The organism is Streptomyces violaceorubidus (assembly GCF_000717995.1).
GTDB classification, from domain to species: domain Bacteria; phylum Actinomycetota; class Actinomycetes; order Streptomycetales; family Streptomycetaceae; genus Streptomyces; species Streptomyces violaceorubidus.
This window is the reverse complement of the sequence record NZ_JODM01000006.1, coordinates 111314-223097: the sequence shown is the minus strand read 5'-3', so window position 1 is coordinate 223097 and position 111784 is coordinate 111314. Positions and strand designations below refer to the sequence as shown.

The 111784-nt window shown below is 73.0% G+C and carries 104 protein-coding genes and 7 pseudogenes (2 of these 111 cut by a window edge); 59 read left to right on the top strand and 52 right to left on the bottom strand.

Going from position 1 to position 111784, the window contains the following annotated elements; all coding sequences use genetic code 11:
- On the top strand, window positions 1–359 hold the final stretch of the coding sequence (locus IE94_RS0111780; RefSeq protein ID WP_030182153.1) for a GH1 family beta-glucosidase. Its footprint begins 1021 nt before the window's first position; the window shows 359 of its 1380 coding nt (coding positions 1022–1380); its start codon lies off the left edge, out of view; the stop codon is at window positions 357–359.
- A 101-nt stretch (window positions 360–460) separates the two neighbouring features.
- Here the strand turns inward: IE94_RS0111780 and IE94_RS0111775 are convergent, their stop codons facing one another.
- Window positions 461–1705 carry an ROK family protein gene (locus IE94_RS0111775; protein WP_030182151.1) on the bottom strand — a complete coding sequence of 415 codons (1245 nt, stop codon included), beginning with the start codon at window positions 1703–1705 and terminating at the stop codon, window positions 461–463.
- A gap of 279 nt (window positions 1706–1984) precedes the next feature.
- On the opposite strand from IE94_RS0111775, the gene IE94_RS0111770 reads away from it, so the two are divergent.
- Both IE94_RS0111770 and IE94_RS35410 read left to right on the top strand, forming a co-directional pair.
- Complete coding sequence (locus tag IE94_RS0111770) at window positions 1985–3157, top strand: MFS transporter (protein WP_030182143.1); 1173 nt, start codon at window positions 1985–1987, stop codon at window positions 3155–3157.
- A 78-nt stretch (window positions 3158–3235) separates the two neighbouring features.
- Window positions 3236–3977, top strand: a pseudogene (locus IE94_RS35410) (maleylpyruvate isomerase family mycothiol-dependent enzyme).
- A gap of 79 nt (window positions 3978–4056) precedes the next feature.
- On the opposite strand, the gene IE94_RS0111760 reads toward IE94_RS35410, so the two are convergent.
- From IE94_RS0111760 to IE94_RS0111750, 3 genes are all read right to left on the bottom strand, one after another.
- Entirely contained in the window at window positions 4057–4722 is a 666-nt protein-coding gene (locus IE94_RS0111760; protein ID WP_030182140.1) for a response regulator transcription factor, read from the bottom strand.
- Window positions 4723–4753: 31 nt separating this feature from the next.
- Window positions 4754–5983 carry a sensor histidine kinase gene (locus IE94_RS0111755; RefSeq protein WP_106977815.1) on the bottom strand — a complete coding sequence of 410 codons (1230 nt, stop codon included), beginning with the start codon at window positions 5981–5983 and terminating at the stop codon, window positions 4754–4756.
- A 176-nt stretch (window positions 5984–6159) separates the two neighbouring features.
- Window positions 6160–7428, bottom strand: a complete 1269-nt coding sequence (locus IE94_RS0111750; protein WP_030182134.1) for a geranylgeranyl reductase family protein — start codon at window positions 7426–7428, stop codon at window positions 6160–6162.
- Between the two features lie 144 nt (window positions 7429–7572).
- Here IE94_RS0111750 and IE94_RS0111745 point away from each other — a divergent pair, with 144 nt between their 5' ends.
- Window positions 7573–8928 (top strand): dipeptidase, encoded by a 1356-nt coding sequence (locus IE94_RS0111745; protein ID WP_030182131.1) that lies wholly within the window; start codon window positions 7573–7575, stop codon window positions 8926–8928.
- Between the two features lie 75 nt (window positions 8929–9003).
- A pseudogene (locus tag IE94_RS37910) lies at window positions 9004–9693 on the top strand (MBL fold metallo-hydrolase); the annotation flags it as partial.
- 45 nt (window positions 9694–9738) lie between these two features.
- On the opposite strand, the gene IE94_RS0111735 reads toward IE94_RS37910, so the two are convergent.
- The 3 genes from IE94_RS0111735 to IE94_RS0111725 form a co-directional block, all read right to left on the bottom strand.
- On the bottom strand, window positions 9739–10782 hold the full coding sequence (locus tag IE94_RS0111735) for an NUDIX hydrolase (protein ID WP_030182124.1): 1044 nt from the start codon (window positions 10780–10782) through the stop codon (window positions 9739–9741).
- Between the two features lie 167 nt (window positions 10783–10949).
- Entirely contained in the window at window positions 10950–11144 is a 195-nt protein-coding gene (locus tag IE94_RS0111730) for a hypothetical protein (RefSeq protein ID WP_030182122.1), read from the bottom strand.
- A gap of 89 nt (window positions 11145–11233) precedes the next feature.
- Window positions 11234–12187, bottom strand: coding sequence for an ROK family protein (locus tag IE94_RS0111725; RefSeq protein WP_030182120.1), 954 nt, complete (start codon window positions 12185–12187; stop codon window positions 11234–11236).
- Between the two features lie 213 nt (window positions 12188–12400).
- Between IE94_RS0111725 and IE94_RS0111720 the strand changes: the two genes are divergently transcribed.
- The gene (locus IE94_RS0111720) at window positions 12401–13477 is read left to right on the top strand and encodes a LacI family DNA-binding transcriptional regulator (protein ID WP_030182117.1); all 1077 of its coding nucleotides are present in this window, start codon (window positions 12401–12403) and stop codon (window positions 13475–13477) included.
- A 125-nt stretch (window positions 13478–13602) separates the two neighbouring features.
- A complete protein-coding gene (locus IE94_RS0111715; RefSeq protein WP_037922373.1) occupies window positions 13603–14463 on the top strand; it encodes a hypothetical protein in 861 nt (286 codons plus the stop codon).
- Here IE94_RS0111715 and IE94_RS0111710 read toward each other — a convergent pair.
- The 5 genes from IE94_RS0111710 to IE94_RS0111690 all read right to left on the bottom strand — a co-directional run bounded on the left by IE94_RS0111710 (window position 14444) and on the right by IE94_RS0111690 (window position 18979).
- Window positions 14444–15742 (bottom strand): DUF6986 family protein, encoded by a 1299-nt coding sequence (locus IE94_RS0111710; protein ID WP_030182113.1) that lies wholly within the window; start codon window positions 15740–15742, stop codon window positions 14444–14446. The genes IE94_RS0111715 and IE94_RS0111710 overlap by 20 nt on opposite strands.
- A gap of 168 nt (window positions 15743–15910) precedes the next feature.
- On the bottom strand, window positions 15911–16885 hold the full coding sequence (locus IE94_RS0111705; protein ID WP_030182111.1) for an electron transfer flavoprotein subunit alpha/FixB family protein: 975 nt from the start codon (window positions 16883–16885) through the stop codon (window positions 15911–15913).
- 82 nt (window positions 16886–16967) lie between these two features.
- Window positions 16968–17756 (bottom strand): electron transfer flavoprotein subunit beta/FixA family protein, encoded by a 789-nt coding sequence (locus tag IE94_RS0111700; RefSeq protein ID WP_030182110.1) that lies wholly within the window; start codon window positions 17754–17756, stop codon window positions 16968–16970.
- Window positions 17757–17975: 219 nt separating this feature from the next.
- Complete coding sequence (locus tag IE94_RS0111695; protein WP_030182108.1) at window positions 17976–18485, bottom strand: flavin reductase family protein; 510 nt, start codon at window positions 18483–18485, stop codon at window positions 17976–17978.
- 146 nt (window positions 18486–18631) lie between these two features.
- Window positions 18632–18979, bottom strand: coding sequence for a TlpA family protein disulfide reductase (locus IE94_RS0111690; protein ID WP_030182106.1), 348 nt, complete (start codon window positions 18977–18979; stop codon window positions 18632–18634).
- Window positions 18980–19276: 297 nt separating this feature from the next.
- Between IE94_RS0111690 and IE94_RS0111685 the strand changes: the two genes are divergently transcribed.
- Window positions 19277–20005: a lysophospholipid acyltransferase family protein gene (locus IE94_RS0111685; protein WP_030182102.1), complete on the top strand. Its 729-nt coding sequence runs from the start codon at window positions 19277–19279 to the stop codon at window positions 20003–20005.
- Between the two features lie 10 nt (window positions 20006–20015).
- Here IE94_RS0111685 and IE94_RS0111680 read toward each other — a convergent pair whose 3' ends face one another.
- From IE94_RS0111680 to IE94_RS0111665, 4 genes are all read right to left on the bottom strand, one after another.
- On the bottom strand, window positions 20016–20588 hold the full coding sequence (locus IE94_RS0111680; protein ID WP_030182099.1) for a transglutaminase domain-containing protein: 573 nt from the start codon (window positions 20586–20588) through the stop codon (window positions 20016–20018).
- Window positions 20589–20674: 86 nt separating this feature from the next.
- Window positions 20675–21745 carry a threonine aldolase family protein gene (locus IE94_RS0111675; RefSeq protein WP_030182096.1) on the bottom strand — a complete coding sequence of 357 codons (1071 nt, stop codon included), beginning with the start codon at window positions 21743–21745 and terminating at the stop codon, window positions 20675–20677.
- Window positions 21742–22488 (bottom strand): SDR family oxidoreductase, encoded by a 747-nt coding sequence (locus tag IE94_RS0111670; RefSeq protein WP_030182093.1) that lies wholly within the window; start codon window positions 22486–22488, stop codon window positions 21742–21744. The genes IE94_RS0111675 and IE94_RS0111670 overlap by 4 nt, the downstream gene beginning before the upstream one ends.
- 74 nt (window positions 22489–22562) lie before the next feature.
- The gene (locus IE94_RS0111665; protein ID WP_030182090.1) at window positions 22563–23966 is read right to left on the bottom strand and encodes a DUF6421 family protein; all 1404 of its coding nucleotides are present in this window, start codon (window positions 23964–23966) and stop codon (window positions 22563–22565) included.
- A gap of 227 nt (window positions 23967–24193) precedes the next feature.
- Here IE94_RS0111665 and IE94_RS0111660 point away from each other — a divergent pair, with 227 nt between their 5' ends.
- Window positions 24194–24877 (top strand): glycerophosphodiester phosphodiesterase, encoded by a 684-nt coding sequence (locus IE94_RS0111660; protein WP_030182086.1) that lies wholly within the window; start codon window positions 24194–24196, stop codon window positions 24875–24877.
- 51 nt (window positions 24878–24928) lie between these two features.
- Here IE94_RS0111660 and IE94_RS0111655 read toward each other — a convergent pair whose 3' ends face one another.
- Window positions 24929–25468, bottom strand: a complete 540-nt coding sequence (locus IE94_RS0111655; RefSeq protein WP_030182083.1) for a GNAT family N-acetyltransferase — start codon at window positions 25466–25468, stop codon at window positions 24929–24931.
- Window positions 25469–25552: 84 nt separating this feature from the next.
- Here IE94_RS0111655 and IE94_RS0111650 point away from each other — a divergent pair, with 84 nt between their 5' ends.
- Window positions 25553–25945, top strand: coding sequence for a VOC family protein (locus tag IE94_RS0111650; RefSeq protein ID WP_030182080.1), 393 nt, complete (start codon window positions 25553–25555; stop codon window positions 25943–25945).
- 128 nt (window positions 25946–26073) lie between these two features.
- A complete protein-coding gene (locus IE94_RS0111645) occupies window positions 26074–26838 on the top strand; it encodes a VOC family protein (protein WP_030182077.1) in 765 nt (254 codons plus the stop codon).
- Window positions 26839–27009: 171 nt separating this feature from the next.
- On the opposite strand, the gene IE94_RS0111640 is transcribed toward IE94_RS0111645, so the two are convergent.
- Window positions 27010–27573, bottom strand: a complete 564-nt coding sequence (locus IE94_RS0111640; protein WP_030182074.1) for a MarR family winged helix-turn-helix transcriptional regulator — start codon at window positions 27571–27573, stop codon at window positions 27010–27012.
- Window positions 27570–29264, bottom strand: a complete 1695-nt coding sequence (locus IE94_RS0111635; RefSeq protein ID WP_030182072.1) for an FUSC family protein — start codon at window positions 29262–29264, stop codon at window positions 27570–27572. The genes IE94_RS0111640 and IE94_RS0111635 overlap by 4 nt, the downstream gene beginning before the upstream one ends.
- A 199-nt stretch (window positions 29265–29463) precedes the next feature.
- Between IE94_RS0111635 and IE94_RS0111630 the strand changes: the two genes are divergently transcribed.
- The 5 genes from IE94_RS0111630 to IE94_RS0111610 all read left to right on the top strand — a co-directional run bounded on the left by IE94_RS0111630 (window position 29464) and on the right by IE94_RS0111610 (window position 33466).
- Window positions 29464–30012: a DUF5134 domain-containing protein gene (locus IE94_RS0111630; protein WP_030182069.1), complete on the top strand. Its 549-nt coding sequence runs from the start codon at window positions 29464–29466 to the stop codon at window positions 30010–30012.
- A 112-nt stretch (window positions 30013–30124) separates the two neighbouring features.
- Window positions 30125–31060 (top strand): M56 family metallopeptidase, encoded by a 936-nt coding sequence (locus IE94_RS0111625; RefSeq protein WP_030182067.1) that lies wholly within the window; start codon window positions 30125–30127, stop codon window positions 31058–31060.
- 57 nt (window positions 31061–31117) lie between these two features.
- Complete coding sequence (locus IE94_RS0111620; RefSeq protein ID WP_030182065.1) at window positions 31118–31789, top strand: phosphatase PAP2 family protein; 672 nt, start codon at window positions 31118–31120, stop codon at window positions 31787–31789.
- A 125-nt stretch (window positions 31790–31914) separates the two neighbouring features.
- The gene (locus tag IE94_RS0111615) at window positions 31915–32601 is read left to right on the top strand and encodes an HAD family hydrolase (RefSeq protein WP_030182063.1); all 687 of its coding nucleotides are present in this window, start codon (window positions 31915–31917) and stop codon (window positions 32599–32601) included.
- Window positions 32602–32746: 145 nt separating this feature from the next.
- Entirely contained in the window at window positions 32747–33466 is a 720-nt protein-coding gene (locus tag IE94_RS0111610; RefSeq protein ID WP_030182060.1) for a TetR/AcrR family transcriptional regulator, read from the top strand.
- On the opposite strand, the gene IE94_RS0111605 is transcribed toward IE94_RS0111610, so the two are convergent.
- Complete coding sequence (locus IE94_RS0111605; protein ID WP_030182058.1) at window positions 33454–34956, bottom strand: LVIVD repeat-containing protein; 1503 nt, start codon at window positions 34954–34956, stop codon at window positions 33454–33456. The genes IE94_RS0111610 and IE94_RS0111605 overlap by 13 nt on opposite strands.
- A gap of 206 nt (window positions 34957–35162) precedes the next feature.
- Between IE94_RS0111605 and IE94_RS0111600 the strand changes: the two genes are divergently transcribed.
- Window positions 35163–35819 (top strand): DUF305 domain-containing protein, encoded by a 657-nt coding sequence (locus tag IE94_RS0111600; RefSeq protein ID WP_030182056.1) that lies wholly within the window; start codon window positions 35163–35165, stop codon window positions 35817–35819.
- A 42-nt stretch (window positions 35820–35861) separates the two neighbouring features.
- Here IE94_RS0111600 and IE94_RS0111595 read toward each other — a convergent pair whose 3' ends face one another.
- Complete coding sequence (locus IE94_RS0111595) at window positions 35862–36317, bottom strand: DUF6214 family protein (protein WP_030182054.1); 456 nt, start codon at window positions 36315–36317, stop codon at window positions 35862–35864.
- Between the two features lie 155 nt (window positions 36318–36472).
- On the opposite strand from IE94_RS0111595, the pseudogene IE94_RS0111590 reads away from it, so the two are divergent.
- Window positions 36473–36718 (top strand): annotated as a pseudogene (locus tag IE94_RS0111590) (pectate lyase); the annotation flags it as partial.
- Between the two features lie 4 nt (window positions 36719–36722).
- Here the strand turns inward: IE94_RS0111590 and IE94_RS0111585 are convergent.
- Entirely contained in the window at window positions 36723–37475 is a 753-nt protein-coding gene (locus IE94_RS0111585) for a PaaX family transcriptional regulator C-terminal domain-containing protein (protein ID WP_030182048.1), read from the bottom strand.
- Window positions 37476–37577: 102 nt separating this feature from the next.
- On the opposite strand from IE94_RS0111585, the gene IE94_RS0111580 reads away from it, so the two are divergent.
- From IE94_RS0111580 to IE94_RS0111565, 4 genes are all read left to right on the top strand, one after another.
- Complete coding sequence (locus tag IE94_RS0111580; protein WP_030182045.1) at window positions 37578–39281, top strand: DNA alkylation response protein; 1704 nt, start codon at window positions 37578–37580, stop codon at window positions 39279–39281.
- Window positions 39282–39429: 148 nt separating this feature from the next.
- Window positions 39430–40515 carry a WD40/YVTN/BNR-like repeat-containing protein gene (locus IE94_RS0111575; RefSeq protein WP_030182043.1) on the top strand — a complete coding sequence of 362 codons (1086 nt, stop codon included), beginning with the start codon at window positions 39430–39432 and terminating at the stop codon, window positions 40513–40515.
- 70 nt (window positions 40516–40585) lie between these two features.
- A complete protein-coding gene (locus tag IE94_RS0111570; RefSeq protein WP_030182040.1) occupies window positions 40586–41263 on the top strand; it encodes a uracil-DNA glycosylase in 678 nt (225 codons plus the stop codon).
- 462 nt (window positions 41264–41725) lie between these two features.
- Window positions 41726–42652, top strand: a complete 927-nt coding sequence (locus IE94_RS0111565) for a sirohydrochlorin chelatase (protein WP_037922360.1) — start codon at window positions 41726–41728, stop codon at window positions 42650–42652.
- Window positions 42653–42814: 162 nt separating this feature from the next.
- On the opposite strand, the gene IE94_RS0111560 is transcribed toward IE94_RS0111565, so the two are convergent.
- Window positions 42815–43858 carry a lactonase family protein gene (locus IE94_RS0111560; protein ID WP_030182035.1) on the bottom strand — a complete coding sequence of 348 codons (1044 nt, stop codon included), beginning with the start codon at window positions 43856–43858 and terminating at the stop codon, window positions 42815–42817.
- Between the two features lie 174 nt (window positions 43859–44032).
- Window positions 44033–45523: an FUSC family protein gene (locus tag IE94_RS0111555; protein ID WP_030182031.1), complete on the bottom strand. Its 1491-nt coding sequence runs from the start codon at window positions 45521–45523 to the stop codon at window positions 44033–44035.
- A 218-nt stretch (window positions 45524–45741) separates the two neighbouring features.
- Between IE94_RS0111555 and IE94_RS0111550 the strand changes: the two genes are divergently transcribed.
- The 3 genes and pseudogenes from IE94_RS0111550 to IE94_RS0111540 all read left to right on the top strand — a co-directional run bounded on the left by IE94_RS0111550 (window position 45742) and on the right by IE94_RS0111540 (window position 47863).
- Window positions 45742–46218, top strand: coding sequence for an Lrp/AsnC family transcriptional regulator (locus tag IE94_RS0111550; RefSeq protein ID WP_003977712.1), 477 nt, complete (start codon window positions 45742–45744; stop codon window positions 46216–46218).
- Window positions 46219–46247: 29 nt separating this feature from the next.
- Window positions 46248–46904: pseudogene (locus IE94_RS35405) on the top strand (HAD family hydrolase); the annotation flags it as partial.
- Between the two features lie 218 nt (window positions 46905–47122).
- Window positions 47123–47863, top strand: coding sequence for a DUF4142 domain-containing protein (locus IE94_RS0111540; protein ID WP_030182024.1), 741 nt, complete (start codon window positions 47123–47125; stop codon window positions 47861–47863).
- Window positions 47864–47940: 77 nt separating this feature from the next.
- On the opposite strand, the gene IE94_RS0111535 is transcribed toward IE94_RS0111540, so the two are convergent.
- Window positions 47941–48777, bottom strand: a complete 837-nt coding sequence (locus IE94_RS0111535) for a LysR substrate-binding domain-containing protein (RefSeq protein ID WP_030182022.1) — start codon at window positions 48775–48777, stop codon at window positions 47941–47943.
- A gap of 58 nt (window positions 48778–48835) precedes the next feature.
- On the opposite strand from IE94_RS0111535, the gene IE94_RS0111530 reads away from it, so the two are divergent.
- Window positions 48836–49234, top strand: a complete 399-nt coding sequence (locus IE94_RS0111530) for a DUF5997 family protein (RefSeq protein ID WP_030182020.1) — start codon at window positions 48836–48838, stop codon at window positions 49232–49234.
- A gap of 57 nt (window positions 49235–49291) precedes the next feature.
- Here the strand turns inward: IE94_RS0111530 and IE94_RS0111525 are convergent, their stop codons facing one another.
- The 3 genes from IE94_RS0111525 to IE94_RS0111515 form a co-directional block, all read right to left on the bottom strand.
- Window positions 49292–49783, bottom strand: a complete 492-nt coding sequence (locus IE94_RS0111525; RefSeq protein ID WP_030182017.1) for a DUF1360 domain-containing protein — start codon at window positions 49781–49783, stop codon at window positions 49292–49294.
- Window positions 49784–49824: 41 nt separating this feature from the next.
- Window positions 49825–50211, bottom strand: coding sequence for a DUF2267 domain-containing protein (locus IE94_RS0111520; RefSeq protein ID WP_030182014.1), 387 nt, complete (start codon window positions 50209–50211; stop codon window positions 49825–49827).
- 97 nt (window positions 50212–50308) lie between these two features.
- Window positions 50309–51463, bottom strand: a complete 1155-nt coding sequence (locus tag IE94_RS0111515; RefSeq protein WP_030182013.1) for an MGDG synthase family glycosyltransferase — start codon at window positions 51461–51463, stop codon at window positions 50309–50311.
- 184 nt (window positions 51464–51647) lie between these two features.
- Between IE94_RS0111515 and IE94_RS0111510 the strand changes: the two genes are divergently transcribed.
- The 4 genes from IE94_RS0111510 (at window position 51648) to IE94_RS0111495 (ending at window position 56225) form a co-directional block, all read left to right on the top strand.
- Entirely contained in the window at window positions 51648–52502 is an 855-nt protein-coding gene (locus IE94_RS0111510) for an SDR family NAD(P)-dependent oxidoreductase (RefSeq protein ID WP_030182003.1), read from the top strand.
- Between the two features lie 16 nt (window positions 52503–52518).
- Complete coding sequence (locus tag IE94_RS0111505) at window positions 52519–53427, top strand: DMT family transporter (protein WP_030182000.1); 909 nt, start codon at window positions 52519–52521, stop codon at window positions 53425–53427.
- A gap of 187 nt (window positions 53428–53614) precedes the next feature.
- Window positions 53615–54442 (top strand): polysaccharide deacetylase family protein, encoded by an 828-nt coding sequence (locus IE94_RS0111500; RefSeq protein ID WP_030181996.1) that lies wholly within the window; start codon window positions 53615–53617, stop codon window positions 54440–54442.
- 4 nt (window positions 54443–54446) lie between these two features.
- Window positions 54447–56225 carry a glycoside hydrolase family 15 protein gene (locus IE94_RS0111495; protein WP_030181995.1) on the top strand — a complete coding sequence of 593 codons (1779 nt, stop codon included), beginning with the start codon at window positions 54447–54449 and terminating at the stop codon, window positions 56223–56225.
- Between the two features lie 27 nt (window positions 56226–56252).
- On the opposite strand, the gene IE94_RS0111490 is transcribed toward IE94_RS0111495, so the two are convergent.
- The 4 genes from IE94_RS0111490 to IE94_RS0111475 are packed head-to-tail and all read right to left on the bottom strand — an operon-like array spanning window position 56253 to window position 61099.
- Window positions 56253–57368, bottom strand: coding sequence for an XdhC family protein (locus tag IE94_RS0111490; RefSeq protein ID WP_030181993.1), 1116 nt, complete (start codon window positions 57366–57368; stop codon window positions 56253–56255).
- On the bottom strand, window positions 57361–59511 hold the full coding sequence (locus IE94_RS0111485; RefSeq protein WP_030181991.1) for a xanthine dehydrogenase family protein molybdopterin-binding subunit: 2151 nt from the start codon (window positions 59509–59511) through the stop codon (window positions 57361–57363). The genes IE94_RS0111490 and IE94_RS0111485 overlap by 8 nt, the downstream gene beginning before the upstream one ends.
- A complete protein-coding gene (locus IE94_RS0111480; RefSeq protein WP_030181989.1) occupies window positions 59508–60500 on the bottom strand; it encodes an FAD binding domain-containing protein in 993 nt (330 codons plus the stop codon). The genes IE94_RS0111485 and IE94_RS0111480 overlap by 4 nt, the downstream gene beginning before the upstream one ends.
- Complete coding sequence (locus IE94_RS0111475; protein WP_030181986.1) at window positions 60497–61099, bottom strand: 2Fe-2S iron-sulfur cluster-binding protein; 603 nt, start codon at window positions 61097–61099, stop codon at window positions 60497–60499. Before IE94_RS0111475 ends, IE94_RS0111480 begins: the two co-directional genes overlap by 4 nt.
- Before the next feature lie 186 nt (window positions 61100–61285).
- On the opposite strand from IE94_RS0111475, the gene xdhR reads away from it, so the two are divergent.
- A complete protein-coding gene (gene xdhR, locus IE94_RS0111470) occupies window positions 61286–61876 on the top strand; it encodes a purine salvage operon transcriptional regulator XdhR (protein ID WP_030181984.1) in 591 nt (196 codons plus the stop codon).
- Here the strand turns inward: xdhR and IE94_RS0111465 are convergent.
- Both IE94_RS0111465 and IE94_RS0111460 read right to left on the bottom strand, forming a co-directional pair.
- Window positions 61839–62633, bottom strand: coding sequence for a response regulator (locus IE94_RS0111465; RefSeq protein ID WP_030181981.1), 795 nt, complete (start codon window positions 62631–62633; stop codon window positions 61839–61841). The two genes, xdhR and IE94_RS0111465, sit on opposite strands and share 38 nt — an antisense overlap.
- Window positions 62630–64276 carry a sensor histidine kinase gene (locus IE94_RS0111460; protein WP_030181977.1) on the bottom strand — a complete coding sequence of 549 codons (1647 nt, stop codon included), beginning with the start codon at window positions 64274–64276 and terminating at the stop codon, window positions 62630–62632. Before IE94_RS0111460 ends, IE94_RS0111465 begins: the two co-directional genes overlap by 4 nt.
- A gap of 327 nt (window positions 64277–64603) precedes the next feature.
- Between IE94_RS0111460 and IE94_RS0111455 the strand changes: the two genes are divergently transcribed.
- The 3 genes from IE94_RS0111455 to IE94_RS0111445 are packed head-to-tail and all read left to right on the top strand — an operon-like array spanning window position 64604 to window position 67633.
- Window positions 64604–65590 (top strand): Bug family tripartite tricarboxylate transporter substrate binding protein, encoded by a 987-nt coding sequence (locus IE94_RS0111455; protein WP_030181975.1) that lies wholly within the window; start codon window positions 64604–64606, stop codon window positions 65588–65590.
- Window positions 65587–66132, top strand: coding sequence for a tripartite tricarboxylate transporter TctB family protein (locus IE94_RS0111450; protein ID WP_030181973.1), 546 nt, complete (start codon window positions 65587–65589; stop codon window positions 66130–66132). The genes IE94_RS0111455 and IE94_RS0111450 overlap by 4 nt, the downstream gene beginning before the upstream one ends.
- Before the next feature lies 1 nt (window position 66133).
- Window positions 66134–67633: a tripartite tricarboxylate transporter permease gene (locus IE94_RS0111445; RefSeq protein ID WP_030181970.1), complete on the top strand. Its 1500-nt coding sequence runs from the start codon at window positions 66134–66136 to the stop codon at window positions 67631–67633.
- A gap of 164 nt (window positions 67634–67797) precedes the next feature.
- On the opposite strand, the gene sigJ is transcribed toward IE94_RS0111445, so the two are convergent.
- Window positions 67798–68715: an RNA polymerase sigma factor SigJ gene (gene sigJ / locus IE94_RS0111440; protein ID WP_030181968.1), complete on the bottom strand. Its 918-nt coding sequence runs from the start codon at window positions 68713–68715 to the stop codon at window positions 67798–67800.
- 163 nt (window positions 68716–68878) lie between these two features.
- Between sigJ and IE94_RS0111435 the strand changes: the two genes are divergently transcribed.
- Both IE94_RS0111435 and IE94_RS35400 read left to right on the top strand, forming a co-directional pair.
- Window positions 68879–69334 (top strand): nuclear transport factor 2 family protein, encoded by a 456-nt coding sequence (locus IE94_RS0111435; protein WP_030181966.1) that lies wholly within the window; start codon window positions 68879–68881, stop codon window positions 69332–69334.
- 3 nt (window positions 69335–69337) lie between these two features.
- Window positions 69338–70027 (top strand): NADPH-dependent FMN reductase, encoded by a 690-nt coding sequence (locus tag IE94_RS35400; RefSeq protein ID WP_342450753.1) that lies wholly within the window; start codon window positions 69338–69340, stop codon window positions 70025–70027.
- A 40-nt stretch (window positions 70028–70067) separates the two neighbouring features.
- Here IE94_RS35400 and IE94_RS0111425 read toward each other — a convergent pair whose 3' ends face one another.
- On the bottom strand, window positions 70068–70565 hold the full coding sequence (locus IE94_RS0111425; protein ID WP_051777423.1) for a MarR family winged helix-turn-helix transcriptional regulator: 498 nt from the start codon (window positions 70563–70565) through the stop codon (window positions 70068–70070).
- 93 nt (window positions 70566–70658) lie between these two features.
- Here IE94_RS0111425 and IE94_RS0111420 point away from each other — a divergent pair, with 93 nt between their 5' ends.
- Both IE94_RS0111420 and IE94_RS0111415 read left to right on the top strand, forming a co-directional pair.
- Window positions 70659–71057, top strand: coding sequence for a tautomerase family protein (locus IE94_RS0111420; protein ID WP_030181960.1), 399 nt, complete (start codon window positions 70659–70661; stop codon window positions 71055–71057).
- A 129-nt stretch (window positions 71058–71186) separates the two neighbouring features.
- The gene (locus tag IE94_RS0111415; protein WP_030181958.1) at window positions 71187–71510 is read left to right on the top strand and encodes a putative quinol monooxygenase; all 324 of its coding nucleotides are present in this window, start codon (window positions 71187–71189) and stop codon (window positions 71508–71510) included.
- A 42-nt stretch (window positions 71511–71552) separates the two neighbouring features.
- Here IE94_RS0111415 and IE94_RS0111410 read toward each other — a convergent pair whose 3' ends face one another.
- Complete coding sequence (locus IE94_RS0111410; protein WP_030181955.1) at window positions 71553–71975, bottom strand: YjbQ family protein; 423 nt, start codon at window positions 71973–71975, stop codon at window positions 71553–71555.
- Window positions 71976–72030: 55 nt separating this feature from the next.
- Here IE94_RS0111410 and IE94_RS0111405 point away from each other — a divergent pair, with 55 nt between their 5' ends.
- Window positions 72031–73110, top strand: a complete 1080-nt coding sequence (locus IE94_RS0111405) for an NAD(P)-binding domain-containing protein (protein WP_030181953.1) — start codon at window positions 72031–72033, stop codon at window positions 73108–73110.
- Window positions 73111–73122: 12 nt separating this feature from the next.
- On the opposite strand, the gene mltG is transcribed toward IE94_RS0111405, so the two are convergent.
- Window positions 73123–73944, bottom strand: a complete 822-nt coding sequence (gene mltG / locus IE94_RS0111400; protein ID WP_209441058.1) for an endolytic transglycosylase MltG — start codon at window positions 73942–73944, stop codon at window positions 73123–73125.
- Window positions 73945–74134: 190 nt separating this feature from the next.
- Window positions 74135–75937 carry an ABC transporter ATP-binding protein gene (locus IE94_RS0111395; RefSeq protein WP_030181948.1) on the bottom strand — a complete coding sequence of 601 codons (1803 nt, stop codon included), beginning with the start codon at window positions 75935–75937 and terminating at the stop codon, window positions 74135–74137.
- A gap of 147 nt (window positions 75938–76084) precedes the next feature.
- On the opposite strand from IE94_RS0111395, the gene IE94_RS0111390 reads away from it, so the two are divergent.
- Window positions 76085–76546, top strand: coding sequence for a MarR family winged helix-turn-helix transcriptional regulator (locus IE94_RS0111390; protein WP_030181944.1), 462 nt, complete (start codon window positions 76085–76087; stop codon window positions 76544–76546).
- A 50-nt stretch (window positions 76547–76596) separates the two neighbouring features.
- Here the strand turns inward: IE94_RS0111390 and IE94_RS0111385 are convergent, their stop codons facing one another.
- Window positions 76597–77352: a L,D-transpeptidase family protein gene (locus tag IE94_RS0111385; protein WP_030181941.1), complete on the bottom strand. Its 756-nt coding sequence runs from the start codon at window positions 77350–77352 to the stop codon at window positions 76597–76599.
- 233 nt (window positions 77353–77585) lie between these two features.
- On the opposite strand from IE94_RS0111385, the gene IE94_RS0111380 reads away from it, so the two are divergent.
- From IE94_RS0111380 to IE94_RS0111365, 4 genes are all read left to right on the top strand, one after another.
- On the top strand, window positions 77586–79460 hold the full coding sequence (locus tag IE94_RS0111380) for an ABC transporter transmembrane domain-containing protein (RefSeq protein ID WP_030181938.1): 1875 nt from the start codon (window positions 77586–77588) through the stop codon (window positions 79458–79460).
- Window positions 79457–81238 (top strand): ABC transporter ATP-binding protein, encoded by a 1782-nt coding sequence (locus tag IE94_RS0111375; RefSeq protein ID WP_030181936.1) that lies wholly within the window; start codon window positions 79457–79459, stop codon window positions 81236–81238. Before IE94_RS0111380 ends, IE94_RS0111375 begins: the two co-directional genes overlap by 4 nt.
- Before the next feature lie 559 nt (window positions 81239–81797).
- A complete protein-coding gene (locus IE94_RS0111370) occupies window positions 81798–82268 on the top strand; it encodes a DUF5709 domain-containing protein (RefSeq protein WP_030181933.1) in 471 nt (156 codons plus the stop codon).
- Between the two features lie 63 nt (window positions 82269–82331).
- A complete protein-coding gene (locus IE94_RS0111365; RefSeq protein WP_030181930.1) occupies window positions 82332–82604 on the top strand; it encodes a type B 50S ribosomal protein L31 in 273 nt (90 codons plus the stop codon).
- 20 nt (window positions 82605–82624) lie between these two features.
- Here the strand turns inward: IE94_RS0111365 and IE94_RS0111360 are convergent, their stop codons facing one another.
- Complete coding sequence (locus IE94_RS0111360; RefSeq protein WP_030181928.1) at window positions 82625–83419, bottom strand: metal-dependent hydrolase; 795 nt, start codon at window positions 83417–83419, stop codon at window positions 82625–82627.
- Window positions 83420–83564: 145 nt separating this feature from the next.
- Here IE94_RS0111360 and IE94_RS0111355 point away from each other — a divergent pair, with 145 nt between their 5' ends.
- A complete protein-coding gene (locus IE94_RS0111355) occupies window positions 83565–86078 on the top strand; it encodes a DEAD/DEAH box helicase (RefSeq protein WP_030181924.1) in 2514 nt (837 codons plus the stop codon).
- A gap of 19 nt (window positions 86079–86097) precedes the next feature.
- A complete protein-coding gene (locus tag IE94_RS0111350; RefSeq protein ID WP_030181922.1) occupies window positions 86098–86964 on the top strand; it encodes an acyl-CoA thioesterase in 867 nt (288 codons plus the stop codon).
- A 1-nt stretch (window position 86965) separates the two neighbouring features.
- Here IE94_RS0111350 and IE94_RS0111345 read toward each other — a convergent pair whose 3' ends face one another.
- Window positions 86966–87937 carry a DUF6397 family protein gene (locus IE94_RS0111345; RefSeq protein ID WP_030181919.1) on the bottom strand — a complete coding sequence of 324 codons (972 nt, stop codon included), beginning with the start codon at window positions 87935–87937 and terminating at the stop codon, window positions 86966–86968.
- 138 nt (window positions 87938–88075) lie between these two features.
- Window positions 88076–88489 (bottom strand): roadblock/LC7 domain-containing protein, encoded by a 414-nt coding sequence (locus IE94_RS0111340; protein ID WP_030181916.1) that lies wholly within the window; start codon window positions 88487–88489, stop codon window positions 88076–88078.
- 105 nt (window positions 88490–88594) lie between these two features.
- Between IE94_RS0111340 and IE94_RS0111335 the strand changes: the two genes are divergently transcribed.
- Window positions 88595–89023 (top strand): PPOX class F420-dependent oxidoreductase, encoded by a 429-nt coding sequence (locus IE94_RS0111335; protein ID WP_030181915.1) that lies wholly within the window; start codon window positions 88595–88597, stop codon window positions 89021–89023.
- A gap of 30 nt (window positions 89024–89053) precedes the next feature.
- Here IE94_RS0111335 and IE94_RS0111330 read toward each other — a convergent pair whose 3' ends face one another.
- The 5 genes from IE94_RS0111330 to IE94_RS0111310 form a co-directional block, all read right to left on the bottom strand.
- Window positions 89054–89668 (bottom strand): GTP-binding protein, encoded by a 615-nt coding sequence (locus tag IE94_RS0111330; protein WP_030181913.1) that lies wholly within the window; start codon window positions 89666–89668, stop codon window positions 89054–89056.
- Window positions 89669–89732: 64 nt separating this feature from the next.
- A complete protein-coding gene (locus IE94_RS0111325; RefSeq protein WP_030181911.1) occupies window positions 89733–90146 on the bottom strand; it encodes a DUF742 domain-containing protein in 414 nt (137 codons plus the stop codon).
- Between the two features lie 18 nt (window positions 90147–90164).
- Window positions 90165–90602, bottom strand: coding sequence for a roadblock/LC7 domain-containing protein (locus IE94_RS0111320; protein WP_030181909.1), 438 nt, complete (start codon window positions 90600–90602; stop codon window positions 90165–90167).
- Entirely contained in the window at window positions 90599–93190 is a 2592-nt protein-coding gene (locus tag IE94_RS0111315) for a nitrate- and nitrite sensing domain-containing protein (RefSeq protein ID WP_030181906.1), read from the bottom strand. The genes IE94_RS0111320 and IE94_RS0111315 overlap by 4 nt, the downstream gene beginning before the upstream one ends.
- A 62-nt stretch (window positions 93191–93252) precedes the next feature.
- Window positions 93253–94029, bottom strand: a complete 777-nt coding sequence (locus IE94_RS0111310) for an MHYT domain-containing protein (RefSeq protein WP_030181903.1) — start codon at window positions 94027–94029, stop codon at window positions 93253–93255.
- Between the two features lie 152 nt (window positions 94030–94181).
- Between IE94_RS0111310 and IE94_RS0111305 the strand changes: the two genes are divergently transcribed.
- Complete coding sequence (locus IE94_RS0111305) at window positions 94182–94781, top strand: class I SAM-dependent methyltransferase (RefSeq protein WP_030181902.1); 600 nt, start codon at window positions 94182–94184, stop codon at window positions 94779–94781.
- Window positions 94782–94790: 9 nt separating this feature from the next.
- Here the strand turns inward: IE94_RS0111305 and IE94_RS40980 are convergent.
- A pseudogene (locus tag IE94_RS40980) lies at window positions 94791–95270 on the bottom strand (alpha/beta fold hydrolase); the annotation flags it as partial.
- Window positions 95271–95279: 9 nt separating this feature from the next.
- Here IE94_RS40980 and IE94_RS35395 point away from each other — a divergent pair.
- Window positions 95280–95599, top strand: a pseudogene (locus tag IE94_RS35395) (PadR family transcriptional regulator); the annotation flags it as partial.
- Here the strand turns inward: IE94_RS35395 and IE94_RS0111295 are convergent.
- Window positions 95585–96481, bottom strand: a complete 897-nt coding sequence (locus IE94_RS0111295) for an oxygenase MpaB family protein (protein ID WP_030181901.1) — start codon at window positions 96479–96481, stop codon at window positions 95585–95587. The pseudogene IE94_RS35395 and the gene IE94_RS0111295 sit on opposite strands and share 15 nt — an antisense overlap.
- A 79-nt stretch (window positions 96482–96560) precedes the next feature.
- Between IE94_RS0111295 and IE94_RS0111290 the strand changes: the two genes are divergently transcribed.
- The 3 genes from IE94_RS0111290 (at window position 96561) to IE94_RS0111280 (ending at window position 99526) form a co-directional block, all read left to right on the top strand.
- A complete protein-coding gene (locus tag IE94_RS0111290) occupies window positions 96561–96887 on the top strand; it encodes a hypothetical protein (RefSeq protein WP_037922343.1) in 327 nt (108 codons plus the stop codon).
- Window positions 96888–97028: 141 nt separating this feature from the next.
- Window positions 97029–97958 (top strand): hypothetical protein, encoded by a 930-nt coding sequence (locus tag IE94_RS0111285; RefSeq protein WP_030181896.1) that lies wholly within the window; start codon window positions 97029–97031, stop codon window positions 97956–97958.
- Window positions 97959–98134: 176 nt separating this feature from the next.
- Complete coding sequence (locus IE94_RS0111280) at window positions 98135–99526, top strand: tannase/feruloyl esterase family alpha/beta hydrolase (RefSeq protein ID WP_030181893.1); 1392 nt, start codon at window positions 98135–98137, stop codon at window positions 99524–99526.
- A 4-nt stretch (window positions 99527–99530) separates the two neighbouring features.
- Here IE94_RS0111280 and IE94_RS0111275 read toward each other — a convergent pair whose 3' ends face one another.
- The gene (locus tag IE94_RS0111275; RefSeq protein ID WP_007447051.1) at window positions 99531–99713 is read right to left on the bottom strand and encodes a hypothetical protein; all 183 of its coding nucleotides are present in this window, start codon (window positions 99711–99713) and stop codon (window positions 99531–99533) included.
- 290 nt (window positions 99714–100003) lie between these two features.
- Between IE94_RS0111275 and IE94_RS35390 the strand changes: the two are divergent.
- Window positions 100004–102899 (top strand): annotated as a pseudogene (locus IE94_RS35390) (DEAD/DEAH box helicase).
- Complete coding sequence (locus IE94_RS0111265; RefSeq protein WP_030181889.1) at window positions 102896–104170, top strand: SWF or SNF family helicase; 1275 nt, start codon at window positions 102896–102898, stop codon at window positions 104168–104170. The pseudogene IE94_RS35390 and the gene IE94_RS0111265 overlap by 4 nt, the downstream one beginning before the upstream one ends.
- A gap of 175 nt (window positions 104171–104345) precedes the next feature.
- Here the strand turns inward: IE94_RS0111265 and xylA are convergent, their stop codons facing one another.
- The gene (gene xylA, locus IE94_RS0111260) at window positions 104346–105509 is read right to left on the bottom strand and encodes a xylose isomerase (protein WP_030181887.1); all 1164 of its coding nucleotides are present in this window, start codon (window positions 105507–105509) and stop codon (window positions 104346–104348) included.
- Window positions 105510–105664: 155 nt separating this feature from the next.
- Here xylA and xylB point away from each other — a divergent pair, with 155 nt between their 5' ends.
- From xylB to exaC, 5 genes are all read left to right on the top strand, one after another.
- On the top strand, window positions 105665–107110 hold the full coding sequence (gene xylB, locus IE94_RS0111255) for a xylulokinase (RefSeq protein WP_030181885.1): 1446 nt from the start codon (window positions 105665–105667) through the stop codon (window positions 107108–107110).
- 199 nt (window positions 107111–107309) lie between these two features.
- Window positions 107310–108518: an ROK family transcriptional regulator gene (locus IE94_RS0111250; RefSeq protein ID WP_030181883.1), complete on the top strand. Its 1209-nt coding sequence runs from the start codon at window positions 107310–107312 to the stop codon at window positions 108516–108518.
- Between the two features lie 349 nt (window positions 108519–108867).
- On the top strand, window positions 108868–109491 hold the full coding sequence (locus IE94_RS0111245) for an N-acetylmuramoyl-L-alanine amidase (RefSeq protein ID WP_030181882.1): 624 nt from the start codon (window positions 108868–108870) through the stop codon (window positions 109489–109491).
- A gap of 175 nt (window positions 109492–109666) precedes the next feature.
- Entirely contained in the window at window positions 109667–110926 is a 1260-nt protein-coding gene (locus IE94_RS0111240; RefSeq protein ID WP_030181880.1) for a GAF domain-containing protein, read from the top strand.
- A gap of 139 nt (window positions 110927–111065) precedes the next feature.
- Window positions 111066–111784, top strand: the start of a protein-coding gene (exaC, locus tag IE94_RS0111235) for an acetaldehyde dehydrogenase ExaC (RefSeq protein WP_030181878.1). Its footprint extends 805 nt past the window's final position; 719 of the gene's 1524 nt are visible here — the first part of the coding sequence; the start codon lies at window positions 111066–111068; its stop codon lies off the right edge, out of view.

Here is a 111784-nt window from a genome sequence, read left to right as displayed (position 1 = left end):
CGGACACCTTCACCGACCTGCTCGTCGCCCTGAAGCAGCGGTACGGCGACGCGCTCCCGCCGGTCCACATCACGGAGAACGGTTCGGCGGAGGACGACGCGCCCACCGCCGACGGCACGGTGCACGACACCGACCGGGTCGCCTACCTCCGCGACCACCTCACCGCGCTGCGGGCGGCGATGGACGCGGGCGTGGACGTGCGCGGGTACTACGTGTGGTCGCTGCTGGACAACTTCGAGTGGGCGTACGGCTACGACAAGCGCTTCGGCATCGTGCGGGTCGACTACGAGACGCAGGAGCGCACGCCGAAGGACAGCTACCGCTGGTACCGGGAGATGATCGCCGCGAACCGCGGGTGAGCCGGGCCGGGTGAGCCCGACCGGGTGAGCCGGGCCGGGTGAGCCGGCCCGGGTCCGGGGGGCCGGGTGCGGGGGGCGGGTGCCGGACGGCCGCCCCCGCGTCAGCCCGCGTCCCGTTCCGCGTACGCCGCCGGGTCGGCCAGCACCTCGCGGACGATCACTCCGGCCGCACCCCGGGCCGCGTCGCCGAGCGAGGACGCGGCCCGCAGCCGTTTGCCGTCCTCGCTCCACAGCCCGGACACCACGCGCCGGGCCAGTTCGCGGTCGACGGCGGGGGCGAGCCAGTCCATCAGCTCGCGGTAGACACCGCCGAGCATCACCGCCTCGGGGTCGAAGAGGTTCACCGCGCCCGAGACCACGACGCCCAGTTGCCGCCCGGCCCGCTCGATCGCCGACAGCGCGGACGGCTCACCCCGCCGGGCACGGCGTCCGAGCTCGGCGACGCCCTGGGCGCCACCCGCGTCCGCGTCGATGCCGGCGGCCGTGAGCAGCGCGGCCTGTCCGGCGTACTGCTCCAGGCAGCCGTGGGCGCCGCACCGGCACAGCGGGCCCTCCGGGTCGACGACCATGTGCCCGATCTCCCCGGCGAAGCCGTGCGCGCCGCGCAGCAGCTCGCCGCCCAGCACGAGGGCGCCGCCGATGCCGATCTCGCCGGTCAGGTACAGGAAGCTGCGCACGCCCTCGGTGCCGGCGCCGAACCACAGCTCGGCGAGGGCTGCGGCGTTGGCCTCGTTGTCGGAGCTGACCGGCAGCGGCCGGTGGGCGGGGCGCAGGGCGAGCAGCGCCTGGGCGAACAGCCCCTCGACGGCGACCCGCTGCCAGCCCAGGTTGGGTGCCTGGCGCACGGTACCGCCGGTCACCAGGCCCGGCAGCGCGATGTGGGCGCCGGCCGGCGCGAGGTCCTGTTCCGCCGCCGAGCCGATGGCGCGGGCCGCCAGCCGGGCCGCGCGGGCCAGGGCCTCGGAGGGCTGGACCCCGCGGTTGTCGACGTGCTCCACGAGCCGCACCCGGTCGGTGCCGGCCAGGTCGACGACGCACACCGCGATGTAGTCGATGTTGACCTCGACGCCGAGGCCCGCCGGACCCGAGCGGGACACCTTCAGGACGGTGCCGGGCCGTCCCGCCTGGCCGCTGCTGGTCTTGCCCCATTCGGAGACGAAGCCGTACTCCAGCAACTGCTCGACCAGGGACGACACCGCCGCGCGCGTCAGTCCGACATGCGTGGCGACACCGGCCCTGGTCGCCTCCCCCGCGTCGTGCACGGCCCTCAGGACGAGGCTGAGGTTGTGCCGTCTGACCGTGGCCTTGTCGGCCTTCGGCTCCAGGGGGGTGAGGTTGTTCATCATGGTGCTGTCGAGCGTATGCGACACCCGGAGCACCGCCTCCCGGGTGCTCTCGCCGCTGGGCGGGCAGGTTCCCCCCGGTTCAGGCCGTCGGCGCCGGTCCTGGCGTACACCTCGCAGGCGTGGTCGGCGTAGCTGGCGTCCCGGCACCTCTCGTCGCGAGCCGCCCGACGCGGTCCCCTGCTACGGGGGCTGCCGCCGACGGCGCCCTTGCCGCGTGCCCCGCCCGGCACCTAGCCTGATTTTGTGCCGCAAATAAACAAAGCCCGATCGCACAGCGCCGTGCCGGGCACCCGCGACGATCTCACCCGTCTCCGCATCGCCCTGACCGCCTTCTTCGCCCTCGACGGCTTCGTCTTCGCCGGCTGGGTGGTCCGCATCCCCGCCATCAAGGAGCAGACCGGTGCCTCCGCCAGCGCCCTGGGGCTCGCCCTGCTCGGCGTCTCGGCGGGCGCCGTCGTCACCATGACCCTGACCGGACGGCTCGTCCGCCGCTACGGCAGCCACCCCGTCACCGTCGCCTGCGCGGTCCTGCTCTGCCTCAGCATCGCCCTGCCCCCGCTCACCCACTCGGCGCTCGCCCTCGGTGCCGTCCTGCTGGTCTTCGGCAGCGCGTACGGCGGGATCAATGTCGCCTTCAACAGCGCCGCCGTCGATCTGGTGGCCGTGCTGGGACGCCCGATCATGCCCGGTTTCCACGCGGCGTTCAGCCTCGGCGGCATGGTCGGCGCGGGGCTCGGCGGACTGGTCGCCGGGTCGCTGTCGCCGACGCGGCACCTGCTCGCCCTCACCGTGACGGGCCTGCTGGTCACCCTGTTCGCGGGCCGTGCCCTGCTGCGCTGCGAGCCCGCCGTGCCGCCGGAGCGCACGCCCGAGCGGGACGGCACCCCGGGCCCCCGGGACCGCCGTACCCGCCGCCTGGTCGTCACCTTCGGTCTGATCGCGCTGTGCACGGCGTACGGCGAGGGCGCGATGGCCGACTGGGGTGCCCTGCACCTGGAGCAGGATCTCGACGCCTCCCCCGGCCTGGCGGCGGCGGGCTACTCGTGTTTCGCGCTCGCCATGACGGTCGGCCGGCTGACCGGGACGACACTGCTGGAACGCCTGGGCCGGACGGCCACGGTGGTGGCCGGCGGCACCACCGCGGTGGCCGGGATGCTCCTCGGCTCGCTCGCCCCGTCCGTGGGGGCGGCCCTGTTCGGCTTCGCGATCACGGGTCTCGGGCTCGCCAACATCTTCCCGGTCGCCATCGAGCGGGCCGGCGCGCTCGGGGGCCCCGGTGGGGTGGCGACCGCCTCCACCCTGGGCTACGGGGGCATGCTGCTCGGTCCGCCCGCGATCGGCTTCATGGCCGACTGGCTGACCCTGCCCGCCGCCCTCACCAGTGTGGCCGCGCTGGCGGCGGTGGCGGTGCTGGTCGCGGTCGCCACGCGGCGTGCGGCGCCTGCCGGTTGAGCCGTGCCGCCGCCGTCCCTCGGGAATGTGCCCCGGGAGGCTGCCTGGAAGTCCGCTCCATGCGGCACACTCGCTGCCATGAAGACCGCCGTGTACGTCGAGATCCTGGACCGTCAAGGTGCGTTGCTGGCCGCGGCCGCCGAGGCGGCGGGCAGCGACGCCGAGGTGCCGACCTGCCCCGGCTGGCGGGTGCGGGACCTGGTGCGGCACACGGGGACGGTGCACCGCTGGGCGACGGCGTTCGTCGCCGAGGGCCGCACCGGCCCCCGGCCCGCCGCCGACCTGCCCGACCTCGACGGCGCCCCGCTCCTGACCTGGTTCCGGGAGGGACACCGGCGGCTCGTCGACACCCTCGCGGACGCAGCGCCCGACGTACGGTGCTGGCACTTCATGCCCGCGCCGTCACCGCTGGCCTTCTGGGCCCGGCGGCAGGCGCACGAGACGACCGTGCACCGGATCGACGCCGAGTCGGGCCCGCGGCGGTGAACCCACCGGCACCGGCGTGGACTTCGCGGTGGACGGCATCGACGAGCTGCTGTGCGCCTTCCACGCCCGTGAGAAGAGCGCCGTACGCACCGAGGAGCCCCGCACCCTGCGCGTGCGCGCCACGGACGCGCCGGACGCCGTGTGGACCGTACGGCTGTCCGCGCAGCCACCGGTGACCGTCCGGGAGGACACCGGGGACGCCGACTGCGAGCTGTCCGGCCCCGCCGCGCTCCTCTACCCGGCGCTGTGGAACCGCCGGCCCTTCCCGCGGGTGACCGGCGACGGCACGCTCGCGGCGCTGTGGCGCGAGCGGTCCGGCGTCACCTGGAAGTGAGCCGGGCGGCGGCGGTCGGCCGAAGGGCCGCCGTTCCCGAGGACCGCCGCGGGTGTCCTGCCCGGTACCCGCCCGGTGGTCAGCCGAGCCAGCCCGGGCGCACCAGGCCCGACTCGTAGGCCAGGACGACCAGTTGGGCCCGGTCGCGGGCGCCCAGCTTCACCATGGTGCGGCTGACGTGGGTCTTGGCGGTCAGCGGGCTGACGACCAGCCGGCGGGCGATCTCCTCGTTGGACAGTCCGATGCCGACCAGGGCCATCACCTCGCGCTCCCGCTCGGTCAGCCGGGCCATCTCACCGGCCGCCGCGGGCTCCTTGGAACGGGCCGCGAACTCGGCGATCAGCCGGCGCGTCACCCCCGGTGACAGCAGCGCGTCGCCGTCCACCACCGCCCGCACGGCGCGCAGCAGTTCCTCGGGCTCGGTGTCCTTGACCAGGAAGCCGGAGGCCCCGGAGCGGATCGCCTCGAAGACGTACTCGTCGAGTTCGAAAGTGGTGAGCATGACCACCCTCACGTCGTGCAGCCCCGGGTCGCCGGTGATCCGGCGGGTGGCGGCGAGGCCGTCGAGCAGAGGCATGCGGATGTCCATGAGGACGACGTCGGGGCGCAGTTCGCGGATCGCGCGCACCGCCTCCTCGCCGTCGGCGGCCTCGGCGACCACCTCGATGTCCGCCTGCGCGTCCAGCAGCGCCCGGAAACCGGCCCGTACCAGTGACTGGTCGTCGGCGAGCAGTACCCGGATCACCGGTCGTCCACCTCGGGCTGCGTCGTAGATGTCACGTGGCCGCCTTCTTCACGTCGATCGGCAGGGCCGCCCGCACGCGGAAGCCGCCGTCCGGACGCGGGCCCGCCTCGATGGTGCCACCCAGCGCCGCCGCGCGCTCCCGCATCCCGGCCAGCCCGTTGCCGCTGCCGCCCGCATCGGTGCCCGTCGCGGGGCCGTCGTCGTCGACGCGCAGCAGCAGCGTGTCCCCGTCCCGGTCGAGGCGGATCCGCGCGTGCCGGGAACCCGAGTGCCGTACGACGTTGGTGAGCGCCTCCTGCACGATGCGGAACGCGGCCAGGTCGGTGCCGGGCGACAGGCGCGGCGGCTTCCCCTCCACCTCGACGGCGAGGCCCGCGCCCGCCGCCTGCTCGACCAGCTCGGGGAGCCGGTCGAGGCCGGGGGCCGGAGCGCGCGGCGCGTCCCCGGGTGTGCGCAGGGTGTCGAGTACCTGCCGCACCTCGCCGAGCGCCTCCTTGCTCTGGTCCTTGATGGTGCTGAGCGCGGTGCGGGCCTGTTCCGGGTCGGTGTCCAGGAGGGCCAGTCCCACGCCTGCCTGCACGTTGATGACGGAGATGCTGTGGGCGAGGACGTCGTGCAGCTCGCGGGCGATCCGCAGCCGCTCCTCGTCCGCGCGCCGCCGCGCCGCCCGGGCCCGCTCGTCCCGCTCCCGCGCCCACTGCTCGCGGCGGGCCCTGGCCGCCTCCGACAGGGCCGCGACGGCCACCACCCAGGCGGCGACCACGAGTTCCTGCCCCCACGAGGCGGCGGAGTCACCGGACGGCGGCAGCCATCGGTAGAGCCAGTGCGCCACGAGGGCGTGCCCGGCCCACAGCGTTCCCATCGCCGCCCACGCCGCCCTGCGGTGCCCGGCGACGACGGCACTGAAGCAGGCCACCGCGACGGCCACGAGAACCGGCCCGTACGGGTATCCGGCGCCCAGGTAGACCAGGCTGGCGACCGCCGTCCCGAACACGACCGGCACCGGGTGGCGCTGCCGCCACAGCAGGGCGGCTCCCGTCACGAACAGCAGGGCGCGGGCGAAGGGGTCCAGGGCGGCCCGCTCGCCCTCCTGGGCGTGGGCGGCGAACTGCGAGCCGAACAGCACGAGGACCGTGATGAGCACGGTGGAGCGCCAGGGCCACCGGGGGCGCCGCTCCTCCTCGCCCCGCAGGCTCCACCACGGTGGCCCGTGCCGCCACCACTCGGGCGCCCGGCCCTCGCGCCCGCGCTGTCCGTCCATGTCCGCCACGCTAGACGCCGGGCACCGCGGACGGCGTCACCCGCGCGTGGCGATCGCCCGTACTCCCCGCGAAGTACGCCCGTGCACGCGCCGGCCTCCTGGCACCGCCGACGGACCGCCGCCGACGAGGACGGCCGGGCGCCGACGGCCGGGCGCCGACGGCCGGGCGCCGACGCTCAGGCGCCGGTCTCCTCCCCGGTGGACGGCGTGGGCGGCTCGGACGGCGCCGACGGCTCGGACCGCCGGTCCATCGCCCCCAGCGCCCGGTGCGCCAGCGGGTGACTGCGGACCAGCTCACCCAGCGAGGTCGAGCCCTGCGTGATCTCCTTGAACGCCTTCCAGGCCGGCCGGAAGCCGGTCAGGGCCGCGTGGAAGAGGCCCGGCCGACGCTCGAAGACCGCCAGCATCCGCTTGCCGACGCTCATCTCCACGCCCAGACCGGCCTTGACGGCGAACGCGTAGTTCAGGGCCTGCTTGCGCGCGTCCACGGCGTCGTGCGCCTCGGAGATGCGCACCGCCCACTCCCCCGCGAGCCGGCCCGAGCGCAGGGCGAAGGAGATGCCCTCGCGGGTCCACGGCTCCAGGAGCCCGGCCGCGTCCCCGCAGACCAGGACCCGGCCGCGCGACAGCGGCGAGTCGTCCGCGCGGCAGCGCGTCAGGTGGCCCGAGGAGACGCTGGGCTCGAATCCGGCCAGCCCCAGCCGGGCGATGAAGTCCTCCAGGTACCGCTTGGTCGCCGCGCCCTCGCCGCGCGCCGAGATCACCCCGACCGTCAGCGTGTCGCCCTTGGGGAAGACCCAGCCGTAACTGCCGGGGATCGGGCCCCAGTCGATGAGCACCCGGCCCTTCCAGTCCTCGGCGACCGGCTCCGGCACCGGGATCTCCGCCTCCAGGCCGAGGTCGACCTGGTCGAGCTTCACCCCGACGTGCGCGCCTATCCGGCTGGCGCTGCCGTCCGCGCCGACCACGGCCCGGGCCAGTACCGTCTCGCCGCCCTGGAGGACGACGGCGACCGTGCGCCGGTCCGGCACCGCCGAGCCGTGCTGCTCCACCCGGCTGACCGTCGCCCCGGTGCGCAGCTCGGCGCCCGCCTTCTGGGCGTGCTCGACGAGCTGCAGGTCGAACTCGGGCCGGTTGATCAGCCCGAACAGCATCTGCCGGGAGCGCCGGGTCCGGGTGAAGCGCCCGTTGTTCGAGAAGGTCACCGCGTGCACACGGTCCCGCAGGGGCAGCTCGAAGCCGGGTGGGAGGGTGTCGCGCGAGGGCCCGATGATGCCGCCGCCACATGTCTTGTAGCGGGGCAGCTCCGCCTTCTCCAGCAACAGCACGCGGCGCCCCGCGACCGCTGCCGCGTAGGCGGCCGAGGCCCCTGCCGGTCCCGCGCCCACCACGACGACGTCCCAGACCTGACGCGCGTCGTCCGCCGAAGAGTTCTCGCTGCTCACGATGGTCTACTGCTCCGATCAAACCGCATGCCGCACCTGACCCCCGCATCCTACGGCGGGCATCGCCGCAGGCCACTGTGGGAGGATCGGCCCGTCATTCCAAGTACTCCTTGGTACAACGTCGCACCCACAAGGAGCGTGCCCATGTCGTCGAATCCGGTCGCCGAGACCGTCGCTTCGCTGATGCCCCGCGCGAAGGAGGAACTCGCCGCGCTGGTGGCCTTCAAGTCGGTGGCCGACTTCGACCAGTTCCCGCGCAGCGAGAGCGTCGGTGCCGCCAACTGGATAGCGGCGGCCCTGCGCGCCGAGGGTTTCCAGGACGTGGAGCTGCTGGACACGCCGGACGGCACCCAGTCGGTGTACGGGTACCTGCCGGGGCCCGAGGGCGCGAAGACGGTGCTGCTCTACGCCCACTACGACGTGCAGCCGCCGCTGGACGAGGCCGGATGGGCCACTCCGCCATTCGAGCTGACCGAGCGCGACGGCCGCTGGTACGGGCGGGGCGCCGCGGACTGCAAGGGCGGCGTACTCATGCACCTGCTGGCGCTGCGCGCGCTGAAGGCGAACGGCGGGGTGCCCGTGCACGTCAAGGTGATCGCCGAGGGTTCGGAGGAACAGGGCACGGGCGGTCTGGAGCGGTACGCCGAGGCGCACCCCGAGCTGCTGGCCGCGGACACCGTCGTCATCGGCGACACGGGCAACTTCCGGGTCGGTCTGCCCACGGTCACCGCCACACTGCGCGGCATGACGATGCTGCGCGTGACGGTCGACACGCTCGAAGGCAACCTGCACTCCGGCCAGTTCGGCGGTGCCGCGCCCGACGCGCTGGCCGCCCTGATCCGCGTACTGGACTCGCTGCGGGCGGAGGACGGCTCGACGACCGTCGACGGGCTGGCGGCGGACAGCACCTGGGACGGCCTGGCCTACGACGAGGAGCAGTTCCGCCGGGACGCGCGGGTGCTGGACGGCGTCGAGCTGATCGGTTCCGGCTCGGTCGCCGACCGGATCTGGGCGCGGCCGGCGGTCACGGTGCTCGGCATCGACTGCCCGCCGGTCGTCGGCGCCACCCCGTCGGTGCAGGCGGGTGCCAGGGCGCTGGTGAGCCTGAGGGTGCCGCCGGGCGTGGACGCCGCCGAGGCCACCAAGCTGCTCCGGGCCCACCTGGAGACGCGTACGCCGTGGGGCGCGCGGGTGCGCGTCGAGCAGATCGGCCAGGGTCAGCCGTTCCGCGCCGACACCACGAGCCCGGCGTACCAGGCCATGGCGGACGCGATGGCGGTGGCGTACCCGGGTGAGGAGTTGCAGTACGCCGGTCAGGGCGGTTCCATCCCGCTGTGCAACACCCTGGCGTCCCTCTACCCGGAGGCGGAGATCCTGCTGATCGGCCTGAGCGAGCCGGAGGCCCAGATCCACGCCGTGAACGAGAGCGTGTCCCCCGAGGAGTTGGAGCGGCTGTCGGTGGCGGAGGCCCACTTCCTGCGCAACTACGCGGCGAGCTGATCCCGGCCGGGTTCCCGGTTCTGCCGTCGGCAAAGGGGCCTCGCCACCCGGCGGGGCCCTGCCCACGGTCGCCGCATGGACGTCGTCGAACTGCTTCCGCGCCTGAGTCTGCTGCGTTTCCCGGTCGGTCAGGCGTATCTCTGGCGCGACGGGGACGAGGTGACGCTGATCGACGCCGGACCCGCCGGGTACGGTGCGCGCATCGCCGAGGCCGCGCGGGCCGCCGGCCGGGTACGGCGGCTCGTGCTCACCCACTTCCACGAGGACCACGCGGGCGGCGCGCGGGAGGTCGCCGCGCTCACCGGGGCCGAGGTGGTGGCGCACACCGCCGAGGCGCCCGTCGTGCGGGGCGAGGTGCCCGGTCCGCCGCCCGTGTTCGAGGACTGGGAGCGTCCGCTGCACGAGCACGCCGTGCGTCGGCTCCCGCCGGGCGACTTCGCCCGGCCGTCCCGGGTGACCGGGGTGGTGGACGGCGACGTCCTGGACTTCGGCGGAGGCGCCCGGGTCGTGCACGCGCCGGGCCACACGGACGGGAACATCGCGCTGCACCTCCCGGCCCACGGCGTGCTGTTCACGGGGGACGCGGTCGCCGCCTCGCCGGTCGACGGCGGTGTGCTGCTGGGCGTGTTCAACATCGACCGGGGCCGGGCCGTCGCCTCCGTCGGGCGGCTCGCGGACCTCGACACGGAGGTGGCCTGTTTCGGGCACGGGGATCCGGTGACCGCGCGGGCCGGGGACGTGCTGAGGGCGTCGGCGCGGACGTACGGGGCGGCGGGCCGACGTCGTCCGCGCGGGGGTGGCGGGCCGAGGTCAGCCGACGGGCCTGCCCGCCTCCAGGTAGTGGGCCGCCCCGCGCTCCCGGGCCCTGAGCGCCCAGCGCAGCCGCTCGTAGCGGACCGGGGGCAGCAGGTCGGCGGCCTCGTCCTCGGTGGCGAAGCGCCAGTCGCGCAGCTCGGGGCCCGGCAGCAGCACGCGTCCGGCGTCCGCGGTGTCGAGCCGGCCGCCGTCGAAGAGCAGCCGCAGACCGCCGTAGGAGGGCGGTGCCGGCGGTTCCCAGTCGACGACCAGGAGGGCCGGTACGTCGTCGAGGCTGAGCCCGGTCTCCTCGGTGACCTCGCGCATGCCGGCGCGGGCGGGTGCCTCGCCGGGCTCGACGACGCCGCCGGGGAACTCCCAGCCGGGTTTGTAGGTGGGGTCGACGAGCAGCACGCGGTCCCGCTCGTCGAAGAGCAGGACGCCGGCGGCGACGGTCTCGCCGGTGGGTTCCGGTGTCTGCACGATCTCGCAGGCCGGCACGGCGCCGGTGCCGACGGCCTCGGCGACCCGGACGGCGGCCTCGTACGGGGTGAGGGTGCCGGTGTCGACGGGATGGGCGTCGGCGGTGAGCCAGGAGGCGAGGGCGGCACGGTAGGAGGCGATGTGGTCGTAGGACCACTGCCGTACCCGCGTCTCGCCGTCCGGCGGGCCGTCCGGTGCCTCGCGGCCGGCTATTCGCTCCCGCAGGATCGTTTCGGCCGGGGCCAGCAGGATGTGCCGGACCTCGATCCGGCGGGCGGCGAGACCGCCGAAGATCTCGTCCCGGTACTCCTGGCGCAGCAGGGTCGTCGGGACCACGAGCGTCCCGCCCAGGTCGGCGAGGAGCGCGGCCGCCGTGTCGATCACCAGCCGGCGCCAGATCGGCAGGTCCTGGAAGTCGCCCACCTCGGCCAGGCGTTTGGGCGGCAGCAGGTGCGCGAGCGTCCCGCCGATCACCTCGGGGTCGAAGAGCGTGCTGTTCGGGATCAGTTCGATCAGTTCCCGTGCGGTGGTGGTCTTGCCCGCACCGAACGCGCCGTTGATCCAGACGACGGTCACAGGTCCCCCTCTTCTGTTGGCCCCCTGTGGCTTGCCCGCTTCACCCTGCCACGGAAACCAGTCCGGTCGAGCGCGGGGGAAAGGGCATATGACAGCGGCGCCGACGCCCTCTCGGGGCACCGGCGCCGCGGGGTCCGCGCCGGGCGCGCCGGCCCGGTCGGAGTGGGTCAGCCCAGCTGTCCCGGGGCGTCGTCGCCGAGGTTCAGGCTCTCGGTGGCGACGGTGTCCTGAAGGGTGCTGACGGTGTCGTCCACCCCCAGGCCGAGCGGGAGGTCGCCGGGGGCGGCGTGGGACGGGGTGACGGCCGCGACGACGAAGCCGGTGGCCAGGGACGCGAGGGCGAGCATGCTGCGCTTCTTCATGCCCCGTTCAACTACGTCGCCGCGCGGGGGTCACGGGCTGGGCGGGGGCAGCCTCGCGGAACGCCGAGGCGTACCGGGCTCCGCGGGGCTCAGACGTGCGCGGCCGTCGCGGCCGTCGTCCGCGACAGCGCCGCCGCGGCCGCGCCGACCAGTCCGGCGTCCGTCCCCATCTGGGCGGGGACGACCACCAGGCGCTGGACGAAGGACAGCGTCGCGTAGTCGGTGAGGGCCTTGCGCAGGGGGGCGAAGAGGACCTCCCCCGCCTTGCCCACTCCCCCGCCGACCACGGCGATGTCGATCTCGACGAGGGTCGCGGTGGCCGCGATACCGGCGGCCAGCGCCTGGGCGGCCCGCTCGAAGGAGGCGACGGCGACGGGGTGGCCGAGGCGGGCGGCGGCGGCGACCGCGGCGGCGGAGGTGTCACCGTCCGCGCCGGGCCTCCAGCCGGCGTCGAGGGCGCGGCGGGCGATGTTGGGGCCGCTCGCTATGCGCTCCACGCAGCCGCGCGCACCGCACGGACAGGGATCGCCGTCCAGGTCGACGCTGATGTGCCCGATGTGGCCGGCGTTGCCGGTCGGTCCGGGGTGCAGCCGGCCGCCCAGCACCAGACCGCCGCCGACCCCGGTCGAGACCACCATGCACAGCGCGTTGTCGTGGCCGCGGGCGGCGCCCTGCCAGTGTTCGGCGGCCGTGATGGCCACGCCGTCCCCGATGAGCTCGACGGGCAGACCGCCCACCGCGTCCCGGACCCGCCGGACCAGCGGGTAGTCGCGCCAGCCCGGCACGTTCACCGGGCTGACGGTGCCGGCCGAGGCGTCCACCGGGCCCGCGCTGCCGATGCCGACGGCCGTGGCCCGCCCCCACAGGGGCGACGCGCTCAGTTCCGCGAGCACGGCCTCGACGGCCGCCATCACGGTGTCACCGTCCTCCCGGGCGGGTGTCGCACGCTGTGCGCGCGCCTGGATGTGGCCGTGGCCGTCCACCAGTGCGCCGGCGATCTTCGTGCCGCCGATGTCCAGCGCTGCCACGAGGTCGGTGTGCATCAGAGTCGGATCTCCCCGTTGGACCGAAAGCGAAATATGTCGTAGCCAGGAGCGCGCAGCGACCGGCCCCGCGGTGGGACGAGGACCGGAGAGTGCGGTGGACAGTGTCTCCCGCATCTGACAACGTTGTCCAGGCTCTATGCTCGACGCCACATCCTCATACAAGCCCAAGACCGACACATCCCCCTGGACAACAGGAGCCGACGCAATCCCGTGGACGACAGGACAGGACACCGCATCGTGCCCGACACGACCCGCCGCGCAGACCGCCTCCCCGGGAACCGTTACGGCAATCGCCCGACCATGAAGGACGTCGCCGCCCGGGCGGGGGTCGGTCTCAAGACGGTCTCCCGCGTGGTCAACGGTGAGCCCGGCGTGACCCCGGAGACCGAGCGCCGCGTCCAGGAGGCCATCGACGCGCTGGGCTTCCGCCGCAACGACAGCGCGCGGGTGCTCCGCAAGGGCCGCACCGCGAGCATCGGCCTGGTCCTGGAGGATCTGGCCGACCCGTTCTACGGGCCGCTCAGCCGTGCCGTGGAGGAGGTGGCCCGGGCGCACGGGGCCCTGCTGATCAACGGCTCCAGCGCCGAGGACCCGGACCGCGAGCAGGAGTTGGTGCTGGCGCTGTGCGCGCGGCGGGTGGACGGCCTCGTGGTGATCCCCGCGGGGGACGACCACAGGTACCTGGAGCCCGAGCTGAAGGCGGGCGTCGCCACGGTGTTCGTGGACCGTCCGGCGGGTCGGATCGACGCGGACGTGGTGGTCTCCGACAACTTCGGCGGTGCCCGCGACGGCGTGGCCCACCTGATCGCGCACGGGCACCGCAGGATCGGCTTCATCGGCGACATGCCCCACATCCACACCGCCGGCGAGCGGCTGCGCGGCTACCGGGCGGCCATGGAGGACGCCGGCATACCGGTCGAGGACGCGTGGATGTCCCTGGGCGTCACCGACCCGGTGCGGGTGCGCCGGGCGGCCGAGCAGATGCTCGCCGACCCGCATCCGGTCACCGCGATCTTCACCGGCAACAACCGGGTGACGGTCACCGTGATCCGGGTCCTGGCCGAGCACACCCGGGGCGTCGCCCTGGTCGGCTTCGACGACATCGAGCTGGCCGACCTGCTCCAGCCGGGCGTCACCGTGGTCGCGCAGGACGCGGCCGCCCTCGGCCGTACCGCGGCCGAGCGGCTCTTCCGGCAGCTGGACGGCACCCTCCTCGCCCCGGACCGCATCGAACTGCCGACCAGGCTGGTCACCCGGGGCTCGGGCGAGTTGCCGCCCGCGGACTGACCGGACGAGCGCCGGACGTCCCCACGCCCCCGGCGCCAGGCCCGGCGTCCGAACCGGCCCGCCCCCGCGCGGGCGGCCGGACAGACATCCCGCCCGTCCGCGCCACCGCCGGGAGGAAACACACCGTGACCCCACCACCGACCGAGGGCGGGGAAGCCGCGCGGCATCCCGGCCGGGACCGCACGCTGGCCGCGCTCGGGCTGGCCGGGGTGCCGCGCGAGGAGCCACTGCTGTACCCCGGCGCGTGGCCCCGCGAGTCCGGGCTGCTGGTCGGGGACCGGCTGCTGCCGCCGGACCGGGCGGTGTACGAGGAGGACGGCCGGGTCCCGGTGCTGGCGATCGGGTCCAACGCGAGCCCCGGCCAGCTGCGGCACAAGATGGCCGAGTTCGGGGTCGCCTCGCCGCTCCCGATGGTCAGGTCGCGGGTCACCGGACTGGACATCGGCGTCTCCGCCCACGTGAGCCGCATGGGCTACGTGTCCGCCTCGCCGGTGGGCGCCCCCGGCACGGTGCGGGAGCTGTTCGTCCTGTGGCTCGACGCCGAGCAGCTCGCGGTGATCGACGCCAGCGAGGGCGTGCCGATGGCGGGCGGTAACTTCGACCGCGTCTGGCTGCCCGCGCCCGACGTGCGCGTGGAGACGGGGGACGGCTCGGTGCTGCGCGGCGCGTACGCGTACGTCAACCGCCACGGCGTCCTGCACGACGGCACCGGCGCGCCGCGGCGCCACCCCGGGGCGCAACGGCCCCTGCTCACGGAACTGCTGAACGGTTCGGCGCGGCTGCGCGAGCTGTTCGGGGCGAGCCCCGAGGAGTTCTGCGCGCGGGCGCGGGCGGACCGGCGGCTGTGCGACCGGGGGACGCGGTTGTTCGCCGAGGAGAAGCGGGTGACGGCGTCCGGCCTGGAGCGGTACGTGGGCTCCGGCCCGGACGGTCCCCTCCCGGGCAGCCGGACGCCGTCGACGGGCCCTACTGCGCCGAGGCCGTGAGGTCGCCGCGCCGCGGGCCGGAGAAGCCCTCCAGGTCGGCGCGGGTCAGGCCGGTCAGCCGGGCGACCTCACCGATGTCGAGGGCCCCGCAGTCCAGGCCGCGCAGCAGGTAGCCGCTGAGGGCCTTGGCGGTGGCGGGCTCGTCCATGACGTCGCCGCCGGTGCGGTTGGCGTAGCGGGCCAGGCGGGCGGCGGCCTGCTCGAAGCCCTCGCGGTAGAAGGCGAAGACGGCCGCGTACCGGGTGGGGATGTGGCCGGGGTGCATGTCCCAGCCCTGGTAGTAGGCGCGGGCCAGGGCGCGGCAGGTGAGGCCGTAGTGCAGCCGCCAGGCGTCGTGCACCTGCGTGGTGGGGCCGACCGGCAGGACGTTGGTCGAGCCGTCCGACACGCGTACGCCGGTGCCCGCGGCGGCGACCTGCATGACCGCCTTGGCGTGGTCGGCGGCCGGGTGGTCGCTGGCCTGGTGGGCGGCGGAGACGCCGAGGCAGGCGCTGTAGTCGAAGGTGCCGTAGTGCAGTCCGGTCGCGCGCCCCTCGGCGGCCTGGATCATGCGGGCCACGGTGGCGGTGCCGTCGGCGGCGAGGATGGACTGGCTGGTCTCGATCTGGATCTCGAAGCCGATCCGGCCGGGCGTGAGGCCGCGCGCCTTCTCGAAGGCCTCCAGGAGCCGCACCATCGCGGTGACCTGCTCGGGGTAGGTCACCTTGGGCAGGGTGAGGACCAGGCCGTCGGGCAGGCCGCCGGCCTCCATGAGGCCGCTGAGGAAGACGTCGAGGGTGCGGATGCCCCGGGCGCGCACCGGAGCCTCCATGCACTTCATGCGGATGCCCATGTACGGGGCGGCCGTGCCCTGCTCGTACGCCTTGGCGATCAGGCGGGCGGCACGGGCGGCCGCCTCGTCCTCCTCGGCGTCCGCACGGTTGCCGTAGCCGTCCTCGAAGTCGACGCGCAGGTCCTCGATCGGCTCGCGCTCCAGCTTGGCGCGCACGCGGGTGTACACGGGCTCGGCGAGGTCGTCGGCGAGCCCCAGCACGGCGGCGAAGGAGGCGGCGTCCGGGGCGTGTTCGTCGAGCGCGGCGAGTGCCTTGTCGCCCCAGGAGCGGATGGTGTCGGCGGCGAAGACGTCACCGGGGACGTAGACGGTGTGGACCGGCTGGCGGGTGCCCGGGTCTCCGGGGTAGCGGCGCTCCAGCTCCGCGTCGACCGGTGCGAGGGAGGCACTGATCTCCTCGCCGACGGCGCCCGCGAGGCTCGTTGCCACCTTCTCCTGCTGACCCATTCGACACCCTCCTGATGTTCATTTTTCCGCTGAACGGAATCTCTTATCCGTAGAGTGAAGTTATCTGTCGGCCCTCTCGCCGGTCAACACCATCATCTGCGCACGCCGAGGCCCCCGCGACGTCCGTGGACGTCACCGGGGGCCTCGGTGCGGGTGCGACGGGGAAGCTCAGCCCTTGCGGGACTTCACTTCCTCGGTGAGCTGCGGGACGACGTCGAAGAGGTCGCCGACGACGCCGTAGTCGACCAGCTCGAAGATCGGGGCCTCGGCGTCCTTGTTGATCGCCACGATCGTCTTCGAGGTCTGCATGCCGGCCCGGTGCTGGATCGCGCCGGAGATGCCGGAGGCGATGTACAGCTGCGGGGAGACGGACTTGCCGGTCTGGCCGACCTGGTTGGTGTGCGGGTACCAGCCCGCGTCCACCGCGGCGCGCGAGGCACCGACGGCCGCGCCGAGCGAGTCGGCGAGCGCCTCGACGATCGCGAAGTTCTCCGCGCCGTTGACACCGCGGCCGCCGGAGACGACGATCGCGGCCTCGGTCAGCTCCGGGCGGCCGGTCGACTCGCGCGGCGTGCGCGAGGTGACCTTGGTGCCGGTCGCGGCGGCGGAGAAGGTGACCGACAGGGCCTCGACGGCGCCGGCGGCCGGGGCGGCCTCCACGGCGGCCGAGTTCGGCTTGACCGTGATGACCGGAGTGCCCTTGGAGACGCGGGACTTGGTGGTGAAGGCGGCGGCGAACACCGACTGGGTGGCCACCGGACCTTCGTCGCCGGCCTCCAGGTCGACGGCGTCGGTGATGACGCCCGATCCGAGGCGCAGCGCCAGGCGGGCGGCGATCTCCTTGCCCTCGGCGGAGGACGGGACCAGCACGGCGGCCAGGGAGCCCTCGGCGGACACCGCCTCGACGGCGGCCTGGAGGGCGTCGACCTTCGGCACGACCAGGTAGTCGGCGTACTCGGCGGCCTCGTGGGTGAGGACCTTCACCGCGCCGTGCTCGGCGAGGGCGGCGACGGTGTCACCGGCGCCGGCGCCCAGCGCGACGGCGACGGGCTCGCCGACGCGGCGGGCCAGCGTCAGCAGCTCCAGGGTCGGCTTGCGGACGGCACCGTCCACGTGATCGACGTAGACGAGAACTTCAGCCATGGGACTTCTTCTCTCCTGCTTGCGAAAGATGAGGGGCGGTCAGCGGGGCCGGGCTCAGATGAACTTCTGGCCCGCGAGGCTGTTACACGAATTTGCGCTCCGCGAGGAAGGCGGCGAGCTGCTTGCCGCCCTCGCCCTCGTCCTTGACGATCGTGCCCGCGGTGCGCGCCGGACGCTCGGCGGCGGACTCGACGACCGTGTAGGCGTTCTCCAGGCCGACCTCGTCCTCGTCGATCTCGAGGTCGGACAGGTCCCAGGACTGAACCGGCTTCTTCTTGGCCGCCATGATGCCCTTGAAGGAGGGGTAACGCGCCTCGCCCGACTGGTCGGTGACCGACACGACCGCCGGAAGGGAGGCCTCCAGCTGCTCCGTGGCCGAGTCGCCGTCACGGCGGCCCTTCACGACACCGCCCTCGACCGAGACCTCCGACAGCAGCGTCACCTGCGGCACACCCAGGCGCTCCGCGAGCAGCGCGGGGACGACGCCCATGGTGCCGTCGGTGGAGGCCATGCCGGAGACGACCAGGTCGTAGCCGGCCTTCTCGACCGCCTTGGCCAGCACCAGGGAGGTGCCGATGGCGTCGGTGCCGTGCAGGTCGTCGTCCTCGACGTGGATCGCCTTGTCCGCGCCCATGGACAGCGCCTTGCGCAGGGCGTCCTTGGCGTCCTCGGGGCCCACCGTCAGGACGGTGACCTCGACGTCGTCGTCGGAATTCTCGGAGATCTGCAGCGCCTGCTCGACCGCGTACTCGTCCAGCTCGGAGAGCAGACCGTCCACGTCGTCCCGGTCGACGGTCAGGTCATCGGCGAAGTGCCGGTCGCCAGTGGCGTCGGGCACGTACTTCACAGTGACAACGATCCTCAAGCTCACGCCGGCTCTCCTACTGCGTCGACATTTCAGTGCTGCCTCTTGCAGGCAGCATAGGCGCCCCAAGCGGCCGATCCCGGTCGGGGCGACCTGCGCTCCGCCCGGAATATTACTCGTCAGTACATCCAGTTCTTTCCCGCTAAGCAAGCGCTTTGAACTGTGACCTTCGCAACGCAGCGTAACCGGAACCCGACGCCTTCGCAGCAGCCGTCGCGCCGGCGGTCAGTCGCGCAGACCCCGGTAACGCCCCTGGTGGTACAGCAGCGGCTCACCGGCTCCGGCGGGGTCGCCGAGGAGGACTTCCGCCAGCACGATCCGATGGTCCCCCGCGGGCACCCGGCCCACCACACGGCACGCGAGCCAGGCGAGCACACCGTCCAGCACGGGCACCCCCTCGGGCCCCTCCCTCCAGACGGTGGGCGCCGCGAAGCGGTCGGCGCCGCTGCGGGCGAAGGTGACCGCCAGCTCCTCCTGGTGCTCGCCGAGCACGTGGACGCCGACGTGCTCCGCCTCGGCCAGCGCGGGCCAGCTCGACGAGCCGGTGCCGACGCCGAAGGAGAGCAGCGGCGGGCGGGTGGAGACGGAGGTGAGCGACGTGGCCGTGAAACCGACCGGACCGCGGGGGCCCCGCGCGGTGATCACGGCGACGCCCGCCGCGTGCCGCCGGAAGACGGACCGCAGCAGGTCGTCGGTGGCGGGCCGCGGTGCGGCGAGGTCGGGTGTGACCGTCATACGGGATGGTCCTTCCGCGGTGCGCCTCGGGTTCGGCAACGGCGAGCCGGGCGTGGGGGCAGGCTGACGACGGGTGGCACACACAGTCAATTACGTCCCGGGATGTGGGGGCTGTGGAGAGGACCTCACCACCGGCGTGGCGCTTGTCACACCGCCTCGCCCAGCGCGGCGATCACGTCCGCCCTGCGCGGCTGCCCGACGGCCCGCCGTACGACGCGGCCGCCGGCGTCCAGGACCAGGACGGTGGGGGTCTTGAGCACGTCGAGGGCGCGGACGAGTTCCAGATGGCCCTCGGCGTCGATCTCGACGTGGGCGACGCCGGGGACCAGGTCCGCCACCTCGCCCAGTACCCGCCGGGTGGCCCGGCAGGGCGCGCAGAAGGCGCTGGAGAACTGGACGAGCGTCGCGCGGGTGCCGAGTTCCGCGCCGAGGTCGGCCGCGTCGAGCCGCGGGGCGTCGGCCGCCGCCCGCCTGTCGTCGTCCTGGCCGCGCACCGGCGTGCCCCCGTTCCGCCGCCACCGCGGCCCTCGTGGGCGCGCGTACCCCGCACGCCACCGGTTCGGTACTCCGAAGGTGCAGCGTTCGCGAAGCCGCGGAGATTCCCGCTCACGGCCCCTTTTCGGCCATGAAGGGGGTGGCAAGTGACGAGGATCTCGCCGCACCCGGGCACCAAGGCTGGTACACGGGCCGTTCTTGGGGCACGATCTGCGACAAGCCGCAAACCTACGGCTGCGTAACTTTCGACTGGGAGCTTCCCTTCCCAGGCTGACAAGGAAGGGTTCGACCCGCCCATGGCAGAACTCGTCTACCGTCCGGTCATCGGTCTCGCCCGCACCATGTTCAAGGTGTGGGACCTCAAGATCGACTGCCGGGGTTCGGAGAACATCCCGCGCTCGGGCGGCGCCGTACTGGTGAGCAACCACATCAGCTATCTGGACTTCATCTTCGACGGTCTGGCCGCGCTGCCGCAGAAGCGGCTGGTGCGCTTCATGGCGAAGGAGTCGGTCTTCCGGCACCGGGTCTCCGGTCCGCTGATGCGCGGGATGAGACACATCCCGGTCGACCGCAAGCAGGGCGAGGCGGCCTACGCGCACGCCCTGGACTCGCTGAAGTCGGGTGAGATCGTCGGAGTCTTCCCCGAGGCGACGATCTCCGAGTCCTTCACCCTGAAGAGCTTCAAGTCGGGAGCCGCGCGGCTCGCGCAGGAGGCGGGCGTCCCGCTGGTCCCCATGGCCCTGTGGGGCACCCAGCGCCTGTGGACCAAGGGCCACCCGCGCAACTTCAAGCGCAGCCACACCCCCATCACCATCCGGGTCGGCGAGGCGATGGAGGCCTCCCGCGAGCAGTACGCGGGTGCCATCACCCGGCGGCTGCGCGAACGGGTGCAGGAGCTGCTGGAGGCCGCGCAGCGCGCCTACCCCGTACGCCCCCAGGGAGCCGACGACACCTGGTGGATGCCGGCCCACCTCGGCGGCACCGCCCCGACGCCCGAACAGCTGCGCACGGCCCAGGCGCACTGAGCCGGGCGCCTCAGAGCGCGGCCGGGAGGGTCCGCCACAGGTGCGGGCGGTCGGTGGCCGCCTTCAGGACCTCCAGCACCGCCGGGTGCGGCGCCGCGTACAGCTCCGGGTAGTCCGCCTCGCCCGCCGCGCGGTCCGGCGTGAAGGCCAGTCGCTCCCTCCCCAGGGAGAACTGCGCGTTCACGCCGGGCCTGTTCCCGCGCGGGTCCTGCCGGTGCCAGGCGCCGTCGAGGCGTACGGCGACCAGTCCGTGCACCACGTCGAACCGCTGGTAGCACAGCGCGGTGGGGATGTCCTCGGCCCGCAGCAGTGCGGCCAGCGCATGCGCCTTGGCGTAGCAGATGCCGGTGCGGCGCTCCAGGACGTCGGAGGCCCGCCAGGTGACCCGCGGGTCCCCCGTGTCCTGCGAGTGCGGGATGGTGTCCCGCACGAACTCGAAGGCCAGCCGCGCATAGGCATACGAGTCCTCCGCCTCCTTGGCCAGTCGGCCGGCCACCTCCCGTACATACGGGTGATCGTGATCGATGGCTTCGTCGGCAGCCAAATAAGCGGACAGGTCAGGGGTTTGCTGGATCAGCTCCATGCCCGCGGAGCATAGGAAAGCGATCACCCGTCAGTCAATGACATTTCAGGTGACCGCATACCTATGCATACATCGGAGCGTCCGCGTCAGCGCGCCGTCTCCTCCTTGAGCGCGGCCACGAACGCGTCGACGTCGTCCTCGGTGGTGTCGAAGGCGCACATCCAGCGCACGTCCCCGGCGGCCTCGTCCCAGAAGTAGAAGCGGAACCGCTTCTGCAGGCGCTCGCTCACGTCGTGCGGCAGCCGGGCGAAGACCGCGTTGGCCTGTACCGGGTAGAGGATCTCGACACCGTGCACGGCGCGCACGCCCTCGGCCAGGCGCTGGGCCATCTCGTTGGAGTGCCGGGCGTTGCGCAGCCACAGGTCCTTGGCCAGCAGCGCCTCCAACTGCACGGACACGAAGCGCATCTTGGAGGCCAGCTGCATGGACAGCTTGCGCAGGTGCTTCATGTGCCGCACCGCGTCCCGGTTCAGCACCACGACCGCCTCGCCGAACAGGGCGCCGTTCTTGGTGCCGCCCAGGGAGAGCAGGTCGACGCCGACCGCGTTGGTGAACGTCCGCATGGGCACGTCCAGGGAGGCGGCGGCGTTGGCTATCCGGGAGCCGTCCAGGTGCACCTTCATGCCGTGCGCGTGGGCGTGCTCGCAGACGGCGCGGATCTCGTCGGGCGTGTAGAGGGTGCCCAGCTCGGTGCTCTGGGTGATCGAGACGACCTGCGGCATCGCCCGGTGCTCGTCGTCCCAGCCGTACGCCTGCCGGTCGATCAGCTCGGGCGTGAGTTTGCCGTCCGGGGTGGGGACGGTGAGCAGCTTGAGGCCGCCCATGCGCTCGGGGGCGCCGCCCTCGTCGACGTTGATGTGCGCGCTCTCGGCGCAGATCACCGCTCCCCAGCGGTCGGTGACCGCCTGGAGCGCGACGACGTTGGCGCCGGTGCCGTTGAAGACCGGGAACGCCTCGGCGCCGGAGCCGAAGTGGCTGCGGATCACGCGTTGCAGGTTGTCGGTGTAGTCGTCCTCGCCGTACGCGACCTGGTGCCCGCCGTTGGCCAGTGCCAGGGCGGCGAGCACCTCCGGGTGGGCCCCGGCGTAGTTGTCACTGGCGAAACCGCGGACCTCGGGGTCGTGATGGCGACGCGCGTCGGTCTTCGGGGGGTTCACGGCTTCTCGGTCAGCCACAGACGGTTTCCGTTCACTTCCGCGGCGGGCTTGTCCCAGACGCCTGCGACGGCATCGGCGAGGTCGCGCACGTCCGTGAAGCCCGCGAACTTCGCGTTGGGGCGCTCGGCGCGCATCGCCTCGTGCACCAACGCCTTGACCACCAGGATCGCAGCCGCCGACGTCGGCCCCTGCTCGCCCCCCGCCTTGCGGAAGTAGTCCGCCATGGCCAGCGTCCACGCCTCCGCGGCGGCCTTGGCGGCCGAGTAGGCGGCGTTGCCCGCGGTGGGGCTGGACGCTCCGGCCGCGCTGATCAGGAGGTAGCGGCCGCGGTCGCTGCGCTGGAGCGCCTCGTGGAAGGCGAGGGAGGTGTGCTGCACGGTGCGGATGAGCAGCTTCTCCAGGAGGTCCCAGTCGCCGAGTTCGGTCTTGGTGAAGGTCGTGCTGCCGCGCCAGCCGCCCACGAGGTGGACGACGCCGTCGACGTGGCCGAACTCCTTCTCGGTGCGGTCGGCCCAGGCCCGGGTGGAGTCCAGGTCCAGCAGGTCGACGGTCTCGCCGGTGACGGTGGCGCCGCCGTGCGCGTAGCGTGCCGCGTCCACCGCCTCGGCCAGCCGCTCCGGGTCGTTGTCCGCGCCGACGACGGTCGCACCCGCCTCGGCGAGCCGCAGCAGCGCGGCCCGTCCGGCGGGTCCGCCCGCCCCGGCCACCGCGATCACCGCGCCGTCGAGCGCCCCGTTCCCCATGGTCCTCGCCTCCCGAGCCTGCTGAGCCTGTTCCTGTGTCTGCCGTGCGTGTTCCCGCGTGCCGCCGCCCTCGCTCACGCGGCGGCCCGCTCGGCGCCGTCCGCGGCACCGGTGATGCCCCGCGTCGAGGCGATCACCTTCTTGAGCTTCTTGGACAGGGCCTCGTAGAACATGCTCAGCGGAAACTCGTCCGGAAGCACGTCGTCGACGAGTTTGCGCGGCGGCAGGGACAGGTCCAGGGCGTCGGGGCCCTTGGCCCACTTCGAGCCCGGGTGGGGGGCGAGGTAGGTGGAGACCAGCTCGTAGCCGGCGAACCAGTGGACGATCTTCGGTCGGTCGATGCCGTCGCGGTAGAGCTTCTCGATCTCGCCGCACAGCTCGTTGGTGACCTGCGGGGCGCGCTGCCAGTCGATGAAGAGCTTGTTGTCGGTCCAGCGGACCACGTCGTGCTTGTGCAGGTAGGCGAAGAGGAGCTGGCCGCCGAGACCGTCGTAGTTGCGCACGCGCTCGCCGGTCACCGGGAAGCGGAACATGCGGTCGAAGAGCACCGCGTACTGCACGTCGCGGGCCTGCGGGACGCCGTCCGCCTCCAGCTTCACGGCCTCCTTGAAGGCGGTGAGGTCGCAGCGCAGCTCCTCCAGGCCGTACATCCAGAACGGCTGGCGCTGCTTGATCATGAAGGGGTCGAACGGCAGGTCGCCGTGGCTGTGGGTGCGGTCGTGGACCATGTCCCACAGGACGAACGCCTCTTCGCAGCGCTTCTGGTCGTGGACCATCGCGGCGACGTCCTCGGGCAGCTCCAGACCCAGCAGGTCCACGGCGGCCTCGGTGACGCGGCGGAAGCGGGCGGCCTCGCGGTCGCAGAAGATCCCGCCCCAGGAGAAGCGCTCGGGGGCCTCGCGCACGGCGATGGTCTCCGGGAACAGGACGGCGGAGTTGGTGTCGTAGCCGGCCGTGAAGTCCTCGAAGGTGATGCCGCAGAACAGCGGGTTGTCGTAACGGGTGCGCTCCAGTTCGGCCAGCCAGTCGGGCCAGACCATGCGCAGCACGACCGCTTCGAGGTTGCGGTCCGGGTTGCCGTTCTGCGTGTACATGGGGAAGACGACCAGGTGCTGGAGGCCGTCCGCGCGCATCGCGGCGGGTTGGAAGGCCAGCAGGGAGTCGAGGAAGTCGGGCACCTCGAAGCCGCCGTCGGCCCAGCGGCCGAGGTCGGTCACCAGGGCCTCGTGATAGGCGCGGTCGTGCGGCAGCAGCGGGGACAGTTCGCGCACGGCCTCGGCGACGCGGCGCACGGCGTCCTCGGCGGCGGCCCGCTCGGGAGCGCCCTCGGCGTCGAAGTCGATCGACCCGTCCTTGGACTGCCACGGCCGGATCCGCTCCACGGCATCCTTGAGCACAGGCCACGCCGGGTGCTCCACCACCCTGCTCGCCGGAGGAACGTTCTCCTCCGCACCCACCTGCACAAGAATTTCCGTCATGTCCCATCCTCCACGGGAGAAGCTTGCGTCAAGACACCGTAGGCATACGACGTTTCTCCAATCAAGGGAAGGCTCCGTAAATTATCCTGCCTCACCCCCGGCCTCGCCGCATTTTTTCCTGTCGAGCGCCGGATTCGTATACCCGGCGCGGCACTGGGGAAACGGTCCGGCAGGGCCGTTAGGCTGCCGCCCTGCCCACGCCGACGTCGACGGAAGCGAGTCGAGCCTTGAACTTCCTCACCATCGGTCACCGCGGAGCGATGGGTGTCGAACCCGAGAACACCCTGCGCTCCTTCGTCGCCGCCGAGCAGGCCGGTCTCGACGTCGTCGAACTGGACCTGCACCTGAGCAAGGACGGCGCGCTCGTGGTCATGCACGACGCGGACGTGGACCGCACCACCGACGGTACGGGGGCGATCGCCGACAAGACCTTGGAGGAGCTGCGCGCCCTGGACGCCGGCCGCGGGGAGCGGATCCCGGTCTTCGAGGAGGTGCTGGACGCGGTCTCGGTGCCGTTGCAGGCCGAGATCAAGGACGCGGCGGCCGCGCGGGGCCTCGCCGAGGTGATGCTCCGCCGGGACCTGGTGGACCGGGTGGAGGTGATCTCGTTCCACGACGAGGCCATCGTCGAGATCGCCCGGCTGGTGCCGGGGGTGCGGACCGCGCTGGTCGCCCAGTACTACGGCCCCGAGGTGGTGGACCGCGCCGTCGAGGCGGGTGCCCGGACCCTGTGTCTGGACATCAACAGGGTCACGCTGGAGATCGTGCGCAAGGCCCGCAAGGCGGGGCTGCGGGTCTTCTGCTGGACCGTGAACACCCAGGACCACCTGCGGCTGGTGCGCGCCCTGGGGCTGGACGGCGCGACAACCGACTACCCGGAGATCAAACGCACCGGGCGCTTCACGGCCTGAGCGGGCCGAGCGGCTTGAGCGGCCCGAGCGGCTTGGGCGCCCGGACGCGCGTCACACCAGCGGCTTGACCAGCAGCTCGAACCGGAGGTCGGCGCGCTGCGGAACGCCGAAGCGCTCGTCGCCGTACGGGAAGGGGGTCGTCTCTCCCGTACGGCGGTAGCCACGGCGCTCGTACCAGGCGATGAGTTCCTCGCGCACGGAGATCACCGTCATGTGCATCTCCGTGACGCCCCACGTCGCACGGGCCTGCCGCTCCGCCTCCGCGATGATCGTCTTGCCCAGTCCCTCGCCCTGGAGCGCCGGGCTGACGGCGAACATCCCGAAGTAGGCGTGCGCCCCCCGGTGCTCCAGCTGGCAGCAGGCCACGATCCGGCCGTCGCGCTCCACCGTGAGCAGCCGGCTGTCCGGCGCCCTGACGACCTCCAGAACGCCCTGCGGATCGGTGCGCTGGCCCTCAAGGATGTCCGCCTCGGTGGTCCACCCGGCCCGGCTCGCGTCGCCCCGGTACGCGGACTCGATGAGCGCCACGAGCGCGTCCACGTCGGCGTCGGTGGCGTCGCGGTAGGTCAGCGGGGTGGCGGCGGTGTCCATGGGGCGTCTCCGGTTCGGTCTCGGGCACGGCGCGGGCACCGATGAGCGTAACGCCGCCGGCGGTCCCCACTAAGGTCGGGACGCATGGTGCACGTACTCGGCAGCCGGACCCTCCTGCGCCCCACCGACCCCGACCGCTCGCGCGCCTTCTACGGCGAGCAGCTCGGCCTCGCCGTCCACCGGGAGTTCGGCACCGGTCCCGAGCGGGGCACCGTCTACTTCCTCGGCGGTGGGTTCCTGGAGGTCTCCGGGCGCTCCGAGGCCCCCCTCGCCCCCGGGCTCGTCCTGTGGCTCCAGGTCGAGGACGCGGCGGCGGCCCACGACGAGCTGCGCGCCAAGGGCGTGGAGATCGTCCGACCGCCGGTCCGGGAGCCGTGGGGGCTGGTGGAGATGTGGATCGCGGACCCGGACGGCACCCGGATCGTGCTGGTGGAGGTGCCCGCGGAGCATCCGCTGCGCTACCGGCCCGGGATCTGAGCCGCCGGGAAGGCACCGTGGGCGGGGCGCGGGCGCCGGACGGCCCGGATGGCCGCGTCCCCGGCCCGGCCTTAGCGTGCTGGAGGGGGACGGACGGTCTGCGGCCCCGGCGGAAGGACGCCCGCACCATGAAGCTCCACGAACCCGTGACCGGCGGGCCCTGCTGGGCGGAGCTGGCGACCACCGGCCTGGAAGCGGCCAAGCGGTTCTACACCAAGCTCTTCGGCTGGTATCCGGACCCTGACCCGCGGCAGCAGGCGGGCGGCTACACGATCGCCCGGATCGACGAGGCGGCGGTCGCCGCCCTGACGCCGCTGTCCCAGCAGGGGCAACCGGTCGCGTGGAACGTGTCGTTCGCCGTGCGCGACGCGGACGTGGCCGTGCGGCAGGTGACGGCGGCCGGCGGTGCGGTCCTCCAGGGGCCCACCGACGTCTTCGACGCGGGCCGGTACGTGGTGGCCGCCGATCCGACCGGGGCGGTGTTCCAGGTCTGGCAGGGCCGCGCGTTCCCCGGCGCCGGACTGTTCAACGCGCCCGGTTCGCTGGGCTGGGTGGAGCTGCTGACCCGGGAGCCCGACCGGGCCGCCGACTTCTACACGACGGTGTTCGGCTGGAGCGTCGGAGCCTCGGGCCGCTATCCGCAGTGGGGGATCGACGGGGCGGATTTCGGCGGCATGGTGACGATGGACGACAAGTTCCCGCACGAGGTACCGGCGCACTGGCTGCCGTACTTCGCGGTGGCGGACGTGGACACCGCCGCGGTCGACACGACCGACGGCGGCGGCACCGTACTCATGGAGCCGACCTCGGTGCCCGACGGACCGCGCATCGCGGTACTGCGGGATCCGCAGGGCGCGATGTTCGGCGTGTACCGGGCGGGCGACGAGCGCTGACCGGCCCGGCGCACGAGAGGCCCGCACCGGCAGGCTCATGAGCCGACTCGCTGCGCGGGGGTGGGTCCACGCCGGGCGGGACCGGGCCGGCGGGGCCCGCGGTGGTCGCCGACCACCGGATGCCGACAGCGCCGACCCGCCCAGCGCGCGTGTGTTCCCCCCAGGGGGCGCTCAGGCCCGCAGCGCGTCGAGCCGGCCCTCCAGCTGGCCCAGCAGCCCGCTCAGGAGCGCCGCCAGTTCGTCCTGCCGGGGGCCGTCCACGCCGGACAGGACGGCCGACTCGTAGGCGAGCTGTTCGGGAAGGATGCCGTCGACGAGAGCGCGTCCGGCCTCCGTGAGGCGGACGTGGGCGACCCGGCGGTCGCGGGTGTCGCCGCGCCGCTCGACCAGGCCGCGCTCGGTGAGCTGCTTGAGGCGCTTGGTCACGGCGGCACCCGAGGAGAAGGTCTCCCGGGCCAGCTCCCCGGGGGTCAGCTCGTGCCCGGTGCGGCGCAGCGCGCCGAGCAGGTCGAACTCGGCGCGGCTGAGGCCCGCCCGGCGCAGGGGGGCGTCCTCGGCCTGCTGGAGGAGGGCGGCGCAGCGGTTGATGCGGCCGATGATCTCCATCGGCCCGGTGTCCAGGTCCGGGTGGACGGCGCGCCACTGGCGTACGACCGCGGCCACCGTGTCGCCGCCGGGCCCCGTCCCGCCGTCACCGGCTCCCCGGCCGTTCGCTCCCCCGTCGGTTGCCGTCATGGCCGTACGTCCTCCGTTCTCGTGACCGCGTCCCGGTCCGGACGCGGTGCCTGGCGTCGCACCGCCTCGGCGAGCGTACGGTGTCCGGACCGCTCCGCGAGCACGACCCTCTCCTGGGGCAGTGCGCGCCCCCACCATTCCCCGGCCGCCCCGTCCGCGGTGGCGCGCAGGTCGGTCAGCGCGGCGGCCAGGCCCCGGCGGGCGGCCTCCAGGGCGCCGACCGCGCCCGCGGGCTCGGCGAGCAGGCGCGCGGCGTGCTCGCGGGCGCGGTCGGCCGCGGTCACCGCCTGTTCGACGCGGTTCCCGGCGCGCCGGTTGGTGACGACGACGGCGGCGAGGAAGCCCACCAGGGCCCCGACGAGGGTGTCCACGGCCCGCTCGGTCATCAGCTCGCCCGGGGCCTGGTATCCGGCGAACTCGGTGACGAGCAGGGCCATCGGGGTGACGCAGACGCTGCCGAGCCAGTAGTTGCGGGTGATGAGGGCCTCGGCACCGAAGTTGAGGGCGAGGCAGCACAGGACGAGCAGGACCTGCCCGAGGTGCGCGAGCGGGACGATGGCCGCGAAGAGCAGCACCCCCGCGAGGTTGCCGACCACGCGCTGCACGGCCCGGCTCCAGGTCAGCGTCAGATTGGCCTGGTAGAGCGCGGCGGCGGTGACCAGGGCCCAGTAGGGGCGGCCGATCCCGAGGGCGAGGGAGGCGTACCCGGCCAAGGCGCAGCCGAGGGCGGTGCGCGCGGCGATCGGGGTCAGCGGGCCGAGCCGCTGCCACAGGGGCGCGGGGCGGGCGGCGCGTTCGGCGTCCACGCCGAGGAGTTCGTCCCGGTCGCCCGGTGCGTCGCCGGTGCGGGGGATGCGGCCGCCGCCGCGCAGGGCGCGGGCCCATGCACGCAGCCGCTCCGGGTCGGTGTCGGCGGGGGCGGCCAGCGCGACCTCGGCACGGACGACGAGGCGTTCCAGGGCGTGCCGGGTGGTGGCGCGGGCGCCCGTGGACGGCAGGGCCAGCAGCGTCTGCCAGGCGGCCTGTACGGCGGCGTACCCGGCGGCACGGGCGGGGGCGTGGTCGGCGGCGGGGGCGGTGCCGTGGGCGGCGGCGTACGCGGCGGCGGCGTTCAGGGCCTGGGCGGTGGCCCGGCGTTCCGGGCCGTGCGGGCGGACGAGGGCGGGTGCCATGCCGACGAGCCAGGCCCAGAGGCCGGCGGCGACGGCCAGCGCCAGGTGGCCGGGGACCTGGCCGAGGGTCTGCGGGACGAAGAGGGCGGCGGAGCTGATGAAGGTCAGGACCACGTTGCCCGGCGGGCCGACCCGGGTGGCGTCGCACAGGGCCTTCTGCACGGCGGCCAGCAGCGCGCCGACGGCGACCAGGACGACGGCTTCGCGGGTGAGCGAGGCGGTCACCAGGGCGACGGCGAGGCCGCCGATCATGCCGAGCACCACCCACGCCAGGGTGCGGGCGCGGGCGGCGTAGGGGCGGTTGTGGGCGTAGAGCGCGCACAGGGACCCGGCCATCGTGTACATCGCCAGGTCGAGCCGGCCGAGCGCCAGCAGGAGCAGGTTGGGCGGGGCGACGGCGACGACCGAACTGAGGGCGGGCTTGAACCAGATCTCGGAGGGCCGGCGCAGGCGCAGGACGCCTGCCAGGGACAGACGTCGGACCGGTGGGGGGCCGGAGGTGGGGGTCGCACTGCTCATACAGAGAGATTAACAAGTGTTTTACCTGTAAATCAAATATCGGCTGCGAGACCGTGCCCGTCACCGACCAGCGACGATCCACCGCGGCCAGGGCGCGCGCTCCCCCGGACACCCCCGCGTACACCCTTGCGCTCGCGTGCGCGCCGCGTGGCACGGGCAGGCCTTGACCGACCGTGGACCGCCGAACGGGGAGGTGCGTGTGCACGGACCGGCGTCGCCCGGATGGCTGCTGGTCGCGCTGTGCGCGGCGACCGGCGCCTACTGCCTGCTGCGGATGCGCAGCAGGGTCGAGGAGCAGCGCCGCACCGCGGGCGGCGAGGCCCTGATGGGGTTCGGCATGGCCGCCATGGCCGTACCCGCCGCGGTGTTCACCCCGCCGTCCTGGACCTGGCCCGCCTACGCGGTGGTGTTCGGGGCCGCCGGGCTGCGGGCGCTGTGGGCGGCCCGGTCGGGCCGTCACCACCTGCACCACCTCGTGGGAGCCGCGGCGATGGTCTACATGGCGGTGGTGATGGCCGGCTCCCCGGCCCACGGGCACGGGCACGGCACGTCCGGCACACCGGTGCTGACCGGGGCACTGCTGCTCTACTTCACGGGCTACGTGCTGCTGACCGGCGTACGTCTGATACCCGTCGTGGCGGTGGCCGACGGCCGCACGGCGGGTGGGTGGGGCGACCGGCCGGAGCTGGCGCGGGCCTGCCGGCTCTCCATGGCGATCGGGATGCTGGCCATGCTGCTGCCCCTGTGAGACCCGGGGCCGGGGCCCGGTCCGCCCGGGGTCCGCCGTGGGCCGTCGTTGGCTGCGTCACTTCACGCCACCGACCGTACTGCCGACGGCGTCGCGCTCATAGGCTGCCCCCATGATTCTCCCCGCGGCACTGCTGCTGCTCGGCGCGCTGACCGCCGTGCTCGCCCCCAGGCTGCTCGCCCGGGCCGACTGGCCGGATCGTGAACCGGTGGTCGCCCTGTGGGTCTGGCAGTGCGTGGTGGCGGCGGTGATCGTGTGCTGCGCGCTGTCGATGACGCTCAGCGCGGCGGCGGCCTGGCACGCGGTGGGCGGGCCCGTCTTCGCGACCGCTCCCGGCCCGGTGGTCGAGGCCTACGCCCTGGGCACCTCCGGCCTCTGGGCGGACACGACCGCCGTCACGCTGGCCTGCGGTGGGCTGTGGAGCGCCGTGATGCTGGCCCGGGAGGTCGTTCGGGCCCGCTCCCGGCGCCGGCTGCGCCGGGCGGAGCTGCGGCAGCGCGCTCCGCTGCTGCCCGGTGAGGAGCCCGGCCCGGGGCCGCTCGTGGTCCTGGAGGGCGAGCGGCCGGACGCCTGGTGGCTGCCCGGCGCTACGCCCCAGCTGGTGGTCACCACCGCCGCGCTGCGCCGTCTCAAGGGCCGGCAGCTGGACGCGGTGCTCGCCCACGAGAAGGGACACGCGCAGGCGCGGCATGACTGGCTGCTGCACTGCTCCGCCGCGCTGGCGGAGGGCTTTCCGCGGGTTCCGGTCTTCTCCGCGTTCCGTGACGAGATGCACCGCCTGGTCGAACTCGCCGCCGACGACGTGGCCTCCCGCCGCTTCGGCCGGCTGACGACTGCCCTGGCCCTGGTCGAACTCAACGAGGACCGCGGGGTCTTCGGACCGTGCCCGACCGCCCGGGCCGACGTCCCGCAGCGGGTCCACCGGCTGCTCACCCCGCCGAACCGGCTGACGGCGGCCCGAAGGCTGCGGCTGACGGCCGCGGGCGCGCTGGTGCCGGTCGTTCCGGTCCTGCTGGCGTTCGCGCCGGGGCTGCGGGCGTTGGGCTAGCCTCTTTCCCCGCCACGGCAGTGGTTTCGGAGGCGTCGGTTCGGCGAGGATCGCAGCATGCAGACGCCGCCGGTCGACTCCCCGCCCGCCCCGCCGCAGCCGCGCACCGCCCTCCGCGTCACCTGGGCGCTGACCGTGAGCTCCGCGCTGCTGCTCACGCTGGTGGCCGTCGAGTGGGGCCCGTTGGTACGGCTTGACCGGGACATCGCGGACACGACCCACCGCTGGGCCGTCGAAGAGGGCGGCGTGACCCACGCCATGCGGATCCTCACCGACTGGGTGTGGGACACCTGGACGATGCGCCTGCTGTGCGCGGTGGTGGTGGTGTGGCTGTGGTGGCGCCGGGCGGACCGGTGGACGGCTGTGTGGCTGGGGGCGACCTGTCTGCTGGGCAGCCTTCTGCAACAGGTCCTCAAGGCGGCGGTGGACCGCCCCCGCCCGGTCTGGCCCGACCCCGTCGACTCCGCGCACTACGCGGCCTTCCCCTCGGGGCACGCCATGACCGCGACGTTCGTGTGCGGCCTGCTGGTGTGGCTGCTCCACCATTACGGCGCGGGCCGCGGGCCGCGCCGGGCCGGCCTCGCCGTGGCCGTGGTCTCCGTGGCGGGCGTCGGCGTGACCCGGGTGTGGCTGGGCGTGCACTGGGCCACGGACGTCCTCGGCGGCTGGCTCCTGGGCGCCCTGGTGGTGGCGTGCGCGGTGCTGGTGCACCGGCGGTGGCATCCGTGAGCCGGGCCGGACGCCCCGGTCCGGTCCGGTCCCGCGAACACACACGCACCGGGCACCGCTCCCCGCTTTCCCTCGCCTCCGTCGCCCCGTCGCCCCGTCGCCCCGTCGCCCCTAGGAGCCGGCCCATGACCGCCGTTCTGTTCGACTTCTCCGGGACCCTGTTCCGTATCGAATCCACCGAATCCTGGTTGCGCGCGGCACTGGACGGTGCCGGACTGAGGCTCGCCGCGCCTGAGTTGACGCGGACGGCCGAGGCGCTCCGGCGAGCGGGAGCGCTGCCCGGCGGCGCACCGCCGCTGCGGGTGCCGGAGGAGCTCGCCGAGGTGTGGGAGGTCCGCGACGAGAGCTCCACGCTGCACCGGGCCGCTTACACCGGCCTGTCCCGGCAGGTGCCGCTGCCCCACGGCCTGCACGACGCGCTGTACGAGCGGCACATGTCGCCGAGCGCGTGGAGTCCGTACGCCGACGCCGCCGAGGTGCTGAGCGCGTTGCGCGGGCGCGGGATCGCCGTCGGGGTGGTCAGCAACATCGGCTGGGACCTGCGGCCGGTGTTCCGCGCGCACGGCCTCGACCGGTACGTGGACACCTACGTCCTGTCGTACGAGCACGGCATCCGCAAGCCGGACCCGCGGCTGTTCGGCCTGGCGTGCGCGGCGCTGGGCGTGGAGCCGGGGCGGACGCTGATGGTCGGGGACGACCGGAGGGCGGACGGCGGCGCGGCGGCGCTCGGCTGCGGGGTGCACTTCGTGGACCACCTGCCGGTGACCGAGCGCCCGGCCGGGCTGCGGCCGGTGCTGGACCTGATTCCGTAGCTCGGGGCAACCATCCGGGCGGTCCCACCCGTCTCGGACGATCCCCCGTGTCGCCCGAGACGGACGGAAGCCGGATCGGCCCCGGAGGGCCGTCCGCCTGCGCCGAGTATAGTTGGCTGGCAGCCAGTCAACGCAGGAGTACAGCATGTCCCCGCGCAGCGCCTCGGTCAATGAAGAATTGCGGCGGCGCTCGAAGGAGCGTCTCCTGCAAGCCGCCGTGGAGCTGGTGGGCGAGCGCGGGTACGACGCGACCACGCTGGGCGACATCGCGGACCGTGCGGGCTCGGCGCGGGGGCTGGTCTCGTACTACTTCCCGGGCAAGCGCCAGTTGGTCCAGTCCGCCGTGCACCGGTTGATGCACCGCACCCTGGAGGAGGCCCTGGAGCGCGAGCCGCGCACCGGCGAGGGGCGGGAGCGGCTGGCGCGGGCCATCGACGCGATCCTCGGGCTGGCCCGGGACCGGCCGGTGCTCATGCGCCAGCACATGGCGGGCCTGCTCCAGGCGGAAGTGGGCTTCGTGCCGTGCCCCGAGCAGCGACGGCTGGCGGAGCTGCTCAGGGACACGGTCTCCCGGTACGGCTCGCAGGACGTCGACCGCGACTACCCGATGCTGCGCGCGCTGCTGATGGGCGCCGTCTTCGCGGCTCTCGTGCCCGGGGTGCCCATGCCGGCGCCGGAGCTGCGCGCCGAGTTGTTCGAGCGCTACCGGCTGGACTGGAAGCTGGGTGTCCCGCCGGACGCCGAGGCGCCCGGCGGGACGACGTGCGACCCGGACCTGTCACGGTTCTTCGCGACCGGCGTACCCGACGGGCCGGACCGGGTGGAGCAGCAGGACCGGACGGACCGGACCGATCAGTCGAAGTAGTCCGGCTGCGTCTGGGTGTTCAGCTCCCGCAGGTGGACCCGCTCGGCCGGGTCGGTGCGCCGGTCGCTGAGCTTGAGGACGTCGAAGCCCTTGGCGATGTCGTTCGAGTAGATGTAGCCGTTGTAGTAGTACGCCGACCAGGAACCGCCGGTGGTCATCGCGTCGGTGGTCAGCGGACCCCGCTCGAAGTAGGCGATCTCCTTGGGCCGCGAGGAGTCGGTGAACTCCCAGACGGAGATGCCGCCCTGGTACCACGCCTGGACCATGATGTCCTTGCCCTTGACCGGGATCAGCGAGCCGTTGTGGGCCACGCAGTTCTCGGTGTCCGCCTGGTGGCGGGGGATCTTGAAGTAGCTGCGGAAGACCAGCTTGCGGTGGTCGCCCCGGCCGACGATGTCGTAGATGCCGTCGGCGCCGCGGTTCGGGCCGATCTCCGCGTTGCAGGTGGCGGCGCCGCCGCCGCCCAGCTCGTCGGTGAACACCACCTTGTCGGCCTTCTGGTTGAAGGTCGCCGAGTGCCAGAACGCGAAGTTCACGTTGTCCTGGACGCGGTCGATGACCTTCGGGCGCTCCGGGTCCTTGATGGAGAACAGGATGCCGTCGCCCATGCAGGCGCCCGCCGCCAGGTCCTCGGAGGGCAGGACGGTGATGTCGTGGCAGCCGGTGGTCTTGGAGACGCCCGGGTTGGTGGGCCCGCCCGGGTTGCCGCCGCCGTCGGGGCCCTCACCGGGGAACAGCACGGGGAAGCCGACGAGGGCCGCCCGCTCGGGTGCCTTGCGCGGCACCTTGATCACGGAGATCCCGTCGTGCGGCGGCTGGCAGTCGGGGTAGGCGGCGTTCGGCGAGTAGGAGGAGACGTAGATGTAGACGTTCTTCCGCTCGGGCACCAGCGTGTGCGTGTGCGAGCCGCAGGCGGTCTCGACGGCGGCGACGTACTTCGGGTTCCGCTTGTCGCTGATGTCGAAGACCTTCATGCCCTCCCAGGAGGACTTCTCGGTCGCGGGCTGCGTGGTGCTGTTGCAACTGCTGTCGCTGCGCGAGGAGTCGGTCGACAGGAACAGCAGGTCCCCGGAGACGGATATGTCGTTCTGCGAGCCGGGACACAGCACCTGGGCGACGGTCTTCGGCTTCTTCGGGTTCTGGATGTCGAAGATGCGGAAGCCGTCGTAGTTCCCGGCGAAGGCGTACCGGCCCTGGAAGGCCAGGTCCGAGTTGGTGCCGGGCAGTGCGTCCTTGGGGATGTTGGTCAGGTGCTCGATGTTGTCCGAGTGGACGATCTCGTCCTGGCCGGGTATGTCGCCGCTCTCGATCGCGTCGCGCACCTCGGCGCGCGCACTCTTGGACACCTCTTTCGACGTCGCCGGGCTGTCCCCGGGGTCGGGGGTCGCCACGGCAGGGCCGGCGGTGAGCAGCGCGGACAGGAGTCCGGCGGCGGCAGCCGCGACTCCCAGGCGTCTGCGCCGCGTTCGCGGGTCACTCAACAGGGTCACTGTTTCCTCCCAACGTCCGTTCCCGGCGGAACGGTTCACGCACCCCGCAGTATCGTCTTCGCCATGCTCATACCAACAGGGGGCAACAAACTCGCAATGAAGTTTTTTGATCAGTGACGCGCGGAAGCGTGCTAGGACGGTCACGCACCCACAAGGTGCTCGGCATCCCCTCCCTCGGAGGGGCACCCCAGCAACAGGAGGTCCTTGTGTCCTTTCGCCCCGCGATGTCCGGCGCGTCACTCGTCACGGCCGCACTGACAGCTCTGGCCGTGCTCGGGCTGGGGGCCTGCGACTCCGCGTCGGACGGCAGTTCGGCGTCCGCAGCCGGGCCCTCGGTCATCGCGCCGGGCAAGCCGGGCGAGGGCAACCGGACCCTGTCCGCCGAGGAAGCCGGGAAGCAGCGCGCGGACGACGACTCCCCCAACGCGGCGGACGTCTCCTACGCGCGGATGATGATCCAGCACCACGCCCAGGCGCTGAAGATGACCGAACTGGCTCCGGAACAGGCCGAGTCCGGCCAGGTGAAGAAGCTGGCGGAACGGATCTCGGCCGCGCAGGGGCCGGAGATCAAGGCGATGGAGGGCTGGCTCGCGAACCACGGAGAGAAGGTGGCGGGCGGCGGCCACGAGCACGCCGCGATGCCGGGCATGGCGACCGAGGCGCAGCTGAAGAAGCTGCGCGCGGCCGAGGGCAAGGCCTTCGACCAGCTCTTCCTCACTCTGATGATCACTCACCACGAGGGCGCGATCAGCATGGCCACGGACGTGAAGTCCGAGGGCAACAACGTGCTGATCGAGGAGATGGCCGACGACGTAGTGGCCCAGCAGACGAGCGAGATCTCCCGGATGCGCGCCATGCTGTGACGGCGCGGCGGGCCCCCGGCCGGAGGACCCCTCGGGCGCGCCTCAGCGACGCGCGCGACGCGGCGCCAGGAACCCCTCGTCGCGGGCCTGGCCGATCAGCCTGAGCGACCTGCGCCTGCTGTGACCGGTCGCGCGCATCACCGCGAGGACCGGATCACCGCCCGCCTCGCGGGCCGCCCGGTACTCCTGGGCGACAAGCCTGCGCCCCTCCCGTCCGCGCGGCCACGCGGGCCGCACCCGCCGCGACCCGGTCGGCGGGGGGCCGGCGGAGGCCGGGACGCAGGCCTCGAACAGGGGGTCCTCCAGCCACTCCGCGAGCACGGCGAAGTCGTCGAGGGACAGCGGGGGCTGCGCCCGTACGTCCTCGACCCGCACGTCCTCGCCGGACAGCACGGCGAGCGCGTCCACCCGGGCGCCGTCGGCGAAGGCCAGCCGGACGTCGAACCACGAGGTCGTGGTGGAGCCCTCGCTCACCACCCAGGCGTGCCGCACGGACATCTCACCGTCGTCCGGACAGCGGTCGGAAAGCTGAAGAGAACGATCAACGAAGGATGCTTCGAGCACATACGCAACGTAACCGAATGATCACATTCCATACGAATGGAACACGCATCGTTCACCGAGGGCGGCACCCTCCCGGCGCAGCGCACCATGCGCGGACCATCGACCTCAGCGGCATCGAGGTGAACTGGAAGGGCGGCAGGATCGCCGACATCAACACCAACCACGGCGACAGCGCGACCCCGCGCAACGTCACGGTCGTCGGGGACAGCAGCAAGAAGATCGTCCCGTGCCAGAGGTACACCGGCAACGACGACGGCGACGAGCCGGACTCGAACGGCTCGGGCGCCGACGGCACGTACTGCACGTACTCCTCGTCCGACATCACCTGCAGGTGACGCGTCAGGTCCGGGTGCCGTGCTCCCTGACCTGTCCGGACTGCTCCCGCTGGTAGTGCGCGTAGGCGTCCCGCAGGGCCGCGCCCGGCCAGTCGGGCGGGAGCAGCTCCGCGGGCAGCACCGGGTCGGCAAGCAGATGCCGCACGACGGCCGCGAAGGCGGTGAGACGGTCGGACGGACGCGCGGCCCGGTCGACATGGGCGAGCAGCGCCCGTGCCGTGTCCGCCCAGTCGCCCAGCGGCCACAGGCGCGCGGCCAGTTCGCGCGCGGGGGCCTCGGGGCGTGAGAGGAGCCGCTCGGCCACCCGGTCCAGACCCGCGGGCAGCGGGCGGTCGAGGTTGGCGGGGCGCAGCCAGACGCCCTCGCGGAGTTCGGCCAGGCGCAGGGCGGTCAGCCCGGTCCGCAGCTCGGCACGGGCGGCGGGACCGCGCCCCGTCGCGGTGATCACGAGCGTCTCCCAGTCACCGTCCCACGCGCGCGTGTGCGGGCGCAGGGCCTCGTCCTGGCGCCGCTGGCGCTCCAGCAGCCGCTCGCTGAGCCGGTACCCGGTCTCCGTGCGGCGCAGGTCCCCGGCGGCGGCCATCCGGCTCAGCGCCGCACGCGCGGTGGAGGCTCCGACGTCGAACCCCTCCACGAGCCGCACCAGGTCCCTCGCCGGCAGTTCCGGGGGGTGCGTGCCGAGCAGCAGGCTCAGGACCACCGACCGCGCGGACAGCGGACGCGGGGCGGGCCCACCGCCCGCCTCGGAACCGCTCATCCGCGCGGGCTCGTGTCGTTCGTCCACATGAGCACGTACTGTACGTGCGCCCGTGATGTTGCACTATTGCTGCGATCGCAGGGACAGTGCAACACTCGGTTCATGACGACACTCGCGCAGGAGCCGCCGTTCGAGTCCTACGAGCCGTCCGAGGAGCCCTGGGGCGGTCCCGGGGGACACGCGACGCACGACGTCACCAACCAGCCCCCTCCGTCGGCCCCCTACGACGCGTCCGACGACCCGGTCCTGTTGGAGGGCGTGCGGCGGGAGGGCGCCGGGTGGGCCGAGGACGGTCTGCGCCGACTGGGCCGTCGGGCGGGCAGCGCCGAGGCGCAGGACTGGGGCGACCTCGCGAACCGGCACGAGCCCGTGCTGCGCACGCACGACCGGTACGGCAACCGGGTCGACGAGGTCGAGTACCACCCGAGCTGGCACCGCCTGATGCGGATCGCGGTCGGCGAGGGCCTGGCCGGTGCGGCGTGGGCGGACGACCGGCCGGGCGCACACGTCGCGCGGATCGCCGGCGGACTCGTCTGGGGGCACACGGAGGCGGGACACGGGTGCCCGACGTCGATGACCTACGCGGCCGTCCCCGCCCTGCGCGCCCAGCCCGAGCTGGCGAAGGTCTACGAACCGCTGCTGACCTCCCGGGAGTATGAACCGGGGCTGCGGACGCCCACGGACAAGCGCGGCCTGCTGGCCGGCATGGGGATGACCGAGAAGCAGGGCGGCTCGGACGTCCGCACGAACACCACGACGGCCGCGGCGACGGCCGAGCCCGGCGTGTACACGCTGCGCGGGCACAAGTGGTTCACGTCGGCGCCGATGTGCGACGTCTTCCTGGTGCTGGCGCAGGCGGCGGGCGGGCTGTCCTGCTTCCTGGTGCCGCGCGTACTGCCCGACGGCACCCGCAACACGTTCCGCATCCAGCGTCTGAAGGACAAGCTCGGCAACCGTTCCAACGCCTCCTCGGAACCCGAGTTCGACGGGACGGTGGCCTGGCTGGTCGGACCGGAGGGGCAGGGCGTCAAGACGATCATCGAGATGGTCAACTGCACCCGGCTGGACTGCGTGATGTCCTCGGCGACGCTGATGCGCAAGACCCTCGTCGAGGCCGGTCACCACGTCCGGCACCGCAGCGCGTTCGGCGCCCGGCTGGTGGACCAGCCGTTGATGCGCAACGTCCTGGCCGACCTCGCGCTGGAGTCCGAGGCCGCGACCACCCTCACGCTGCGGCTCGCCGGCGCGGCCGACCGTGCCGTGCGCGGGGACGCGGGGGAGGCGGCGTTCCGGCGGATCGCCACCGCCGTCGGCAAGTACTGGGTGACCAAGCGGGGTCCGGCGTTCACCGCGGAGGCCCTGGAGTGCCTGGGCGGCAACGGCTACGTGGAGGAGTCGGGGATGCCCCGCCACTACCGCGAGGCACCGCTGCTGTCGATCTGGGAGGGCTCGGGGAACGTGAACGCCCTCGACGTGCTGCGGGCGCTCGGCCGCTCCCCCGCCTCCGCCGAGGCCCTCTTCGGTGAACTGGCCCTCGCCCGCGGTGCGGACGCCCGGCTGGACGCTGCGGTGGCCCGGCTTCGGGCGGGGCTCGGCGAGGCGTCCGAGACCGGCGCCCGCCGCCTGGTGGAGCTGATGGCCCTCACGCTCCAGGCCTCCCTCCTGGTCCGGCACGCCCCGCCGGCCGTCGCCGACGCCTTCTGCGCGACTCGGCTCGGCGGCGACTGGGGGCACGCCTTCGGCACGCTGCCGGACACGGCGGACCTCGACGCGATCCTGGCGCGGGCGCTGCCCGGCGAGGGCTGAGCGGTCGGGCCGAGACCTCCGAGCGGACCCCGACACCACCGCCTGACCTGGGGCGACATCCAGTCCAGGGGTGACTGTCAGTGGCTGGGTGCAGACTGGCCCGTGTCCGAGACAAAGGCGTCGACGAGACGCCGCGGAGGTGATCGGCATGACCGAAGTACTGCTCGCCGTGGGCACCCGCAAGGGCCTGTTCATCGGGCGCCGGCGGAGTGGCACCTGGGAGTTCGACGAGAGTCCCTACTTCAACGCACAGGCGATCTACTCGGTCGCCCTCGACACCCGCGGCGACACCCCGCGGCTGCTGGCCGGCGGGGACAGCGCGCACTGGGGGCCGTCGGTGTTCCACTCCGACGACCTGGGCCGGACCTGGACCGAACCGGCCGCGCCCGCCGTCAAGTTCCCCAAGGACACCGGCGCTTCCCTGGAGCGGGTGTGGCAGCTGCACCCGGCGGCCGCCGAGCCGGACGTGGTGTACGCGGGCACGGAACCGGCGGCGCTGTACCGCTCGGAGGACCGCGGTGAGAGCTTCGAGCTGGTCCGCCCGCTGTGGGAGCACCCCACCCGGTCGAAGTGGGTGCCGGGCGGTGGCGGTGAGGGGCTGCACACCGTCCTCACCGACCGGCGCGACCCCAAGTCGGTGACGGTCGCCGTGTCGACCGCGGGCGTGTTCCGCACCGCCGACGGCGGCGCGAGCTGGGCGCCGTCGAACTCCGGTGTCTCCGCCGTCTTCCTGCCGGACCCCGACCCGGAGTTCGGCCAGTGCGTGCACAAGGTCGCGCGCGACGCGGCCACCCCGGACCGCCTGTACCTCCAGAACCACTGGGGGGTGTACCGCAGTGACGACGCCGGAGCGCACTGGACGGACATCGGCGAAGGCCTGCCCTCCACCTTCGGCTTCGCGGTGGCGGCCCACCCGCACCGCGGCGACACGGCGTACGTGTTCCCGATCAACGCCGACGCCGACCGGGTGCCCGCCGACCACCGGTGCCGGGTCTTCCGCACCGCGGACGCGGGCAAGAGCTGGGAGCCGCTCTCGGTGGGCCTGCCCCAGGAGGACCACTACGGCACGGTGTTGCGCGACGCGCTGTGCACCGACGACGCGGACCGCGCGGGCGTGTACTTCGGCAACCGCAACGGCGAGGTGTTCGCGTCGGCCGACGACGGCGACAGCTGGCGGCAGTTGGCCTCCCACCTGCCGGACGTGCTGTGCGTGCGGGCCGCGGTCGTCGGGTGATGCGGACCGGGGGGACCGGCCTTGACCACCGGTTGATCGGCGTCACCCGTACGGCAGTAGGGTGACGCCCGTGGCACCACGACCCTTGAACGAAATCGTCGAAGCGGGCTGGGCGAAAGCCCTGGAACCCGTCGCCGGACGGATCACCTCGATGGGTGAGTTCCTGCGCGCGGAGATCGCCGCCGGCCGCACCTACCTGCCGGCGGGGGCGAACGTCCTGCGGGCCTTCCAGCAACCCTTCGACGACGTACGGGTCCTGATCGTCGGACAGGACCCCTACCCCACTCCGGGGCACGCCGTCGGACTGTCGTTCTCCGTCGCGCCCGAGGTACGCCCGTTGCCCGGAAGCCTCGTCAACATCTTCCGGGAGCTGCATACCGACCTGAATCTCCCGCAGCCCTCCAACGGGGACCTGACCCCCTGGACACAGCAGGGTGTGCTGCTGCTCAACAGGGCGCTCACCACGGCCCCGCGCAAGCCCGCCGCCCACCGCGGCAAGGGCTGGGAGGAGGTCACCGAGCAGGCGATTCGGGCCCTCGCGGCGCGCGGCAAGCCGATGGTGTCCATCCTCTGGGGCCGCGACGCCCGCAATCTGCGGCCGCTGCTCGGCGACCTGCCGGCCGTGGAGTCGGCGCATCCGTCCCCGATGTCGGCCGACCGGGGCTTCTTCGGCTCCCGTCCGTTCAGCCGGGCCAACGACCTGCTGATGCGCCTGGGAGGCCAACCGGTCGACTGGCGCCTGCCCTGAGCACGGGCTGCCTCGCCGTGGATTCCGGCGGCTCGGGCTGCGCGTCGTCGGCGGGACCGGCCTGTCCCGCCGGCGCCACGCGCCCGTGACGGGCGGGCCGGGCGGAACGGGCGGAACGGCGGCGGGACCCGACGGCGGCAGGGCCGCCCGGGTCGGCACACGGCCGACTCGGGCACCGCGGTCTGTCCGACCGCGGCGAGCCCCTCGTCGGGGTCATCGGCGCGGGCTGCTGCGGTCCGGATCGCGACCGGCCCGGTGGCCGGCTCACTCACCCTTCCGAGTGCCGACAGGATGCCGTGGGCGGCGGTCGTGCCGGGCGGCCGAGAAGTGGTCGGCCGACGAGGTGAATCATGCCGATGTCGGCCGATCCGTACATCACTCATCAGACAAAACCGGACGGATACCGCTCACCCGCACCCTCCCCGAACAGGGAAACCCCGGAAACCAGTAACATGCGGCGCCATGAGCTCCCCCACTGGGCCCGCGTCCGGCCTGCCCGTACGAATGCCGCGCCCCCGCCAGCCCGGACGGCACCGCCGTCCCGAACCCCTGGTGGCTCCCGAGGGCGCGCCGGCGCTCGTCCTCGCGGTGCCGGGGACGCCCAGTAGCGCCACCCGGGGCCTCGCCGACGAGGTCATCAGCATCGCCCGTTCCGAACTGCCCGGCCTCGACGCCCGGATCGGCCACCTCGACGGGGACGACGACGCCGAGTTCCCCTCCCTGACCTCCGTGCTCGTGCGGACCGCCGAGGAGCGCACCGCCCGCTTCGAGCAGGCGCGCGCCGCGGGTCTGGACGTGAAGGAGCCCGAGGGCCCCGTCGCGGTCGTCGTGCCGCTGCTCGCCGGGCCGGACAACGCGCTGCTGCGCCGGATCCGGCAGGCCGTGATGGACAGCAGGATCGCGGCCGAGCTGACCGACGTGCTCGGACCGCACCCGCTGCTGGCCGAGGCCCTGCACGTGCGGCTCTCGGAGGCCGGTCTCGCCCGGGCCGACCGCGCCCGCCTGTTCACCGTGGCGACCGCGGCGGACGGCATCATCCTCGCCTCCGTCGGCGGTGACGAGGCCGTCCAGGCGGCCGGGATCACCGGCATGCTGCTCGCCGCGCGCCTCGCGGTGCCGGTGATCGCGGCGGCGCTGGACGAGGAGGGCTCGATCGCGTCGGTGGCCGAGCAGCTGCGTTCCTCGGGATCTCAGCAGCTGGCGCTGGCGCCGTACCTGATCGGCCCGGAGATCGAGGCCTCCGTGCTGGAGGAGGCGGCCAAGGAGGCGGGCTGCTCCACCGCCGAGCCGCTCGGCCCGTACCCGGCGATCGGCAAGCTGGCGCTGGCCAAGTACACGACGGCGCTCGGCATCTCGCCTCAGCAGGCGCAGGGGGCGCCGGTTCGGTGAGGCGCGCTTGCGCGTTACGGCGTATGGGAAAGGGCCCGCTCCGGGAGAGGAGCGGGCCCTTTCCGCACTGCCGGGTTGCCGCCGCGCCCGCCCATGGCGCCCCAGCGGCACCACGATCGCCCGCAGCCGTGTGCGAGCGGTGGGCTCCTGCTCGAAGCTCGGTTACGCCGGGGCGAAGATCACGCAGGAGGCTGCCGGGACGGCGAGGGAGCCGGTGCGGCGGGGGGTGCCGGTGGCCGGGTCCAGGGCGAACCAGGTGACGTCTCCGGAGCGCTCGTTGGCCGTGTACAGGAAGCCGTCCGACACGGTGATGTCGCGGGGCCAGTGTCCGCCGCAGGGCACGGTGGCCGACAGCCGCAGACCGTCCGGCTCCACCTCCAGCACGGACAGGACGTCCTCGCCGCGGGTGGCGGTCCACACGAAGCGGCCGTCGGACGAGACGGCGATGCCGGACGGGTAGGCGTCGCCCGCCGGGGCGCCCGGCAGCACCGGTACCTCGGTCAGGGGCTTGAGCAGGCCGTCGGCGGCGTCCCAGTGGCAGACGGTGACGGTGGGTGCCAGTTCGTTGAGGACGTAGGCGTGGGTGCCGTCCGGGTGGAAGGCCAGGTGCCGCGGTCCCGATCCCGGCCGCAGCGCGGTCTCCCGGTGCACGGCGGGGGCGCCGTCCGCGAGGGTGCAGACCCGCACGGAGTCGGTGCCGAGGTCGACGCTGACGGCCCACCGCCCGCTGGGGTCGGGCAGCACCTGGTGGGCGTGCGGCCCCTGCTGCCGCTGGGCGTGCGGGCCGGAGCCGGTGTGGCGCAGGATGCCGGACGCGGAGCGGGCGAGGGTGCCGTCGGGGCGGACCGGTACGGCGGTGACGGTGCCGGAGCCGTAGTTCGCGGTCAGCACGTGCCCCGCGTACAGGCTGAGGTGGGTCGGTCCGTCGCCCCCGACGGACACCGGCCGTCCGGCGGGCTCGGGCCTGTCCCCGTTCACCCGGTAGGCGGCCACCGCGCCCTCGGCCGTCTCGCTGACGGCGTAGAGCGTGTCCCCGTCGGGCGCCAGGGCCAGGTAGGAGGGGTCGGCCAGCCCGTCAGTGCCGCTCACGACCGTGAGGGCGCCGCTGTCGGGGGCGACGGTCGCCGTCAGGATCCCGGGGCCGCCGGCCGCCGTGAACGAACCGATGTACGCCCGCCGCTGCCGCCTGCCGCCGCCGTCCGTCACCGCTGCCCCTCTCGTCCCGCTTCGTCTCGTCCCGCTTCGTCCCGCGTCGCGTGGAGGCCGACCCTGATCGTCCGCCCCGGAGCGACGGTAGCAGTCGATCACCTGCGGTCTAGACCAAACGGGTGGCACGGCGCGGTGGACGGACGCGGCGGATGGACACGACGGATGGACGGGTCAGGCGCCGGCCAGGCGTGAGCCGGTGGGGCTGCTGAGAGGCGCGGCGAGTTCGGCGAGGGCGTGTTCCAGGTCGTGCAGGTGGGCCAGCGCGGGGTCGGCGGCGCGGGGCCCGCCCGCGCGAGCCGGGACGGCACCCTTGCCGGTGAGTGCCTCGACCGCGGCCTCGACACGCCAGCAGGCGGCGGCCAGCCGGGCGTCGTGCGAGGCTTCGGGGTCGGCGGCGACGGCGACCAGGCCGCGGATCTCCCGGGCGCAGTCGTCGAGCAGGCCGAGGACCCGGCGGGCCCGCTGCCGACGGCCGTGCATCGGGCTCAGCGGGTGCACGAGCGGGGCGACCGCCACCCGTACCCGGCCCAGCAGCTGCCCCAGTTCCGCCACACGCGTCGCCGGGTCGGCAACCTCGCTTCCGGCGAGTCGGGCGGCGGCCTCCGCGGTGCACGCGTGCACGCAGCGCAGGGCGCGCTGGATCCAGGCGTCGGTGACGGCGTGCGTGGTGACCGGCAGGACGAAGAGCACGGCGAGCGCGGCACCGAGCGCGCCCACGCCGGTCTCGGCGATCCGCAGGGCGAGCAGGCCGGGGCTGAGGACGCCCAGGAGGCCGTAGAGCAGCTCGGCGAGCAGGGTCACGCAGAGCATCATCCAGGTGTAGGAGACCGCGGCGGTGTAGAAGATGCCGAAGACGCACACGGCGGCCAGTACGGCGGTGGGCACCGGGGCCCCGGCCACCGGCACGGCGACCAGGAAGCCCAGCCCGATGCCGACGACCGTGCCGAGGACGCGGCGGAAGCCGCGCACCAGCGTCTCGCCGCGCGAGGTGGTGTTGACGAACACCCACCAGGTCGCGCCGACGGCCCAGTACCAGCGGTCGCCGGACACCAGCTGGCCCACGACCAGGGCGAAACCGGCGCCCGCGGCGGCCTGCACCGCCTGCCGGGTGGTGATGCGGGCCAGCCCGGTGCCGGCGGGCGGCGCCAGGACGGCGGGCGCGGGCCGGCGGCGCTCGTAGCACCACAGGCCGAACCGCACCGCCGCGGCGGCGGCCACGGACAGCAGGACGGCGGCGAACATCTCGGGCAGCCGGTCCACGGTGGCGTGCAGGAACTGGGCGATGAAGAAGGTCATGAAGGCGAAGACGCCGAGGCTGTGCCCGCGCGGACCCCAGCGGCGCGCGTACACGCCCGCGCCGACGACGGCGAGGAAGGTGAGGTCCCGGGCCGCGGGGAGGTCGTGCAGCGCGGCTGCGGCGGTGAGCACCGGCAGCCCGGCGACCGGCAGCAGCGCGGTGGTGACGGCCTGGCCGCGCACGGTGGCGTCGGTGACGGTGAAGAGCGCGAGCAGGGCGGCGAGGCCGCCGGTGATCGCGCCGACCAGGGAGGTACCGGCCAGCCCGCACACCACGACGGCCAGCCCGATGCCGAGGACGGCCCGGGCTGCGAACCGCAGCCGGGACCGCACCGGGTCCGGGCTCACGAACACCTTCTTCAGCACTGATCAACGCCCCCTCGCTCACTCACGCCCACTGGCCCGGAAGTCACCGCACGCAAAAGGCGCCGCGGGGATCCGCAGCGCCATCGACACCTCTATAGGAGCATCTTTGCCACCAGTGGCTCAACCGGGCGCGGTCAGGGTGGGCCATTGGTACAGTAACCACGGCATGCCTGCGGCCACCGGAGGGCCAATGGCCGACGAGAGGGGCCGGACCCGCGATGGCCGTCGACGAGCTCGACACCCGCATCCTGAGACTGCTGCTCGAACAGCCGCGCACCAGCGTGCGGGAGTACGCCCGCCTGCTCGGGATCGCGCGCGGCACCCTCCAGGCCCGGCTGGACCGCTTGGAGCGCGACGGCGTGATCACCGGTACCGCTCCGTCCCTCTCCCCCGCCGCCCTGGGCCACCCGGTGCTCGCGTTCGTGCACATCGAGGTCACCCAGGGTCATCTGGACGAGGTGGGCGAGGCCCTGGCGGCGGTGCCGGAGATCGTCGAGGCCTTCTCCATCACGGGCGGCGGGGACCTGCTGACCCGCGTCGTGGCCCGCGACAACGCGCACCTGGAGGACGTGGTGCAGAAGCTGATCAGCCTGCCCGGTGTGGTCCGCACCCGCAGCGAGGTGGCGCTGCGCGAGCGGGTGCCGCACCGGCTGCTCCCGCTCGTGGAGTCGATCGGGCGCTCGGCCCGCAGGTGATCCTTGGCATCCTGGACGCCATGAGCACCATGGGCACGCTTGGCGGCATCTCGGTCATCTTCGATCTCGACGGAACGCTCGTGGACAGCGAGCCGAACTATTACGAAGCGGGCCGGCGCACCCTCACCGAGTACGGCGTGGCGGACTTCACCTGGGCCGACCACGAGGCGTACGTGGGTATCAGCACCCGGGAGACGGTGGCCGACTGGAAGCGGCGGTACGGACTGCGGGCCCCGGTCGAGGAACTGCTCGCCGTCAAGAACCGCCACTACCTGGAGCTCGCCGGCAGTTCGTCCCGGGCGTATCCCGAGATGCGCAGGTTCGTCGAGCTGCTGGCGGGCGAGGGCGTACCGATGGCGGTGGCGTCGGGTTCCTCGCCCGGGGCCATCGCAGCGATCCTGGCCCGCACCGGCCTGGACGCACACCTGCGCACGGTCGTCTCGGCCGACGAGGTGGCGCGGGGCAAGCCCGCCCCCGACGTCTTCCTGGAGGCGGCCCGCCGGTTGGGCGCGGAACCGGCCCGCTGCGTGGTCCTGGAGGACGCCGCTCCCGGCGCCGCCGCGGCGTACGCGGCCGGAATGCGCTGCGTCGCGATCCCGTACGTCGCGGCGCAGGCCGACGCCCCGGAGTTCGCCGCCGCGGATCTGCTGGTGCGCGGGGGCCAGGAGGAGTTCACGGCGCGGGCGCGTCTCGCATGCCCCGTCTCGCACGCCTCGTCTCGCATGCCCCGTCTCGCACGCCTCGTCTCGCATGCCCCGTCTCGCACGCCTCGTCTCGCACGCCCCGTCTCGCATGCCTCGCTTCGCAGGTTCTGCGTCGCAGGTTTTGCCCGGAGGGGTGATCAGATCGCGTTCCGTATCCGTACCTCCGGGTGTCCGAGCCTGTCTTCGCCCCAGGAGGCACGATGCGCATCATGCGCACCACGGCAGGGACCGCCTTCGTGGCCGGTGCCCTCGTCCTCACCCTCACCGCGCTCGCCTACCCGACCATGCTCGGGGTGCGGAACGCGGGCAGTGACCAGGCCCGGGTCGTCACCAACACGCGGTACGGGCCGCTCACCGAGCAGGACCGGGACTTCGTGGTGAAGGTGCGAGCCGCGGGGCTGTGGGAGCACCCGCTGGGGCTGATGGCCATGGAGCGCGGGACGACACCGGAGATGCGGGAAGCCGGTGAGCACCTGGTCGTCGGCCACTCCCGGCTGGACGCCACCTGCCGCAGGATCGCGCCGGAGCTGGGCATCACCCTGCCCAACCTGGCCTCGCCGCAGCAGCAGCAGTTCGTGTCGACCGTGAACGGGACCACGGGCAAGCAGTTCGACACCACCGCGGTCAACATCATGCGGATCACCCACGGCCAGATCTTCCCGGCCATCGCCAACATCCGCGCCAACACCAAGAACTCCCTGGTGCGGCAGCTCGCCGACCAGGCCAACGACACGGTCCTGGACCACATCACCGTGCTGGAGAAGACCGGGCTGGTCAACTTCGACCAGGTCAACTTCCAGCAGACCGCTCCGCCGACCCTGCCCAAGGCGCAGCTCACGCCGCCGGCTCCGCAGCCCGGCGAACCGGTGCTCTCGCTCACCTCGCCGCCGGGCCTGGAGGTGAACACCTCCGCACCGACACCGAGCCCGACGGTCCGCTGAGGCGTGGGGGTCCAGGGGCCGAGTCGCCGGGTCCGAGTCCGGCGGGTCCGAATCCGGTGGCTCCGATGCCGGTCGGCTCAGCGCTGACGAGGCCGGCCGCCGCGTCCGCCGCCCTTGCCCTTGCCGCCGCCCGCGCCCCGGTGGCCGCCACCGGTGGCGCGCCAGGCACCCCCGGTCTGCTTCCCGCCGGCCTTGCCGCCCGTGGCGCCTCCCGGCCTGCCGCCCGTCTTCCCGGCCGCCGGTGTGCGACGTGCGGGGGCCGTCGCCTCGGCGCGTCCGCCCTTCGAGCGCGCCGGTTCGGGCTGCCGGCCCCGGGTGCTGTTGACGGTCCGGCCCCGGACGATGCCGATGAAGTCCTCGACGCGGTCCGTGTGCGCGTCCTCGGGCCAGGACAGCGCCACGCTCGATGCGGGAGCGTCGGTGACCGTGCGGTACGTGAGGTCCTTGCGGTGGTGCAGCCGGGCCAGCGACAGGGGTACGAGCAGCACACCGATCCCGGCCGCCACCAGCTCGACGGCGTCCGCGGTGGTGGCCGGGCGTTCGAGGGCGGGCCTGCCCGGCAGCCGCTCCCAGTCGAGGACGTCGTCCAGGGGGTGTAGCACGATCTCGTCGGCGAGGTCCTCGACGGTCACCTCGTCGGCCGCGGTGACGAGGTGGTCCCTCGGGATCAGCACGACCGTGGTCTCGGTGTAGAGGGGGATGGCGCTGAGCACGGTGCGGTCGACGGGCAGCCGCACCAGTCCGGCGTCGGCGTCACCGTCCAGCAGCACACCGGCCGCCCCGGCGGCGGGCACCTGGGTGAGTGCGAGGGGGACGTCCGGCAGCCGCTCGTTCCAGATGCGCGCCCATTTGTCGGGCGTCACCCCCGGGACGTACGCGAGCCGGAACGAGGGGGGAGCTTCCGAGCCTGTCACCCCGCCAGGTTACCGGGCGGGGTCGGGGGCGACTCACACGATCGATACCCTTGACCGTATGACGTCGCACCAGAACACCCAGACCATGAAGCCCGCGACCGCGGCGAAGAAGCTGGGTGTGTACCTCGAAGCCACACCCGCCGAGTTCCGGGAGGGCGTCGTCACGCGCGCCGAGCTGAACGCGCTCCAGACCGACCCGCCCGCCTGGCTGCGCGAGCTGCGGCGCGACGGTCCGCACCCGCGACCGGTGGTGGCGGCCAGGCTGGGCGTCTCCATCGCGGGCCTGCACCGGGGCGGGGTCACCGAGCCGCTCACCACGGAGCAGATCGACGCGCTGAGGCAGGAGCGTCCTCAGTGGCTGGAGCGGGAGCAGGCCGTCCAGGCCGACGTGCGCAAGGAGGCGGCCCGGGTGAAGAAGCTGCACGCCGAGCGGGCGGAGCGCGCCGCACGCGACTGACCGGCCTGCGCACCGACCGGCCGCCCGAGCGGCGCCGCGGCCATCCGGTCGCCCCGGTCATTCCTCGGCCTTCTGCGCGGTCAGGCTCCACGCGTACTGCAACCAGTCCGACACCACGACCGCGCTCAGACCGGCGCACACCAGCCGTCCCGCCCGGGGTGCCACCGCGTAGGTGCCGACGAGTCCGCCGGCCACCCACGCCGAGGTGCAGAAGGGGCAGGAGATCAGGTCACCGACGGCGCGGCGCAGACCGGTGCCGCGCCCGGCGTCCATCACCTCGTTCGCGTTGCCCTCCCGCTCGCGGCGGGTGAACGGCGCCCGCAGGAAGCTGGTGACCCTGTCCTTGGTCAGCAGCCGGGAGGCCTTGAACGTCGCGGTGCCCAGCAGGGCCACGTCCCAGGCGGGGACGGTGTCGGGGAGTCGTACCCCGCGGCGCCGCACCGTCACGGCGAACGCGCCGACGCCCGCCGCGAAGGTCGCCGCGAGCGTCGCGTATCCGACGAGCGGTGTCTCCTCGCCGTCGGCGTAGCGCTGCTCAACGTCCGTCATGGGTCTCTCCTCGGTCTCGGTGGCCCGTCTCCAGGCGGTTCTCAGTGGGATGCCGGGCCGCCGAAGAGGTCGGCGCAGTCGGCGGGCAGGCGGGCCAGCAGTCGGTCGGCGCTTTCGCGGGGCACCGCCTCGGCGAGGGTGGACAGCACGGCGCCCGCGTCCCATTCGGCGGTGCGCGGCCGGGCACCGGTCTGCTGGGCCACCCTGCGGAGGAACTCGGTCCGGCCGAAGGTCTCGGGGCGCCCGCGTTCCAGGCGCAGCGCGTCGTCCAGGGGCGCGGGCAGGGCGCGGGCCAGATCGGCGGCCTCCTCGGGCGGGACGCAGGACGCGATCACCCACAGGACGGCCGTGGTGACCTGCTCGGCCTCGTCGTCGCCGTGGTACTCCCCGCGGTCGCGGACCCGGGTGAGGAATTCGTCGAGCCGCACGGCGTCGCCTCCTTGTGCCGGTTCGCGCTCCGGGGCGGGTGCCCTGGGACCGTCATGGAAAACGGACGTACGCGCCCGGCGTCCATGCGCCACTCCCTCACCGTCGTACGCCCGCACGCGCGGCGTCGGCGATCTCGGTCACCAGCGACAGGGCGTCCGCGTGCTCGGTGAGCAGCGCGCGTCCGGCGGCGATCCGCCGACGCCGCTCACGGCCCGGGGCGGTGAGCCGCCCCAGCGCTTCCAGCAGCGCGTTCGCGTCCTCGGCGACCTCGCAGACACCGAGCGCGGCCATCCGCCGCACGCCGTCCGCGCCGTGGCCGGGCAGGGGGCGGTGCACGACGACCGGCAGCCCGGCCGCGAGTGCCTGGACCGCGGTCTGGCCGGCCGCGTTGTCGATCAGGGCACGGGCGGCGTGCAACAGGCCGGGCATGTCCGTCACCCAGCCCAGGGCGAGGACACCCGGCGCGCCGGACAGCGTGCGCCGCAGCCGCCCGTTGTCGCCGCAGAGCACGACCGGCAGGTAGCCGTGGCCGGCCAGGAGCCGCACGGTGGCGTCCAGGTGGGAGCCGACGCCCCAGGCACCGGCGGACAGCACCACGGCGGGCCGCCCGGAGCCGAGCCGGTCGAACGTCTCCCGCCACTGGGCCGCACCCGGGACGTCGTCGGCCGAGAACTCCGGCGCCACGACGGGACCGCACGTCGTCGCGGGCCTGCCGGTGCTCCCCCGCGCCTCGCGCGCCGCGTCCTCGGTGAGACACAGGCAGTGGTCGTTGCCGGGGTGCAGCCACTGCCGGTGCGGCTCGAAGTCGATCAGCAGCACGACGCTGGGCACGCGCAGCAGCCCGCGCTCCCGCAGGTGGCCGGTCAGCTGGGCGCCCAGGTGGAAGACGGGCACGACCACGTCCGCGCCCGTGCGCCCGGCCAGCTCGCGCAGCCTGCTCCCGGCGAGCCGGGCCAGGGGCGTCCCGCTCGGGCGGCGTCCCGGGCCGGGCCGCAGGAAGAGGCGGTACAGGGCGGCGTACGCCCACGGGAAGTGCCGTACCGACCCGCGGTAGAAGCACCTGAGAGCCGTGCCCAGGCCGTATGGCAGGAGGGCGAGGACGTCGACGACCTCGGCGGTGTCGCCGCGCTCCCGGGCCCGCCGGACCAGTTCGGCGGCGACCGTGTCGTGACCGGCGCCCATGCTCGCGCTGATCACCAGCAGGCACCTGCCGCCCCGCGGCCCACTCGGGGAGCCGGGATGGCGGGGCACTGATGAGCTGCGAGGATGCACGGCGGACCAAGTTGCCGATCCGATAGGTTCCAAACCATCGCATACGCGGGCGTTTCGGGCGGCCCCTGCGGGATACTCCGTGACCGCCCGTCCGGCCGGACGCCGGAGCCCGACCGCCCGGTCGGACGGTTCCCGGTGTCCGCCCCGAGCCAAGGTGGTCCCCATGGTCCATGCGTTCTCCCGTCCCCGGTCCGTCCCCGGACCGCAGGTCGTCGCACCCGACGCGGACCGCGCGCGGCCCCGGCGGCCGTCCGTCGGGGTCCAGGACACGCGGACCCGCACGGTGCTCGTAACGGGGGCGTCCTCCGGCATCGGCGCGGCCGTGGCCCGCCGGCTGGGTGACGAGGACGGCTGGCGGCTGGTGCTCACCGGACGCGACCCGGTGCGGCTGCGCCAGGTCGCCGAGGACACGTCGGCCACCGCCTTCGCCGCGGACCTCACCCTCCCCGGCGCCGACCGGCAGCTCACCGACTTCGCGCTGGCCACGGCGGGCCGGGTGGACCTGCTGGTGGCCGGGGCCGGGGTGGGCTGGGCCGGAGAGTTCCTGGACATGCCCCCGCACACCATCGACGAGGTGCTCGACGTCAACGTGCTGGCCACGCTGCGGCTGGTGCGACTGCTGCTGCCCGGGATGGTGGCGGCGGGGTCGGGGCGGGTGGTGCTCATCGGATCGCTGGCGGGCAGCGTCGCGGTGCGCGACGAGGCCGTGTACTCCGCCGCCAAGGCCGCGATCGGCGCCTTCACGGACTCGCTGCGCTACGAACTGCGGGGCACGGGCGTGGGGGTCACCCACGTGGTGCCGGGCGTCGTCGACACCCCGTTCTTCGAGCGCCGGGGGGCTCCCTACCGGCGCTCCAGGCCGCGCCCGGTGCCTCCCGAGCGCGTGGCCGAGGCGGTGCGGACCGCGGTGCTGCGGGGCCGCGACGAGGTGTACGTGCCCTCGTGGCTGCGTCTGCCGTGCCGGGTACGGGGCGCGGCACCGGGGCTGTACCGGCGGCTGGCCGCACGGTTCGGGTGACCGGGAGCGCGCCGCGGTGAGTGTCCTCACCGTCGTCCTCGCCCTGTTCGCGGCGCTGTCCAACGCGGCGGCGTCGGTACTCCAGCGCCGGGCCGCGGCGCAGGACGAGGACCGGGCGGGGGCCCGGCACACGGCGCTGCGCTCACTGCTGCGGCTGGTACGCGACCGGTACTGGGTCGGCGGGGCGGCGCTGCTCGCGCTGACGACGGTGCTTCAGGCGTCCGCACTGGCGGTGGGCAGTCTCGCCGTGGTCCAGCCGCTGATGGCCACCGAACTGCTGTTCACCCTGGTGGTGGGCAGTGCGGTCTTCCACCGGCGTCCGGACTCACGGACGTGGCTGGCGTTCGTCGCGCTGGCCGTGGGGCTCGCGCTGTTCCTTGGCTCCGCCGCTCCGACGGCCGGTCACGACACCGCGACGGAGGGCCGGTGGATCTGGGCGGGGCTGGCGCTGTTCGTCCTGATGACGGTCCTCGCCTCGGCGGGCAGCCTGGTGCACGGCGCACCCCGCGCGGCGTTGTTCGGATCGGCGTCCGCGGTGGGGTTCGGCGGCACGGCGGCGCTGTTGAAGGAGCTGACCGGACGGCTCCCCCAAGGCGTGGGCGAGGTGCTGACCCAGTGGCCGCCGTATGCCACCGCGGTGGTGGGCGTGGCCAGTTTCCTGCTGTTGCAGAGTGCCCTGCGGGCAGGAACCCTGGCCGCCTCGCAGCCGGCCCTGACCCTGGGCGACGCGCTGACCAGCGTCGCGCTGGGCTGGGCCCTGTTCGGTGAGGAGATCCTGCTGGGGGTGCGGGTGGTGCCCGAACTGATCGGCGTGGCGCTGATCGGCCTCGGCAGCGTCGGGCTGGCCCGGGCACCCTCGGTGCACGGCGCCTGGGACACGGCCCCGGCCGCACGGGACGGACCCGGGCGTGCGGCGCGGCGCTGAGCGAACGGAACGGGGCGACTCGAACGGACCCGAGGACCCGAGGACCCGAGGACCCGAGGACCCGAGGACCCGAGGACCCGAGGACCCGAGGACCCGAGGACCCGAGGACCCGAGGACCTGACGACCCGAGGACCCGAGGACCCGAGGACCTGACGACCGGAAGACCGGAAGACCGGAGGCACCACGCATGCGACAGGAGATGCGCGTCGAGCGGGCGGTGTACGCCGTCGCACCGCTCGCCGCCGCCGCGCTGGCCCACATCGGTCCCGCGGCGACCTGGCTGCCGGGGCTGCGCCGGCGCCGGTTCCCCCGTCTGGCCGGGCTGGGCAGCCCCGGCCATGTCGCGCTCACCTTCGACGACGGCCCGGATCCGGTCTCCACGCCCCGTTTCCTCGACGTCCTGGACGGACTCGGAGTACGGGCGACGTTCTTCGTCCTGGGCGAGAACGCGGCACGGCACCCCGCGGTGGCCGGTGAGCTGGTTCGGCGCGGGCACGAACTCGCGGTGCACGGCTGGAGCCACGACCGGCCCTGGTGGCCGTCGCCGGCCCGGGACGTGCGCGAGTTGCTGCGTGCCGTCGCAGTGGTGGGCGAGGTGGCCGGACGCGTCCCGCGCTGGTACCGCCCGCCCTACGGCATCCTCACCTCCGGTCGCTGGGCGGCCGCCCACCGGACCGGGCTGCGGCCCGTGCTGTGGACCGCGTGGGGCAAGGACTGGCGGCACGACGCCACGCCCGCCTCGGTACGCGCGACCGTGGCGGCGGACCTGGGCGGAGGCGGCACGATCCTCCTCCACGACACCGACCACGCCTCGGCTCCGGGCAGCTGGCGGGCCGCCCTCGGCGCGCTGCCGGACATCGTGCGCGACTGCCGGGAGGCGGGGCTGGCGGTGGGTCCCCTGGGTGAACACGGGATGAGCGGGTCGGCGGTGGCGTCCGTGTCCCCTGCGACGGGAGGGACCACCGGGGCCGCCGGGACGGAGCCGTTTCGGTCACCGGTGCCGGGAAAGCCGTAGCGTCATGGAGGACAGGAACGACCGGCGCGCGCCGGTGCCGGACACGTCGTGCCCGCCCTGGGCACTGCGCGAGTACGCCGTTCTCGCCGACGGTGAGCGCGGAGCGGTCCTGGACCCGCGGGGGCGGATCGTGTGGCTGTGCGCCCCGCGGTGGCACGACGACGCGGTGTTCTCGGCGCTGATCGGCGGAGCGGGCCACTTCACCGTGGAGCCGACGGACCCCTGGCACGTCTGGGGCGGCTCCTACGAGGAGGGCACGCTGATCCGGATCAGCCGGTGGGTGACCGCCGACTGTGTGATCGAGTGCCGGGAGGCCCTGGCCCTGCCGACCCGCACGGACCGGCTCGTACTGCTGCGCCGCATGCGGGTGGAGCGGGGCGGGGCGCGGCTGCGCATGGCCCTGGACCCGCGGCCGGGCTTCGGGGAGGTCCGGATGCGCGGCCTGCGCCAGGAGGAGGGCGTGTGGACGGCCGGGACGGAAGGGCTGCGGATGCGGCTCGCCGGGGCACCGGACGCGGTGTGGCGGGACGGGGCGGGGCTGTGCGGCGAGTTCCGGCTGCGCGAGGGCGAGACGCACGACCTCGTGCTGGAACTGTCCGAGGGGCCGGAGTCCGGTCCGCTGGACGCCGACGCGCTGTGGCGGACCACGGAGCGGGAGTGGGGGCGGGCCGTCCCGGACTGCTCGCGGTTGATCGCGCCCCGCGACGCCCGGCACGCCTACGCCGTGCTGCGCGGGCTGACCAGCGTCTCCGGCGGGATGGTCGCGGCCGCGACCACCTCCCTGCCGGAACGGGCCAACAGCGGGCGCAACTACGACTACCGGTATGCATGGCTGCGCGACCAGTGCTACGCCGGTCTCGCGGTCGCCGCGCACGGACCGCACCCGCTGGTCGACGACGCCGTGCGCTTCGTCGCCGAGCGCGTCCTCGCGGACGGCGACGGTGTGCGCCCCGCCTACACGGTCGACGGACGACCGGTCGGGAGGGAACGCTCCCTGCGGCTGCCCGGTTACCCCGGTGGCAACGACCACGTCGGCAACGACGCGGGTGCGCAGTTCCAGTTGGACACCTTCGGCGAGGCGTTGCAGTTGTTCGCCGCGGCCGCCGCGCACGACCGGCTGACCGACGAGGCGGAGCGGGCCGCCGGCGTCGCCGTGGACGTCGTCGAGCGGCAGTGGCTGAAGCCGGAGGCCGGCCTGTGGGAGCTGGAGAACCGGTGGTGGACCCACTCCCGGCTGAGCGTGGTGTGCGGTCTGCGGCGGATGGCGGAGGTGCTGCCCGGCCCGGCGGGGCGCCGGTGCGCCGGCCTCGCCGACGCGGTGCTGCGGGAGACCCGACGCCGCTGCCTGCGCGCCGACGGCCGCTGGCGGCGGGCCGAGGACGACGACGGGCCGGAGGCCGCGCTGCTGGTGCCGATGGCCCGCGGCTGCGCGTTCGGGGAAGGCGACGGTGACGCCGCCACCCGCGCGTACCTGGAGTCCCGGCTGACCGAGGACGGGTACCTGTACCGCTTCGAGCACCCCGGGGTGCCGCTCGGCGAGGCCGAGGGGGCCTTTCTGCTCTGCGGCTTCACGATGGCGCTCGCCACGCACCGGGTCGGCGACCGGGTCGGCGCGTTCCGCTGGTTCGAGCGCACCCGGGCGGCCTGCGGACCGCCCGGGCTGTTCGCCGAGGAGTACGACGTGCGCCAGCGCCAGCTCCGCGGCAACCTCCCGCAGGCCTTCGTGCACGCGATGATGCTGGAGTGCGCGGTCCGCCTGGCGGGCGAGTCGACGCTGCCCTGAGCTCGTCAGGCCGCCGCCCCCGTCACCTCACCGCTCCCGGTGGATCGGTGCCGAACCACCCGTCAGGGGTACGCCCGTCCCACCGCGGCGGGCCGCGACGATCTCGGCCGCTATGGACAGGGCCGTCTCCTCGGGGGTGCGGGCGCCGAGGTCGAGGCCGATCGGTGAGCGCAGCCCGGACAGTTCGTCCTCGGTCAGGCCCGCTTCGCGCAGCCGGCGCTCTCGGTCCTCGTGGGTGCGGCGCGAGCCCATGGCTCCGACGAACGCGACCGGCCTGCGCAACGCCTCGGTCAGCAGCGGCACGTCGAACTTGGCGTCGTGGGTGAGCACGCACAGCACCGTGCGTTCGTCGGTCCGGGTCTGCCGCAGATAGCGGTGGGGCCAGTCGACGACGACCTCGTCGGCCTCCGGGAAGCGGGCCCGCGTGGCGAAGACCGGCCGGGCGTCGCACACGGTGACGTGATGTCCGAGGAACTTCCCGGCCCGCACCAGCGCCGCGGCGAAGTCGACCGCGCCGAAGACGATCATGCGGGGCGGCGGCACGCTGGACTCGACGAGGAGGGTGAGGCCGCCGGGGCAGTGCGATCCGTCCTCCGAGAGTGCGACCGTGCCGGTGCGTCCGGCGTCCAGCAGGGCACCGGCCTCGGCGGCCGCGGTGCGGTCCAGGCCGGGGTGTCCGCCGAGACCGCCCTCGTGGGTGCCGTCGGGACGGACCAGCAGCGCCCGGCCGAGGAGTTCGAACGGGCCCCGGACGACCCGGGCGAGGGCCACGGTCCCGCCCCGGGCGGCGGTCGAGAGCGCCGTCCGGAACACCTCGCGCGAGGGTGCGTCCGCGCCGACCGGGGTGACCAGCACGTCGATCACCCCGCCGCAGGTCAGCCCGACCGCGAAGGCGTCCTCGTCGCTGTAGCCGAACCGCCTGCGCACGCTCTCGCCGCTGTCCAGGGCCTCGGCGCACAGCTCGTACACCGCGCCCTCCACACAGCCGCCGGAGACCGAGCCGATCACCGTGCCGTCGCGGTCGACGGCGAGGGCCGCGCCGGGCCCGCGCGGTGCGCTGCCGCCCACGGAGACGACACTGGCGACGGCGAACTCCCGCCCTTGCGCGAGCCAGCGGTCCAGTTCGTCGGCGATGTCAAGCATGCGGGTCGCCCCCTGCCGCGGGTACTGACGCCGACAGCACCCGGTCCGGCCGGATCGGCAGGCTGCGGTGGCGTACGCCGGTCGCGTGCCAGACGGCGTTGGCGACGGCCGCCGCGGCGCCCACGATCCCGATCTCGCCGACGCCCTTGATGCCCACCGGGTCGTCCGGGTCGGGGTCCTCCACCCAGTCGGCCTGGATGTCCCCCACGTCGGCGTTGGTGGCCACGTGGTACCCGGCGAGGTCGGGGGCGTAGAGGGCGCCGCTCGTCCGGTCCCGGACCGCCTCCTCGTGCAGGGCCATGGAGATGCCCCAGACCATGCCGCCGACGAGCTGGTTGCGGGCGGTGAGAGGGTTGACGATCCGGCCGGCCGCGAAGATGCCGAGCATGCGGCGCACCCGCACCTCGCCGGTGGCGGTGTCCACGGCGACCTCGGCGAACTGGGCGCCGAAGGAGTGCCGTTCCTTCTGGGCGAGGGTGCCCAGGGCCTCGGTGGTGTCGGACCGTACGGTGATGCCCTCGGGCGGGATCGTCGTGCCGAGGGCCAGCCGCTCGCGCAGTTCGCGGGCCGCCAGCCGGATCGCCCAGGCCCAGGAACGCGTGCCCATCGAGCCGCCCGCGATCATCGCGGGGCCGAAGTCGCTGTCCCCGATCCGGACCCGGACCCGGTCGGGCGCGACCTCCAGGGCGTCGGCGGCGACCAGGGTGAGCGCCGTACGGGCGCCGGTGCCGATGTCGGCGGCGGCGATCCGCACCGTGAATCCGCCGTCGGCCTGCGCGGTGACGACGGCCGTGGAGGGACCAGCGCCCGCGTGGAAGGAGGCGGCGGCCGTGCCCGTGCCGAGGAGCCAGCGCCCCTCCCGGCGTCGCCCGGGGCGCGGGTCGCGCTCGGCCCAGCCGAACCGCCGGGCCCCTTCGCGGAAGCAGGCGTCCAGGTTGCGGCTGCTGAAGGGCAGGCCGGATACCGGGCCGACCTCGGGTTCGTTGCGCAGGCGCAGTGCGATGGGGTCGATGCCGGCGCGCTCGGCGAGCTCGTCGAGGGCCGACTCGATGGCGAAGGAGCCCGGTGCCTCGCCCGGCGCGCGCATGAAGGTCGGTGACGGCACGTCGAGCGGCGCGACCTCGTTGGCGGTGTGGTGGGCGTCGGCGTCGTACATCACCCGGGCCACGCCCGCGCTGGGCTCGACGAACTCGTGGACGGTGGACGTCTGGTTCAGCGAGCGGTGCTCCAGGGCGAGCAGCCGGCCGTCGGCGTCGGCTCCGAGCCGCACGCGCTGGAGGGTGGGGCTGCGGTAGCCGGCCAGCGAGAACATCTGCCGCCTCGTCATGACCACGCGCACCGGCCGCTGCAGTTCGGTGGCGGCCATCACGGCGGCGACCTGGTGGGCGCGCAGGCCCTTGCTGCCGAAGCCGCCGCCGATGTGCTCGGAGCGCACCCGTACCGCGGAGGCGTCGAGGGAGAACATGCTGGCCAGTTCGCCCTGGATCCAGGTGGTGCCCTGGTTGGAGTCGACGACCTCCAGCCGGCCGCCGTCCCACCGGGCGGTGGCGGCGTGCGGCTCCATCATGCTGTGGTGCTCTTCGGGAGTGGTGTACTCCTCGTCCACGACGACGGCGGAGGCGGCGAGACCGGCCTCCAGGTCGCCCTTGGCCGTCTCGCCGGGCATGACTCCGCCGGCCGGGTGGGCGCCGGGGTGGCCGGTGGTGAGGGCGGTGTCGTGCGGTTCCTCGTCGTAGGCGACGACGAGGGCCTCGGCCGCCTCCCGGGCCTGCTCGGGCGTCTCGGCGACGACGAGGGCGACGGGCCAGCCCACGTGGTGCACCCGGTCCTGCTGGAAAACGGCGGCGGTGGGGTCCGGCGGCATGCCCAGCAGGCCGATGTAGTCGGTGTCGACGCGCGGGGCGTTGCCGTGGTGCAGGACGGCCAGTACGCCGGGCAGGGCGAGGACGGGCTCGGTGTCGATCGCGCGGATCCGGCCGCGGGCGACGGTGGACAGCACCAGCCAGCCGTGCGCGAGGTCGGCGAAGGGGATCTCGCCCGCGTAGCGGGCCGCTCCGGTGACCTTGTCGCGGCCTTCGACGCGGGTGTGCGGGGTGCCGACGACGCCTTTGAGCGCCGCGCGGCCGGTCGTGGCGGTGGTCATCGGGGCGTCTCCTCGGCGAGTTCGGTCAGGACGGCCACCACGAGGTTGCGCATGAGGGTCACCTTGTATCCGTTGTCGGGCAGCGGCCTGGCGGCCGCGAGTTCGGCGTCCGCGGCGGCGGCGAAGGTGTCGCCGTCGGCCGGGGCTCCGGTCAGCACGGCCTCGGCCGCGCGGGCGCGCCAGGGCCGCGAGGCGACCGCGCCGAAGGCCAGCCGGGCCTCGCGCACCACACCGTCCTCGACGTCGAGCGCGGCGGCGACCGAGCCGATCGCGAAGGCGTACGAGGCGCGCTCGCGCACCTTGCGGTAGCGGGAGCGGGCGGCGACCGGGGCGGGCGGCAGGGTGACGCCGGTGATCAGCGCTCCGGGCGGCAGGGCGGTCTCCCGGTGCGGGGTGTCCCCGACGGGAAGGTAGAAGTCGGCCAGCGGCAACTCGCCCGGACCGTTGAGGGTTTCGTAGCCGACGACGGCGTCGAAGGCGGCGAGGGCCACGCCCATGTCGGAGGGGTGGACGGCCACGCAGTGCTCGGAGGCGCCCAGGACGGCGTGGTTGTGGTGCTCGCCCGTGATCGCGGAGCATCCGCTGCCGGGGGCCCGCTTGTTGCAGGGCGTGCTCAGGTCGGTGAAGTACCCGCAGCGGGTGCGCTGGAGGAGGTTGCCGCCGACGGTGGCCATGTTGCGCAGCTGACCGGGGGCTCCGGCCAGCACCGCCTGGGCCAGGGCCGGGTAGCGGCGGCGCACGTCCGGATGGGCGGCGAGGTCGCTGTTGGTGACGGTGGCGCCGATGCGCAGGCCGCCGTCCGCGGTCTCCTCGATGGTGTCCAGGGGGAGTTCACGGACGTCGACGAGCCGGGCGGGCCGCTCGACGCCGGTCTTCATCAGGTCGACGAGGTTGGTGCCGCCGCCGAGGAAGCGCGCGTCCGGATCGGCGGCGAGCAGCGCCACGGCGCCAATGACGTCGTCGGCGCGCTGGTATCCGAACTCCCTCATGCGGCCGTCTCCTCGGTGTTCTCGTGCCGGTCGGCGCGGTCGTCGTCGCGGGCCGCGGCCTCGTGGGCCTCGGCGGCGCGGGTGACCGCCTGGACGATGGAGACGTAGGCGCCGCAGCGGCACAGGTTGCCGCTCATCCGTTCGCGGATCTCGTCCGGCGTCAGGGGTGGCGGTCCGGCCTCGGGGCGCACGTCCTCGGTGGCGGCGCTGGGCCAGCCGGCCGCGTGCTCCTCGATGACGGCGATCGCCGAGCAGATCTGCCCGGGGGTGCAGTAGCCGCACTGGTAGCCGTCGAGGTCGAGGAAGGCCTGCTGCACCGGGTGCAGTCGGTCGCCCTCGGCCATGCCCTCGATGGTGGTGATCTCACGTCCCTCGGCGGCGACGGCGAGGTTCAGGCAGGAGACGGCGCGGCGTCCGTCGACCAGGACGGTACAGGCGCCGCACTGCCCCTGGTCGCAGCCCTTCTTGGTGCCGGTGAGATCCAGGCGTTCGCGCAGGGCGTCGAGCAGGGTGGTGCGGTGGTCGACGGTCAGCTGGTGCTTCTCGCCGTTGATATTCAGGGTGACGGCGCTGGACGTCGACGAGGGTACTGGGGCCATGATCAGCCTTCTTTGGTGTCTGGATACCGGGAAAACTGGCTGTAGGCGATCGGTGCGTGGGTGGGGGGCGCTGTCCGCCGGTAGAGTGGGCGAACAACCGGACAATTGTCCACTCACTGGAAACGTAACGGACAGTTGTCCGCTTAGCAAGGTCGGGATTCGGCCATGAACCCGAAAGGAGGACGAGTGCCGCCGCCGAAGAAGGACAAGCCGGACACTCCCCTGCGCTCGGATGCCCAGCGCAACCGCGAGCGCATCCTGGCAGTGGCCACGGAGGAGCTGACGCACTGCGCGAACGCCCCGTTGAGCGCCATCGCCAAGAAGGCGGGGGTCGGGCAGGGCACCTTCTACCGCAACTTCCCGAACCGCGAGGCGCTCGTCCTGGAGATCTACCGCTACGGGATGCAGCAGGTGGCCGAGGCGGCCCCCGAGATGCTGGCCACCGGGGAACCCGACCTGGCCCTGCGCCAGTGGATGGACCGCCTCGCCGAGTTCGCCATGACCAAGGCAGGTCTGGCGGACGCGATCCGGCTGGTCACCAGCGCACCCGGGGCGCCGGAGAAGCCGCGCCCCACCCCTCTGGAGGACGCGGCCGAACTCCTGCTCCGCGCCAACCACGAGGCCGGCACGATTCGGCCCGGCTTGACCGGGGACGACTTCTTCCTCGTCCTGGGCGGGCTGTGGCTGATCGACCCGGGCGAGAACTGGCAGCCGCGCGTCACCCGGTTCCTGGACCTCGTCATGGACGGCCTGCGGGCCGGAGCGCCGGGCCGGTGACCGCGCCCCGGAAGCGGTAGCGGCGCTCGGGGCGGCCCGCCGCCCCGTAGCGCAGGGAGACCTCCGCACTGCCCACGGTGTGGAAGTGCTCCAGGTAGCGGCGGGCGCTGACCCGGGAGAAGCCCGTCAGCGCCGCGCACTCGCTGGCGGACAGGGTGCCCTCGGCCTCGCGGAGCACGCGTTCGACGAGTCCCGCGGTCTCCACGCTCATCCCCTTGGGCAGCGCGGGGGCCGGTGCGGCCTGCGCCGCTGCCCCGGCCAGAACGCGGTCGACGTCGGCCTGGCTGCGCACCACCGTGCCGAGCAGCCGGCCCCGCTGGACGGCGTAGCGCTCCAGCCGGATGCGCAGGTCCTCGAACTCGAAGGGTTTGAGGAGGTAGTCGACCACGCCGTGCCGCACGGCGCCGCGCACCGCGTCCGCCTCCCGGGCCGCGCTGATGACCATGACGTCGCAGTCGTGGCCCGCGGCGCGCAGCCGTGGGATGACGTCGAGACCGAAGACGTCCGGCAGGTACAGGTCGAGCAGGACCAGGTCGGGGCGGAGTTCCGCGACGGCGGCCAGCGCCTGTTCCCCGGTACCGGCGACGCCGACGACCCGGAAGGGCTCGACCCGTTCGACGAACGCGCGGTGGACGCGGGCCACCATGAAGTCGTCGTCGACCACGAGCACGCCGATCGGGGCGGCGGCACGGGGCGCCTCGCGGGGTGCGGCGGTCGCGGTCGCGGTCGCATCGGACGTACCGCTCGAAGCCGTCATGGTGCTGCTCCTTCCGCCACCGCGTCGGTGAGGTGGCTGACGGTCATGCGTGCGGTGAACATCGCCCCCTCGGGGGTGTTGGTCACCGAGATCTCACCGCCGTGACGTTCGCAGACCAGCCGGGTGAGCGCCAGGCCGATGCCCCGCTCGCCCTGCCGGGCGGCCTTGGTGGTGAAGCCGTGGGAGAAGACCTCCCGGGCCAGTTCGGGCGCCACGCCGGGCCCGGAGTCGCGGACCACGATCTCGACGCTGGCGGCGTCCTGGCGCAGCTCGACCTCCACCCAGGCCTCGTGTGCGTCGTCCACGGGCGCGGCGGCGTCCACGGCGTTGTCGACGAGGTTGCCGACCACGGTCGCCACGTCGGCGGCGTCCGCCGGCTCCAGCCGGTCCAGCGCCGTGCGATCCGAGACGCGAAGGGCGACCCTGCGCTCGGCCGCGAGGGAGGACTTCGCCGTGATCAGCGCGGCCACGGCGGTGTCCCGTACCCGGCGGCTGAGGGTGACGTCCAGGGACTGGCGGCGCTGGTTGAGTCCGCGGACGTAGCGCACCACCTCGTCCTGCTCGCCGATCTGGATGAGCCCTGAGATGGTGTGCAGCTGGTTGGCGAACTCGTGGGCCTGGGCGCGCAGCAGCTCGGAGGTGCTGCGGAAGGACCCTATCTCGCGCTCCAGGCGGGCCAGTTCGGTGCGGTCGCGCAGGGTGGTGACCGAGCCGAGCGGACGGCCGTCCTTGATGACGGTCATGCGGTTCATGACCAGGACCCGGCCGTGCCGGACGACGACCTCGTCGCGCGGTGCGGCAGCGTCGGGCGTGGCACCGGCGAGGACGTCGCGCAGCCGTCCGTCGATGCCGAGGCCGTCCAGGCTCTGGCCCACGCAGTCGGCGGGGAGGTCGAGCAGGCGCCGGCCCATCTCGTTGACCAGGGTGAGCCGGTGCTGCGGGTCGAGGGCGACGACGCCCTCGGCGATGCCGTAGAGCATGGCCTCCCGGTGCTCGGCCAGCCCCGCTATCTCGCGCGGCTCCAGGCCGAGGGTCTGCCGTTTGACGCGCCGGGCCAGCAGCCAGGAGCCGACCACGCCGAGGCCGCTGGCGATGCCCAGGTAGGCGAGGAGGTACGAGGAGGCACCGCTGAGGCGCTGCCATGCCGTCGGGTCGGCCTCGCCGACCATCACCGTGCCCAGGTGGCGGCCGAGGGTCTGCCGGGTGGCGCCGAGCACCGGGACCTGGGCGACGAGCCCCCGGCTGCCCTGCACGGTCAGCGGCCCCGACCAGCCGCTCGAGACACCGGCGCCCGCACCGCGCGGCATTCGGGCGCCGATCAGCGTGGGGTCGGTGGAACTGACGACGCGGCCGTCGGCGTCGGCCACCGTGACGGAGGTGACCCCGGACTGGGTCTGCGTGGAGTTGACCAGCGGGGCGAGGGCCTCCTGCGGCACCGGGCGCAGCAACTGGCTGCGGACCAGCGGCGTGGCGGCCAGCTGCTCGGCCAGGGCGGTGACCCGACGGCCCTCGACGCGGTTGAAGGTGGCCTTGGACTGGGCGAGCGAGACGGCGGCCACCGCGAGCAGGACCACCACGACGATGGCGAGCTGGAGGACCAGCATCTCGCCCGCGAGGGTCTGACGGCGGAAGGTGGGGGCCACGGCGGACTCGTTCTCGACTCACGGAAGGGCGGGGCGGGGACGCGGGGGTGCGGTGACCGGCGGGGTGGCCGGCGGGGTGCCGGGTCGCCATCATGGCGCCCACCTGCGGCGAAGGAAAGGGATGTGCCCGCTTCGCAATGAACCGGCGATCCGTCGGCGATGTACCGAGGCCGTTCCCGCGTCGCTCCCGGCGACCGCAATGAACACAACCTCCCTTGGTTCCGCAAGGAAGACAGGCGGCGGACCCCCGGGCACCATGTGGCCCACGTCACCCTCCCCCACAGGGCTCCCCGTACCGCTCTACCCAACCGACAGGTGGTGTCATACGTGCGCCTGCGCACCCCCCTCGCCCTGCTCGGGGCCGCCGTGCTCGTACTGGCCGGACCGCCGTTGCTCTCCGCGGGCGACGACTCGGACTCCGGCACCCAGATCCCGGGCCTGCGCTTCATGGTTCCCAACACGCCCGGCGGCGGTTACGACATCACCGCCCGCACGGCCGCGAAGAACGCCGAGGACGCCGGGCTCACGCACAACATCGAGGTGTTCAACCTGCCCGGCGCGGGCGGCACCGTGGGCCTGAGCCGGCTGGTGAGCGAGCACGGCAACGGCAAGCTCGCCATGTCCATGGGCCTCGGCGTCGTGGGTGCCGCCCGCTCCAACCACGCGCCCAAGACCCTCGCCGACGCCACGCCGATCGCGCGGCTCACCGAGGAGCAGGACGTCGTCGTGGTCGCCAAGGACTCGCCCTACAAGACGATCGACGAGCTGATCGACGCCTGGAAGGACGACCCGGGGAAGATCCCGGTGGGCGGTGGTTCGTCGCCGGGCGGGCCCGACCACCTCGCGCCGATGCTGATGGCGCAGGCCGCCGGGATCGAGCCGAAGTCGGTCAACTACATCCCCTTCGACGGCGGCGGCGAGCTGCTCGCCTCCATCCTCGGCAACAAGGTCGGCTTCGGGGTCTCCGGCGTCGGCGAGTACCTGGACCAGATCAAGGCGGGCGAGCTGAGGGTCCTCGCGGTGACCGGTCCCGAGCGGGTGGACGACCTCAAGGAGGCGCCGACCCTCAAGGAGTCCGGCTACGAGGTGGAGTTCACCAACTGGCGCGGCATCGTCGCACCGCCCGGTCTGTCGGAGGCGCAGCGCGGCAAGCTGATCCGCCTGTTCGAGGAACTGCACGACTCGCCCGAGTGGAAGAAGTCCATGGACCAGAACGGCTGGGACGACGCGTTCCTGACCGGTGAAGAGTTCGGCGACTTCCTTGAGGCGCAGGACAAGCGTGTGGTGTCGGTGCTGAAGGAGCTGGGACTGTGACGACGCCGACCGAACTCCCCGAGGACAGCGAGAAGGCGGCCGGCGGCCGGCGCTCGTGGCTGCGCGAGCACTCCGAACTGGGCGTGTGCGTCCTGCTGCTGGCGCTCGGCGTGCTCGTCCTGACCGACGCGCTCACCATGGACGTCGACATCACCCAGCGCGGCCCGGTCGGCCCTAAGACCGTGCCGGTCGTGGTCGGCATCGGTCTGCTGGTGATCGCCGCGCTGCTCGCCGTCGACGTCCTGCGCGGCGGCCGGGGCGAGGCCGAGGGCGGCGAGGACATCGACCTGTCCGAACCGGCCGACTGGCGCACGGTGCTGCTGCTGTCCGGGATCTTCCTCGGCGCCGCCGCCCTGATCGAACCGGCCGGCTTCCCCGTCGCCGGGGCGCTGCTCTTCTGGGGTGCCGCCTTCGCGCTCGGCAGCCGCCGCGTGGACCGCGATCCCCTGATCGCCGCGGTGCTGTCCCTGATCACCTACGTCGTCTTCGACCAGCTGCTCGGCGTGCCGCTGCCCGGCGGTCCGCTGATGGGAGTGCTCTGACATGAACGCCCTCAACTCCCTCATGGACGGGTTCGGCACGGCGCTGACCCCGCTCAACCTGCTGTGGGCCGCCCTCGGTGTGCTGCTCGGCACGGCCATCGGCGTGCTGCCCGGTATCGGCCCGGCGATGGCGGTGGCGCTGCTGCTGCCGGTGACGTACGGGCTGGATCCGGTCGCGGCGTTCATCATGTTCGCGGGCATCTACTACGGCGCGATGTTCGGCGGTTCGACCACCTCCATCCTGCTCAACACCCCCGGTGAGAGCGCCGCCGTGGTCGCGGCGATGGAGGGCAACCCCATGGCCAAGGCGGGGCGCGGCGCACAGGCGCTGGCGGCCGCGGCCATCGGTCACTTCGCGGGCGGCATGATCGGCACGATCCTGCTGGTGGCGCTCGCGCCGACGGTCGCCGACCTGGCGGTGGACATCGGTGCGCCGGACTACTTCGCCATCATGGTGCTGGCGTTCATCGCCGTGACGTCGGTGCTGGGTTCGTCGCGGATCAGGGGTCTGGCCTCGCTGCTGATCGGTCTGACGATCGGGCTGGTGGGCCTGGACCAGATGACGGGCCAGCAGCGGCTGACCTTCGGCTCGCTGCAACTCGCCGACGGCGTCGACGTGGTGATCGTCGCGGTCGGTCTGTTCGCGATCGGCGAGGCGCTGTGGGTGGCGGCCCACCTGCGGCGCGGGGCGGCCGAACCGATCCCGGTGGGACGTCCCTGGCTCGGCCGCGACGACGTGAGGCGCACCTGGAAGTCCTGGCTGCGCGGCCCGTTCATCGGCTTTCCGTTCGGCGCGATCCCGGCGGGCGGCGCGGAGATCCCCACCTTCCTGTCGTACGTCGCGGAGAAGCGGCTGTCCAAGCACAAGGACGAGTGGGGCAAGGGCGCCATCGAGGGCGTGGCGGGTCCGGAGTCGGCGGCGTCGGCCTCGGCCGCGGGCACGCTGGTGTCCATGCTGACGCTCGGCCTGCCGACCACCGCGGTCGCCGCGGTCATGCTGGCCGCCTTCCAGCAGTACGGCATCCAGCCCGGACCGCTGCTGTTCGAGCGCGAGCCCGAGCTGGTGTGGGGTCTGATCGCCTCGCTGTTCGTCGGCATGGTGCTGCTGCTCGCGCTGAACCTGCCGCTGGCGCCGGTGTGGGCGAAGCTGCTGCGGATCCCGCGGCCGTACCTCTACGCGGGGATCATGTCCTTCGCGGCGGTCGGCGCGTACGCCGTCGGCGGTGAGGTGGTCGACCTGGTGATCCTGCTGGTCATCGGTCTGATCGGGTTCGGTATGCGGCGCTACGGGCTCCCCGTCCTGCCCGCGGTGATCGGCGTCATCCTCGGCCCGAACGCCGAGCAGCAGCTGCGCCGCGCCCTGCAGATCAGCGACGGCGGCGTGACGGGGCTGGTCAACACGCCGTTCGCGGTGACGGTGTACGCGGTGATCGTGCTCCTGCTGGTCTGGCCGCTGGTGAAGCGGCTGGTGATCCGGGGCCGGACCCGGGCGGACGCCTGATCCCGGGCCCGGCCCCGCTGGACGTCCGCGTACTCAGGAGCGGTGCGTGCGGCCCGGTACGTCGATCCCGTACCGGGCCGTCTCGCGGTACTGGCCGTCTGGTGGTACGGGGCGGCGCGCGGTACGGGGGGGGGCGCGCGCCGTGGGATCACGGGAGGCGGGCGTCAGCACGCGGTCCAGGAGCGGAGCTTCTCGGGGTTGAGGACTGCCCAGATGCGGGTGATCCGGTCGCCCACGACGTCGAACGCGTACACCGCCACGGTGCGGCCGTCCTGCTGGGCGACCAGGCCGGGTCGGCCGTTGACCGTGCGCTCCACGACGGCCAGGGTGTCGGATGCCCTGGCGGAGAGGTCGGTCAGGTAGTGGGCGATCCGCTCGCCGCCGTCGATGGGCCGGAGTGAGGCTCGGGTGAGACCACCGCCGTCGGCGATCACTGTGGCGTCGGGGTCGAGGAGGCCGACGAGGGCACTGATGTCCCTGGCCCGCCACGCCTGTTTGAAGTCCCGGACGATGCCGGCCTGGTGGGCCGCCGGGGTCGCGGGCGGCGGGGAGGCACGGACGCGGCGGCGTGCGGAGGAGGCCAGCTGACGGCAGGCCGCGGGGGTGCGGCCGACGATCTCGGCGACTTCGGCGAAGGAGTAGCGGAAGACGTCGTGCAGGATGAACGCGACGCGTTCGGCCGGGGTCATGGATTCGAGCACGACGAGAAAGGCCATGTTGACCGACTCGTCGAGGGTCACCCGGTCCGCCGGGTCGGCCGTGGCGCCGCCCGTCGGCCCGACGGTCCCCGGGGCGGGTCCGGGCAGCGGCTCGGGGATCCATTCGCCTACGTAGCGCTCGCGCCGTGCCCGTGCGGATCCGAGCAGGTCCAGGCAGACGCGGCCGGCGACCTTCGTCAGCCAGGCGCCGGGGGACTCGATGGCGTCCTGCTGTTCTCGGGACATGGCGTACCAGCGGGCGTAGGTCTCCTGCACGGCGTCCTCTGCCTCGGCCAGGGACCCCAGCAGCCGGTAGGCCATGTTGATCAGCTGCCGCCGCTCGCTCGTGATCGCGCTCAGGCTCTGATCGTCTCCGGTGGTCACGGTGCTCCCCTTGCCCTGTGTCGGTCGGATCTGCTCTCACCGGACCGACGAGACAGCGCATCGGAATGTGAGGTCGGCGTCCGGCCGCACATTCCGGGGAGCTGCGCCGTCGTACTGCTGACACCGGCACGGCATGCCCGGTGGAGGGGACAGGGAGGAAACGATGAGCGACTTTCAGGCGATCGCGGACCGGGTCGAGATCGAGGCGCTGCGCGGGGAGTTCACCGACGCGGTGATGATGCGTGACTACGACCGGGTCGCGTCGCTGTTCACCCCGGACGGCGTGTGGCGGATGCCGGACATCCCCGCCGAGATGTCCGGCCAGGAGCAGATCCGTGCCTGGGGCTGGAAAGTGCCGGATTTCGTGGACTTCCTGGTCCAGAACACCCATCCGGGCCTGATCCTTCTCGACGGCGACACCGCGTCCGGCCGTGCGTACATGTCCGAGGTCGGGCGAGGCCGCGACGGACGGTCCGGGGTGAACTACGCCATCTACCACGACCGGTACCGGCGCACCCCGGACGGCTGGAGGTTCGCCGAGCGCGTCTACGAGATCCGGTACCTCGACGAAAGCCCCCTGACCGGCTCCGTGCCCGCGCGCGGCGCGGACGCCCGCTGACGGATCCCGTCGCAGCGAAGCGGACTGGACGCCCCACAAGCGGAACAGCCACACCACAAACGGAACCGTCGCACTACGGACGGAACAACCCCACCACAAACGACCAGGAGAACCGGACCTGACCAGGATCGGCATCATCCTCGGCAGCACCCGCCCCCACCGCAGCGGCAACAGGTCGCCGGCTGGGTCCATGACACCGTATCGCGTCGCACCGACGCCGAGTTCGAGCTGATCGACCTGCGCGACCACCCGCTCCCCCACCTGGACGAGCCACTGGGGGCCATGCACGGCCACTATCAGCATGCGCACACACGGGCCTGGGCGACCAGGATCGCTTCGTTCGACGGATTCGTCATGGTCACCGCCGAGTACAACCGCTCCACCTCCGGCGTGCTCAAGAACGCCCTCGACCACCTCTACGCGGAATGGCAGAACAAGGCGGCCGGGTTCGTCTCCTACGGCGTCGCAGGTGGCGCCCGGGCGGCCGAACAGCTGCGGCTGATCTGCGGCGCGCTGCACACGGCCGCCATGAGCCAGCAGGTCACGCTGTCGCTGACGACCGAGTTCGAGCACTACACCACCCTCAAGCCGGCCGCCCACAGTGCCACCGCCCTGGACACGTTGCTGGACCAGATCGTCGCCTGGAGCACCGCGCTCGCACCGCTGCGCGACGCGTCCCGGGCCGCCGTCTGAACGAGGCTCCAGTGTCACCGCATTGGCCCGGGGTGCCTCATCAGTCGTCCTCGCCGTCGGCCATGGCCGCCTCGTAGGCCCGTAGGGTCCGCACGAACATCTGCCGCTGTTCGGGGGTCAGGGGGTTCAGCGCCTGGCGCCAGGCATGCGCTCCGCGTGCCAGCCAGTCGTCGATGGCCGGTCGTTTGCCGTCGGTGATGCTGACGATGCGCCGGCGCCGGTCCGATTCGTCCTCGCGCCGCTCCAGGACGCCCTTCCGGCTCAGCTCCCCGACCATGAGGCTGACGGTGGTCGGGGCGACCTCCAGACGGGCCGCGAGGTCGTTCACGGTCATCGGCCCGTCGAACAGCAGGTAGGACAGCAGCGACAGGTGCCGCGGCGCGAGCGCGAGCGACTGGAGCTCCTCAGGCACCCGGATGCGCTTCGCACGCCCCACCATGCGAGGCATGAGCAGCAGCAACGCCCTGATCGACTCGTCGACCCCCGGCCCGGGACCGTTCGGGTTCGCCCTGCGGCGGCCCCGGCTCTCGTTTGACATCGACCATCCGTCCATTTAGCTTTGACTACAAAGATACTTGGCTTGCAAAGCAAAACTGCCTTCATCGTAACGACGCGTCCGAACGGAGCCGTGGTGCCACACTTCGAGGTACGGATCCACGAAGAGGAGCTCGACGGGAAGGTCGAGCGGAAGCTGGTCCTCGCCCTGACCGATGCGCTAGTCAGGGTGTACGGAGAGCAAGCGCGCGCCATGGCGGTCGTCGAGCTGTTCGGCATCCCGCGCCACCGCTGGGGAATCGGCGGTGAACCCGCCGCGGTGAACGCACCGATCGTCTCGCTCAACCTGCGCGAAGCCGCGTTGCACCTGCCGGGGACGGACGACGCGCCCAGGCAGCTGATCAGGTCCGTCACCGACGCCGTGGCCGAGGTCTTCGGCGAATCCGTCCGACGGCATGTGAGTGTGTACATCGTCGGCGTCCCCGCCGGACGCTCCGGCGTCGGCGGGGAAGTCGATCCGCCCCCGGCCGCCTGAGCACGAACCGTGCGTCCCTGCCTGTTGCGGCCCGCCTGCGGCCCGGACCGCGAGGTATCCGGCAGCCTCCGCAGCGGGTACAGCTGCACACGGCGACACACCGCACCCGCTCGACAGAAAGCGAATCCGATGATCTTCATTACGGCGAAGTTCCAGGTACTCCCCGAGCACGCGGACCAGTGGCCCGAGATCGCCGGCGAGTTCACCCGGGCCACCCGGGCGGAACCCGGCTGCCTCTGGTTCGACTGGTCGCGCAGCGTCGACGACGCCACGGAGTACGTGCTGGTCGAGGCGTTCCGCGACGAGGAGGCCGGGGCCGCCCACGTCCAGTCCGCGCACTTCCGCGCGGCACAGGAGAAGCTTCCGCGCCACCTGGCCCGCACACCGCGCATCGTGAACACGACGGTCGACCAGGACGGCTGGTCGGAGTTGGGCGAGATGGCGGTGGAGTAGGGCACCGGACGTCATCCCTCCGCCGTACCGGCAGAAACGGCCCTACCCGAGGAACGACAACCGCACCTGACGGTCGGGGTTGTCCCTGTTGGTGTCCACCAGGCACACCGACTGCCAGGTCCCGAGCTCCAGGCGACCGCCGATCACCGGCAGCGTCGCGTGCGGCGGGACGAAGGCGGGCAGGACGTGGTCGCGGCCGTGCCCGGGGCTGCCGTGGCGGTGCTGCCAGCGGTCGTCGGCGGGGAGCAGGGTGTGCAGGGCGGACAGCAGGTCGTCGTCGCTGCCGGCACCGGTCTCGATGATCGCAATCCCCGCGGTGGCGTGCGGGACGAAGACGTTGAGGAGCCCGTCGCGGCCGGACGCCGCCTCGCGCAGGAAGGACTCGCAGTCGCCGGTGATGTCGGCGACCCGCTCCGCCGAACCGGTGGCGAGGCTGAGGACTCGGGTGGTGAAGGCATCTGGCATGACCCCATCCTGTCACCGGGGGAAGATCGGGGCCTGCCACGCCGTTGGTAGAAACGTGAACAACACGCGCGAGGTCGAGGTCGTCGTCATCGGTGCCGGTCAGGCCGGGCTCGCCGCCGCCTATCACCTGCGGCGCACGGGGTTCGAGCCCGAGCGCGACTTCGTGGTGCTCGACCACTCCCCCGGGCCCGGCGGCGCCTGGCAGTTCCGCTGGCCGTCTCTGACGTACGGCAAGGTGCACGGGATGCACGCCCTGCCCGGGATGGAGCTGACCGGCGCGGATCCGGCGCGGCCGTCCGCCGAGGTGGTGAGCGGGTACTTCGCGGACTACGAGCGGACCTTCGACCTGCGGGTGCTGCGGCCGGTCGACGTGCGGGCCGTGCGCGAGGGGACGGGCGGGCGGCTGCTCGTCGAGACGTCGGCCGGTTCCTGGTCGACGCGTGCGCTGATCAACGCGACCGGCACCTGGGACCGGCCCTTCTGGCCGCGCTATCCGGGGCAGCAGACCTTCCGGGGACGGCAGTTGCACACCGCGCAGTACGCCGGACCCGAGGAGTTCGCCGGCCGGCGGGTGATCGTGGTGGGCGGTGGCGCCTCGGGGACGCAGCACCTGCTGGAGATCGGCCCGTACGCGGCGGCCACCACCTGGGTGACCAGGAGGCCCCCCGTCTTCCGCGAGGGGCCCTTCGACGAGGACGCAGGCCGGGCGGCGGTGGCGCTCGTGGAGGAGCGGGTGCGGCAGGGGCTGCCGCCGAAGAGCGTCGTGTCGGTGACCGGGCTGCCGCTGAACGACGCGGTCCGGGCCGGACTGGAGTCCGGGGTGCTGGACCGGCAGCCCATGTTCGACCGGATCACGCCCGAGGGGGTGGAGTGGAACGGCGGACGGCGGGTGGCCGCGGACGTCATCCTGTGGGCGACCGGATTCCGGGCCGCCGTCGACCATCTCAGGCCGCTGCGGCTGCGCGAGCAGGGTGGCGGTATCCGGGTCGAGGGGACGCGCGCGGTCGCCGACCCGCGGATCCACCTCGTCGGCTACGGCCCCTCCGCCAGCACCATCGGCGCCAACCGGGCGGGGCGCGCGGCCGTGCGGGACATCAGGCGGCTGCTGGCCGAGGGGGACCCGGTCGCCGCGTGACGCCCCGACCGGTCACTTGGCGGCCTCGGTCTCGGCCTGCTTCGAGGCGCTCTGCTGGAGGCGGTTGAACTCGTCGACGTTGCGCCGGTGTTCGGCGTAGTCGGCGGTGAAGCGCGTGTCGCCCGGCTTGACCGTGACGAAGTAGAGCCAGTCACCGGGGGTCGGGTTGATCGCGGCGCTCATCGCCTCGTCGCCCGGATTGGCGATGGGGGTGGGCGGCAGCCCCATGCGCTGGTACGAGTTGTAAGGACTGTCGATCTTCGTGTCCCGGTCGGTGGTCCTCAGGGTGGAACGGCCCAGGGCGTAGTTGATGGTGGAGTCCATCTGCAACGGCATGCCGCGTTCCAGCCGGTTGAAGATCACCCGGGCGACCTTGCCCATGTCCTCCGCGGTGGCGGCCTCCGCCTGCACGATGCTGGCGATGGTGACCGCCTGGTAGACGTTCAGCGCGTTGCGCTGGGCGCCCGCGGCGACCGGCGCGCCGGTGAACTTCTTGTTCGCCGTGTCGACCATGGCGGTCAGCAGCTTCTCCGGGGTCGGGTTCTCGCCCAGCGGGTAGGTCGCGGGGAAGAGATAGCCCTCGGGGTTGCCCTCGGCGTCGTTGGGCAGCTTGAGGTTGGCCTTGGCCAGGGACTTCTTGGTGGTGCCCGCGGGCAGGGCGAGGGCCTTGTCGACGGCCCCGTAGACCTGGGTCGCGCGCCGGCCCTCCGGGATCACCAGGGAGGTGGGGCGGGACTCGCCCTCCTCGTCCGTCGTCAGCAACGGCACCGCCACCGCGGTGCCGGCGACGACGGCGCCGACCGCGATCAGGGCGATACGGCCCCGGCGCGTCAGCCGGATCGTTCTTCTGGGGCCTCTCGGGCTTCTGGGACCTCTGAGGCCGGTGGAGCCACTGAGGCTCCCCCTGGGACCTCTGGCACTCGTCGCGCTTCTCACGCTTCGCACGCTTCTCGCGCTCCGTGGCGGAGTGTTCATCTGCATGCGGGCACGGTAACCCCCATATGACAGCAAACCCGGCATATCGTCATCTTGTCGGCTCCAGTCGGGCGTCCCGGCGGACCAGCGCGGCATACCTCCCGTCCTGCGCCAGCAACGCCTCGTGCGTGCCCTGTTCTGCCGGGCGTCCGGAGTCGAGGACCACGATCCGGTCGGCACCTTGGACGGTGGAGAGGCGGTGCGCGATGGTGATCGTGGTGCGGTTGGCGGACAGGGCGTCGATGGCGCCCTGCACAGCGGCCTCGGTACGGGTGTCCAGGGCGCTCGTCGCCTCGTCCAGGACGAGGACGGGCGGGTCGCGCAGGATGGTGCGGGCGATGGCCAGGCGCTGCTTCTCGCCGCCGGAGAAACGGTGGCCGCGCTCGCCGACCACGGTGTCGTAGCCGTCGGGCAGGGCAGCGATGTGGTCGTGGATCTGGGCCGCCCTCGCCGCCGCCTCCAACTCCTCGTCCGTGGCGTCCGGCTTGGCGAAGCGCAGGTTCTCGGCGACGGAGGCGTGGAAGAGGTACGTCTCCTGCGAGACGACGCCGACCGCACGGGCCAGGGTGTCGAAGTCGAGGTCGCGCACGTCCACCCCGTCGAGGGTGACCCGGCCACCGGTCACGTCGTACAGCCGTGGCACCAGGTGGCCGAGCGTGGACTTGCCCGCGCCGGTGGGACCGACGACGGCGAGACTGCTGCCTGCGGGGACGGTGATGTCGATGCCGTCGAGCACCGGGCCGCCCTTGCCCTCGTAGCCGAACTCGACGTTCTCGAAGCGGACCTCGCCCTTGACGTGGTCGAGGTGGACGGGGTCCTGCCGCTCGGTGATGTCGATCGGCAGGTCGAGGTACTCGAAGATGCGCTGGAAGAGCGCGAGCGAGGTCTGGATCTGCACCCCCGTCGACAGCAGGCTCACGGTCGGACGGAACAGCCCCTGCTGGAGGGAGACGAACGCCACGATCGTGCCGAGGGAGACGTCGGGGCCGCCGAGTTGCAGGGCGATGCCCGCGGTCCAGTAGATGACGGCCGGCATCGCGGCCATGACGATCGTGATGACGGCCATCCGCCAGCGGCCCGCCATGTTCGACCTCACTTCCAGGTCGACCAGGCTCTCGGACTCGTCGGCGAAGGCGCGGGTGAGCGAGTCGGAACGGCCCATGGTGCGGCCGAGCAGGATTCCGCTGACGGAGAGCGACTCGGTGACCGTGGCGGCCATCGCCGCCATCCGCTTCTGCCGTCGGGTGGTGATCTTCCTGCGCTCCCTGCCGACGCGGCGGCTGATCCACACGAAGACCGGGAGGAGGAGCAACGAGACGACGGTGAGGCGCCAGTCGAGGACGACCATGGCGACGATCGTGGCGACCACGCTGGTGAGGTTGGACACCAGGGAGGTCGCCGTGGAGGTGACGGTGGCCTGCATGCCGCCGATGTCGTTGGCGATGCGGGACTGGACCTCGCCGGTGCGGGTGCGGGTGAAGAAGGCGAGGGACATCTGCTGGAGCCGTCCGTAGACGGCGGTGCGCAGGTCGTGCATGACGCGCTGGCCCACGGTCGTGGAGATCAGGGTCTGCAGCACACCGAAGACGCTGGTGAGGACGGCACCGAAGATCATGCCGAGGGCGAGCAGGCTCAGCAGGCCCGTGCGCCCCTCGGGGATGGCGACGTCGAGGATCTCCTTGAGCAGGAAGGGCGTGGCGACCGACACCAGGGACGCGGCGCCGACCAGCAGGCCGACGACCGCGAGGCGGCCTCGGTAGGGGCGGAACAGCTTGAGGATGCGGCGCACCTGCCGGGGGTGTTCCCCGGCGTCGGCGGGTGCGGTCCAGGCGGATTCGCGATCGGGGTGCATGGGCTCCTTCGGAGGGGGCGAGGGGAGGTCTGCGAGGTCGCGTGGAGCGCAGACCCCGGGGCCTGCCGCAGGCATTCGCGGACCTTACGGATCATAGGTCATTGTTACCTATACTCACAATGAACATCATCCTGATATTGTTCCCCCATGACCGCCCCCGATCCCGACGGCCTGCTCGCCGAGCAGCTGCTGCGGCTCACCCGCCGGGTGCACCGCATCCAGAAGCGCCATCTCGAGCACCGCGACCTCGGCATCACCCCGGCACAGTCCCGGCTGCTGCGCACGCTGGCGCACTACGGCTCGCCGCCGCGCATGGCGGACCTCGCCGAGCGCCTGGAGGTCGTGCCTCGGGCGGTGACGACGCTGGTCGACGGGCTGGAAGCCGCCGGGAAGGTGCGCCGTGTCCCGGATCCCGCCAACCGCCGGGTCATCCGGATCGAGTTGACCGACGACGGACGCGCGGCACTCGGGGAACTGCGCGGTGCCCGCCGGTGCGCCGCCGAGGAGATCCTGGCCCCGCTCACGGACGAGCAGCGCACGGTGCTGGGCGGGCTGCTGGACACCCTGATCGACGGGCCCGACATCGACCAGGGCCGCCGGACGGCGTGAATCCGAGCAGTCCGGTGCCCGGGAAGCCCGGGAAGCCGGCAAGCCCGGACTCAGGCCTTCAGGTGCGCCTTGTCCCCCATCACCACCACGGGATGGCGGTCCGGATCCAACGTGCGCAGCAGGTACTCCATCGCCTGCTTGGGCAGGCTGACGCAGGCCGACGTACCACTGCCGTGGTCCATGTGCAGCCAGATCGAACCGCCCTTCGAGGTCCCCTCGGGGCGGGTCGGATCGTTCGGCGGGGTGCCTTTGACACGGTTGTAGTCGATGGCGATGACGTAGTCGAAGTCGTGCCAGTACGCCTTCGCCCACCACCGCGGTGCCGCGATGTCGGCGGACCTGCTGTACGGCAGGCCGGCGCCCGGGGCGGGGTCCGGGTCCGGGAGCACACCGCCCGCGTCGCTGAGTGTGAACACACCGACCGGGCTGCGCTTGTCGTTCTCGTGATGGTCGGTCGTCCACCCCTTGGTTCCGTTGTGCGCCGCCCAACTCCGGGCGCGGTGCCAGGCGGAGCCCTGCTTCGTGTAGAAGACGACCGTGGAGTCGGCCGAGTCCCTGCCGTCTCCGTAGACCACGACGACCTGGCGCGAGTCGCCGGGGATGCGCCTCTGGAACCCGTCGCCGACGCCGGGGATCCTCGTGGGATCGCTCGCCACGCCGTTGCGGCCCTCGCCCGGGGGTCCGCTCGCCCGAGAGTCCGCCCCGTCCCCCGACGGGCCGCCGCAGGCGGACAGCACCGTCACCGCCATCAGGGATCCAAGGGCCGCCGCCGCGACCGCCGTACGCCGTCCACCACCACGTGCCATCCGTCCATCGTCGCACCACTCCCCGCGGGCTTGCCGTCAGGACCGCTGCGGGCGGGCGCGGACGGGCCGCTGCGGGAGCGTGCGGAGGCCGTCCGGCGGAGCGCAGCCGGATTCGTACCCCCTCGCGGAAAACCGCTTGATTTTGGGCACGTGACGACGCGAACCTGTCACGGTTTGCAGCCTCTTGATGCCGCATAGCAACGGCACCCCCTGACACGAGCCACTGGGACGTCATGCAGATCCAAGACCTTCCGTATCCCGACCCGGGTGTGCCGGACGCACGCTCGGGCCCCCGATTCCTGTGGTGGCTGTTCCGCAACCAGCTCGGTGGCCAACTCAAGTCACTGGCCTGGGGCCTGCTGCACTTCGCCTCCGTCTCCGCCCTGCCCTTCTGTGTCGGTCTCGCCGTCCAGGCGGTCGTCGACCGCTCCGGCAGCAGGCTCGCTGTCGCGGGCGGCGTCATGGTCGTGTGTTGCGTCGGCAATGCCCTCGGCGACACCTTCCTGCACCGCTCCGCCGTCACCAACTGGATCACCGCAGCGGCCCGCGTCCAGCAACTGCTGGCCCGCAAGACAGCGGTGCTGGGCTCGGCCCTGACCCGGCGCGTGGCGGCCGGTGAGGTCGTGGCCGTGTCCACCGGCGACGTCGAGAAGATCGGCTGGTTCGTGGAGGCCGTCTCCCGCTTCACCGCTGCCGCGCTCACCGTCGTACTGGTCTGCGTGGCCCTGGTCGTCTACCAGCCGGCGCTCGGTGTCGTCGTGATCGTGGGTCTGCCCGTCCTGGCCCTCGCCGTGCTGCCCCTGCTGCCCCGCGCCACCCGGCGGGCCGACGTCCAGCGCGACAAGGCCGGCCGCGCCACCGAACTGGCCTCCGACACCGTTGCCGGGCTGCGCGTGCTGCGCGGCATCGGCGGCGAGGAACTCTTCCTGGACCGCTACCGCACCGCCTCCCAGGAGGTGCGCCACGCGGCCGTGCGCAGCGCCCGCATGTGGTCCCTGATCTCCGCGATCCAGGTGCTGCTGCCGGGGCTGCTGCTGATCGCGGTGGTGTGGCACGGCGTGCACCTGGCCCGCGAGGGCCGCATCGGCGTCGGCGAACTCGTCACCGTCTACAGCTCCGTCATGATCCTCACCTACCCTCTGCGGCACTTCGAGGAGATCGCCATGGCGTACTCCTTCTCCCGGCCCTCGGCCAAGCGGGCGGCGCGCGTACTGTCCCTGGAACGTGCCACGGACACCGGGGGTTCGCGCGCCGCCGAGGTCCCCACCGGGGACCTGTACGACCCGGCCACGGGCCTGCTGGCTCCGGCGGGCCGGCTCACCGCCGTGGTGTGCGGAGACCCGGACACGGCCGGGCGGCTGGCGGAGCGGCTCGGTGGGCACCCCTCGGAGCAGGGTGTGTCGGCCCTGCTGGGCGGGGTGCCACTGGACGAGCTGCCTCTGAAGTCCGCACGCACCGCGGTCCTGGTGCAGGACAAGGACCCGGTACTGCTCTCCGGAACGCTGCGCGAGCTGCTGGACGTGCCCGCGTCCGGTGCCGTTGCCGCCGAGGACGCCTTGGCCGCCGCCCAGTGCGGTGACGTGTTGACGGCCCTCGGGCAGGGCTCGCTCGGCGGCGACGACCCCATGGACGCCCGCATCACCGAGCGGGGCCGGTCGTTGTCGGGCGGCCAGCGCCAGCGGCTGGCACTGGCCCGGTCCCTGATCACCGACCCGGAGGCGCTGGTCCTCGACGAACCGACCTCGGCCGTCGACTCCCACACCGAGGCGCGGATCGCGGACGGCGTACGGGCCCTGCGCGCGGGGCGCACCACGGTGGTGTTCACCTCGTCGCCGCTGCTGCTCGACCGCGCGGACCGGATCGTGTTCCTGCACGACGGCGAGGTCGCCGCGGTCGGCGCCCACCGGGAGCTGCTGCACACCGAGCCCCGGTACCGGGCGGTGGTGACCCGCGAGACCGACGAGGAGAGCGCGGCGCACCCGGAGGCCGTACCGGCCGGCGGAAAGCCGGCACGGCCCCTCACCGGCGACGGCCGCGTCGATGACCACGACGGCGACCTGAGTGACGACGTACTGCACCGACTGGAAGAGATCGAGGAGACGGCATGATCGGCGTCGCCCCACCGTCCTACGACCCGGCGGCCCCCACGACGACCAGCACCCTGCCCGTCGCCGCCCGCCCGACCGTGCGGGCGTACGTGGGAGAACTGCTGCGCCGGCACCGACGGGCCTTCCTCTTCCTCGTCACCGTCAACACCGTCGCCGTGCTCGCCTCGATGGCGGGCCCCTACCTGCTGGGCGGGCTCGTGGAGCGGGTCTCGGACGACGCGCGCGAGCTGCGTCTCGGCCTCACGACCACGCTCTGCGTACTCGCCCTCGTGGTGCAGGCCGTGTTCGTGCGCGAGGTACGGCTGCGGGGGGCCATGCTCGGCGAGCGGATGCTGGCCGATCTGCGCGAGGACTTCCTCGTGCGTTCGGTCGGGCTGCCGCCCGGCGTGCTGGAACGGGCCGGCACGGGCGACCTCCTCTCCCGGATCACCACGGACGTCGACCGGCTCGCCAACGCCATGCGCGAGGCCGTGCCCCAGCTCGCGATCGGCGCCGTGTGGGTGGTGCTGCTGCTCGGCGGCCTGGTGGTCACGGCGCCGCCCCTGGCGCCCGCGGTGCTGATCGCGGTGCCGCTGCTGGTCATCGGCTGCCGCTGGTACTTCCGCCGGGCTCCCTCCGCCTACCGCTCGGAGGCCGCCGGGTACGCCGCGGTGGCCGCCGCGCTCGCCGAGACGGTGGACGCCGGACGCACCGTCGAGTCCCACCGCCTCGACGCCCGTCGCATCGAACTGTCGGAGCGCCGGATCAGGCAGTGGACGGCCTGGGAGCGGTACACCCTCTGGCTGCGTTCGGTGCTCTTCCCCGTCATCAACGTCACCCATGTGACCGTGCTCGCCTCCGTTCTGCTCATCGGTGGTGTCTTCGTACTCCAGGGCTGGATCGGGGTCGGCCAGCTGACCACGGCCGCCCTGATCGCGCAGATGCTCGTCGACCCGGTCGGCATCATCCTGCGCTGGTACGACGAGCTGCAGGTGGCCCAGGTCTCCCTGGCCCGGCTGGTGGGCGTGCGGGACATCGAGCCGGACGCCGGTGACGGCACGCTGGCCCCCGACGGACGGCACGTGCACGCCGACCGCGTGCACTTCGGCTACCTCGAGGGCGTGGACGTGCTGCGCAAGGTGTCGCTGGAGGTCGCCCCCGGCAGCAGGCTGGCCCTGGTCGGGCCCTCGGGCGCCGGCAAGTCCACCCTGGGCCGGCTGCTCGCCGGCATCTACGGTCCTCGCGAGGGCCGGATCACCCTGGGCGGCGCGGAACTGTCCCGGATGTCCGCGGAGCGGGTCCGCTCGCACGTCGCCCTCGTCAACCAGGAGCACCACGTCTTCGTGGGCTCCCTGCGCGACAACCTCCGGCTCGCCAGGACCGGTGCCACCGACGCCGAGCTGTGGGCGGCGCTGGGCGCGGTCGACGCGGACGACTGGTCCCGGGGGCTCGACGAGGGCCTGGACACCGAGGTCGGCTCGGGCGGCTTCGCGCTCACCCCGGCGCAGGCCCAGCAGATCGCGCTGGCCCGTCTGGTGCTGGCCGACCCGCACACCCTGGTGCTGGACGAGGCGACGTCCCTGCTCGACCCACGGGCCGCACGCCATCTCGAACGGTCCCTGGCCCGAGTCCTGGACGGACGCACGGTGATCGCGATCGCCCACCGCCTGCACACCGCCCACGACGCGGACGTCATCGCCGTGGTCGAGAACGGCCGGATCTGTGAGCTGGGCAGCCACGACGAACTCGTCGCGGCGGACGGCGCCTACGCGGCGCTGTGGCGGTCCTGGCACGGGTAGCCACGGCGCACTACTCCGTCGGGACGGGCTGGTTCCGGACGGGCTGGTTCCGGACAGGGTGGCCGGTCCGGCCGGGGTCGGCTCGGGCCGGGGTCGGCTCGGGCCGGGGTCGCCCGCAGACGGGGCGACCGGAGAGGGGCCGGCCGGAGACGGGCCGGCCGGAGACGGGCCGGCCGGAGACGGGCCGGCCGTCCGAAGCCATCCTGCTCGGGCCAGGTCGAGCACCGGGCGGTGCCGCCGGACGGGTCGGGCGAGTCGGGCGCGCCCTCGGTGGGCGGTCGGGTGGCGGGCCGGAGCCGGACGCGCCGCCGGTGCCGGGTCGGTCCGCACGGGCCAGCCGGACCGGTGGAACCGGAGGGGCCGACCTGGCGGGTACCCCGGCGGGCTCCGTGCCGTTGCGCGGTCCCGAACGGGAGTGGAAGGCTGGGAGGAGGCACCGGCTCGAGGTTGGCCCGGGAACCGCGCGGTTCCGCGACGGGCGAGGCCTGTGCCCCGTGCAGCGGCGGCCCGCCGCGGGCCACGGTGAGAAGGGGCCGGTCCCCACCCCCTGGAGGTATCCGTGAACAGCGTCGACGGATGGGGAGATGACGTCTACCAGCCCGACGGATCCGAGCAGAGGGAGGACACCGGACTGCTCGACGGTGAGGACACCCTCGAGGAGGACGGTGTCGACGATCCCCTCGACCGCGGCTGGTCGCCGCCCGAGCGCCCCTGGGCGGTGGAGCACACCGGAGTGACGGCCGCCGAACGCCACCGCGGCGAAACGCTGGACCAGCGGCTCGCCGAGGAGCGCCCGGACGAGCTCGCGCCCGACGGCGACGGGCTGGGCGACTCCGACGGCACCGACGGGGAGCTGCTGGACAACGAGGTCGGCGCGGACCGCTCCGGCCGGCTGGTGGCACCCGACGAAGGGGCGCACGAGGACGAGGAGCCGGCGCTGGTGGCCATGGACGTGGGCATCGACGGCGCGGCCGCCTCCGCCGAGGAGGCCGCGATGCACGTGGTCGACGAGGACTCCCTGCCCGGCTGACACCACTGGCGACGGCTGCCCCGTGCCGTCGCTCCCACCCACCGTGCGGTACAAGGAGCAGCCATGCAGCAGGACAAGCATCCGGACTACCGGCCCGTCGTCTTCCGTGACCGCAGTGCCGGGTACGCCTTCCTGACCCGGTCCACCGCGACCAGCGACCAGACCATCGCGTGGGACGACGGCGAGACCTACCCGGTGGTGGACGTGGAGATCTCCTCGGAGAGCCACCCCTTCTACACGGGCAAGGCGCGAACGGTGGACTCGGAGGGGCGCGTCGCCCGCTTCGAGCGGCGTTACGGCGCGGGCGAGGGGCAGGACGCCGGAGAGACCGGCTGAGCCGGCCGGATCCGCGTCGCTCAGATGAAGTTGAGTGCCGCCGCGCCGCCCACTCCCCCGAGCAGCATGAACACCGGCATCAGCACTTTCAGCTCCACCCAGCTGCCCGCTCGGAACCGCATGGCCTTCGGCGGACCGATCGGGTACCACCGCTTGCGGCCCACCGGTATCGGCCAGAGTATCGGGCAGCCGGAAACGGTCAGCGCGTCCCCGATGTCGTGCACCAGCGCGCCGAGCACGATCGGCAGCCCCAGCCACAGGTACTCCTGGCCCGGCGCCGTGAACAGCCAGTCGGCGCCACCGTCCGGCTTGTCCAGGATGCCGGCGAGGATCCACGCGCTGGTCCCGGCCAGCAGCCAGACCAACACGTCGCTGCTGGAGCCGCGGGTGGCCCGCCAGAGCAGCCCCTCGATGGCCAGCACCATGTGCACGAAGAGGATCGCCAGCACCGCCCACCGGCCGCCCGTGATGGCCAGGACCGAGGTGCCCCCGCCGATCAGGACCGCCCACAGCCAGGTGTGCGTGAGCGTACGGTGTCCGCCGGAGCGGCGCGGGTCGCCCCGCTTCTTCGTGGCCTTGTAGACCGCGTAGGACAGCTTGTCGACGATCTCGCACAGCCCCCGTGAGACCGGTCCGAAGGCCCGCGAGATGGTGGCCGCCTTGTGGTCGAGATCCGGGGCGAGCGCGGCTCCGGCACAGATCAGGGCTCCGGCGAGCAGCACCGGCCAGGGCATCGGTTGTCCCATGGCGGCGGTCGCCGCCCCGACGCCGAGCCACGCCGCGGCGCCCGACAGTGAGTGTGCTGGTCCCATCATCGCCGTTGCCCGCCCCATTCCTCGTGTGCCGCTGTGCAGTTGTCCGGGTCCGCGGTTGCCGCGTCGGCGACCCAGCGTAGCGTTCGTGATCTTCACGCGGACAGCCGATTCCCCCATCGCGGCCCGGTGCAGGCAAGATGGGTGCGTGACCCTCATCGATCAGCTGCCGCGGACCGCCGACCCCGATGCCCTGTACGAAGCCTTCGAGGCCTGGGCCGGGGAACGCGGTCTCACGCTCTACCCCCACCAGGAGGAGGCGCTGATCGAGGTGGTCTCCGGCGCGAACGTGATCGTGTCGACGCCCACCGGCTCCGGCAAGAGCATGATCGCGGCGGGCGCGCACTTCGCCGCCCTGGCCCGGGACGAGGTCACCTTCTACACGGCACCGATCAAGGCGCTGGTGTCCGAGAAGTTCTTCGAGCTGTGCAAGATCTTCGGCACCGAGAACGTGGGCATGCTGACCGGCGACGCCTCGGTGAACTCCGACGCCCCCGTCATCTGCTGCACGGCCGAGGTCCTGGCCTCCATCGCGTTGCGTGACGGCAAGCACGCGGACATCGGCCAGGTCGTCATGGACGAGTTCCATTTCTACGCGGAGCCGGACCGCGGCTGGGCCTGGCAGATTCCTCTGCTGGAACTGCCGCAGGCCCAGTTCGTCCTGATGTCGGCGACGCTCGGTGACGTCTCCTTCTTCGAGAAGGACCTCGCGCGCCGTACCGGCCGTCCCACCGCGGTGGTCCGCTCGGCCACCCGTCCGGTGCCGCTCTCCTACGAGTTCCGCTACACCCCGCTCACCGAGACGCTCACCGATCTGCTGGCGGCACGGCAGGCTCCGGTGTACATCGTGCACTTCACCCAGGCGCAGGCCGTGGAGCGTGCGCAGGCGCTGATGAGCATCAACATGTGCACGCGTGAGGAGAAGGAGCGGATCGCCGACCTCATCGGCAACTTCCGCTTCACCACGAAGTTCGGCCGCAATCTCTCCCGCTACGTGCGGCACGGCATCGGGGTCCACCACGCCGGCATGCTGCCCAAGTACCGGCGGCTGGTGGAGAAGTTGGCGCAGGCCGGTCTGCTGAAGGTGATCTGCGGAACGGACACGCTGGGCGTGGGCGTCAACGTCCCGATCCGCACCGTGCTGTTCACGGCGCTGACCAAGTACGACGGCACCCGGGTCCGGACGCTGAGGGCCCGGGAGTTCCACCAGATCGCCGGGCGGGCCGGGCGGGCCGGGTTCGACACGGAGGGGTTCGTGGTCGCCCAGGCGCCCGAGCACGTCGTCGAGAACGAGAAGGCACTCGCCAAGGCCGGTGACGACCCGAAGAAGCGGCGGAAGGTCGTCCGGAAGAAGGCTCCGGAGGGGTTCGTCGCCTGGTCGGAGAGCACGTTCGACAAGCTCATCGGCTCGGAGCCGGAGCCGCTGACGTCCCGCTTCCGGGTCACCCACACCATGCTGCTGTCGGTGATCGCCCGCCCGGGCGACGCCTTCTCCGCGATGCGGCACCTGCTGGAGGACAACCACGAACCGCGCAGGCAGCAGCTCAGGCACATCCGACGGGCCATCGCGATCTATCGTTCGCTGCTGGACGGCGGCATCGTGGAGAAGCTCGACAAGCCGGACGCGGAGGGGCGCGTCGTACGTCTCACGGTGGATCTCCAGCAGGACTTCGCACTGAACCAGCCGCTGTCCACCTTCGCCCTGGCCGCCTTCGAACTGCTGGACCCGGAGTCGCCGTCGTACGCGCTGGACATGGTGTCGGTCGTGGAGTCCACGCTGGACGACCCGCGGCAGATCCTCGCCGCCCAGCAGAACAAGGCGCGCGGTGAAGCCGTGGCCGCGATGAAGGCGGACGGCGTCGAGTACGAGGAGCGCATGGAGCGCCTCCAGGACGTCACGTACCCGAAGCCCTTGGAGGAGCTGCTCTTCCACGCCTACGACACCTACCGACGGAGTCACCCGTGGGTCGGTGACCACCCGTTGTCCCCGAAGTCGGTCATCCGGGACATGTACGAGAGGGCGCTGACCTTCACGGAGCTGGTCTCCCACTACGAACTGGCCCGCACCGAGGGCATCGTGCTGCGCTACCTGGCGAGCGCCTACAAGGCCCTCGACCACACCGTGCCGGACGATCTGAAGTCCGAGGACCTCCAGGACCTGATCGAGTGGCTCGGCGAGATGGTGCGCCAGGTCGACTCCAGTCTCCTCGACGAGTGGGAACAGCTCGCCAACCCGGCGGAGATGACCGCCGAGGAGGCTCAGGAGAAGGCCGATCAGGTACGGCCGGTCACCGCCAACGCGCGCGCCTTCCGTGTGCTGGTCCGCAACGCCATGTTCCGCCGTGTCGAGCTCGCCGCCCTCGACCAGGTCGGCGAGTTGGGCGAGATGGACGCCGACGCGGGCTGGGACGCCGACGCGTGGGGCGAGGCCATGGACAAGTACTGGGACGAGTACGACGACCTCGGCACCGGCCCGGACGCCCGCGGTCCGAAGCTGCTGATCATCGAGGAAGAGCCGCAGGACGGACTGTGGCGGGTGCGGCAGATCTTCGACGACCCGAACGACGACCACGACTGGGGCATCAGTGCGGAGGTCGATCTCACCGCCTCCGACGCGGAGGGCCGTGCGGTCGTCCGTGTCACCGATGTCGGCCAGCTGTGAGCACAGGAGAGCCCCACTCATGAAGAATCCTGCCGAGAGCCTCGTCGCGCTGCTCGACCTGGAGCAGATCGAGGTCAACATCTTCCGTGGCCGCAGCCCGGAGGAGTCGCTGCAGCGGGTCTTCGGCGGCCAGGTGGCCGGCCAGGCACTGGTCGCCGCGGGCCGCACCACCGACGGCGACCGCCCGGTGCACTCGCTGCACGCGTACTTCCTGCGTCCCGGACGTCCCGGGGTGCCGATCGTGTACCAGGTCGAACGGGACCGGGACGGACGCTCGTTCACCACCCGCCGGGTCACCGCCGTGCAGCAGGGCCGCACGATCTTCACGCTCACCGCCTCCTTTCACAAGCCTGAGCAGGGGAGTTTCGAGCACCAGTTGCCGCCGGCCCGGAAGGTCCCCGATCCGGAGTCCCTGCCGACGGTCGCCGACGAGGTGCGGGAGCACCTCGGTGCGCTGCCGGAGCAGTTTGAGCGGATGGCCCGCCGCCAGCCCTTCGACATCCGCTATGTCGACCGGCTGCGCTGGAACGCCGAGGAGGTCGAGGGCGCCGAGCCCCGCAGCGCGGTGTGGATGCGGGCGGTCGGGCCGCTCGGCGACGACCCGCTCGTGCACACCTGCGCCCTGACCTACGCCAGCGACATGACGCTCCTGGACGCCGTGCGCATCCCCGTGGAGCCGTTGTGGGGGCCCCGGGGGTTCGACATGGCGTCCTTGGACCACGCCATGTGGTTCCACCGGCCGTTCCGGGCCGACGAGTGGTTCCTGTACGACCAGGAGTCGCCGATCGCGACCGGCGGGCGTGGGCTGGCCCGTGGGCGGATCTACGACAAGGAGGGTCGCATGCTGGTGTCCGTGGTGCAGGAAGGGCTTTTCCGGGCCCTGTAGGTCAGGAGTCTCCGCGCCGGAGCCGGCCGAACAGGCCGCTCAGCCATCGGGGGCGCTCCTTCTCGGGCGGACTGAGGTCCTCCGCCCCGGGCCGCACGGGTTCCATCGCCCCACGCGGCGCCGATTCCGGATCCGGCAGGGCCGGCCCGGCGCGCGGTGCCGGGCGGGGGGCCGGGCGATGACCGCGGGCCGTCTCCACCGCGGCCGCCAGGTCCGAGCGGAGCCAGTCGATCTCGTCCGGGTCGGTGGCCGTGGCGATCTCATCGGCGAGCTGCGCCGCCGGGGACCCCGGCGAGCCGTGCAAGGCGAGTTCCGGGCGGAACCGGCGCAGATGGGAGCGCTCGTAGGGGTCCGTGACGACGTCCGAGATCTCGGCGGGGTCGAGCAGCGACGCCACTGCCGCGGCCCGGGCCCAAGGATCGTCCGCCTGCCGGAGCAGGAATCCCAGGTGCCTGCCCCGCCAATTGCGAGGACGCAGGTCGAGCCCCTCTCCCAACTGGTCCCGCAGGCCTTCGGGTGTGCGGCCCTTCAGGAGTGCGGAGTTGCGCTCGTCGGTCCTGAACTGCCGCAGCTCCTCGGCCAGATACAGCCAGACGACGGCGCGGTACCTGTTGACGTAGAACTTCACGGGCACCAGCAGTCCCAGCCTGGCCAGCCGGGTGAACCGCGCTGTGGTCACGTCCATGAGGGCGGCGCCCTCCGTGGTCCCGACGGTCCGGACACCGGTCCGGAGCGCCTCGGGGAAACCGTCCGCCGTCCGGATGCGGTCGATCTCGTCGCGGGGGACGCGCGGCCCGCCTCCTGCGTCGTCGGGTACCGTGCGGACCCGGCCGAGCTGCACGGCGAGCTCGAACTCGCTCCGCCTGAGGCCCAGTTCCCGAGCCGCGCGATGGCGTGTGACCGAGGCGTCCCGAGTGGTGCCGATCCGCTCGCCGACCGCGGTGACCTTGTGCGTAATGGTGTTGCCGGACATCGTTCGTCTCCCCCGTGGAGTGTGTGGCCGGCGCCGTCCGCGCCCGCCGACACAAAAACCGTAGCCGCTGCCACGACATCCGCGGCGAGCCTGTGGAAAACTCTGCGGCCGACCGACGAGGGACCCCGAAAGCGCAGGTCAGAGCTCCGTGGGCGATATCCGTCCCGGCTGCCGTGCATCGACGTCGAGGTGCTCACCCACCCGGTTGACGAGCAGTGTCATCTCGTACGCGATCTGCCCGATGTCCGCCTCCGCACCGCTGAGCACGCACAGGCAACTGCCCGCACCCGCGGCGGTGACGAACAGCACGGCTTCGTCGAACTCGACCATCGTCTGCCGTACCTGGCCGGCGCCGAAGTGACGGCCCGATCCCTTGGCCAGGCTGTGCAGTCCGGACGAGACGGCGGCGAGGTGCTCGGCGTCCTCGCGTCGCAGGCCCGTACTCGCCCCGGTCACCAGTCCGTCGTTGGACAGGACCAACGCGTGCCGTACGTGTTCGACGCGCGCGGTCAGGTCGTCGAGCAACCAGCCGAGCCTTTGGTTCTGCACCATGATCCGGTCTCCCCGTGTCTCCCCGTACGAGTTGCCTCCCCCTGGCCGGGGGACCCGTCCGCCAGCCTTCACCACGCCGGTGCTCCGGGCAAGGAGGATGGGGGCATGGCACAGAAGATGACCGACGAGGAATGGCGGGCGTTCGTCTCCGACGGCACCCGCACCGGAAAGCTCTCGACCGTTCGGGCCGACGGCAGCCCGCATGTGGCACCCATCTGGTTCCTGCTGGACGGGAACGACCTGGTGTTCAACACCGGGAAGGACACCGTGAAGGGGCGCAATCTGATCCGGGACGGCCGCGTCGCGCTGTGCGTGGACGACGACCGGCCGCCCTTCGACTTCGTCGTGCTGCAGGGGCGTGCACGGGTCTCGGAGGACCTCGACGATCTGCGGCACTGGGCCGCCCGCATCGCCGCCCGTTACATGGGTGAGGAACGCGCCGAGGAGTTCGGGGCGCGCAACGGCGTCCCCGGCGAACTCCTCGTCCGTGTCACCGTGGACAAGGTCCTCGCCCAGAAGTCGGTGGCGGACTGAGGACCGTCCCGTCGGTGGGCGCCGCTCCGGTCAGCGGACGGAGTCGAGGAGCCGGGCGGTGTGGATCCGCCCGGCGTACTCGACGAGCCGGACCAGCACGTCCTTGCCCGAGTCGCGATCCCGGGCGTCGCACAGCACCACGGGCGTTCCCTGGTCGAGATCGAGGGCGCGCAGGACGCTGTGCTCGTCGTGGCGGCGTGCTCCCGTGAAGCAGTTCACGGCCACCACGAACGGGATGTGCCGGTGTTCGAAATAGTCCACTGCGGGAAAGCAGTCCGCCAGGCGCCGGGTGTCCGCGAGGACCACGGCGCCGAGCGCGCCCTGCGCCAGCTCGTCCCAGAGGAACCAGAACCGGTCCTGCCCCGGCGTACCGAAGAGGTAGAGGGAGAGACCGGAACGGATGGTGATGCGGCCGAAGTCCATGGCCACGGTCGTGGTCACCTTGCGGTCGACACCGTCGGTGTCGTCCACCAGCCGTCCGGCCTCGCTGAGCAGTTCCTCCGTGCGCAGCGGCCTGATCTCGCTGACCGCGCCCACCAAGGTGGTCTTGCCCACGCCGAACCCTCCGGCGACCAGGATCTTCAACGCCAGCGCGGTCGTGTCGCCGCCCGTGGCGTCGGAGCGTTCGGAGCGTTCGGAGACCATCGATCACTTCTCTCGGTGCGGGTGGCGGGGCACGGGGGTGCCGGTCATGGTCTTTCGGGCTTTCCTACAGTGCGCGCAGTCCGTCGATCACTTCGCGCAGGATCCGTTCGTCGGGCAAGTGCGCCGGCGGCACGGGGCGGCTGACGGTCACGCGTCCCAGTTCCACCAGGTCGCCGAGGAGCACCCGCACGACGCCCACGGGCAGATCGGCGTCGGCGGCGAGTTCGGCGACCGACTGGGTCTCCGTACGGCACAGATCGATCAGCGTGCGGTGTTCGGGTCCGAGCACGGTGTCGTCCATGTCCGGTGCCCCGGCTGCGCGCGTGACGAGGGCGATGAGGTCGAACCGCACTCCCGTGGGGCCGGGCTGGGTGCGGCCACCGGTCATCGCGTAGGGGCGGACGAGGGGTCCGGCCTCGTTGTCGTACCACTGGCTGCCCGGTCCTTCCCGGCCGCCGCCCGTGATGTCGTCAGTCATCCTTGGGCCCCTTCCGGGTCATGCGCCGAAGGGTGTTCGCGCGGCGGCACGTGGCGCGGTGTGCAGGTGCTCGCCGACACGTCTCACCAGCCGTGCCATCTCGTAGGCCACGAGACCGATGTCCGCACTCACGGCGGTGAGGACGGCGAGGCAGGAGCCGTCTCCCGCCGCGGCCACGAACAGGAAACCGTCGTCCATCTCGACCATCGTCCGGTGCACGCCCCCGGCGCCGAAGTGCCGGCCCGCTCCCTTGGCCAGGCTGTGGAAGCCGGAGGCGACGGCCGCGAGGTGCTCGGCGTCCTCACGGCCCAGGTCGTGCGACGCGCCCACGGCGAGGCCGTCGTTCGACAGCACCACGGCGTGCCGCACCTCGTGGACGCGGCCGACAAGGTCGTCCAGGAGCCAGTCGAGTTCACGGGACCGCCGGGCGGTTCCCGTACCGGGATTCTCGATCATGAGGGGTCTCCTTCGGTACGGTCGCCGGGCGGCGGCCGTGACGGTGGCGGGCGACCGGGATCGCGGCCACCGCCGCGCGACCAGCCGTGGCGGTAAGCGGCCATGCGGTTCCGCACGGCCTCGGGGGTGCGTTCCGCGTCCCCCCGCACCCGGCTGGGCCCCGGCGGCCCCGCGGGGCTCCCGTCGCGCAGTTGAGGGGCGAGACTGGCCTGCCGTATCCGGCGGGGAAGGTCGTCGGACTCCTCCGACGGCTGCGCCGGGCGCGAATCGTCGCCCTTCACGGAGGCCCTGGGGCCGTCGGGAACGTCGGAGGATCGGTGCAGTCGCAGGGCGGGCGCTCCCGGAGACCGGCCGGACGGGTTGGTGGGCGTGCCCGTCGCCGCGGCGGATGCCAGTGCCGGCCGGTCGACCGGTGCGGCTACGGGATCCTGCTGCCCGGCTGAATCGGGCACGCGTGCGTACAGGTACTCCTCGGGCCGGGCCGCCTCGTGTGCCGCCGTGGGAGGGGTTGCCGCCGGGTCGTCGTGCAGGAGTGCGGTGGGGAGCAGGACGACCGCGGTGGTGCCCCCGTAGGGGGAGGTCTTCAGGTGCACCCTGATGTCCTGCCGCGCGGCGAGTCGGCTGACGACGAACAGGCCGAGCCGGTCACTGTCGAACAGGTCGAGCGTCTCGGACCGGGTGATGCGGTGGTTGGCCTCGGCGAGGGCGTCCTCGCCCATGCCGAGGCCGCGGTCCTCGACCTCGATCGCATAGCCGTTGCCGACGGGTTCGCCGGTGACCCGCACGCGCGTGTGCGGCGGCGAGAACTGGGCGGCGTTCTCGATGATCTCGGCCAGGAGGTGGGTGACGTCCGCGACGGCGGCACCCTGGACCGACGTCTCGGGGAGCTGCCGTACTTCCACGCGCGCGTAGTCCTCGACTTCGGAGACGGCTGCTCGGACCACGTCGGTCAGGGAGACCGGCATCCGCCAGGCGCGGCCGGGCGCCGCGCCGGAGAGGATGATCAGACTTTCGGCGTGGCGCCGCATGCGGGTGGTGAGGTGGTCGAGCCGGAACAGGTCGCCGAGTTCGTCCGGGTCGTCGGAACGGCGTTCCATGCTGTCCAGGAGGCTCAGTTGACGGTGGACGAGGATCTGACTGCGGCGGGCGAGATTGACGAAGACCCTGGCGATACCGCCGGCGAGTTCGGCACGTTCCACCGCGGCGCGCAGGGCGGCCCGGTGCACGCTGGCCAGGGCCTCGGGGACCTGACCCGCCTCGTCCTCCGCAGGGGGCCGGGGTGGAGCCTCGGAGCGGATGTCTATCTCGTCCCCGGCGCGCAGTCGGCGCATCGCCTCGGGGAGTTTGTGCCGGGCGATCTCCAGTGCGCTGTCGCGCAGGCTCACCAGTTCCACCACCAGGGCGCGGCCGATGCGGACGGAGATGACGAGTGACGCGGCGACGGCGAGGAAGCCGAACAGGACCGCGGCACCGGCCTCGGTGAGCACACCGCGGGTGAACGGGTCGGCCCGGTCGGCGACCGAGCACCCGGCGTCCCGCTCGATCGCCCGCATGCCGTCCCGTACGCGCGCGTACGCCTCGTCCCAGGCGGACCGGGGTGCCGTCGCCTCGATCGGCCGTCCCCGCGCACCGGCGTCGAGCAGTCGGTCCTCCGTGGCGGCCACGGCCAGGTAGGCGACGGAGTCGGCCAGGACCCGCCAGGCCACCCGTTCGTCGCCGCCCAGATCGGCGACGGCGGACTCGGTCAGCGCCCGGCGTGTGTCGACGGCGCCGGTGAACAGACGGAGCCGCGCACCGGCGAGTCCGTCGGACAGGCGGGCACCGGCCAGCAGGGCGTCCTCCTGGGCCAGGGCCTCGCCCGCGCGGGCGAACTCCACCAGCACGCGCGCGTCGGATGCCGGATCGGCGTCCTGGACACCGCTCAGCGCGCCGCCCACGTGGAAGGCCGTCGAGATGGCCGCCGTATAGCGGCGGTAGGCCTCTTGCCAGTCCGCGCGGTCGTCGAGGACGGCGGTGCGCAGCGGCCCCAGTCGTTCGGCGCCGGTGACGACCGACTGGAGCCGCCGGGCCACTGCGGCGGGCAGTTCCTCGCTGTCGGCCACGGTGTGGTGGTCACCGAGCCGCAGCTTTCCCACCGCGCGGTCGGTGCGCGCAGTCAGTTCCCGGAAGTCGGCTCGCGGCACCGACGACGGATCGGTGGCGTGGCGGACGGCTGCGAGCCGCTCCGCCTGGAGCGCGGCGACGGCGGCGCTCACGGGGACCCGTACGCGGGCGTCCACCCGCTGGACCTGCCGCAGCCGGGAGACGTCCTGGGCGGTGGTGACGGTGGCGTACGCCCACAGGGCCAGGAGGGAGACGACGGGCACCATCAGGAGGCAGACGACCCGGGCGCGGACGGTGCGCGGCTGTACGCGCCCGGGCCACCCGCGCGTGGCGGGCGGACCGGCCGTCTCGCCGACGGGCTCCCTCGGCCCCTCGTCGGCGGGTGGGCCGGCGTGCGCGCGACGTCCGCGCACGGAAGGCTGGGACGGCGTCCCGGCGCCCGCTTCGGGGGTGGGACGTGCGGGGGTGGTACGGGGCGGGCGCATGACTTCCTCGCTCGGGACGGGGTCGGTGCGTTGTCGCCGGGTCCTGCTGCCCGGATCCGCCGTCACGGGGCGGCGCTCCCGGCGGGCTGCTGCCGTGCGGAGGCGGACGCCCCGCCTTCCCCGGCCGTCGGCGACAGCGCGACGAAGGCCGACGTCAGGAACAGGTAGGAACCGAGGCCGACGGCGAGGGGGAAGATGAACTGCATCGCCGTGGCCCCGGGCAACGCCTCGCCGGAGGGCGTGACACGCACGCTCACCGCGAACATGCCGGTGTAGTGCATGCTGCTCACCGCCGCCCCCATGATCAGCGAGGCCAGGGTGACCGCGAGGGGCGACTCGGTGTTGAGCGCCGCCCACAGGGCAGCGGTGGCGGCAGCGACGGCGATGAGCACGGAGAGCCCCACGCGTACCGGGTCGTAGCTCACCTCGCCGTGCAGGCGTACGGCCGCCATGCCGAGGTAGTGCATGCTGGCGACACCGAACCCCGTGGTGAGTCCGCCGAGCAGAAGTGCCCGCACCCGGTTGCGGCCGTAGCCGACGGCGAAGACGCCGGCGCAGACGACGAGTACGGCGACGAGCAGACTGACGAGGGTGAGCGGTACGTCGTACCGGATGTCGGTGCCGCTGACCCTGAAGCCGAGCATGGCGACGAAGTGCATCGTCCAGATGCCGGTGCCGATCGCCGAGGCCGCGGTCAGCAGCCAGTTGCGGCGCGTGCGTCCGGTGGCGGCCAGGGCGCGGACGGTGCAGCGCAGTCCGAGGGCTGCGCCGGTACAGGCCATCGCGTACGACAGCGCGGGTGTCAGCCAGCCCAGGGCGGCGTGGTCCAGGTGTCCCATGGCCCCGGGACGCTAGCCCCGAACCGGGCGCACAACGGGTGCGCATTTCGAAAGGTGTTGCTATCTGACCCAGAGGGATGCTGGAACGACCGCATTATGTTCGAACATGTGCGCTGCGGCGTCTTCTGTGCTCTTGGGGAATGATGCGAAGCATGAGCGACGACCACACGCACGTGCAGGAGTTCTTCGGCTCCCGGGCCGCCGACTGGGACCGCCGGTTCCCCGACGACGGCCCGGCCTACGCGGCCGCGGTCGCCGAACTGGGGTTGCGCGAAGGTGATCGGGTCCTGGACGCGGGGTGCGGCACCGGCCGGGCTCTGCCCCCCTTGCGTACGGCCGTGGGGCCGACGGGGCTGGTCGTCGGGGCCGATCTGACACCTGCCATGCTCCAGGCCGCCGTACGGGCAGGCCGGGACCGCGAGGGACGCCTGCTGCTGACCGACGTGGCCGCGCTGCCCCTGCGGTCCGGGACGCTCGACGCGGTGTTCGCGGCGGGCCTCGTCGCGCACTTGCCGGATCCCGGCGGGAATCTGCGGGAGTTGGCGCGGGTCGTGCGCCCGGGTGGTGTGCTGGCGCTGTTCCACCCGATCGGCAGGGCGGCGCTCGCGGCCCGGCAGGGACGGCGGCTCACGCCCGACGACCTGCGTGCCGAGCGCAATCTCCGTCGGCTGCTGGCCGGTTCCGGATGGGACCTGACGGCGTACGTCGACGAAGACGCCCGGTTCCTGGCGCTGGCTACTCGCGCGGACTGATCGGTTCCGCCCGGCGACGGCCGCCGCGAACGCGTCGGGGCGGTCGAACATGACGTTGTGCCCGGCTCCCGGCACCGTCGTCACCCGTACGCCCGCGGCCTCCAGCACCTCCCGGCCCTCCAACTCGCCGCTGAGTGCGCCCTGGAGGTACACACGCTCGACCGGAAGCTCTTCGAGGAGGGTACGCGTCAGAGGGTCCGATCCCCGGCACAGCCCGACGGCGGAGCGGTGCAGGGCACGCGGATCCGTCAGCCGCATCGTCGCCGTCCATTGGGGGCCGACGGCCTCCAGCACGCGCGCGTGGCCGCCGTCGACGAAATCGTCCTCCTTGTAGGAGGCGATGAGGCCGCTGCCCGCGGTCGACGGCGGAGCGGCGTCCAGGTCGGCCTCCGTGAGGACCGGACGGGAGACCAGCTTAGGCCTCCGGTGGGCGAGGACGAGGGCGACGGCACGACCCATGCCGTGGGCGACAAGCTCGGCCGCGGGAAGTCCGCCACCTCCCTCACCAAGGAGGGGCGACAAGAGCTGCGCCGACGGCTCGCCGAGCCCGTTCAGCGCGAGATCACCGACGAGAACCGCTGGTTCGCGGTGCTCGCCTTCCTCCGGCACCTGGACGACGCCGCCGCACAGGCGCCGTGCTGCGCCGCCGCCTCGCCTTCCTGGAGGAGCCCGCGAGCTTCTTCGACGACGGCGACCGGCCCCTGGGCGCCGAGGAGGTGGACGATCTCTTCCGGCGTGGCGTCCTGGTCATCGCCAGGGCCACCCCCTGGCCCGAACTCGGCTGGCTGCGGGAGACGATCGCTTCACTCGGCGGCTGACGAGCCGAGGTGGCGGACCGGACAGCCCCGGACGCCTGGAGTCGGACGGGTACCCAGGTCGGCCAGCCGGTAGCCGTTCGGGTAGCCCTTGACCTGGCGGTTCTGACGGGCGTGGTGCGGGGCGCGCCTCGGCGGCAGCAGACGGACCACGCGTCCCCGCAGCCTGACGGCACGGCGCACGACCGCGCGAGTGGCGGGGCGCGGCGGGGTGTAGCCGAAGGTCCGCAGGAGGGGCTCGTCGAGCAGGGCGAGGGTCCCGGTGCGCAGGAGCGGCGCGAATGGGCGCGGATACCAGGAGGCCATGAGGTCGAGCGTGGCGTCGGAGACGCGGCGCGCGCCCTCGTCCCAGGCGAAGTGGGCCTCCTCGTAGGCGTCGAGGCATGCCTCGAACTCCTCGTAGGAGCCGGGGATGTCCCTGATGCCCATGTGCCGTCCCAGCGTGCGGAAGTGGACGGCGGAGGCGACGGTCTCGTGGCGCGACATCCTGCGCCACCCGTAGGCGTCGATCCAGCGTTTGGGGATGACGACGAACGTGCACAGGACGTACCGCATGTCGTCGTTGGTGATGTCGTAGCTGCGGTGCATCCGGTTGATGCGCCGGATGGCGGTGCGGCCCTGCTCGCTGTCGAAGCCGTGCTCGACCACGGCGTCGAGCAGCAGCGCCGTGTCGTCGTACCGCTTCTGGGGCCGCTCGGCGAACTCCGCCGTCTCGTCGAGCAGCCGGCCGATGCTCGGCACGGCGTAGGTGCGGTAGAGCGCCAGTTCCAAGGCGCGTGCGAAGTCCCAGGGGAACTCGTAGGCCGAGGACAGCCGGTAGATCTCCGAAGCGTCCTCGTAGGGATCCATGCGCCGGATCCGTGCCAGCAGTTCGAACCGTCGCACCCTGACCGCCCCCTTCTGCCGCCGAAGCTTCAACTTTACTTTGCAGAGGAGGAGTTGAAGAGTCAGTCAGAGTGATCGCATGGGGAGGGTGGTCCGCTTGTTCCGCAGGATCCGCGAGGCTTGGGACAGATCCCGCACGGCTCGACGCACGGAGCAGGGCAAGGAGGGGAAGGCGGGAGTCGGGTCCCGCTCGCACAACCTCTTCGAGGCCGCGGCCGCCTACGTCTCGGCGTGTGTGGACGACGATCAGGACGGGATCGACGAGGCGGCGGGCCGCGTGTCGCCGGAAGCCCTGTCGTTCGGTGTCAACGAGCTGGCGTGCCGGACCGTGATCGCCCTCGCGCGGGAACGGGACGAGCGCCCGCGGGACGTGACCCGCGCGCTCCTCGGACTGCCCGCGACCTGAGCACCGGCCCCGGGTACCGAGTGGTCGATTCGCCCCCGTCCAACCGGAAAACTGCAGCTCGGGTGCGTCTGGGAGTCGTGACAAGGGCTTCCCGGGCGCACTAGGGTGCCCGCCATTGGACGAACCGATGGGGAGGCTGTGATGGCCGGGACGGACGAGGACGCCGTCGCCGCCGCGGACGATGCGCTCTATGTGCTCACGGCGGTGCTGCTGATGCCGGCGAAGTTTCCGAGTGTGCTGGGCGACGACTACCCGGAGGCGTGCGCCGCGCTCGGTCTCCCACCGCTGGCCGACGGCTACGGCCTGGTGCTCGGCCAGGACGGTGACGGCGCCCGGTGGACCGTCGTCATCGACGACGTCTCACTGGTCGCGGTCGCCGTGGCGTCCTGGGACTGCGGCATGGAGTACGACCTGTCGCCGGACGAGCGGACGGTCGTCACCGCGCTGCCCGGCTGGCCCCTCGCGGTCGCCGTGGCGGCACCCGGTGTGCCCGTGCCGCACGACCCGGGCCCCGAGTCCACCGACCAGCCCGCACTGTGCCCGCCGGACACCACCGTCTGGGGACCGGCGCAGCGCCGTCTGGGGGCCGACGAGATCGCCCTGCAGTGGGCCCAGTGGCGGGAGCAGATCGACGACGCGGAGTTCCCCGCACCGGGCGGCGGCGCCGGTTCGCAGGACGGCGCCACCGGCGACGGTGGGGAAGCCGGCGCGGGCGCCGGGGCGCACGACGACGGGGGTGCGCCCGCCGACGCCGTGGACGGGGCCGTCGCCACGGACGACCGGAGCGGCGCCAGAACCTTCCAGCACGGGGGTGTCCGGCGGGTCCTCGCGGAGGCCAGCGCCTACATCGACACCCCGCCGCCGCTCGGCCGGGTCCGGTCCTCGTTCGCACCGGGAGACGCGCGGACGCTGCGTGCGGACGGCCCCGGCTGGTCGCTGGTCGCCAGGACCGACGACATCGCCTTCGTCCTGCTCGACGAGGAACCCGGTGAGGTGCTGCCGGTGGGGCGGGGACCGGCGCTGCCCGGACTCCTGGAGGCCCTCGACAAGATGGCCGTACGGCCGAGCTGACCCGTCACAGGAAGGGGGCCCGCCGCTCGGGCCGGGGAAGCACGAGTCCCCGACTGTCTTCAACCTCCATGACCCGCTCTTCGCGCATGTGGCTCCAGCCCATGGAGCGCGGAGCGGCGGACCCGCACGATGGGGCAGCCCTCGGCTCCACTTCCCCGTCGCGCTCGGAGGACCTGATGCGTCTGCCCCGTGGTGTCCCGTTCCTGGCCGCCGTCCTGACCGCCGTCACGCTCAGCGCGCCGTCGCCCTCCGCCGCGGCCGTCGACACCGGAGCGCACTGTGCCCGGAAGGAGCGCGTACGAGTGCCGGGCGCGGCTGTGCAGCGCAGCACCTGTCTGCCCGATCTGACGACCACGGGCCTGGCGGGCACCCCGTACACCGACCTCGCGGACCAGGCCGGGCTGACGGCGAGCGGCACCAGGACGCCTTCCGGGGTTCCGGGTATCCAGGTCGACGGGTACTTCCCGGACTCCTCGCGCTTCAACGCCACGCACGGCTGGCGGCACGACGCCCAGTTCGTCATCCGGCTGCCGGACCGATGGAACGGCGGCCTCGTCGTGACGGGAGCGCCGGGCACCCGCAAGCAGTACGCCACCGACAAGGCCATCTCCGACCGCGTGCTGGCGCAGGGGTACGCGTACGCCGCGACCGACAAGGGCAACAGCGGAACGGACTTCTACCTGGACGGCAAGCGACCGGGAGACGCGGTCGCGGAGTGGAACGCACGGACCACCCAGCTCACCCGGGCCGCCCGGCAGGCCGCCGCCCGTCGGTACGGGCACGCCCCGCGGCACACGTACATCGCCGGCATCTCCAACGGCGGCTACCTCACCCGCTGGCAGTTGGAGAACCACCCCGAACTATATGACGGCGGCGTCGACTGGGAGGGGGCGCTGTGGACCGAGGACGGAACCGGACTGCTCACCTCGCTCCCGGCGACGGTGGCCCGGTCACTGGGCACCGCCGGGGACGAGGACCTGTACGCGGTCGGGTTCGCGCGCGGTTCGGAGTTTCTGTGGCCGTATCACGAGAGGGCCTACTGGGGGGTGACGCAGAAGATATACCGTGCCGAGTTCGACCCGGCCTACGACCCGCACTGTCCCGGGCCCACCGCCGGGTCCTCCCCCGAGGAGATCCTGGCGCCGTGCCCGTCCGACGCGACGTACGACTACGCGGCACGCCCTGCCTCCGTCCACCGCGCGGTGGCTCGGGTGGCACTGACCGGACGCATCGGGAAGCCGTTGATCACGCTGCACGGCGATCTGGACACGCTGCTGCCCAAGGCCGCCGACTCCGACGTGTACGCACGGATGATCGACGCGAGCGGGCGCGGCCGACTGCACCGCTACTACACGATCCGGGGCGGAACCCACGTCGATGGGCTGTACGACACGTATCCCGACAGGCTGCGGCCGATCCTGCCCTGTTTCCGGTCCGCGTTCGACGTACTGACCGGATGGGTGGAGCGGGGCACCCCGCCGCCGGCGGATCACACGGTCGGTGAGCCCTCGGACGGAGACGTGCTCGACTCCTGCGCCCTGGCGGAGCAGGCCACATCGCTGGGTTAGCGCCTCAACGGCCTATCTCCCTGCGTGAGACACGGCGCAGCCTGCGCCGCTGCGAGGGATCGAGCGCGAGGTAGGCGGCGGCCGGGACGCCCAGAACTATCAGCAGGGCGGCCCACCAGGGGAGCCAGATCAGCAGGATGAGTCCGGCCGCCACACCCCCCGCTGCGACCTTGGCGTTCTTCGACATGATGTCGCCTCCTTCGCGGCCACAGCCGCTCTCTGTACGGAAAACGGGCCCGCGCTCCCGGCGGTTCCGCCGCGTGACCCTGAGAACACCCTGAGGACCGACCCTTAGGCACCCCCGAGAGCTCGTCGGCGGCCGAGCCCGGAGAGACGCCGGGAGACACCTCCCCCAGTCGGAAGACATCTCCCCACCTGAACAGTGACCAATGCCACAATCCAAGCGCAGCTCATAGCTTCGATGATCACATATACTCGGCCGCCGCATCCGGGCTAGTCAAACTTGAGGAAAACGTCATCGCTGCGCAGAACGCTCTTCCGACCCCCTCCGAGATCTCCGCACTCGTCGACTGCTGCGCCGTCTTCCTGCCCGGCGATCCAGCCCGCACCGGCACCGTCGCCTTCTGGCGGCCCGACGGCGACGCACCCGGCATCGTCCCGGCGGGGAGGGCGGGAAACCTGACCGTCGTACTGCCCGACGACGACGGCGTGGAGGCGGTGAGCGTGCCGGCCGTGCTGCTCCCGGTACGGGCCGCCCTTCCGGTGCTCACACGCGCGCGTGCCCGCGTGGACGGACATCGGGCGTCGGTGTTCTGGGGAGCGGTCGCCGTCGAGGCCCTGCACCTGGTGGCGCGCGGGCTGCTGCTGCCCGGTCTGTCCGCGACCGAGCACGACGCCTGGCGCGTGGGTCCGCTGGACGCGGAGCGGATCGAGCGGGTCCGCCATCTCGCCGCCGCCATGCCGCCCGAGGCGCACGCGGTCCCCCTCGACGACACCGGTCCCCTGCGCCTGCCCGACCCGGAACGCCTGGTGCGCTCCTTCCTGGACGCGGTCGCGGACACACTGCCCCGCTCCCCCGCAGCCGAACTCCTGACGGCCGGGCCCGCCTACGCCGCGCGGGAGCCCCGGTTGTCGCCCGAGCTGCGCGCATGGACCCTGGACGTCGCCGCGGGCCACGACACGGGCGTACGGCTGTCCCTGCGTATCGAGGTGCGGGGGCTGTCGGCCGCGACTCCCCGGGACGCCCGGCCGACGTTCCGGGCGGTGCCCCAGGTGCACAGCGTCAGTGATCCCGCGCTCGTCGCGGACACCGCGGAGGTGTGGGCCGGCACTGCGGGCGCCGCGTTCGGCACGCGCGCGCGGATGGACGCCCTGCTCGCCCTGCGCCGGGCGGCCCGGGCCTGGCCCTCGCTCACGCCCCTGCTGTCGGCGGCCGTACCGGACGCGGTCGAGCTCACCGACGACGAGGTCGCCGAGCTGCTCGGAGCCGGCTCCCGAGCGCTGACCGGCGCCGGCGTCGACGTGCACTGGCCGCGGGAACTGGCCCGCGACCTGACCGAACGCGCCGAGGTGGGACCCCCCGACGGCGATCCGGAGCCGCGTACGACTCCGTCCGGCGCCGGGACGTCGTTCCTGTCCGCCGACGCACTGCTCGCCTTCAGCTGGACGTTCGCCCTCGGCGGCGAGGGCCTCACGCGGGAGGAGCTGGACCTGCTCGCCGAGGCCAACCGCCCCCTCGTGCGCCTGCGCGACCGGTGGGTGCTCGTCGACCCCGACCAGGCCCACCGCGCCCGTGCCCGGCAGGACCGCAAGGTCACGCCGGTCGACGCGCTCGCCGCTGCCCTGACGGGCTCGACGGAGGTCGACGGACACCGTGTGGAGGTACGTCCCACGGGTTGGCTGGCGACCCTGCGCGAGCGCCTCGCCGACCCCGGGGCGCAGAAGGCCGTGGCGCAGCCCGCCGCCCTGGAGGCCACGCTGCGCGACTACCAGCGCCGCGGCCTCGACTGGCTGGTCCACATGACGTCGTTGGGCCTCGGCTGCTGTCTCGCCGACGACATGGGGCTCGGGAAGACCGTCACTCTGATCGCCCTGCATCTGCACCGGCAGTCGGACGCGGACGCCGCCGGTCCCACCCTGGTGGTGTGCCCCACCTCCCTGATGGGCAACTGGCAGCGGGAGGTCGAGCGGTTCGCGCCCGGCACGCCCGTACGCCGCTTCCACGGCACCCGCCGCGACCTCGACGACCTCGCGGACGGCGAGTTCGTGCTGACCACCTACGGCACCATGCGCCTGGACACCGACCGGCTCGCCGCCGTGTCGTGGGGCATGGTCGTGGCGGACGAGGCGCAGCACGTGAAGAACCCGTACTCCGAGACCGCCCGGCGACTGCGCTCCATCGGTGCCCGCGCGCGCGTGGCGCTCACCGGCACCCCTGTGGAGAACAACCTCTCGGAACTGTGGGCCATCCTCGACTGGGCCACACCCGGGCTGCTGGGCCGGCTCGGCAGCTTCCGCCGGCACTACGCCCAGGCCGTCGAGGACGGCCCGGCACTACGCCCAGGCCGTCGAGGACGGACAGGACCCGGCGGCGTCGGAGCGACTGGCCCGGCTCGTCAGGCCCTTCCTGCTGCGGCGCCGCAAGTCGGACCCCGGGATCGCGCCGGAGCTGCCGCCGAAGACCGAGACGGACCACCCCGTGTCGCTGACGGCGGAACAGGCGGGCCTGTACGAGGCGGTGGTGCGCGAGGCGCTCGCGGAGATCGCCGGGGCCGACCACATGGCGCGGCGCGGCCTGATCGTGAAGCTTCTGACGAGCCTCAAGCAGATCTGCAACCACCCGGCGCAGTTCCTCAAGGAGGACCGGCCGAAGATCACCGGTCGCTCCGGGAAGCTGGAGCTGCTGGACGAGCTGCTCGACACGATCCTCGCCGAGGAGGCGAGCGTGCTGGTCTTCACGCAGTACGTGCAGATGGCGCGGCTGATCGAGCAGCACCTGGCCGCGCGCGGCGTGTCGTCGATGTTCCTGCACGGCGGCACGTCCGTCACCGCCCGGGAGTCACTGGTGCGGCGGTTCCAGGACGGAGAGGTCCCGGTCTTCCTGCTGTCGCTGAAGGCGGCGGGCACGGGACTGAACCTCACGCGCGCGGAGCACGTCGTGCACTACGACCGCTGGTGGAACCCGGCCGTCGAGGCACAGGCCACGGACCGTGCGTACCGCATCGGACAGACCCGCCCCGTGCAGGTGCACCGGCTGATCGCGGAGGGAACCATAGAGGACCGCATCGCCGCCCTGCTGAACCGCAAGAGGGAACTCGCCGACGCCGTTCTGGGCTCGGGCGACGCGGCGCTCACGGAACTGACGGACGCGGAACTGGCCGACCTGGTCGAGCTGCGAGGGGGTACGCGATGACTCGGTACGACAACGACGCGGAACGGACGTTCGTCGCGCTGCCACCCGCCCAGGGACGGGGCTTCGCGCAGACCTGGTGGGGCCGCGCCTGGCTGCGGGCTCTGGAGGACGCGGCGATGGACGCTGCGCAGGTGAAGACGGGCCGCAGGCTCGCGCGCGCGGGGGCGGTCGGCGCGGTGTCGGTGCGGCCGGGGCGCATCACCGCGGTCGTCCAGGACCGGGACCGAACGGCACACCGGGCCGACGTCCTGCTGGAGCAGCTCTCCGCCGCCCAGTGGGACCGCTTCGTCGACATGGCGATCGAGCGGTCGGGACATGTCGCGGCGCTGCTGGACCGCGACATGCCGCCGCACCTCGTGGAGGACGCGGCGGCCGCCGGCATCGACCTGCTGCCGGGCATGGGCGACCTGGAACCGGAGTGCGACTGCGGTGCCTGGGACCACTGCGGTCACACCGCGGCGCTCTGCTACCAGGTGGCCAGGCTGCTGGACCAGGATCCCTTCGTCCTGTTGCTGATGCGGGGCCGCGCGGAGAGCGCCGTACTGGATGCCCTCCAGGCACACGGCACCGCGCGCGCGGAGGAGGTCTCTTCCCGGCCGCGGCCGGAGGGTGTGGACGCCGCCGAGGCGTACGCGGCTGGACAGGTGCTGCCTCCGCTGCCCGCCCCGCCCGGCCTCGGGGACGGTCCGGGTGTACCGCCGTCCCTGGACACGGAGACGGCCTCCCCGCCGGGCGTCGACCCGTCCGAGCTGTTCTTCCTGGCCTCCCGGACGGCGGCGGAGGCCCACCGCCTGCTGTCCGAGGCGCTGCGCGCCGGACACGACCGGCGGGCCGTGGCCCCGGAGCCGACCGTGGCGCAGGATGCGGTGCGCCTGGCCGCGGGAGATCCCGGACCGGAGGCGCTGGAGCGCCTCGGTGAGGGTTCGGGGCGCTCGCGGGAGGCGATGGCCGAGGCCGTGCGCGCGTGGCGGCTCGGAGGTGGCGCCGCCCTTTCCGTGCTCGAGGAGGAGTGGACGGTGGAGGGCGACACGCTCGCCCGCGCGCGTGCGGTACTGGATTCTGCCTGGGAGGAGCACGAGCGGCCGACGTTGCAGGCCCGGGCCAACCGGTGGACCGTCGTCGGCGCACCGCATCAGCTACGCCTGGACCGCGAGGGGCGTTGGTGGCCGTACCGCAGGGAGGACGGCCGGTGGCTCCCCGTGGGCGGCGCCGGCCAGGATCCGGCGACGGCCTTGGCCACGGCTGCCCTCGCGTCGGGGGACGAGCCCTGACACCGCGGCCGGCCCTCCGCTGCCTGGCCTGACGTGAGCTGGGCCGGCCTGCCTAGGTACTGCTTCCTTCGCCGTCCCGTCCCGGCGCGCGGGGTTTCGGGCTTGACTGCCCGTACGGGCTCCGGCCCCGTCCGCGAGGGAGGGGGCCGGAGCCCGTACACGGGGGCCGAACCGGTCAGCGGGCGCCCAGGAGGTGGTCCATGGCGAGCTGGTCGAGGTGCTCGAAGGCCATGCCGCGCGCGGCGGCCGCGTCCACGTCGAAGGTGTCGTAGGCGCTCCGGTCGGCCAGCAGGGCGGCGAGCCCGTCCTCGGCGGTCGGGCGGGCCAGCTCGTCCAGACGGGCCGCGGCCAGCGCCTCCTGGACCTGCGGATCGGCACGGAAGGCCGCGGCCCGGTCCTTGAGGATCAGGTAGTTGCGCATGCAGCCGGCCGCCGACGCCCACACGCCGTCGAAGTCCTCGGTCCGCGGCGGCTTGAAGTCGAAGTGCCGGGGACCCGCGTAGCCGGCCCGCTCCAGCAGGTCGACGAGCCAGAAGGCGGACCGCAGATCGCCCGCGCCGAACCGCAGGTCCTGGTCGTACTTGATGCCCGACTGGCCGTTGAGGTCGATGTGGAAGAGCTTGCCCGCCCACAGCGCCTGGGCGATCCCGTGGGGGAAGTTCAGACCGGCCATCTGCTCGTGGCCGACCTCCGGGTTCACACCGTACAGCTCCGGGCGCTCGAGGCGCTCGATGAAGGCCAGGGCGTGTCCCACCGTCGGGAGCAGGATGTCACCACGCGGCTCGTTCGGCTTGGGCTCGATCGCGAACTTGAGGTCGTAGCCCTGCTCGGTGACGTACTCGCCCAGCAGGTCGAACGCCTCCTTCATCCGGTCCAGGGCGTCCCGCACGTCCTTGGCCGCACCGGACTCCGCGCCCTCACGGCCGCCCCAGGCCACGTAGACGCTCGCGCCCAGCTCGACCGCGAGGTCGATGTTGCGGATCGTCTTGCGCAGCGCGTAGCGGCGCACGTCGCGGTCGTTGGCCGTGAAGGCGCCGTCCTTGAACACCGGGTGGGTGAACAGGTTCGTCGTCGCCATCGGCACCTTCATGCCGGTCGCGTCCAGCGCCTGCCGGAACCGCTTGATGTGCGACTCCCGCTCGGTGTCGCTCGACCCGAACGGGATCAGGTCGTCGTCGTGGAACGTGACGCCGTACGCGCCCAGCTCCGACAGACGCCGCACGGACTCCGCCGGGTCCAGGGCGGCCCGGGTGGCGTCGCCGAACGGGTCACGGCCCTGCCAGCCGACCGTCCACAAACCGAACGTGAACCTGTCCTCGGGAGTGGGCTGGTAGTTCATTCCGCGGCTCCTCACGTGCTGCCGATCAATCGCTGCCGACTATTTCGTCATGGCGCTTTACAAATTAGTATGCACACACGGTTCTGGGAAGGGACAAGGTGTCCCCGAAGGAGTGAAGGCCGGGTCGCAGCACCCGCGGAAGAGGGAGAAACCCGATGTCAGCAGCCGAGGGTCCGCTCGTCGTCGGCGTGGACACGTCCACCCAGTCCACCAAGGCACTGGTCGTCGACACGGCCACCGGCCGGGTCGTCGCGAGCGGTCAGGCGCCCCACACCGTCTCCTCCGGGACCGGCCGTGAGAGCGATCCCCGCCAGTGGTGGGACGCGCTGGGCGAGGCCCTGGCCCAGTGCGGCGACGCCGCCCGCGAGGCTGCCGCGGTCTCCATCGGCGGGCAGCAGCACGGTCTGGTCACGCTGGACGCGCAGGGCGAGCCGGTACGCCCCGCCCTCCTGTGGAACGACGTGCGTTCGGCTCCGCAGGCCCGCCGCCTGATCGACGAGCTGGGCGGGCCCAAGGCCTGGGCGGAGCGCACCGGGAGTGTCCCCAGCGCCTCCTTCACGGTCACCAAGTGGGCTTGGCTCGCCGAGCAGGAGCCGGACGCGGCCCGCGCGGTGAAGGCCGTACGGCTCCCCCACGACTACCTCACCGAGCGTCTCACCGGCGAGGGCACCACCGATCGCGGCGACGCGTCCGGCACCGGCTGGTGGGCGTCGGGCATCGAGGCGTACGACGAGGGCATCCTCGCGCGCGTGGGGCTCGATCCGGCGTTGCTGCCCCGGGTGGTCCGGCCCGGCGAGGTGGCCGGCACGGTACGCGACGGTCACGGCCTGCCGTTCTCGAAGGGCACCCTGGTCGCCGCCGGCACCGGCGACAACGCGGCCGCCGCGCTCGGCCTCGGGCTGCGCCCCGGCGTCCCGGTGATGAGCCTCGGCACGTCGGGCACGGTGTACGCCGTGTCGCAGCACCGGCCCGCCGACCCGACCGGCACGGTGGCGGGCTTCGCCGACGCGCGCGGCGACTGGCTGCCGCTGGCCTGCACCCTGAACTGCACGCTCGCCGTCGACCGGGTCGCGTCCCTGCTGGGCCTCGACCGGGAAGCCGTCGAGCCGGGCACCGAGGCCACGCTCCTGCCCTTCCTGGACGGCGAGCGCACGCCGAACCTCCCGCACTCCTCCGGCCTCCTGTACGGGCTGCGGCACGACACGACCGCGGGCCAGCTGCTCCAGGCCGCGTACGACGGTGCCGTCCACTCGCTGCTCGGCGCGCTCGACCTCGTCCTGGACGCCGACGCGGACCCGTCCGCGCCACTGCTGCTGATCGGCGGCGGCGCCCGGGGTGCGGCCTGGCAGCAGACGGTGCGGCGCCTGTCGGGACGCCCGGTCCAGATCCCGGAGGCCAAGGAGCTGGTGGCGCTCGGCGCCGCGGCACAGGCGGCCGGCCTGCTGACCGGCGAGGACGCGGCCGCCGTCGCCCGGCGCTGGAACACGGCCGCCGGACCGGTACTGGACGCCGTGGAACGGGACCAGGAGACGCTGAACAGGATCACCGGGGTACTCTCCGACGCGGCACCGCTGCTGGAACGGGACGCGGCTTCCAACTGAGGACGCGCTCGCGCGGGCGAGGCCACCGGCGGACGCTCCGCGAACGGTTGCGGGGCGCGCCCCGGCGCCACGGAACCGCTACGCGGCGGAGGCACTCCGCCCGGCGTGTCCCCGCGTCGGACGGCACACGCGTGCACCCCGGTCCGGTCGCCGGCCGGTGACCGGACCGAGAGACGACAGAACAAGGACTGACGGAGGCATGACCGCACCGCCGCACGAAGCCCACCCGGCCCGTCCCGGGCGCGCGCTGCCGGACACCCAGCAGGGAATGCGCCGCCGCAATCTCGCGCGGGTGATGCACACCGTCAGCGCCGAGGGCCCGCTGTCCCGGGCCGCGGTCGCCTCACGGATCGGGCTGACGCGTGCGGCGGTGTCGACCCTCGTGGACGAACTCGTCCGCTCGGGCCTGCTGGAGGAGCTGGGGCCCGAGCGCCCCGGCCGCGTCGGCCGGCCCGGGTCCGCGCTCGCCGTCAGCGCGCAGGGCCCGGCCGGCATCGGGGCGGAGGTCGGCGTCGACCATCTCGCGGTCTGCGCGGTCGACCTGTGCGGCCGGGTACGCGCGCGTGCGGTGCGGTACGGCAGCAATCGAGGCCGTTCTCCGGAGCCGGTGCTCGCACAGCTCACCGGCCTGGTGCGGCAGGTCGTGTCGGAAGCGGAGGCGGAGGGACTGTGGCCGGCCGGACTCGCGGTGGCCGTGCCGGGTCTCGTGGCCCGGGACGGCCGGACCGTGGTACGCGCCCCGAACCTGGACTGGCGCGACGCGGACCTCGGGGCGCTGCTGCCCGCGGACCTGCCGCCGACGGTGGACAACGAGGCCAATTTCGGCGCGCTCGCCGAACTCTGGCTCGGCGACGGCACTCCGCGGGACTTCCTGCACGTCTCGGCGGAGATCGGCATCGGTGCGGCCGTGGTGTTCGACGGCCGGCTGCTGCGCGGTACCCGCGGGTTCGCCGGTGAGCTGGGGCATGTGCCGGTCCATCCCGACGGCCCCGAGTGCGCCTGCGGCGGGCGGGGGTGCCTGGAGCAGTACGCCGGTGAGGAGGCAGTACTGCGCGCGGCGGGCGTGGAGCCCGGCGAAGACCGGGTCGGACTGCTCTCCGGACGTGCCGCGGAGGGCGACGAGGACGTACGGCGTGCCCTGCGCGAGGCGGGCACGGCTCTCGGCATCGCCCTGACCGGGGCGGTGAACCTTTTGGACCCCGAGGGCGTGGTGCTGGGCGGTGCCCTGGCCGGTCTCGCACCCTGGCTGCTGCCGTCGCTGCGTGACGAGCTGGCCCGGCGCACGGCCGGCCCCGCCTGCCCGGTCGCGGTCTCGGAGCTTGGTCCGCAGGGACCACTGCTCGGCGCCGCGCACTTCGTGGTGCGGGCTGTCCTGGACGACCCGGGCGCGGTGGCGGAGCGGGCCTGAGCTGCCCGGCAGAGGTGCGTCGGCGACCTGACCCGCCAGTTCCGTTCACTCGATCGAGTGAGCGCTGTGTCCACAAGGCGGTGGCTGTCCACGGAACGGCGCGGCGCTCTACTGCGCAACCCCCGGCCCCCGTACGGTGATTCACGCGGACGCACCTCGCCCCCGGGGCGGGCGGACGTCCGCGTCGTCGTTCTGCTCCGCGGTTCACGTCGGGCCGTCATGTCGGTCCGTATGTCGCTCCGTCATGTCGGTCCGGCACGTCGGTCCGGCACGTCGGTCCGGCATGTCGGACGGCCGAGCAGTCACCCCCCACCGGGCCCAGGGCCCCCTCCGACGAAAGGGCAATCCCATGAAAAAGGGCAATCCCGCGGAAAGGGATAGGACAGCACCCGCTCCGACCAGGCGGCGGCTCCTCAAGGGCGCCGCGCTGGCCACCGTCCCGTACACCTTGCTCTCCGGCACGCGGGCCACCGCACGGGCCCGTGCCGTCGACTATCCCGCCGCGGAGTGGCTGCCGGCGAACACGTCCAACTACAGCCGGTCGAGCCGCCCCACCACCTACCCCGTCGACTACGTGATCGTCCACGTCACGCAGGAGACTTATGCCGACACCCTGTCCATCTTCCGCGACCCCGAGAAGCAGGTGTCCGCGCACTACGTCGTCCGGTCCTCCGACGGGCACGTCGCGCAGTGTGTCCGGGAGGCGGACATCGCGTGGCACGCGGGGAACTGGGACTACAACACCCGCAGCATCGGGATCGAACACGAGGGATGGGTGGACCGGCCCGAGTACTTCACCGACGCGCTGTACGAGCAGTCGGCCCGGCTCACCGCGGCGATCTGCACCACCTACGGGATTCCCATGGACCGCACGCACATCATCGCGCATCACGAGGTGCCCGGCAGCGATCACACGGACCCGGGACCCTTCTGGGACTGGACCCGCTACATCAGACTGGTCAACTTCGTCTGACCCCTCGCCTGTCCCCCGTCCGGCACTCGTCCGGCACTCGTCCAGTCCTCGTCCGGCCTCGCCACCGGTCCATTCGGAACACCACATTCGGGTGTCCGGCTGGTCGAAGAGGTTGTCCGCGCGTATCAGCGGAGTCACGATGTCCCACACCGCAACACCGTCCGGGGAGGCCGAGTTGACTGATTCATGGCTGGCTCTGGAACCGGGTGCCGACCCCGCCGAGCGCGCGCGGACACTGCGCCGGGCCCATGAGACCTTCACCGAGGCGGGGACGGTGCCGCGGCCCGTGCGCGCCGTGGTGGCGGAGTCGTGGCGACGGTCGGTCCGGGCGGGTGTCGGCCCGGACGGCAGCGCGAGCGTGGAGCTGATGGACGGCGATCTCGGCGCGTACCGGGCGGAACACCCGCTGTCGCGGGTGATGCCGCTGGTCCGGGAGCTGCTGGGAACGTTCGCCTCCGACGGTGAACATCTGCTCGCGGTGTGCGACGCGCACGGCAGGCTGCTGTGGGTCGAGGGACATCCGGTCACCCGACGCCGGGCCGGACGGATGAACTTCGTGCCCGGGGCCCGCTGGTCGGAGTCCGCCGTCGGGACGAACGCGCCGGGCACGGCGGTGGCCGTCGGCCGTCCGGTGCAGGTCTTCGCGGCCGAGCACTTCATACGGCAGGTCCAGCCCTGGACCTGCGCCGCCGCTCCGGTGCACGATCCCCGCACCGGGCGGGTGCTCGGCGCCGTGGACATCACGGGCGGGGACGGTCTGGCACATCCGCACAGCCTGGGTTTCGTACAGGCCGTGGCGCGTGCCGCGGAGTCGCAGCTGGCGCTGCTCGCCCCTGAGCGGCCTGGGCTCGACGCGGCCGAGCTGACCGCCCTGGGCCGTGACGAGGCACTGCTGAGCGCGGACGGTCGCAGGGTCCGGCTGAGCCGGCGGCACAGCGAGATCGTCGTGCTGCTGGCCCACCACCCCGAGGGTCTGACGGGCGACGAGTTGCTCTGCGCACTGTACGAGGACGAGACGGTGCCGCCGGTGACGCTCCGGGCGGAACTGGCGCGCCTGCGCGGCATCCTGGGGCCCGGCCGGCTGGCCTCCCGGCCGTACCGGCTCACGATGCCCGTGGACTCCGACGCGGGCGTCGTCGAACGTCGGCTGCGGGCCGGGGCGGTGACGGCGGCGGCGACGAGGTACGCGGGTCCGCTGCTGCCCGGCTCCCAGGCCCCGGCGGTCGTTCGGCTCAGGCGCCGGCTCGCCGACGGTCTGCGGGCAGCGCTGATCACCTGCGGCGATCCCGATCTGCTGGCCGACTGGGCCCACGCTCCGTGGGGAGAGGACGATCTCGACGTGTGGCGCGCCCTCGCCGCGGTCCGGCCCACGGCGGCGACACGCTCCCGCCTCGTGGCGTTGGAGTCCGAGCTGACGGCGCCGAACGCGGGTTGAGTGCCCGGCGGTGAGCGGCCCTGTGGGAGACCGTTCACCGGCGGACGGCACACGCAACCTCTCTGCAACGTCCCGCTTCCTAGCCTCACGCGCAGAGCTGTCCAACGGCGGGCAGCGCTCGATGAGGGAGGCACAGAGGATGACCCGTTACGCGGCACCCGGCACCGAGGGCGCGATCGTCTCCTATCAGTCGCGCTACGACCACTTCATCGGCGGTGAGTACGTACCGCCGGCGCGCGGGCAGTACTTCGAGAACCCGTCCCCGGTGAACGGTCTGCCGTTCACCGAGATCGCGTGCGGCACGGCGGACGACGTGGAGCTGGCGCTCGATGCCGCGCACGAGGCCGCGCCGGGCTGGGGCCGTACCTCGGTGACCGAGCGTTCCGGCATCCTGTTGAAGATCGCCGACCGCATGGAGGCGAACCTGGAGCGCCTGGCGGTCGCCGAGAGCTGGGAGAACGGCAAGCCGGTGCGTGAGACGCTGGCGGCCGACATCCCGCTCGCCATCGACCACTTCCGCTACTTCGCGGGCGCGGTCCGCGCCCAGGAGGGCTCGCTGGGCGAAGTCGACGACGACACCGTGGCGTACCACTTCCACGAGCCGCTGGGAGTCGTCGCGCAGATCATCCCGTGGAACTTCCCGATCCTGATGGCGGCCTGGAAGCTCGCCCCTGCCCTGGCCGCCGGAAACGCGGTGGTCCTGAAGCCCGCGGAGCAGACCCCGGCCTCGATCCACTACTGGCTGAGCCTGGTGGCGGACCTGCTGCCGCCCGGTGTCCTGAACGTCGTCAACGGTTTCGGCGTGGAGGCGGGCAAACCCCTGGCGTCGAGCCCTCGGGTGGCGAAGGTGGCGTTCAC

Excerpts from the sequence above, each read along its gene's own strand:
- IE94_RS0111705 (WP_030182111.1), bottom strand. The coding sequence starts at position 16,885 with ATGGCTGAAGTTCTCGTCTACGTCGATCACGTGGACGGTGCCGTCCGC.
- IE94_RS0111365 (WP_030181930.1), top strand. The coding sequence starts at position 82,332 with ATGCAGCAGGACAAGCATCCGGACTACCGGCCCGTCGTCTTCCGTGAC.
- IE94_RS0111425 (WP_051777423.1), bottom strand. The coding sequence starts at position 70,565 with ATGTCAAACGAGAGCCGGGGCCGCCGCAGGGCGAACCCGAACGGTCCC.
- IE94_RS0111275 (WP_007447051.1), bottom strand. The coding sequence starts at position 99,713 with ATGTCGAAGAACGCCAAGGTCGCAGCGGGGGGTGTGGCGGCCGGACTC.
- IE94_RS0111345 (WP_030181919.1), bottom strand. The coding sequence starts at position 87,937 with ATGTCCGGCAACACCATTACGCACAAGGTCACCGCGGTCGGCGAGCGG.
- IE94_RS0111530 (WP_030182020.1), top strand. The coding sequence starts at position 48,836 with ATGACGTCGCACCAGAACACCCAGACCATGAAGCCCGCGACCGCGGCG.
- IE94_RS0111745 (WP_030182131.1), top strand. The coding sequence starts at position 7,573 with ATGTCGTCGAATCCGGTCGCCGAGACCGTCGCTTCGCTGATGCCCCGC.
- IE94_RS0111575 (WP_030182043.1), top strand. The coding sequence starts at position 39,430 with ATGACCGAAGTACTGCTCGCCGTGGGCACCCGCAAGGGCCTGTTCATC.
- IE94_RS0111655 (WP_030182083.1), bottom strand. The coding sequence starts at position 25,468 with ATGGACACCGCCGCCACCCCGCTGACCTACCGCGACGCCACCGACGCC.
- IE94_RS0111710 (WP_030182113.1), bottom strand. The coding sequence starts at position 15,742 with ATGGGTCAGCAGGAGAAGGTGGCAACGAGCCTCGCGGGCGCCGTCGGC.
- IE94_RS0111465 (WP_030181981.1), bottom strand. The coding sequence starts at position 62,633 with ATGACGGCTTCGAGCGGTACGTCCGATGCGACCGCGACCGCGACCGCC.
- IE94_RS0111595 (WP_030182054.1), bottom strand. The coding sequence starts at position 36,317 with ATGTCCGTGCGGCACGCCTGGGTGGTGAGCGAGGGCTCCACCACGACC.
- IE94_RS0111695 (WP_030182108.1), bottom strand. The coding sequence starts at position 18,485 with ATGACGGTCACACCCGACCTCGCCGCACCGCGGCCCGCCACCGACGAC.
- IE94_RS0111680 (WP_030182099.1), bottom strand. The coding sequence starts at position 20,588 with ATGGAGCTGATCCAGCAAACCCCTGACCTGTCCGCTTATTTGGCTGCC.
- IE94_RS0111755 (WP_106977815.1), bottom strand. The coding sequence starts at position 5,983 with ATGGACGGACAGCGCGGGCGCGAGGGCCGGGCGCCCGAGTGGTGGCGG.
- IE94_RS0111265 (WP_030181889.1), top strand. The coding sequence starts at position 102,896 with ATGACTCGGTACGACAACGACGCGGAACGGACGTTCGTCGCGCTGCCA.
- IE94_RS0111280 (WP_030181893.1), top strand. The coding sequence starts at position 98,135 with ATGCGTCTGCCCCGTGGTGTCCCGTTCCTGGCCGCCGTCCTGACCGCC.
- IE94_RS0111615 (WP_030182063.1), top strand. The coding sequence starts at position 31,915 with ATGACCGCCGTTCTGTTCGACTTCTCCGGGACCCTGTTCCGTATCGAA.
- IE94_RS0111445 (WP_030181970.1), top strand. The coding sequence starts at position 66,134 with ATGAACGCCCTCAACTCCCTCATGGACGGGTTCGGCACGGCGCTGACC.
- IE94_RS0111415 (WP_030181958.1), top strand. The coding sequence starts at position 71,187 with ATGATCTTCATTACGGCGAAGTTCCAGGTACTCCCCGAGCACGCGGAC.
- IE94_RS0111475 (WP_030181986.1), bottom strand. The coding sequence starts at position 61,099 with ATGGCCCCAGTACCCTCGTCGACGTCCAGCGCCGTCACCCTGAATATC.
- IE94_RS0111685 (WP_030182102.1), top strand. The coding sequence starts at position 19,277 with ATGGCAGAACTCGTCTACCGTCCGGTCATCGGTCTCGCCCGCACCATG.
- IE94_RS0111325 (WP_030181911.1), bottom strand. The coding sequence starts at position 90,146 with ATGACTGACGACATCACGGGCGGCGGCCGGGAAGGACCGGGCAGCCAG.
- IE94_RS0111320 (WP_030181909.1), bottom strand. The coding sequence starts at position 90,602 with ATGATCGAGAATCCCGGTACGGGAACCGCCCGGCGGTCCCGTGAACTC.
- IE94_RS0111390 (WP_030181944.1), top strand. The coding sequence starts at position 76,085 with ATGACCGCCCCCGATCCCGACGGCCTGCTCGCCGAGCAGCTGCTGCGG.
- IE94_RS0111330 (WP_030181913.1), bottom strand. The coding sequence starts at position 89,668 with ATGGTCTCCGAACGCTCCGAACGCTCCGACGCCACGGGCGGCGACACG.
- IE94_RS0111585 (WP_030182048.1), bottom strand. The coding sequence starts at position 37,475 with ATGAGCGGTTCCGAGGCGGGCGGTGGGCCCGCCCCGCGTCCGCTGTCC.
- IE94_RS0111305 (WP_030181902.1), top strand. The coding sequence starts at position 94,182 with ATGAGCGACGACCACACGCACGTGCAGGAGTTCTTCGGCTCCCGGGCC.
- IE94_RS0111635 (WP_030182072.1), bottom strand. The coding sequence starts at position 29,264 with ATGAGCAGTGCGACCCCCACCTCCGGCCCCCCACCGGTCCGACGTCTG.
- IE94_RS0111410 (WP_030181955.1), bottom strand. The coding sequence starts at position 71,975 with ATGCCAGATGCCTTCACCACCCGAGTCCTCAGCCTCGCCACCGGTTCG.
- IE94_RS0111670 (WP_030182093.1), bottom strand. The coding sequence starts at position 22,488 with ATGGGGAACGGGGCGCTCGACGGCGCGGTGATCGCGGTGGCCGGGGCG.
- IE94_RS0111480 (WP_030181989.1), bottom strand. The coding sequence starts at position 60,500 with ATGAGGGAGTTCGGATACCAGCGCGCCGACGACGTCATTGGCGCCGTG.
- IE94_RS0111250 (WP_030181883.1), top strand. The coding sequence starts at position 107,310 with ATGACCGCACCGCCGCACGAAGCCCACCCGGCCCGTCCCGGGCGCGCG.
- IE94_RS0111485 (WP_030181991.1), bottom strand. The coding sequence starts at position 59,511 with ATGACCACCGCCACGACCGGCCGCGCGGCGCTCAAAGGCGTCGTCGGC.
- IE94_RS0111375 (WP_030181936.1), top strand. The coding sequence starts at position 79,457 with ATGATCGGCGTCGCCCCACCGTCCTACGACCCGGCGGCCCCCACGACG.
- IE94_RS0111565 (WP_037922360.1), top strand. The coding sequence starts at position 41,726 with ATGAGCTCCCCCACTGGGCCCGCGTCCGGCCTGCCCGTACGAATGCCG.
- IE94_RS0111775 (WP_030182151.1), bottom strand. The coding sequence starts at position 1,705 with ATGATGAACAACCTCACCCCCCTGGAGCCGAAGGCCGACAAGGCCACG.
- IE94_RS0111625 (WP_030182067.1), top strand. The coding sequence starts at position 30,125 with ATGATTCTCCCCGCGGCACTGCTGCTGCTCGGCGCGCTGACCGCCGTG.
- IE94_RS0111500 (WP_030181996.1), top strand. The coding sequence starts at position 53,615 with ATGCGACAGGAGATGCGCGTCGAGCGGGCGGTGTACGCCGTCGCACCG.
- IE94_RS0111245 (WP_030181882.1), top strand. The coding sequence starts at position 108,868 with ATGAAAAAGGGCAATCCCGCGGAAAGGGATAGGACAGCACCCGCTCCG.
- IE94_RS0111340 (WP_030181916.1), bottom strand. The coding sequence starts at position 88,489 with ATGGTGCAGAACCAAAGGCTCGGCTGGTTGCTCGACGACCTGACCGCG.
- IE94_RS0111645 (WP_030182077.1), top strand. The coding sequence starts at position 26,074 with ATGAAGCTCCACGAACCCGTGACCGGCGGGCCCTGCTGGGCGGAGCTG.
- IE94_RS0111385 (WP_030181941.1), bottom strand. The coding sequence starts at position 77,352 with ATGGCACGTGGTGGTGGACGGCGTACGGCGGTCGCGGCGGCGGCCCTT.
- IE94_RS0111620 (WP_030182065.1), top strand. The coding sequence starts at position 31,118 with ATGCAGACGCCGCCGGTCGACTCCCCGCCCGCCCCGCCGCAGCCGCGC.
- IE94_RS0111725 (WP_030182120.1), bottom strand. The coding sequence starts at position 12,187 with ATGCACACCGACCTCGTGGCAGCGCTGGACATCGGCGGCACGAAGATC.
- IE94_RS0111730 (WP_030182122.1), bottom strand. The coding sequence starts at position 11,144 with ATGAAGAAGCGCAGCATGCTCGCCCTCGCGTCCCTGGCCACCGGCTTC.
- IE94_RS0111290 (WP_037922343.1), top strand. The coding sequence starts at position 96,561 with ATGGGGAGGGTGGTCCGCTTGTTCCGCAGGATCCGCGAGGCTTGGGAC.
- IE94_RS0111550 (WP_003977712.1), top strand. The coding sequence starts at position 45,742 with ATGGCCGTCGACGAGCTCGACACCCGCATCCTGAGACTGCTGCTCGAA.
- xylA (WP_030181887.1), bottom strand. The coding sequence starts at position 105,509 with ATGAACTACCAGCCCACTCCCGAGGACAGGTTCACGTTCGGTTTGTGG.
- IE94_RS0111285 (WP_030181896.1), top strand. The coding sequence starts at position 97,029 with ATGGCCGGGACGGACGAGGACGCCGTCGCCGCCGCGGACGATGCGCTC.
- IE94_RS0111665 (WP_030182090.1), bottom strand. The coding sequence starts at position 23,966 with ATGACGGAAATTCTTGTGCAGGTGGGTGCGGAGGAGAACGTTCCTCCG.
- IE94_RS0111510 (WP_030182003.1), top strand. The coding sequence starts at position 51,648 with ATGGTCCATGCGTTCTCCCGTCCCCGGTCCGTCCCCGGACCGCAGGTC.
- IE94_RS0111350 (WP_030181922.1), top strand. The coding sequence starts at position 86,098 with ATGAAGAATCCTGCCGAGAGCCTCGTCGCGCTGCTCGACCTGGAGCAG.
- IE94_RS0111610 (WP_030182060.1), top strand. The coding sequence starts at position 32,747 with ATGTCCCCGCGCAGCGCCTCGGTCAATGAAGAATTGCGGCGGCGCTCG.
- IE94_RS0111380 (WP_030181938.1), top strand. The coding sequence starts at position 77,586 with ATGCAGATCCAAGACCTTCCGTATCCCGACCCGGGTGTGCCGGACGCA.
- IE94_RS0111525 (WP_030182017.1), bottom strand. The coding sequence starts at position 49,783 with ATGACGGACGTTGAGCAGCGCTACGCCGACGGCGAGGAGACACCGCTC.
- IE94_RS0111360 (WP_030181928.1), bottom strand. The coding sequence starts at position 83,419 with ATGATGGGACCAGCACACTCACTGTCGGGCGCCGCGGCGTGGCTCGGC.
- IE94_RS0111650 (WP_030182080.1), top strand. The coding sequence starts at position 25,553 with ATGGTGCACGTACTCGGCAGCCGGACCCTCCTGCGCCCCACCGACCCC.
- IE94_RS0111495 (WP_030181995.1), top strand. The coding sequence starts at position 54,447 with ATGGAGGACAGGAACGACCGGCGCGCGCCGGTGCCGGACACGTCGTGC.
- IE94_RS0111540 (WP_030182024.1), top strand. The coding sequence starts at position 47,123 with ATGCGCATCATGCGCACCACGGCAGGGACCGCCTTCGTGGCCGGTGCC.
- IE94_RS0111315 (WP_030181906.1), bottom strand. The coding sequence starts at position 93,190 with ATGCGCCCGCCCCGTACCACCCCCGCACGTCCCACCCCCGAAGCGGGC.
- IE94_RS0111395 (WP_030181948.1), bottom strand. The coding sequence starts at position 75,937 with ATGCACCCCGATCGCGAATCCGCCTGGACCGCACCCGCCGACGCCGGG.
- IE94_RS0111580 (WP_030182045.1), top strand. The coding sequence starts at position 37,578 with ATGACGACACTCGCGCAGGAGCCGCCGTTCGAGTCCTACGAGCCGTCC.
- IE94_RS0111640 (WP_030182074.1), bottom strand. The coding sequence starts at position 27,573 with ATGACGGCAACCGACGGGGGAGCGAACGGCCGGGGAGCCGGTGACGGC.
- IE94_RS0111335 (WP_030181915.1), top strand. The coding sequence starts at position 88,595 with ATGGCACAGAAGATGACCGACGAGGAATGGCGGGCGTTCGTCTCCGAC.
- IE94_RS0111435 (WP_030181966.1), top strand. The coding sequence starts at position 68,879 with ATGAGCGACTTTCAGGCGATCGCGGACCGGGTCGAGATCGAGGCGCTG.
- IE94_RS0111310 (WP_030181903.1), bottom strand. The coding sequence starts at position 94,029 with ATGGGACACCTGGACCACGCCGCCCTGGGCTGGCTGACACCCGCGCTG.
- xylB (WP_030181885.1), top strand. The coding sequence starts at position 105,665 with ATGTCAGCAGCCGAGGGTCCGCTCGTCGTCGGCGTGGACACGTCCACC.
- IE94_RS0111490 (WP_030181993.1), bottom strand. The coding sequence starts at position 57,368 with ATGCTTGACATCGCCGACGAACTGGACCGCTGGCTCGCGCAAGGGCGG.